Annotated in this window: 101 protein-coding genes, 1 tRNA gene, 1 pseudogene and 1 riboswitch (1 of these 104 cut by a window edge); of the genes and pseudogenes, 49 read left to right on the top strand and 54 right to left on the bottom strand. The window is 62.5% G+C overall.

Annotated elements, in window-relative coordinates; translation table 11 throughout:
* Window positions 1–116 precede the first annotated feature (116 nt).
* Both NKH04_RS00005 and NKH04_RS00010 read left to right on the top strand, forming a co-directional pair.
* On the top strand, window positions 117–251 hold the full coding sequence (locus NKH04_RS00005) for a hypothetical protein (protein ID WP_352470139.1): 135 nt from the start codon (window positions 117–119) through the stop codon (window positions 249–251).
* On the top strand, window positions 248–493 hold the full coding sequence (locus NKH04_RS00010) for a hypothetical protein (protein ID WP_352813658.1): 246 nt from the start codon (window positions 248–250) through the stop codon (window positions 491–493). The genes NKH04_RS00005 and NKH04_RS00010 overlap by 4 nt, the downstream gene beginning before the upstream one ends.
* 67 nt (window positions 494–560) lie before the next feature.
* Here the strand turns inward: NKH04_RS00010 and rhaI are convergent, their stop codons facing one another.
* A complete protein-coding gene (gene rhaI, locus NKH04_RS00015) occupies window positions 561–1,853 on the bottom strand; it encodes an L-rhamnose catabolism isomerase (RefSeq protein WP_352470137.1) in 1,293 nt (430 codons plus the stop codon).
* A 125-nt stretch (window positions 1,854–1,978) separates the two neighbouring features.
* Window positions 1,979–4,081, bottom strand: a complete 2,103-nt coding sequence (locus NKH04_RS00020; RefSeq protein ID WP_353043887.1) for a bifunctional rhamnulose-1-phosphate aldolase/short-chain dehydrogenase — start codon at window positions 4,079–4,081, stop codon at window positions 1,979–1,981.
* A 187-nt stretch (window positions 4,082–4,268) separates the two neighbouring features.
* On the opposite strand from NKH04_RS00020, the gene NKH04_RS00025 reads away from it, so the two are divergent.
* From NKH04_RS00025 to NKH04_RS00055, 7 genes are all read left to right on the top strand, one after another.
* Window positions 4,269–5,078 carry a DeoR/GlpR family DNA-binding transcription regulator gene (locus NKH04_RS00025; protein ID WP_352488252.1) on the top strand — a complete coding sequence of 270 codons (810 nt, stop codon included), beginning with the start codon at window positions 4,269–4,271 and terminating at the stop codon, window positions 5,076–5,078.
* A 55-nt stretch (window positions 5,079–5,133) separates the two neighbouring features.
* On the top strand, window positions 5,134–6,129 hold the full coding sequence (gene rhaS / locus NKH04_RS00030; protein ID WP_352448664.1) for a rhamnose ABC transporter substrate-binding protein: 996 nt from the start codon (window positions 5,134–5,136) through the stop codon (window positions 6,127–6,129).
* Between the two features lie 81 nt (window positions 6,130–6,210).
* On the top strand, window positions 6,211–7,752 hold the full coding sequence (locus NKH04_RS00035) for a sugar ABC transporter ATP-binding protein (RefSeq protein ID WP_353043888.1): 1,542 nt from the start codon (window positions 6,211–6,213) through the stop codon (window positions 7,750–7,752).
* Window positions 7,749–8,726, top strand: a complete 978-nt coding sequence (locus NKH04_RS00040; protein WP_353043889.1) for an ABC transporter permease — start codon at window positions 7,749–7,751, stop codon at window positions 8,724–8,726. The genes NKH04_RS00035 and NKH04_RS00040 overlap by 4 nt, the downstream gene beginning before the upstream one ends.
* Entirely contained in the window at window positions 8,723–9,724 is a 1,002-nt protein-coding gene (locus tag NKH04_RS00045; protein ID WP_352541322.1) for an ABC transporter permease, read from the top strand. The genes NKH04_RS00040 and NKH04_RS00045 overlap by 4 nt, the downstream gene beginning before the upstream one ends.
* Window positions 9,724–10,041 carry an L-rhamnose mutarotase gene (gene rhaM, locus NKH04_RS00050; protein WP_352470130.1) on the top strand — a complete coding sequence of 106 codons (318 nt, stop codon included), beginning with the start codon at window positions 9,724–9,726 and terminating at the stop codon, window positions 10,039–10,041. Before NKH04_RS00045 ends, rhaM begins: the two co-directional genes overlap by 1 nt.
* Complete coding sequence (locus NKH04_RS00055) at window positions 10,038–11,408, top strand: FGGY-family carbohydrate kinase (RefSeq protein ID WP_353043890.1); 1,371 nt, start codon at window positions 10,038–10,040, stop codon at window positions 11,406–11,408. Before rhaM ends, NKH04_RS00055 begins: the two co-directional genes overlap by 4 nt.
* A gap of 36 nt (window positions 11,409–11,444) precedes the next feature.
* Here the strand turns inward: NKH04_RS00055 and NKH04_RS00060 are convergent, their stop codons facing one another.
* Window positions 11,445–12,695, bottom strand: a complete 1,251-nt coding sequence (locus NKH04_RS00060) for a D-amino acid dehydrogenase (protein ID WP_352851863.1) — start codon at window positions 12,693–12,695, stop codon at window positions 11,445–11,447.
* A gap of 43 nt (window positions 12,696–12,738) precedes the next feature.
* Entirely contained in the window at window positions 12,739–13,734 is a 996-nt protein-coding gene (galE, locus tag NKH04_RS00065; RefSeq protein WP_352977778.1) for a UDP-glucose 4-epimerase GalE, read from the bottom strand.
* A gap of 265 nt (window positions 13,735–13,999) precedes the next feature.
* Here galE and hemA point away from each other — a divergent pair, with 265 nt between their 5' ends.
* Window positions 14,000–15,277, top strand: a complete 1,278-nt coding sequence (hemA, locus tag NKH04_RS00070) for a 5-aminolevulinate synthase (RefSeq protein WP_352488572.1) — start codon at window positions 14,000–14,002, stop codon at window positions 15,275–15,277.
* 151 nt (window positions 15,278–15,428) lie between these two features.
* Here the strand turns inward: hemA and NKH04_RS00075 are convergent, their stop codons facing one another.
* Together NKH04_RS00075 and mscL are read right to left on the bottom strand one after the other, a co-directional pair.
* Window positions 15,429–16,595 carry a pyridoxal phosphate-dependent aminotransferase gene (locus NKH04_RS00075; RefSeq protein ID WP_353043891.1) on the bottom strand — a complete coding sequence of 389 codons (1,167 nt, stop codon included), beginning with the start codon at window positions 16,593–16,595 and terminating at the stop codon, window positions 15,429–15,431.
* Between the two features lie 111 nt (window positions 16,596–16,706).
* On the bottom strand, window positions 16,707–17,129 hold the full coding sequence (gene mscL, locus NKH04_RS00080) for a large conductance mechanosensitive channel protein MscL (protein ID WP_352457754.1): 423 nt from the start codon (window positions 17,127–17,129) through the stop codon (window positions 16,707–16,709).
* Window positions 17,130–17,361: 232 nt separating this feature from the next.
* On the opposite strand from mscL, the gene NKH04_RS00085 reads away from it, so the two are divergent.
* A complete protein-coding gene (locus NKH04_RS00085) occupies window positions 17,362–20,850 on the top strand; it encodes a PAS domain-containing hybrid sensor histidine kinase/response regulator (RefSeq protein WP_353043892.1) in 3,489 nt (1,162 codons plus the stop codon).
* 3 nt (window positions 20,851–20,853) lie between these two features.
* On the opposite strand, the gene NKH04_RS00090 is transcribed toward NKH04_RS00085, so the two are convergent.
* Window positions 20,854–21,516, bottom strand: a complete 663-nt coding sequence (locus tag NKH04_RS00090; RefSeq protein WP_502895700.1) for a response regulator — start codon at window positions 21,514–21,516, stop codon at window positions 20,854–20,856.
* Between the two features lie 119 nt (window positions 21,517–21,635).
* On the bottom strand, window positions 21,636–22,067 hold the full coding sequence (locus NKH04_RS00095) for a hypothetical protein (RefSeq protein WP_352501713.1): 432 nt from the start codon (window positions 22,065–22,067) through the stop codon (window positions 21,636–21,638).
* 126 nt (window positions 22,068–22,193) lie between these two features.
* On the opposite strand from NKH04_RS00095, the gene NKH04_RS00100 reads away from it, so the two are divergent.
* The gene (locus NKH04_RS00100; RefSeq protein WP_352541315.1) at window positions 22,194–22,544 is read left to right on the top strand and encodes a DUF952 domain-containing protein; all 351 of its coding nucleotides are present in this window, start codon (window positions 22,194–22,196) and stop codon (window positions 22,542–22,544) included.
* Complete coding sequence (locus tag NKH04_RS00105) at window positions 22,541–23,617, top strand: quinone-dependent dihydroorotate dehydrogenase (RefSeq protein ID WP_352685291.1); 1,077 nt, start codon at window positions 22,541–22,543, stop codon at window positions 23,615–23,617. Before NKH04_RS00100 ends, NKH04_RS00105 begins: the two co-directional genes overlap by 4 nt.
* A 3-nt stretch (window positions 23,618–23,620) precedes the next feature.
* Here NKH04_RS00105 and NKH04_RS00110 read toward each other — a convergent pair whose 3' ends face one another.
* On the bottom strand, window positions 23,621–25,045 hold the full coding sequence (locus tag NKH04_RS00110; RefSeq protein WP_353043893.1) for an MATE family efflux transporter: 1,425 nt from the start codon (window positions 25,043–25,045) through the stop codon (window positions 23,621–23,623).
* Between the two features lie 50 nt (window positions 25,046–25,095).
* Between NKH04_RS00110 and NKH04_RS00115 the strand changes: the two genes are divergently transcribed.
* Complete coding sequence (locus NKH04_RS00115) at window positions 25,096–25,998, top strand: histone deacetylase family protein (protein ID WP_353043894.1); 903 nt, start codon at window positions 25,096–25,098, stop codon at window positions 25,996–25,998.
* Window positions 25,999–26,002: 4 nt separating this feature from the next.
* On the opposite strand, the gene NKH04_RS00120 is transcribed toward NKH04_RS00115, so the two are convergent.
* Complete coding sequence (locus NKH04_RS00120) at window positions 26,003–26,266, bottom strand: DUF6460 domain-containing protein (protein WP_023677362.1); 264 nt, start codon at window positions 26,264–26,266, stop codon at window positions 26,003–26,005.
* Window positions 26,267–26,397: 131 nt separating this feature from the next.
* On the opposite strand from NKH04_RS00120, the gene NKH04_RS00125 reads away from it, so the two are divergent.
* Window positions 26,398–26,471 (top strand) — tRNA-Gly (locus NKH04_RS00125).
* Window positions 26,472–26,783: 312 nt separating this feature from the next.
* On the opposite strand, the gene NKH04_RS00130 is transcribed toward NKH04_RS00125, so the two are convergent.
* Window positions 26,784–27,773 carry a LysR family transcriptional regulator gene (locus NKH04_RS00130; protein WP_352448650.1) on the bottom strand — a complete coding sequence of 330 codons (990 nt, stop codon included), beginning with the start codon at window positions 27,771–27,773 and terminating at the stop codon, window positions 26,784–26,786.
* Window positions 27,774–28,090: 317 nt separating this feature from the next.
* Here NKH04_RS00130 and chvE point away from each other — a divergent pair, with 317 nt between their 5' ends.
* From chvE to araD1, 4 genes are all read left to right on the top strand, one after another.
* Window positions 28,091–29,155, top strand: coding sequence for a multiple monosaccharide ABC transporter substrate-binding protein (gene chvE, locus NKH04_RS00135; protein WP_254816339.1), 1,065 nt, complete (start codon window positions 28,091–28,093; stop codon window positions 29,153–29,155).
* 99 nt (window positions 29,156–29,254) lie between these two features.
* Window positions 29,255–30,787: a multiple monosaccharide ABC transporter ATP-binding protein gene (gene mmsA / locus NKH04_RS00140; RefSeq protein WP_352621856.1), complete on the top strand. Its 1,533-nt coding sequence runs from the start codon at window positions 29,255–29,257 to the stop codon at window positions 30,785–30,787.
* Complete coding sequence (gene mmsB / locus NKH04_RS00145) at window positions 30,784–32,076, top strand: multiple monosaccharide ABC transporter permease (RefSeq protein ID WP_292659525.1); 1,293 nt, start codon at window positions 30,784–30,786, stop codon at window positions 32,074–32,076. The genes mmsA and mmsB overlap by 4 nt, the downstream gene beginning before the upstream one ends.
* 189 nt (window positions 32,077–32,265) lie before the next feature.
* On the top strand, window positions 32,266–33,258 hold the full coding sequence (gene araD1, locus NKH04_RS00150) for an AraD1 family protein (protein ID WP_353043895.1): 993 nt from the start codon (window positions 32,266–32,268) through the stop codon (window positions 33,256–33,258).
* 30 nt (window positions 33,259–33,288) lie between these two features.
* Here the strand turns inward: araD1 and NKH04_RS00155 are convergent, their stop codons facing one another.
* Entirely contained in the window at window positions 33,289–34,383 is a 1,095-nt protein-coding gene (locus NKH04_RS00155) for a 2'-deoxycytidine 5'-triphosphate deaminase (protein ID WP_352470117.1), read from the bottom strand.
* Between the two features lie 130 nt (window positions 34,384–34,513).
* Window positions 34,514–34,591, top strand: a riboswitch (SAM riboswitch).
* A 70-nt stretch (window positions 34,592–34,661) separates the two neighbouring features.
* Between NKH04_RS00155 and NKH04_RS00160 the strand changes: the two genes are divergently transcribed.
* A complete protein-coding gene (locus NKH04_RS00160) occupies window positions 34,662–35,852 on the top strand; it encodes an O-succinylhomoserine sulfhydrylase (RefSeq protein ID WP_353032261.1) in 1,191 nt (396 codons plus the stop codon).
* Window positions 35,853–35,888: 36 nt separating this feature from the next.
* On the opposite strand, the gene NKH04_RS00165 is transcribed toward NKH04_RS00160, so the two are convergent.
* Window positions 35,889–37,043 (bottom strand): ceramide glucosyltransferase, encoded by a 1,155-nt coding sequence (locus tag NKH04_RS00165; RefSeq protein ID WP_353043896.1) that lies wholly within the window; start codon window positions 37,041–37,043, stop codon window positions 35,889–35,891.
* 227 nt (window positions 37,044–37,270) lie between these two features.
* Here NKH04_RS00165 and apaG point away from each other — a divergent pair, with 227 nt between their 5' ends.
* Window positions 37,271–37,663 carry a Co2+/Mg2+ efflux facilitator ApaG/CorD gene (apaG, locus tag NKH04_RS00170; RefSeq protein WP_352470114.1) on the top strand — a complete coding sequence of 131 codons (393 nt, stop codon included), beginning with the start codon at window positions 37,271–37,273 and terminating at the stop codon, window positions 37,661–37,663.
* A 6-nt stretch (window positions 37,664–37,669) separates the two neighbouring features.
* On the opposite strand, the gene NKH04_RS00175 is transcribed toward apaG, so the two are convergent.
* From NKH04_RS00175 to NKH04_RS00185, 3 genes are all read right to left on the bottom strand, one after another.
* The gene (locus tag NKH04_RS00175; RefSeq protein WP_352501705.1) at window positions 37,670–38,680 is read right to left on the bottom strand and encodes an Hsp33 family molecular chaperone; all 1,011 of its coding nucleotides are present in this window, start codon (window positions 38,678–38,680) and stop codon (window positions 37,670–37,672) included.
* Between the two features lie 162 nt (window positions 38,681–38,842).
* Complete coding sequence (gene argF, locus NKH04_RS00180; RefSeq protein WP_352470112.1) at window positions 38,843–39,754, bottom strand: ornithine carbamoyltransferase; 912 nt, start codon at window positions 39,752–39,754, stop codon at window positions 38,843–38,845.
* Window positions 39,755–39,768: 14 nt separating this feature from the next.
* Window positions 39,769–40,968 (bottom strand): aspartate aminotransferase family protein, encoded by a 1,200-nt coding sequence (locus tag NKH04_RS00185; RefSeq protein ID WP_353043897.1) that lies wholly within the window; start codon window positions 40,966–40,968, stop codon window positions 39,769–39,771.
* Window positions 40,969–41,323: 355 nt separating this feature from the next.
* Here NKH04_RS00185 and NKH04_RS00190 point away from each other — a divergent pair, with 355 nt between their 5' ends.
* Window positions 41,324–41,848 (top strand): GcrA family cell cycle regulator, encoded by a 525-nt coding sequence (locus tag NKH04_RS00190; protein ID WP_023677348.1) that lies wholly within the window; start codon window positions 41,324–41,326, stop codon window positions 41,846–41,848.
* Window positions 41,849–41,945: 97 nt separating this feature from the next.
* Here the strand turns inward: NKH04_RS00190 and NKH04_RS00195 are convergent, their stop codons facing one another.
* The 3 genes from NKH04_RS00195 to NKH04_RS00205 all read right to left on the bottom strand — a co-directional run bounded on the left by NKH04_RS00195 (window position 41,946) and on the right by NKH04_RS00205 (window position 45,175).
* Window positions 41,946–42,953, bottom strand: coding sequence for a magnesium and cobalt transport protein CorA (locus NKH04_RS00195; RefSeq protein WP_023677347.1), 1,008 nt, complete (start codon window positions 42,951–42,953; stop codon window positions 41,946–41,948).
* 116 nt (window positions 42,954–43,069) lie between these two features.
* Window positions 43,070–43,795, bottom strand: a complete 726-nt coding sequence (gene phoU / locus NKH04_RS00200) for a phosphate signaling complex protein PhoU (RefSeq protein WP_353043898.1) — start codon at window positions 43,793–43,795, stop codon at window positions 43,070–43,072.
* Window positions 43,796–43,912: 117 nt separating this feature from the next.
* Window positions 43,913–45,175 (bottom strand): sensor histidine kinase, encoded by a 1,263-nt coding sequence (locus tag NKH04_RS00205; RefSeq protein ID WP_353043899.1) that lies wholly within the window; start codon window positions 45,173–45,175, stop codon window positions 43,913–43,915.
* A 197-nt stretch (window positions 45,176–45,372) separates the two neighbouring features.
* Here NKH04_RS00205 and ppk2 point away from each other — a divergent pair, with 197 nt between their 5' ends.
* On the top strand, window positions 45,373–46,275 hold the full coding sequence (gene ppk2 / locus NKH04_RS00210; RefSeq protein ID WP_352541301.1) for a polyphosphate kinase 2: 903 nt from the start codon (window positions 45,373–45,375) through the stop codon (window positions 46,273–46,275).
* 24 nt (window positions 46,276–46,299) lie between these two features.
* Here the strand turns inward: ppk2 and NKH04_RS00215 are convergent, their stop codons facing one another.
* From NKH04_RS00215 to NKH04_RS00225, 3 genes are all read right to left on the bottom strand, one after another.
* Window positions 46,300–47,049 (bottom strand): enoyl-CoA hydratase-related protein, encoded by a 750-nt coding sequence (locus tag NKH04_RS00215; RefSeq protein WP_023677343.1) that lies wholly within the window; start codon window positions 47,047–47,049, stop codon window positions 46,300–46,302.
* Between the two features lie 15 nt (window positions 47,050–47,064).
* On the bottom strand, window positions 47,065–47,703 hold the full coding sequence (locus tag NKH04_RS00220) for an acyl-homoserine-lactone synthase (RefSeq protein ID WP_023677342.1): 639 nt from the start codon (window positions 47,701–47,703) through the stop codon (window positions 47,065–47,067).
* Window positions 47,704–47,800: 97 nt separating this feature from the next.
* A complete protein-coding gene (locus NKH04_RS00225; RefSeq protein WP_023677341.1) occupies window positions 47,801–48,532 on the bottom strand; it encodes a helix-turn-helix transcriptional regulator in 732 nt (243 codons plus the stop codon).
* Window positions 48,533–48,803: 271 nt separating this feature from the next.
* On the opposite strand from NKH04_RS00225, the gene NKH04_RS00230 reads away from it, so the two are divergent.
* Complete coding sequence (locus NKH04_RS00230) at window positions 48,804–49,655, top strand: ABC transporter substrate-binding protein (RefSeq protein WP_352501702.1); 852 nt, start codon at window positions 48,804–48,806, stop codon at window positions 49,653–49,655.
* 14 nt (window positions 49,656–49,669) lie between these two features.
* On the opposite strand, the gene NKH04_RS00235 is transcribed toward NKH04_RS00230, so the two are convergent.
* The gene (locus tag NKH04_RS00235) at window positions 49,670–50,080 is read right to left on the bottom strand and encodes a tellurite resistance TerB family protein (RefSeq protein ID WP_023677339.1); all 411 of its coding nucleotides are present in this window, start codon (window positions 50,078–50,080) and stop codon (window positions 49,670–49,672) included.
* Window positions 50,081–50,326: 246 nt separating this feature from the next.
* On the opposite strand from NKH04_RS00235, the gene NKH04_RS00240 reads away from it, so the two are divergent.
* Window positions 50,327–51,982 (top strand): lysine--tRNA ligase, encoded by a 1,656-nt coding sequence (locus tag NKH04_RS00240; RefSeq protein ID WP_352685723.1) that lies wholly within the window; start codon window positions 50,327–50,329, stop codon window positions 51,980–51,982.
* Here NKH04_RS00240 and NKH04_RS00245 read toward each other — a convergent pair.
* The 7 genes from NKH04_RS00245 to NKH04_RS00275 all read right to left on the bottom strand — a co-directional run bounded on the left by NKH04_RS00245 (window position 51,945) and on the right by NKH04_RS00275 (window position 60,898).
* Window positions 51,945–52,784: a thermonuclease family protein gene (locus NKH04_RS00245; protein ID WP_352813677.1), complete on the bottom strand. Its 840-nt coding sequence runs from the start codon at window positions 52,782–52,784 to the stop codon at window positions 51,945–51,947. The two genes, NKH04_RS00240 and NKH04_RS00245, sit on opposite strands and share 38 nt — an antisense overlap.
* A gap of 11 nt (window positions 52,785–52,795) precedes the next feature.
* The gene (locus NKH04_RS00250; protein WP_352995600.1) at window positions 52,796–53,440 is read right to left on the bottom strand and encodes a S24 family peptidase; all 645 of its coding nucleotides are present in this window, start codon (window positions 53,438–53,440) and stop codon (window positions 52,796–52,798) included.
* Window positions 53,441–53,522: 82 nt separating this feature from the next.
* Complete coding sequence (locus tag NKH04_RS00255) at window positions 53,523–55,742, bottom strand: 3-hydroxyacyl-CoA dehydrogenase NAD-binding domain-containing protein (protein ID WP_353043900.1); 2,220 nt, start codon at window positions 55,740–55,742, stop codon at window positions 53,523–53,525.
* Between the two features lie 12 nt (window positions 55,743–55,754).
* On the bottom strand, window positions 55,755–56,963 hold the full coding sequence (locus NKH04_RS00260) for an acetyl-CoA C-acetyltransferase (protein WP_352685715.1): 1,209 nt from the start codon (window positions 56,961–56,963) through the stop codon (window positions 55,755–55,757).
* A gap of 31 nt (window positions 56,964–56,994) precedes the next feature.
* Entirely contained in the window at window positions 56,995–58,164 is a 1,170-nt protein-coding gene (locus NKH04_RS00265; RefSeq protein ID WP_353011848.1) for an acyl-CoA dehydrogenase family protein, read from the bottom strand.
* A 239-nt stretch (window positions 58,165–58,403) separates the two neighbouring features.
* Window positions 58,404–60,200 (bottom strand): acyl-CoA dehydrogenase, encoded by a 1,797-nt coding sequence (locus NKH04_RS00270; protein WP_352470099.1) that lies wholly within the window; start codon window positions 60,198–60,200, stop codon window positions 58,404–58,406.
* 236 nt (window positions 60,201–60,436) lie between these two features.
* Entirely contained in the window at window positions 60,437–60,898 is a 462-nt protein-coding gene (locus NKH04_RS00275; RefSeq protein ID WP_023677331.1) for a MerR family transcriptional regulator, read from the bottom strand.
* 550 nt (window positions 60,899–61,448) lie between these two features.
* On the opposite strand from NKH04_RS00275, the gene NKH04_RS00280 reads away from it, so the two are divergent.
* The 4 genes from NKH04_RS00280 to NKH04_RS00295 all read left to right on the top strand — a co-directional run bounded on the left by NKH04_RS00280 (window position 61,449) and on the right by NKH04_RS00295 (window position 68,580).
* Window positions 61,449–65,309 (top strand): peptidoglycan-binding protein, encoded by a 3,861-nt coding sequence (locus tag NKH04_RS00280; RefSeq protein ID WP_353043901.1) that lies wholly within the window; start codon window positions 61,449–61,451, stop codon window positions 65,307–65,309.
* Window positions 65,310–65,500: 191 nt separating this feature from the next.
* Window positions 65,501–66,424: a sulfite exporter TauE/SafE family protein gene (locus NKH04_RS00285; RefSeq protein ID WP_023676949.1), complete on the top strand. Its 924-nt coding sequence runs from the start codon at window positions 65,501–65,503 to the stop codon at window positions 66,422–66,424.
* Window positions 66,424–67,215 carry a TIGR02186 family protein gene (locus NKH04_RS00290; protein WP_352448631.1) on the top strand — a complete coding sequence of 264 codons (792 nt, stop codon included), beginning with the start codon at window positions 66,424–66,426 and terminating at the stop codon, window positions 67,213–67,215. The genes NKH04_RS00285 and NKH04_RS00290 overlap by 1 nt, the downstream gene beginning before the upstream one ends.
* A 108-nt stretch (window positions 67,216–67,323) precedes the next feature.
* Window positions 67,324–68,580: an Hsp70 family protein gene (locus NKH04_RS00295; protein WP_353043902.1), complete on the top strand. Its 1,257-nt coding sequence runs from the start codon at window positions 67,324–67,326 to the stop codon at window positions 68,578–68,580.
* A gap of 5 nt (window positions 68,581–68,585) precedes the next feature.
* On the opposite strand, the gene NKH04_RS00300 is transcribed toward NKH04_RS00295, so the two are convergent.
* Window positions 68,586–69,488 (bottom strand): LysR substrate-binding domain-containing protein, encoded by a 903-nt coding sequence (locus tag NKH04_RS00300; protein WP_353043903.1) that lies wholly within the window; start codon window positions 69,486–69,488, stop codon window positions 68,586–68,588.
* 278 nt (window positions 69,489–69,766) lie between these two features.
* Between NKH04_RS00300 and NKH04_RS00305 the strand changes: the two genes are divergently transcribed.
* Genes NKH04_RS00305 through NKH04_RS00315 form a run of 3 tightly spaced genes read left to right on the top strand, consistent with a single transcriptional unit; the run spans window position 69,767 to window position 74,375 of the window.
* Window positions 69,767–72,697 carry a molybdopterin oxidoreductase family protein gene (locus tag NKH04_RS00305; RefSeq protein WP_353043904.1) on the top strand — a complete coding sequence of 977 codons (2,931 nt, stop codon included), beginning with the start codon at window positions 69,767–69,769 and terminating at the stop codon, window positions 72,695–72,697.
* A complete protein-coding gene (locus tag NKH04_RS00310; RefSeq protein ID WP_352470094.1) occupies window positions 72,694–73,428 on the top strand; it encodes a 4Fe-4S dicluster domain-containing protein in 735 nt (244 codons plus the stop codon). The genes NKH04_RS00305 and NKH04_RS00310 overlap by 4 nt, the downstream gene beginning before the upstream one ends.
* An 11-nt stretch (window positions 73,429–73,439) precedes the next feature.
* Window positions 73,440–74,375 carry a dimethyl sulfoxide reductase anchor subunit family protein gene (locus NKH04_RS00315; RefSeq protein ID WP_352613905.1) on the top strand — a complete coding sequence of 312 codons (936 nt, stop codon included), beginning with the start codon at window positions 73,440–73,442 and terminating at the stop codon, window positions 74,373–74,375.
* 2 nt (window positions 74,376–74,377) lie between these two features.
* On the opposite strand, the gene pdeM is transcribed toward NKH04_RS00315, so the two are convergent.
* From pdeM to NKH04_RS00340, 5 genes are all read right to left on the bottom strand, one after another.
* Window positions 74,378–75,094: a ligase-associated DNA damage response endonuclease PdeM gene (gene pdeM, locus NKH04_RS00320; RefSeq protein WP_353043905.1), complete on the bottom strand. Its 717-nt coding sequence runs from the start codon at window positions 75,092–75,094 to the stop codon at window positions 74,378–74,380.
* Window positions 75,091–77,613 (bottom strand): ligase-associated DNA damage response DEXH box helicase, encoded by a 2,523-nt coding sequence (locus tag NKH04_RS00325; protein ID WP_353043906.1) that lies wholly within the window; start codon window positions 77,611–77,613, stop codon window positions 75,091–75,093. Before NKH04_RS00325 ends, pdeM begins: the two co-directional genes overlap by 4 nt.
* Before the next feature lie 67 nt (window positions 77,614–77,680).
* Entirely contained in the window at window positions 77,681–78,592 is a 912-nt protein-coding gene (locus NKH04_RS00330) for a C40 family peptidase (RefSeq protein ID WP_502902701.1), read from the bottom strand.
* Window positions 78,555–78,905, bottom strand: coding sequence for a MarR family winged helix-turn-helix transcriptional regulator (locus tag NKH04_RS00335; protein WP_023676939.1), 351 nt, complete (start codon window positions 78,903–78,905; stop codon window positions 78,555–78,557). The genes NKH04_RS00330 and NKH04_RS00335 overlap by 38 nt, the downstream gene beginning before the upstream one ends.
* Before the next feature lie 68 nt (window positions 78,906–78,973).
* Window positions 78,974–80,338, bottom strand: coding sequence for a leucyl aminopeptidase family protein (locus NKH04_RS00340; protein WP_352613902.1), 1,365 nt, complete (start codon window positions 80,336–80,338; stop codon window positions 78,974–78,976).
* A gap of 122 nt (window positions 80,339–80,460) precedes the next feature.
* On the opposite strand from NKH04_RS00340, the gene NKH04_RS00345 reads away from it, so the two are divergent.
* Window positions 80,461–81,282 carry a tetratricopeptide repeat protein gene (locus NKH04_RS00345; RefSeq protein ID WP_352470190.1) on the top strand — a complete coding sequence of 274 codons (822 nt, stop codon included), beginning with the start codon at window positions 80,461–80,463 and terminating at the stop codon, window positions 81,280–81,282.
* Between the two features lie 112 nt (window positions 81,283–81,394).
* Here the strand turns inward: NKH04_RS00345 and NKH04_RS00350 are convergent, their stop codons facing one another.
* The 9 genes from NKH04_RS00350 to NKH04_RS00390 form a co-directional block, all read right to left on the bottom strand.
* Window positions 81,395–82,411, bottom strand: a complete 1,017-nt coding sequence (locus NKH04_RS00350) for a type II secretion system F family protein (RefSeq protein ID WP_023676936.1) — start codon at window positions 82,409–82,411, stop codon at window positions 81,395–81,397.
* Between the two features lie 9 nt (window positions 82,412–82,420).
* A complete protein-coding gene (locus tag NKH04_RS00355; protein WP_353043907.1) occupies window positions 82,421–83,434 on the bottom strand; it encodes a type II secretion system F family protein in 1,014 nt (337 codons plus the stop codon).
* Between the two features lie 29 nt (window positions 83,435–83,463).
* Window positions 83,464–84,972: a TadA family conjugal transfer-associated ATPase gene (locus NKH04_RS00360; protein ID WP_352448622.1), complete on the bottom strand. Its 1,509-nt coding sequence runs from the start codon at window positions 84,970–84,972 to the stop codon at window positions 83,464–83,466.
* Window positions 84,973–85,001: 29 nt separating this feature from the next.
* Window positions 85,002–86,285 (bottom strand): CpaE/TadZ family protein, encoded by a 1,284-nt coding sequence (locus tag NKH04_RS00365; RefSeq protein WP_352470086.1) that lies wholly within the window; start codon window positions 86,283–86,285, stop codon window positions 85,002–85,004.
* A gap of 55 nt (window positions 86,286–86,340) precedes the next feature.
* Entirely contained in the window at window positions 86,341–87,075 is a 735-nt protein-coding gene (locus NKH04_RS00370; RefSeq protein ID WP_353043908.1) for a CpaD family pilus assembly protein, read from the bottom strand.
* A 14-nt stretch (window positions 87,076–87,089) separates the two neighbouring features.
* A complete protein-coding gene (locus NKH04_RS00375) occupies window positions 87,090–88,616 on the bottom strand; it encodes a type II and III secretion system protein family protein (protein WP_352448619.1) in 1,527 nt (508 codons plus the stop codon).
* Entirely contained in the window at window positions 88,613–89,428 is an 816-nt protein-coding gene (gene cpaB, locus NKH04_RS00380; protein ID WP_023676931.1) for a Flp pilus assembly protein CpaB, read from the bottom strand. The genes NKH04_RS00375 and cpaB overlap by 4 nt, the downstream gene beginning before the upstream one ends.
* A gap of 189 nt (window positions 89,429–89,617) precedes the next feature.
* Window positions 89,618–90,136 carry an A24 family peptidase gene (locus NKH04_RS00385; RefSeq protein ID WP_353043909.1) on the bottom strand — a complete coding sequence of 173 codons (519 nt, stop codon included), beginning with the start codon at window positions 90,134–90,136 and terminating at the stop codon, window positions 89,618–89,620.
* Between the two features lie 148 nt (window positions 90,137–90,284).
* Window positions 90,285–90,455: a Flp family type IVb pilin gene (locus tag NKH04_RS00390; RefSeq protein WP_023676929.1), complete on the bottom strand. Its 171-nt coding sequence runs from the start codon at window positions 90,453–90,455 to the stop codon at window positions 90,285–90,287.
* A gap of 342 nt (window positions 90,456–90,797) precedes the next feature.
* Here NKH04_RS00390 and NKH04_RS00395 point away from each other — a divergent pair, with 342 nt between their 5' ends.
* The 3 genes from NKH04_RS00395 (at window position 90,798) to NKH04_RS00405 (ending at window position 92,583) form a co-directional block, all read left to right on the top strand.
* Window positions 90,798–91,220, top strand: coding sequence for a pilus assembly protein N-terminal domain-containing protein (locus NKH04_RS00395; protein WP_353043910.1), 423 nt, complete (start codon window positions 90,798–90,800; stop codon window positions 91,218–91,220).
* 151 nt (window positions 91,221–91,371) lie between these two features.
* Window positions 91,372–91,932 carry a TadE/TadG family type IV pilus assembly protein gene (locus NKH04_RS00400; protein ID WP_023676927.1) on the top strand — a complete coding sequence of 187 codons (561 nt, stop codon included), beginning with the start codon at window positions 91,372–91,374 and terminating at the stop codon, window positions 91,930–91,932.
* Between the two features lie 30 nt (window positions 91,933–91,962).
* On the top strand, window positions 91,963–92,583 hold the full coding sequence (locus NKH04_RS00405; protein WP_023676926.1) for a TadE/TadG family type IV pilus assembly protein: 621 nt from the start codon (window positions 91,963–91,965) through the stop codon (window positions 92,581–92,583).
* Between the two features lie 101 nt (window positions 92,584–92,684).
* Here the strand turns inward: NKH04_RS00405 and NKH04_RS33185 are convergent.
* Window positions 92,685–92,813, bottom strand: a pseudogene (locus NKH04_RS33185) (phosphate/phosphite/phosphonate ABC transporter substrate-binding protein); the annotation flags it as partial.
* A gap of 160 nt (window positions 92,814–92,973) precedes the next feature.
* Here NKH04_RS33185 and NKH04_RS00410 point away from each other — a divergent pair.
* The 9 genes from NKH04_RS00410 to NKH04_RS00450 all read left to right on the top strand — a co-directional run bounded on the left by NKH04_RS00410 (window position 92,974) and on the right by NKH04_RS00450 (window position 102,536).
* Complete coding sequence (locus NKH04_RS00410) at window positions 92,974–94,215, top strand: phosphopentomutase (RefSeq protein WP_352541275.1); 1,242 nt, start codon at window positions 92,974–92,976, stop codon at window positions 94,213–94,215.
* Window positions 94,208–95,098 (top strand): bifunctional DNA-formamidopyrimidine glycosylase/DNA-(apurinic or apyrimidinic site) lyase, encoded by an 891-nt coding sequence (gene mutM / locus NKH04_RS00415; RefSeq protein WP_352541274.1) that lies wholly within the window; start codon window positions 94,208–94,210, stop codon window positions 95,096–95,098. Before NKH04_RS00410 ends, mutM begins: the two co-directional genes overlap by 8 nt.
* Window positions 95,099–95,122: 24 nt before the next feature.
* Window positions 95,123–95,896 carry an enoyl-CoA hydratase gene (locus NKH04_RS00420; protein ID WP_352685689.1) on the top strand — a complete coding sequence of 258 codons (774 nt, stop codon included), beginning with the start codon at window positions 95,123–95,125 and terminating at the stop codon, window positions 95,894–95,896.
* Window positions 95,897–96,056: 160 nt separating this feature from the next.
* Complete coding sequence (gene rpsT, locus NKH04_RS00425) at window positions 96,057–96,323, top strand: 30S ribosomal protein S20 (RefSeq protein WP_023676922.1); 267 nt, start codon at window positions 96,057–96,059, stop codon at window positions 96,321–96,323.
* Window positions 96,324–97,238: 915 nt separating this feature from the next.
* Window positions 97,239–98,711, top strand: coding sequence for a chromosomal replication initiator protein DnaA (dnaA, locus tag NKH04_RS00430; RefSeq protein WP_023676921.1), 1,473 nt, complete (start codon window positions 97,239–97,241; stop codon window positions 98,709–98,711).
* A gap of 208 nt (window positions 98,712–98,919) precedes the next feature.
* A complete protein-coding gene (dnaN, locus tag NKH04_RS00435) occupies window positions 98,920–100,038 on the top strand; it encodes a DNA polymerase III subunit beta (RefSeq protein ID WP_023676920.1) in 1,119 nt (372 codons plus the stop codon).
* A 26-nt stretch (window positions 100,039–100,064) separates the two neighbouring features.
* Entirely contained in the window at window positions 100,065–101,213 is a 1,149-nt protein-coding gene (recF, locus tag NKH04_RS00440; protein WP_352470079.1) for a DNA replication/repair protein RecF, read from the top strand.
* A 76-nt stretch (window positions 101,214–101,289) separates the two neighbouring features.
* On the top strand, window positions 101,290–102,051 hold the full coding sequence (locus tag NKH04_RS00445; protein WP_031211813.1) for a molybdopterin-synthase adenylyltransferase MoeB: 762 nt from the start codon (window positions 101,290–101,292) through the stop codon (window positions 102,049–102,051).
* Window positions 102,048–102,536, top strand: coding sequence for a GNAT family N-acetyltransferase (locus tag NKH04_RS00450; RefSeq protein ID WP_353043911.1), 489 nt, complete (start codon window positions 102,048–102,050; stop codon window positions 102,534–102,536). Before NKH04_RS00445 ends, NKH04_RS00450 begins: the two co-directional genes overlap by 4 nt.
* Window positions 102,537–102,600: 64 nt before the next feature.
* Here NKH04_RS00450 and NKH04_RS00455 read toward each other — a convergent pair whose 3' ends face one another.
* Entirely contained in the window at window positions 102,601–103,602 is a 1,002-nt protein-coding gene (locus NKH04_RS00455) for a 2-hydroxyacid dehydrogenase (RefSeq protein ID WP_352470076.1), read from the bottom strand.
* Window positions 103,603–103,758: 156 nt separating this feature from the next.
* Here NKH04_RS00455 and NKH04_RS00460 point away from each other — a divergent pair, with 156 nt between their 5' ends.
* Window positions 103,759–104,316, top strand: a complete 558-nt coding sequence (locus NKH04_RS00460; RefSeq protein ID WP_352541270.1) for an SH3 domain-containing protein — start codon at window positions 103,759–103,761, stop codon at window positions 104,314–104,316.
* 80 nt (window positions 104,317–104,396) lie between these two features.
* Here NKH04_RS00460 and NKH04_RS00465 read toward each other — a convergent pair whose 3' ends face one another.
* Together NKH04_RS00465 and irrA are read right to left on the bottom strand one after the other, a co-directional pair.
* Window positions 104,397–104,756 (bottom strand): DUF4260 domain-containing protein, encoded by a 360-nt coding sequence (locus tag NKH04_RS00465; RefSeq protein ID WP_352770784.1) that lies wholly within the window; start codon window positions 104,754–104,756, stop codon window positions 104,397–104,399.
* A 9-nt stretch (window positions 104,757–104,765) separates the two neighbouring features.
* Window positions 104,766–105,197 carry an iron response transcriptional regulator IrrA gene (gene irrA / locus NKH04_RS00470; RefSeq protein WP_352969655.1) on the bottom strand — a complete coding sequence of 144 codons (432 nt, stop codon included), beginning with the start codon at window positions 105,195–105,197 and terminating at the stop codon, window positions 104,766–104,768.
* 239 nt (window positions 105,198–105,436) lie between these two features.
* Here irrA and fabA point away from each other — a divergent pair, with 239 nt between their 5' ends.
* From fabA to fabI, 3 genes are all read left to right on the top strand, one after another.
* The gene (gene fabA, locus NKH04_RS00475; RefSeq protein ID WP_352470073.1) at window positions 105,437–105,955 is read left to right on the top strand and encodes a 3-hydroxyacyl-[acyl-carrier-protein] dehydratase FabA; all 519 of its coding nucleotides are present in this window, start codon (window positions 105,437–105,439) and stop codon (window positions 105,953–105,955) included.
* A gap of 122 nt (window positions 105,956–106,077) precedes the next feature.
* A complete protein-coding gene (gene fabB / locus NKH04_RS00480; protein WP_023676911.1) occupies window positions 106,078–107,298 on the top strand; it encodes a beta-ketoacyl-ACP synthase I in 1,221 nt (406 codons plus the stop codon).
* Between the two features lie 13 nt (window positions 107,299–107,311).
* A complete protein-coding gene (gene fabI, locus NKH04_RS00485) occupies window positions 107,312–108,124 on the top strand; it encodes an enoyl-ACP reductase FabI (protein ID WP_352613887.1) in 813 nt (270 codons plus the stop codon).
* A 36-nt stretch (window positions 108,125–108,160) separates the two neighbouring features.
* Here the strand turns inward: fabI and NKH04_RS00490 are convergent, their stop codons facing one another.
* The 5 genes from NKH04_RS00490 to truB all read right to left on the bottom strand — a co-directional run.
* Complete coding sequence (locus tag NKH04_RS00490; protein ID WP_352969657.1) at window positions 108,161–109,174, bottom strand: class I SAM-dependent methyltransferase; 1,014 nt, start codon at window positions 109,172–109,174, stop codon at window positions 108,161–108,163.
* A gap of 89 nt (window positions 109,175–109,263) precedes the next feature.
* The gene (gene pnp / locus NKH04_RS00495; protein ID WP_353043912.1) at window positions 109,264–111,411 is read right to left on the bottom strand and encodes a polyribonucleotide nucleotidyltransferase; all 2,148 of its coding nucleotides are present in this window, start codon (window positions 111,409–111,411) and stop codon (window positions 109,264–109,266) included.
* Window positions 111,412–111,819: 408 nt separating this feature from the next.
* The gene (gene rpsO, locus NKH04_RS00500) at window positions 111,820–112,131 is read right to left on the bottom strand and encodes a 30S ribosomal protein S15 (protein ID WP_280940423.1); all 312 of its coding nucleotides are present in this window, start codon (window positions 112,129–112,131) and stop codon (window positions 111,820–111,822) included.
* A 140-nt stretch (window positions 112,132–112,271) separates the two neighbouring features.
* Window positions 112,272–113,366, bottom strand: a complete 1,095-nt coding sequence (corA, locus tag NKH04_RS00505) for a magnesium/cobalt transporter CorA (protein WP_353043913.1) — start codon at window positions 113,364–113,366, stop codon at window positions 112,272–112,274.
* Window positions 113,367–113,499: 133 nt separating this feature from the next.
* Window positions 113,500–114,271: the 3' portion of a tRNA pseudouridine(55) synthase TruB gene (gene truB / locus NKH04_RS00510; protein ID WP_352770775.1), read on the bottom strand. The gene runs 182 nt beyond the window's last position; the window shows 772 of its 954 coding nt (coding positions 183–954); the start codon falls outside the window, past its right edge; it ends in the stop codon at window positions 113,500–113,502.

A 114,271-nucleotide genomic window follows, 5' to 3' on the forward strand; every position in this document is an offset into this window, starting at 1 on the left:
CTTCGCCCGGTAGCCGGCGGCGCGGTAGGCGGCGACCGGATCGATGGCGCCGCCGGTCTTCAGCCGCGCCATGGCAAGGATAGGCCGCAGCCACTGAGCATGGTACAGGCGTAAGCATGGCTGATCCGAAGCAATCCCAGATCCACAACTTCAAGGACGTAGCCCGCGGGCCTGAACGCGACGACGAGAAGCCCCTGGGCGAGCGGCTCAAGAAGCTGGTGAAGTACAAGCCGACAGAGAATCTGACGTGACCGATGAGCAGTTGGTTTTGGTAGCGATCCCATCGCTTGTGGCGGTTCTGCTCAATCGCGAACAGCAAAAGGGCTCGCCTTTGACTGAGGACGAAGTCGTGGCGATCAGGGACAGCGCCGCATGCATGGCGATGCCATACGACGTCGCCGCGCAGGTGGCGGAGAAGCGCGGCTATGATGACATCAGGCTTGAGAATGCTTGGGAAGACTGGAATGCGGTCCGCCCAAGCCTGGGCTTATAAACGCAACAATCGCGATTGATTCGCACCGACGACCCGCCTTAGGCGGGTTTTCGTTTTTCAGCCAATATCAAACAATCCCGCCGCCGACGCTCGCCACCGCCGGCCGTTCGGCTGCGACCTTCGCCCGGTAGCCGGCGGCGCGGTAGGCGGCGACCGGATCGATGGCGCCGCCGGTCTTCAGCCGCGCCATGGCAAGGATAGGCTCGACGTCGGTGCGATAGGCTGTCTTCAGCGTCTGCGTCGCCATCAGCGCGTCATTAGCGTCCTGGAAGCCTTCGAGCGCCTTGCGGTCGACCAGCAGCGCCTGCGCATAGGCGCGCTGCACCTCGACCGCCGACAACATCAGGCTTTCTATCGGATCGGTGACGTTATGGCTCTGGTCGAGCATGTGGGCCGGATCGAAACCTTCGGCACCGGCAAGCTCGGCATCGACCAGTTCATTGAAGACGAGGAACAGCCGGTAGGGATCGATCGAGCCGGCGTCGAGATCGTCGTCGCCATATTTCGAATCGTTGAAATGGAAGCCGCCAAGTTTCTTGAACTGGATCAGTCGCGACACGATCATCTCGATGTTGACGTTGGGGGCGTGATGGCCAAGGTCGACCAGACAGAACGCCTTGTCGCCAAGCTCGTTGGCGATGATGTAGTTGGTGCCCCAATCCTGCACGACGGTCGAATAGAAGGCCGGCTCGTACATCTTGTGCTCGGTGAACAGTTTCCAGCCGTCCGGCAGTCCGGCATAGATCTCCTTCATCGCGTCGAGATAGCGCTCGAATGCCTTGGCGAAATTGACCTGGCCGGGAAAGTTCGAGCCGTCACCGATCCATACCGTCAGCGCTTTGGAGCCCAGCGTCCTGCCGATCTCGATGCATTCGAGATTATGCTCGACCGCCTGCCGGCGTGTCGCTGCATCGGCATGCGACAGCGAGCCGAATTTATAGGAAAGTTTTTGGTCCCTGGCGTCGGAGAAGGTGTTGGAGTTGATGGCGTCGAAGCCGAGGCCGAAGCGGGATGCCGCCTGCTTCAGCCGGTTCGGATCGGCCTTGTCCCAGGGAATATGCAGCGAGACGGTCGGCGTCGCCTGCGTCAATTGCCGGATGACGGCGCAGTCCTCGATCTTGTCGAAAATGTCACGCGGCTCTCCGGCGCCGGGAAAGCGGGCAAAGCGGGTGCCGCCGGTGCCGACGCCCCAGGACGGGATGGCGACGGCGAATTTCTCGACCTTGTCGCGGATGGCGTCGATGGCGATGCCGCGGCGGTCGAGGCGCTCGCCGAGGGACTCGTAGTCGCGCTTGAGATTGGCGTTGCGCGCGGCATTATCTTTCTCGACAACATCGGCGGAGATGATGGTTTCGGACACTAAAGTTTCCTCCCAAATGCGTTCGGTTGGCGCTGCCCCTCATCCGCCTGCCGGCACCTTCTCCCCGTATGGTAACGGGGAGAAGGGTAAAGCTCCGGCGTCGGCGCCAACCCTCAAACGACTGCTTATCGCGTAAAGCTCTGTGCGTTGCCGGCGTCGACGTTGATGATGTTACCGGTCGATTTGGCCGACATATCGGAGGCGAAGAAATAGATCGCCTCGGCGATGTCTTCGGGGAACACCGACCGCTTCAGCATCGAACGCGAGCGGTAGTGCTCCTCGAGATCGTCGGTCGACATCTTGTAGGCGGCGGCGCGCTGTTCCTTCCATTCGCCGCTCCAGATCTTCGAGCCGCGCAGCACGGCGTCGGGGTTGACGACATTGACCCTGATCTGCGCTTCCGCGCCTTCCAGCGCCAGGCAGCGTGCCAGATGGATTTCGGCGGCCTTGGCAGTGCAATAGGCGGCGGCGTTTGGCGATGCGGCAAGCCCATTCTTGGAGGCGACGAAGACGACGTTGCCGCCGATCTTCTGCGCCCGAAACAGCCGGAACGCCTCCCGCGAAACCAGGAAATAGCCGGTCGACAGGATGTCCATGTTCTTGTTCCACAGCGTCAGCGTGGTGTCCTCGATCGGCGCCGAGGAGGCCAGGCCGGCATTGGAGACCAGAATATCGATGCCGCCGAATTCGACCGCCGTTTCGGCAAAGCCGGAGATCACCTGATCCTCGGACGTGACGTTGATGACTACGGGCCGCACGAAATCCTTGCCATAGGCCTTGGCAAGCTCGTCATTGGCGCCGGCAAGGGCTGCTTCGTCGATATCGGCCAGCACGACGCACGCGCCCTCGCGCAGCAGCCGGTTGGCGGTGGCCCGGCCAATGCCGCCGGCGCCGCCGGTGACCAGCGCAATCTGGCCGGCAAGAGCCTTTGGTTTCGGCAGGCGCTGCAGCTTTGCCTCTTCGAGCAGCCAGTATTCGATGTCGAAGGCTTCCTGGTCGGGCAGGCCGACATAGGTCGAGACCGTCGAGGCACCGCGCATGACGTTGATGGCGTTGACGTAGAACTCGCCCGATATGCGCGCCGTCGCCTTGTCGCCGGCGAAGGTGAACATGCCAACGCCGGGCATCAGATAGACGACGGCGTTCGGATCGCGCACCGGTGGCGAATCCGCGTGCTTGCAGCGGTCATAATAGGCCCGGTAGCCGACGCGATACTCCGCCACATCATCGGCAAGACGGGCAATGACGGCATCGACGTCGGGATTTTGGGGGTCGAACTCGATGACCAGCGGCCGGATCTTGGTTCGCAGGAAGTGGTCCGGGCAGGACGTGCCGAGTGCCGCCAGCGGCCGCAAATCCCTGGAATTGACGAATTCGAGCACGGCAGGGGAATCGTCGAAATGGCCGAGCTTGTGGCTGTTCTCCGAGATCAGGCCACGGATCCTCGGCATCAGTTTTGCGGCCGCGGCGCGACGCGCAGGCGCATCGAGGGATTTGACTACTTCGCCGCCGAAAATCGGCTTGCCCTGGCTCTTGCGCTCGAACCAGTCGATCGCCTGGTTGATCACCGAGATCGTCGTCTCGTAGCATTCCTTCGGTGTGTCGCCCCAGCTGAACAGGCCATGACTGGCCAGTACGACACCCTTGGCTTCGGGGTTTTCGCGGCAGAATTTCTCCAGCCACAGGCCGAGCTCGAAGCCCGGACGTTTCCATGGCAGCCAGCCGATCGTGTCGCCGAAGATCTCCTTGGTCAGCGCCTGCGAATCCTTGGCGGCGGCAATGGCGATGATGGCATCGGGATGCATATGGTCGACAAAAGGCTTCGGCACGAAGGCATGCAGCGGCGTGTCGATGGAAGCCGCACGCGGGTTGAGGTTGAAGGTGCAATGGGGCAGATAGCCGACCATCTCGTCTTCATGTTCGAGGCCGCGATAGAGACCTTTCAGCGCCCGCAATTTGTCCATGTAGAGCGTGGCGAAGCCGTCGAGCTTGATCGAGGCGCTGTCGCCGCCCGAGCCCTTGACCCACAGCACTTCCACGCTCTCGCCGGTGAGCGGATCGTTTTGCCAGATCTTGGAGGAGGTGTTGCCGCCGCCATAATTGGTGACGCGCTTGTCGGAGCCAAGAACATTCGAGCGATAGACCAGACGTTCGGGCTCGCTCATTGCTTGCGCTTTTGCGTCATCCCAAAGATTGGCGAGGCGCGTGCCGGAGCGCTTGTCGAGCATAGGTATCCTCCCTTTGGGACACGCAAACGGCGCGGGTCCCTTTTGTACGAATTTCTACGCAAGCAGCGGCCTTGTCAATCACAAACGATCAATATCAGTCATATTGCATTGCACAATGAAATTATCTGATCGGAAATGATTGACACTGCGCGCTTTGGGTGACTAGATGCTCCGGCAGGGAGGAACCATGCACGAGAAAGAGCGCCACAGGATCATTCTGTCCGCCGTCCAGGAAAAGCCTGTGGTGACGGTGCAGGAGATGGTCGACCTGACGGAGTCGTCGGAGGCGACGATCCGGCGCGACATCGCGGCATTGCATGTGCAAAAACGGCTGCGCCGGGTGCGCGGCGGCGCCGAGGCGCTTTCGCCGCCGCAGTTCATCGGCCTTGCCGGCCGGCCCTTTTCCGTCAACGAGACCATCAACGCTTCGCAGAAGCGGGCAATCGCGCGGGAAGCCGTCGAACTGTGCAAGGACGGCGAGCCGATCATCATCAATGGCGGCACCACCACCTTCCAGATGGTGCATTTCCTGACCGGCCGCCGCATGCCGATCTTCACCAATTCCTTCCCGATCGCGGAGCATTTGCTCAGGCACTCCAAGAACACGGTGATGCTGTCGGGCGGCACCATCTACCGCGAGCAGAACATCATCCTGTCGCCGTTCGACAATGACGTGACGCGCAATTTCTACGCGCGCCGCATGTTCATGGGCGCGCAAGGGCTGGGGCCGCTCGGTCTTATGGAAGGCGACCCGCTGCTGATCCAGGCCGAGCAGAAACTGATCGACCAGGCAGACGAATTGGTGGTGCTGGTCGATTCCTCGAAGTTCCGCAAACGCTCGAGCCTGATCCTGTGCGGCCTGTCGCGCATCGCCACGGTGATCACCGACGACGCCATCGAGGATCGCGAAGCCAAGATGCTGGAGACCGCCGGCGTGACGCTGATCATCGCCCGCACAACGGCAACCAACAAGGAAGAATCTTCGCTGCAGGCCTGAGAACCCCTCGCGCCCGCAGCGGCGATGGAATGCAACGCTCAAGGGAGGATATTCGATGAGCTTTCTGAAGAAACTGATGGTTACGGCGGCGTTCTCCGCCGCCATGTTCGTGAATGCCGCCTACGCCGAAAACGTCAAGATCGCGCTGGTGGTGAAGTCGCTCGGCAACGGCTTCTTCGACGCCGCCAACAAGGGCGCCGAAGAGGCGGCCAAGGAGCTCGGCGATGTCGACATCATCTACACCGGCCCGACCAAGGCGACCGCCGAAGCGCAGATCGAAGTGGTCAATTCGCTGATCGCCCAGAAGGTCAATGCCATCGCCATTTCGGCGAACGACGCCGACGCGCTGGTGCCAGTGCTGAAGAAGGCGATGCAGCGCGGCATTACCGTCATCTCGTGGGATTCAGGCGTCGCGCCGGAAGGACGCCAGCTTCACCTCAACCCCTCCGATACCAACCTGATCGGCGAGACCATCATCAAGCTGGCCGCCGACTACCTGCCGGAAGGCGGCGATGTCGCCATCCTGTCGGCTTCTTCGACCGCGACCAACCAGAATGCCTGGATCGACGCGGCCAAGAAGGTGCTGCCGGAGAAGTTCCCCAAGATCAAGCTCGTCGCCACCGTCTATGGCGACGACGACTCGGCCAAGAGCACGGACGAAGCCAAGGGCCTGCTGAAGTCCTATCCGAACCTCAAGGCGATCATCGCACCGACCACGGTCGGCGTCGTTGCCGCCGCGCAGGTGGTGACCGATGAAGGCCTGATCGGCAAGGTCAACGTCACCGGCCTGGCGCTGCCGTCGGAGTTCAAAAAGTTCATCGACAATGGCGCCAGCCAGGCGGTTGCGCTGTGGAACCCGATCGATCTCGGCTACTCCGCCGTCTACCTCGCCCACGACCTGGCGGTGAAGAAGGAAGAGGCCAAGCCCGGTGCTACGCTGTCGATCGGCCGCGTCGGCAAGGTCACGCTCGACGACACCAACTCGGCTGCGATGGCTCCGCCCTTCCAGTTCGACAAGTCGAACATCGAAAAGTTCTCCAAGATCTATTGATCCTGGGACCTTCGAAACGGTGCGGCGGGGCTCAGGTTCCGCCGCGCTTTCAAACGAACCTTGCTAGGGCTTGATACGATCATGGACACGACAGCCCAGCACGAAGTGGCACATCAAGCGCCTTTGTCATCCGGACCGCGCCTGACGCTGTCCGGCATCTCGAAAAGCTTTCCCGGCGTGCGGGCGCTGCACAATGTCGGCCTGTCGCTCTATCCCGGCCAGGTAACCGCGCTGATCGGCGAAAACGGCGCCGGCAAGTCGACGCTGGTCAAGATCATGACCGGCATCTACCAGCCGGATGCTGGCACGATCAGCATCGACGGCCAGCCGGTCACACTGCCCAGCGCCCACGCCGCGTTCGGGCATGGCATCACCGCCATCCACCAGGAAACCGTGCTGTTCGACGACCTGACGGTGGCCGAAAACATCTTCCTCGGCCATGCGCCGCGCACGCGTTTCAAAACCATCGACTGGCGCACCATGCGCAAGAATGCCCGCGAGGTGCTCGACACGATGGGCGCCGGCCATATCGACGCCGACGCCAGGCTGAAGGATCTCGGCATTGCCAACAAGCACCTAGTCGCGGTTGCCCGCGCCATGTCCATCGACGCGCGGATCGTCATCATGGACGAGCCGACGGCAGCGCTTTCGATGAAGGAGATCGAAGAGCTTTTCCTGCTGATCGAATTCCTCAAGAGCGACGGCAAGGCGATCCTGTTCATCAGCCACAAATTCGATGAGATCTACCACATCGCCGACCGCTATACCGTGTTCCGGGACGGCGAGATGGTCGGCGAAGGCCTGATCAAGGACGCCGGCCAGAGCCAGATCGTGCGCATGATGGTCGGCCGCTCGGTCGATCACATCTTTCCGCAGCGCAAGGCCGAGATCGGCGCGCCGGTGCTGGCCGTCTCCGGCCTGTCGCACCCGACCGAGTTCGACGACATAGGCTTCGAGCTGCACAGGGGCGAAATCCTCGGCTTCTACGGCCTTGTCGGCGCCGGGCGCAGCGAGGTGATGCAGGCGATATCAGGCATCACCCGCACCAGCGGCGGCACGATCACGCTGGAGGGTAAGGCAATCGCGCCGAAATCGGCGGCGGATTCGATCGACGCCGGCATCGTCTATGTGCCGGAGGAGCGCGGCAAGCAAGGCGTGGTGATCGGCCTGCCGATCTTCCAGAATGTCTCGCTGCCCTCGCTCAAACGCACATCCAAATCCGGCATATTGCGGCTGGCCGAAGAGTTCGCGCTGGCCCGCTCCTACACCGAGCGGCTCGATCTGCGCGCCTCCTCGCTCAGCCAGGACGTCGGCACGCTGTCGGGCGGCAACCAGCAGAAGATCGTCATCGCCAAATGGCTGGCGACCGCGCCCAAGGTGATCATCCTGGACGAGCCGACCAAGGGCATCGACATCGGCTCGAAGGCGGCCGTGCACGGCTTCATGGCCGAGCTCGTCGCGCAAGGCCTGTCGGTGATCATGGTGTCGTCCGAATTGCCGGAAATCCTCGGCATGTCGGACCGCGTCGTCGTTATGCGCGAGGGCCGCATTGCCGCGGTCTACGACAATAAAGGGCTCGACGCCGAAACCTTGGTCAGGACGGCAGCGGGGATCGCGGCATGAAGGCTCTTCTCAAACACCGCGAGGTCTGGCTGCTGGCGGCAATCGTCGTGCTGATCGGGCTGATCTCCACGCGGTTTCCACGTTTTGCCGATCCGGCCAACCTGCGCCAGGTGTTCAACGACACGTCGATCCTGATGATCCTGGCGCTCGGCCAGATGGTCGTCATCCTGACCCGCTCGATCGACCTGTCGATGGCTTCAAATCTCTGCTTCACCGGCATGGTGGTGGCAATGCTGAACGCCGCGCATCCGGCGATCCCGATCCCGCTGCTGATCGTCATCGCACTGCTGGTCGGCCTGGTGCTCGGCGCTATCAACGGTCTGCTGGTATGGCGGCTGAACATTCCCTCGATCGTGGTAACGCTCGGCACCCTCACCATCTACCGCGGCGCCACGTTCGTCATTTCAGGCGGCGCCTGGGTCAACGCCGACCAGATGAGCGCTGATTTCATCGGCCTGCAGCGCGCGGCTTTCATCGGCATTCCGGTACTGTCGTGGATCGCCCTGCTGGTTATTGCGCTGTTCTTCCTCGTGATGACGCGCACCGCGCTCGGCCGCTCGATCTATGCCATCGGCGTCAACCCGACCGCATCGGTCTATGCCGGCATCGATGTCGGACGGACGAAATTCATCGTCTTCTGCATCTCGGGGATGATCGGCGGCCTCTGCGGCTATCTGTGGATTTCGCGCTACGTCATCGCCTCGGTCGAGGTCGCCAACGGCTATGAGCTCAACATCATCGCCGCCTGCGTCATCGGCGGCATTTCGATTGCCGGCGGCATCGGTTCGGTCGGCGGCGCCGTGCTCGGCGCGCTGTTCCTCGGCATCATCTCCAACGCGCTGCCGGTCATCAATATCTCGCCCTTCTGGCAGATGGCGATTTCAGGCAGCGCCATCATCCTGGCCGTGGTGCTCAACGCGCGCGGCGAACGCCGGCAAGGCCGCATCATCCTCAAGAAAGCGGAAGCGGCATGACCGACACCCCTGCCCCACGCCACATTCCCGATCGGCTCGACAAGCCGCTGACGTCGGCGATCTTCTCATGGGAGGCGCTGCTGGTCGTCGTGGCGGTTGCCATCTTTGCCGTCAACAGCTTTGCCTCGCCCTACTTCCTCGACGCGTGGTCGTTGTCGGACCTGACCTTCAACTTCACGGAAAAGGCGCTGATCGCGCTGGCCATGGCGCTGCTGATCATCTCCGGCGAAATCGACCTGTCGGTGGCCGCCATCATCGCGCTGGCTTCAACAATGATGGGCATGGCGGTGCAGGCCGGCGCCGGCATGCCTGAACTGGTGGCAATCGGCCTCGTCGTCGGGCTCGGCTGCGGCGCCTTCAACGGACTGCTCGTCACCAGGCTCGGCTTGCCGTCGATCGTCGTCACCATCGGCACGATGAGCCTGTTTCGCGGCATTGCCTTCATCATCCTCGGCGACCAGGCCTACAAAGGCTATCCCGCGAGCTTCGCCTTCTTCGGCCAGGGGTATGTCTGGTGGGTGGTGTCGTTCGAACTGACGCTTTTCCTGGTCGCGGCAGTCGTCTACTGGTTCCTTCTGCACCGGACGAGCTTCGGCCGCCGGGTCTTTGCCATCGGTAACAACCCGGTCGCGGCGCAGTTTTCCGGCGTACGCGTCGGCCGTATCAAATTCATCCTGTTTTGCCTGACCGGCCTGATGGCGGGCATCGCCTCAGTGCTGATCACATCGCGGCTCGGCTCGACCCGGCCGTCGATCGCGCAGGGCTACGAGCTGGAAGTCATCACCATGGTGGTGCTTGGTGGCGTCAGCATCTTGGGCGGGGCCGGCAGCATAGTGGGCGTGGTGCTCGCGGCCTTCATCATGGGGCTGGTGACCTTCGGCCTCGGCCTGCTCAATGTGCCAGGGATCGTTATGTCGATCTTCATCGGCCTGCTGCTGATCATCGTCATCGCGCTGCCGATCCTGTGGCGGCGAGTACGGCGGGAGCGCTTTGCCTGATGCCGGAGAAATACGCGTTCAAGATGAAGCTCAATCCGGGCATGAAGGCCGAATACAAGAAGCGCCACGACGACATCTGGCCGTCGCTGGTCGCGCTGCTCAAGCAGGCCGGTATCTCCGATTACTCGATCCATCTCGACGAAGAGACCAACACCTTGTTCGGCGTGCTGTGGCGCCGTGACGACCACGGCATGGACGAATTGCCGAAGCATCCGGTGATGCAGCGTTGGTGGGCCGAGATGGCGGACATCATGGAGACCAAGCCGAACAACGAGCCGGTGGCGGTGCCGCTGGAAACAATGTTCCATATGGAATGACCCGCCACGTCGCCGTCATCGATATCGGCAAGACCAACGCCAAGGTGGCGCTGGTCGATCTTGCCGCAGCAAGCGAAGTCGCGCTGCGCAGGATGGTGAACGAGCCGGTTCGGCAAGGCCCATACCCGCACCATGACGTCGAGCGGTTATGGGCGTTTATCCTTGGCAGCCTGGCCGAGATCGACTGCGAGCAGCGCATCGATGCGATATCGATCACCACCCATGGCGCAACGTCCGTGCTGGTCGACGCATCAGGCGAACTGGCGCTGCCGGTGCTCGACTACGAATTCGACGGTCCGGATGCCCTTGCCGGGGACTATGACACGATCCGTCCGGCGTTCTCCGAGACCGGCACGCCGCGCCTGCCGGCCGGCCTCAATCTCGGCGCGCAGCTGTTCTGGCAGCAGAAGCGCTTTCCGGCGGATTTCGCCAGAACCGCCGCGATCCTGATGTATCCGCAATACTGGGCCTTGCGCCTGACCGGCGTCGCCGCCAGCGAGGTGACTTCGCTCGGCTGCCACACCGATCTGTGGAACCCGTGGAAAGCGGATTTTTCGTCGCTGGTCGACCGGCTGCAATGGCGCCGGCTAATGGCGCCGGTGCGGCAGGCCAGGGACCGCCTCGGGCCGATCCTGCCCGCGCTTGCGACACGGACCGGGCTCGACCCGCAAACGCCGGTGTTTTGCGGCCTGCACGATTCCAACGCCTCGCTGCTGCCACATCTCCTGTCCGACCGACCGCCTTTCTCCGTGGTCTCGACCGGCACCTGGGTGGTGTCGATGGCGGTTGGCGGCAACAAGATCGCGCTCGACCCGGCCTGCGATACGCTGGTCAATGTCAACGCGCTCGGCGATCCCGTGCCGTCGGCGCGCTTCATGGGTGGCCGCGAGTTTTCCGTGCTGACCGAGGGCCAATCGGAGAACTGGACGGAAGACGATGTTGCCACGGTGCTGGCGCGCAAGACGTCCCTATTGCCCTCGACCCAACAGGGTTCGGGCCCGTTTCCGCATCATACCGCATCATGGCTTAACGCGGACGGTATGAGCGTCGGCCAGCGCTTTGTCACCATCTCGTTCTACCTGGCGCTGATGACCGCGACCTGCCTCGACCTGATCGGCGCGGACGGTCCAACCATCGTCGAAGGACCCTTCGCCCGCAACCGGCTGTTCACCCGCATGCTGGCTGCGGCGACGGCGCGTGGCGTCATCGCCTCCGAGGCTGCGACTGGTACCAGCATCGGCGCCGCCTTGCTGGCGTCGGACCAGGGGACACCGCAAGGCAGAGGCGAAAGGACCGAACCGTCGGCCGATCCATTCTGGACAAGTTACGTGCGCTCCTGGCGTTCGGCGGTCGACGAACGAGCCTGACCGCCGAGCTCATGCCGCCCTGATGTCCGGAGATGCCTAGCCCGCGTAGAGCAATCCTTGCGGATCGATCTCCGGCTTGCGGCCGGCGACCACATCGGCAAGGAACTTTCCCGAGCCGCAGGCCATGGTCCAGCCGAGATGGCCGTGGCCGGTGTCGAGGTAGAGATTGTCGTACCGCGCCCGGCCGATGACCGGCACGGAGTTCGGCATCATCGGGCGAAGTCCAGCCCAGAGCTCGGCCTTGCTCTCGTCGAAAGCGCCGGGGAACAGGTCCTTGGCGGTGTTCAGGATCGAGTTGAAATCGCGTGGCTTGAACGTGCGGTCGAACCCGGTGAACTCCGCCGTCGAGGACATCCGCAGCCGATTTCCCAGCCTGGAATAGCCGATCAGCCGGTCCTCGTCGGCGCCACCCATGATCGGCCCCTTGCTTTCATCTTCCAGCGGAACAGTCACGGTATAGCCCTTCACGGGATACACGGGCAGATCGATGCCGTAGCGGCGGCCGAGCAGACCGCTCTCCGGCCCCATGGAAATGACCACTGCGTCACCCGCCACCGGGCCGGCCGAGGTCATCACGGCGCGCACCCGGTCGCCGTCGATGTCGAGGCCTTCGACCGTGGTGCCGTAGAGGAATTGGACGCCGAGTTTCTCGGCGGCATAGGCAGCGAGGTTCTGCGTGAATTGGCTGGAGTCGCCGGTCTGGTCGATCGGCGAATAGACGCCGCCGGCTATCTTGTCCTTGGCGCCGGCAAGGCCGGGCTCGAGCTCGACCAGCCGGTCGCGGCCGACGATCTCGATCGGCAGGCCGTGTTCGCCGAGATAACGATAATTGTCGGTGCCGGTATCAAAGCTCTGCTGCGAGCGGAAGAAATACAGAATGCCTTTCTTGCGCTCGTCATAGTGGATGCCGGTTTCGGCGGAGACGGCGTTGATGCAGTCGCGCGAATAGAGCGCCAGACGCAGCTTGACGTCGGTGTTGGCGCGCATGCGCTTATGCGTGCACTGGCGCAGGAAGCGCAGGCTCCAGGCGAAAAAATACGGATCGAAGCGCAGCCGCACCTTGATGCCGAGATCGTGGTTGTAGAGGCCGCGCAGGAACGTCTTCAGCGCGGCGGGCGAGGCCCAGGCGGTGGCATCCCCGGGCGACACCAGGCCGGCATTCGACCGGCTGGTGCCGCGTGCCGCCGCCGGATGGCGCTCGATCACCGTCACCTCATGGCCGTCGCTGGCCAGATAAAAGGCCGCCGCCGTACCGACGACGCCGGCCCCAAGCACCAGGATTTTCATTCCGCCCCCAGCGCGCTGAACCAACCTTTGCGGAGAGCCCACTTCACCCCAGAGCCGAATTCTTGCTGGTCAGGATGCGCTCCCAGGCAAGCGCATCGGCAACGATCCGGTCAAGGTTGTCGCGCTGCGGGGTCCAGCCGAGCTCGCCGCGCGCCAGCTCCGAATTGGCGACGACCGCGGCGGCGTCGCCGGCGCGGCGATCGCCCATCCGTACGTCGAAATCATGGCCGAAGACGCGACGGACGCTGTCGATGACCTCGAGCACCGAATAGCCGTGGCTGTAACCACAATTGGCGACCAGGCTCGATCCGCCGGCACGCAGCCGCTGAAGCGCCAGCCGATGCGCCGCCGCCAGGTCGCTGACGTGGATATAGTCGCGCATGCAGGTGCCGTCCGGCGTCGGATAGTCGGTGCCGAACACCTGCATGAAGGGGCGCTTGCCGAGCGCCGTCTCGCAGGCGACCTTGATCAGATGCGTGGCACCGGGCGTCGACTGGCCGGTGCGGCCCTTCGGATCGGCGCCGGCGACGTTGAAATAGCGCAGCGCCGTATAGCGCAACCCATGGGCACTTGCCGCGTCGCGCAGCATCCATTCGCTCATCAGCTTGGACAGGCCATAGGGCGATTCCGGCGCAAGCCGGGCATCCTCGCGCACCGGCTCCAGGCCGGCGCCGCCATAGACGGCGGCGGTCGAGGAAAAGATAAAATTGGGCACGCCTTCGCGCACCGCAGTCTCGATCAAGGTGCGCGTCTTGCAGGTATTGTTCTCGTAATAGGCAAGCGGGTCAGCGACCGATTCGGGGACCACGATCGAGCCGGCGAAATGGATGATCGCGTCGATCTTATTGTCGCGAATGATCGAAGCGACCAGTTCCCTGTCGGCGACGTCGCCGACGACGAGCTTTGCTTCCGGGGCCACCGCCCATTCAAAGCCGGTAGAAAGCCGGTCGAGGACGACGACGCTGTCGCCCGTGTCCAGCAATTCCCAGACCATATGGCTACCGATATAGCCGGCACCGCCTGTCACCAAAACCGTCATCCGCATCCTCGCTATTCATGATTTATCGGAACTGTCTCAATCGTCGCCGTACTGGAAAATCCGCCGCCAGGCCATTAAAACCTGCGGTAACCAGTCTCATCGGCGCGTGGCATTGTCCTGAAACAAGATTGATCCACATCAAGGGAATAGGCCACGTTCCGTGGTCGTTAGGAACAGGCTCGGGGCGTGGCATTTTGACCAAAAAGGCCAGGTGGACGACGAATGGGCCAATGACTATGATCCCGCGCAAAACTGGGAAGGCGACATGAACTATCAGCGGTTTTTCGAGGAAGCGATCGACCAGCTCCATGCGGAGCGTCGCTACCGCGTCTTCGCCGACCTTGAGCGTATCGTCGGGAAATTCCCGCGCGCCATCTGGCGGGCCAATGGCCGCGCCGAGGAAATCACCGTCTGGTGCTCCAACGACTATCTCGGCATGGGCCAGCATCCCGACGTCATTGCCGCGTTCCAGAAGGCGGCAGGCAAGATGGGGTCGGGGGCCGGCGGCACCCGCAACATCTCCGGCACCAGCAACCCGCTGGTCGAGCTCGAACTGGAGCTTGCCGACCTGCACGACAAGGAAGCGGCACTGGTTTTCACCTCCGGCTTCGTTTCCAACGAGGCGTCGATCTCGACCATTGCAAAGCTGCTTCCCAATTGCCTGATCATCTCGGACGAGCTCAACCACGCTTCGATGATCGAGGGCGTGCGGCGCTCGGGCGCCGAGAAGAAGATCTTCCGCCATAACGACGTCGCGCATCTCGAAAGCCTGCTGCAGACGGCCGGCCGCGAGCGCGCCAAGCTGATTGTCTTCGAGAGCGTCTATTCGATGGACGGCGACATCGCGCCGATCAAGCAGATCGTCGAACTCGCCGAGCGCTACAACGCCATGACCTACATCGACGAGGTCCACGCCGTCGGCATGTACGGGCCGCGCGGCGGCGGCATCACCGAGCGCGAAGGGCTGGCCGACCGCATCGACATCATCGAGGGCACGCTGGCCAAGGCGTTCGGCACGCTTGGCGGCTACATCGCCGGCACCAGCGCCGTGATCGACGCGGTGCGCTCCTATGCGCCGGGCTTCATCTTCACCACGGCGTTGCCGCCGGCGATCGCTGCCGCGGCAACCACCTCGATCCGCCATCTCAAGCGCTCGCAGGCCGAGCGCGATGCGCAGCTGCGTCAGGCGACACGGACCAAGCAAGTGCTGGCCGCGGCCGGCCTGCCGGTGATGGAGTCGCCTACCCACATCGTGCCCCTTCTGGTCGGCGATCCCGAGCTCTGCAAGATGGCCAGCGACCGCCTGCTCGGTGTGCACGGCATCTACATCCAGCCGATCAACTACCCGACAGTGCCGCGCGGCACCGAGCGGCTGCGCATCACGCCTACACCGTTCCATTCGGACGCGTTGATTGCGTCCCTGCAGGACGCGCTGGTCGAGACATGGGATGCGTTGGGGATTCCCTACGGTTCGGCGGGCCGACCGTCGGTCGCCAAGAGCGATCGCGTCATTCCGTTGCTGGTGCCGAAGTCGGGCGGCTGAAGCCCGTTTGAAACTCTACTCCGGCGGCCATCTGACGCGGCTTTCTGCGCTTCCGGTGCTCACGGACCCAAATGTCCGCTGCGCTCCGGTTCTCGAAACCCACGCCAGCTGACTCGCCGGAGCGAGTTTCAACTCGGGGCTTCGAGGCAGCTCACACACTCTTCATCCATTTCGCCAGCCGGTGTGCGGCTTCCTCGAGCTGGTCGAGGCGGCGGTGGAAGCACAGCCTGAGGAAGGCTTCGCCGCCGGGGCCGAAGGCGGTGCCGGGAGCCAGGCCGACATTGGCGCGGTCGACCATGTCGAAGGCGGCGGCGCGGGAATCGGAGATGCCGTCGACCGCGAAGAACAGATAGAATGCGCCCTGCGGCACGGTGAACCGCGCCCTGCCGGTCGTAGCGAGAATGCCGCAGACCAGGTCGCGCGCCGCCCTCGCCCGCTCCACCTGCTCGACGATGAAGGCGTCGCCCTCATCGAGGGCAACGACGGCGCCGCGCTGCATGAACTGCGCAACGCCGGACGTCGAATACTGGACCAGGTTCTCGAACACCTGCTGCAAGGCGGGATGGATCTTGATCCAGCCGATGCGCCAGCCGGTCATCGCCCAGTTCTTGGAAAAGGAATTGACGAACAGGATGCGATCCTCATCGGCCATGATGTCGATGAAGGACGGCGCGCGGCCATGGCCGTAATGAAACAGCGAGTAGATCTCGTCGGCGATGATCCACAGGCCCCTTTCACGGGCAAGGTCGAGGATCGCCTGCAGCGTCTCCTTGTCGGCGGTCCAGCCGGTCGGGTTGGACGGCGTGTTGACGAACAGCGCCTTGGTCCGTGGCGTGATCGCCGCTGCGATCTTGTCGGCATCGCAAGACCAGCCATTGCCCGACTGGTCGAGCGTGACCGCGACCGGCACGGCGCCGGCGACGCCGGCGGCGGCGGCGAAGTTCGGCCATGCCGGCGACAGGTAGACGAGTTCGTCGCCCTTGCCGGCCACCGCATCGATGGCCATCTGGATGGCGTGCATGCCGGAGCCGGTGACGATGAATTCCTCGTTGGCGAAAGTCTTGCCGAAATGCCTGGTATAGTAGCGGGCGAGCGCCTGCCTGAGTTCGGGAATGCCCCGCTGCCAGGTGTAGAAGGTCTCGCCGCCGGCGAGTGCCTTGGCGGCTGCATCGGTGATGAAGGCAGGCGTCGGCAGGTCGCCCTCGCCGGCCCAGAGCGGGATCATGCCGTCGCGGCCGCGGCCACGGTTCATGACGGCGACAATGCCGCTTTCAGGCGCCGCCCGCGCTTCGGCGCGCAGAGTATCGATCAGGGTCATGGATGGGTCCGTTTTCGTTTGCTCGACTGCTAGCGTGTTTCAGGGCGGACGAAAACAGAAAACCCCGGCCGCAAGCGACCGGGGTTTTGGTCCAGAAAGTTACCGCAGGCGCTACTTTCTGGCGAGGAGATCGCGAATTTCGGTGAGCAGCGCGACGTCGGCCGGCGGCGGAGCGGCCGGGGCGGCCGGTTTTTCACGCTCCAGCCGCTGGCGCAGATTGTTCACCGCCTTGACCATCACGAAGATGATGAAGGCGAGGATAAGGAAGTTCAGCGCCACGGTGATGAAGCTGCCATAGGCGAAGACCGCGCCCTGTTTCTTTGCCTCAGCCAGCGATGTGGCGTTAACGGCCGAGGACAAGGGCAGAAAGTAGTTGTTGAAGTCCAATCCGCCCAAAATCGCCCCGATGACCGGCATGATGATGTCGTCGACCAGCGAGGTGACGATCTTGCCGAAGGCAGCGCCAATGATGACGGCGACGGCCAGGTCCATCACATTGCCCCTGGAAATGAATTCCTGAAATTCTTTCAGCATTCGACCCTCCTTGTCCTGACCGGCCGTGCTGCCGTCCACGCCTCGGCATCGACCGGCGGGCAGAATAGCAAAAACCTGCGGTTGCGACAGGCGCAAAGACGTGTTTCCCCGGCCTGGATTGCGCGAAGCCGCGGCCATAATGCGCCGAAAGCCGCGATGGACTCGGTGGCCAAGCTGTGATTGCGTCTGCAAGGCCGGATGAAAAAATCGGCGCAGGGAGGAAGTTCGAGCCGTGCAGGGCTGGTTCATCGTCATCATCGCGATCGCCTACGTGACGTTGCTGTTCGTCATCGCCAGCCTGGGCGACCGGCGCTCGACTTCATCCGGGCCTGGCCGCGCCCGGCCCTTCATCTATGCGCTCAGTCTCGCCATCTACTGCACCTCCTGGACCTTCTTCGGCTCGGTCGGCCTGTCCTCCGAGCGCGGCCTCGAGTTCCTCGGCATCTATATCGGACCGGTGCTGGTGTTTGTGTTCGGTTTTCCGCTGCTACAGCGCATCGTCAGGCTGGCCAAAACCGAGAAGATCACCTCGATCGCCGACTTTCTCGGCGCCCGCTACGGCAAGAGTTTTGCTGTCGCGGCGATCGCCACGCTGATCGCGACCATCGGCGCGGTGCCCTATATGGCGCTGCAATTGAAGGCGATCTCGGGCTCGGTCAGCCTGATGGTCGAGCACTATACCGGCTCGCCGCCGTCGTTCGATCCGTTCGTCAGCGACATCTCGCTGGTCGTTGCCATGCTGCTGGCGCTGTTTGCGGTGCTGTTCGGCACGCGCCACGCCGATGCCACCGAGCACCAGGACGGGCTGGTGCTGGCGGTGGCAGTCGAAACCGTGGTCAAGCTCGCCGCCTTCCTGGCAATCGGCCTGATGGTCATGTTCCTGATCTTCGGTGGGCCAGGCGACATGTTCGACCGGCTCGCCGAAAACACGCAGGTGCGCCAGGCGATGGGCTACAACACCTCGCTCGCCACCTGGCTGGTGCTGACATGCCTGAGCGGCTTTGCCATCCTGATGCTGCCGCGCCAGTTCTATGTCACCATCGTCGAGAACCGCAGCGAGGCCGAGCTGCGCACCGCGACATGGGTGTTTCCGCTCTATCTGGTGGCAATCAACCTGTTCGTGCTGCCGATCGCGCTGGCCGGCCTGGAACTGGTCGGCCCCAGGACCAGCAGCGACCTTTACGTGCTGTCGCTGCCGCTGTTCAGCGGCCACGACGTGCTGGCCATGGCCGCCTTCATCGGCGGGCTGTCGGCGGCGACCGCAATGGTGATCGTCGAAAGCGTCGCGCTGTCGATCATGATCTCCAACGACCTGGTCATTCCGCTGTTCGTGCGCCGGCTGCTGCGGACCACGACATCCGAGAACGAGGACTGGTCGACGCTCATCCTCAATGTACGCCGGGCGGCGATCTTCATCATGCTGTTCATCGCCTTTCTCTACTACCGCGAGAGCACCAATAGCGCGCGGCTGTCCTCGATCGGCCTGATGTCGTTCGCCGCGATCGCGCAGTTCGCGCCGGCAATGATCGGCGGCCTGATCTGGCGCGGCGCCAACGGAAGGGGTGCCGCACTTGGCATGGTCGCCGGCATCGTCGTCTGGAGCTATACGCTGCTGCTTCCCTCGCTCGTCGCGCCCGATACCGGCATCCTCGTCCACGGCCTGTTCGGCTTCGATGCATTGCGGCCGCAAGCGCTTTTCGGCACCGTCGCCGAGCCGCTGAACCATGGCGTGCTGTGGAGCCTGTCGATCAACACGATTTTTTTTGTGTTCGGCTCGCTGTCGCGCGCCTCCGTGCCGCTGGAACGCATCCAGGCATCGATCTTCGTGCCGCGCGAGGCGGGGCCGCTGCCGAGCCTGCGCCGCTTCCGCACCACCATAACCGTCAACGACCTCAAGGACACGATCGCGCGCTATCTCGGTGTCGAACGCACCGAGCGGTCATTTCAGTCGTTCGAAAAGAGCGGCGGCACTTCACTGCACGGCAACGAACAGGCCAGCATGGATGTCATCCGCTTCTCCGAGCAGCTTCTGGCCAGTGCCGTCGGCTCCTCTTCGGCGCGGCTGATCCTGTCGCTACTGCTGCGCCGCAACGACCGCGAATCCAAGGACGCCTTCCGCCTGCTCGACGACGCCACGGAGGCGCTGCAGCACAATCGCGATCTGCTGCAGATCGCACTCGACCAGATGGAACAGGGCATCACTGTCTTCGACCGCGATTTCCGGTTGATTTGCTGGAACCGCCAGTACCGGGCGCTGTTCGACCTGCCCGACGAGATGGGCCAGGTCGGCGTCTCACTCGATCGTATCCTGCGCCACCTTGCCGAGCGCGGTGACATACCGGCAGACCAGCGCGTCACCATGCTCAACCGCCTGACCAGCTTCGTCAGCCCATGGCAGATGGAGCTGAAGACCAGCGGGCGCATCCTGGAATTGCGCTCCAATCCGATGCCGGACGGCGGCATCGTCGCCACCTACGCCGACATCTCTGGACGCGTCGAGCAGGATCTGGCGCTGAAGCGCGCCAACGAATCCCTGGAACAGCGAGTGAAGAGCCGCACCGCCGAGCTCACCCGCGTCAATGAGGAGCTGGCGCAGGCGCAGATGCTGGCCGAGGAGGCCAATCTCGGCAAGACCCGCTTCCTCGCTGCCGCCGGCCACGACATCCTGCAGCCGCTGAACGCCGCCCGCCTCTATTGCTCGTCACTGATCGAGAAGACTGGCAAGGGACCTGCCGGCAAGGCGGCGATGAACATCGAATCGTCGCTGGAATCGGTCGAGACCATCCTCGGCGCGGTGCTCGACATTTCGCGCCTCGATGCCGGCGCGATGAAGCCGGACGATACGAGCTTCGGCCTCGACGGGCTGCTGCGCCAGATCGGCAACGACTTCCGGCCGCTTGCCGCCGAAAAGAAGCTCGAACTCTCGATCATGCCGTCGTCGCTCAGCGTCATGACGGACCGCAATCTGCTGCGCCGGCTGATCCAGAACCTGGTCTCAAACGCCATTAAATACACGCGCCATGGCCGCATCCTGGTCGGCGTGCGGCGGCGCGGCGAATTGGCCGAGATCCAGGTTATCGACACCGGCATCGGCATTGCCGGCGACAAGCTCAACACCGTGTTTCGCGAATTCACCCGGCTCGACGAGGGCGCACGCGAGGCGGAAGGCCTCGGCCTTGGGCTCTCCATTGTCGACCGCATCGCCCGCGTCCTGCGCCTCGAAATCCGGATCTTCTCCAACCCAGGCAAGGGCACACGCTTTTCCGTGTTGCTGCCGGTGGCGGCCGTGCAGGCACCGCGGCGTGAGGCGGAGGCGAAGCCGCCTGCCCGTGCAGCGGCCTCGCTTGCCGGGCTCAATGTGCTCTGCATCGACAACGACGCCCGCATCCTCGACGGCATGCGGCTCCTGCTCGAGGGTTGGGGCTGCAGCGTCGACACGCTTTCCGGCGCGGAGGATCTCGACAGGTCCGGCATGCATCGGCCGGACATCGTGCTTGCCGACTATCATCTCGACAACAGGACCGGCCTCGAATTGATCGCCCAGTTGCGTGCGATCCATGGCGAGGACCTGCCGGCCGTGCTGGTCACCGCCGACCGCTCCAGCGAGGTTCGCGGCGCTGCCGGCAGGCTCGACGTGCCGGTGATCAGCAAACCACTGAAACCGGCGATGCTGCGCTCGATGATGGCCAGGGTCAGGCCGCTGGCGCCGGCGGCCGAATAGGAATCAGCCGGCCGCCTGAACCGGGTCGCTGCCGATTTTGGACAAAAGGATGACCGCCTGCGTGCGGCTGTCGACCCCGAGCTTCTGCAGGATAGCCGAGACATGCGCTTTGATCGTCGCTTCGGAGACCCCGAGTTCATAGGCGATCTGCTTGTTGAGCAGTCCCTCAGCCAGCATGCCGAGCACGCGCGTCTGCTGTGGGGTCAGCGCCTGCAGCCGCTTGATCAGGTCGGAAATCTCAGGATCGCGCTCGACGCCGAGATCGACCCCGGCGGGTGCCGCGATATCACCTGCGAGCACCGACTGCACAGCATTGCGGATCTCCTCCATGCTGGCCGATTTGGAGATGAAGCCCGAGGCGCCGAGATCGAGCGCGCGCCGGATCGTCACCGGATCGTCATGCGCCGAGACCACCATCATCGGCACCGCCGGATGGATGCCGCGCAGCGAAATCAGGCCGGAAAGACCGCTTGCCCCCGGCATCGAGAGATCGAGCAGCACCAGATCGACGTCCTCATTGGCCAGGACCAGCGCCTTGGCGCTTTCGAAATCGCCGGCCTCGTGAATGGCGGCAACGTCTCCGATGCCCACGAGTGCCTCCCTCAATGCACCGCGAAAAAGCGGATGATCGTCGGCAATGACGAATGTGTAGCCCAACGGTGATATCCCTCCCCGAATCCCGTTGGCGATTTTCCGCCTTGCAGGATCTGAACGATCATAACGCTACGCCTGCTGTTCGGCGTGGCCGGCTTGCTATTCCCGCCCCAGGTCTTTTTGCGAATTGCCTAGGTCTTTTGCGAATTGGGCTTGGCGCCGTCTTCGTCCTTGTCCATGTCCTTGACGATGTCCATGAAGCTGCGCAGGAAGCGCTCCATGTAGCCCATCGTCTTGTTGAAATCCTCCTCGCTGGGCAAAGTCGATTCGAAACGCGCGGCAAGCGAATTTTCGAGCTTGGCGACGCGCTCGTCGAGCGCCTTCACCGAATTTTGCAGCCGGTCGACCTCATCCTGGAGGGCGGCACGTTCGTCGGCCGCCGTCTTGCAGACGAGCTGGCCAGAGCGTTCCTCGCAGAGCGACATGGCGCCGGTTTGCGTATCCATGCGGACATAGCCATTGGCCGATTTCTCCAACCGGTAGCGATCGGCTTCCTCGGAAAAGGCCGACGCCGCGACAAGCGACACCACTGCTGCGGGGATCAAGACGTGTTTCAGACGCATGTTTTCCTCCATGAGCCAGTCAGCGCAATCTATCACAGTTTGCGCCTGAAATGGGGACCAACCTGAAATGGAGAAGAACACGGGCCTGCCCTTCCCCGCGTGGTCGGTTCGGACTATAGCGCAACCATGTCCGAGATCATCTACAAGATAGTTCCCGAGGCGCTGTGGCGCGAGGCTGAAAGAGAAGGCCGCTTCACCGGCGCGCCTATCGACGTCGCCGACGGCTTCATCCATTTTTCCACCGCCGGGCAGGTTCGGGAAACGGCAGTAAAACATTTCGCCGGCCAGGCGGGGTTGCTGCTGGTTGCCGTCGACAGCGCGCGCCTCGGCAATGCGCTGAAATATGAGGTCTCGCGCGGCGGCGCCCTGTTCCCGCATCTCTATGGCGGGCTCGGCCTCGATGCGGTCGTTTCGGTGCAGGCATTGCCGCTCGGCGCTGACGGCCGGCATGAATTCCCGGCGCTGGAGGCCGAATGAGCGCGTTCGACCGGATCGGCCAGAAACTGCTGTTTACGCTCGATCCGGAAACCGCGCATGGGCTGTCGATTGCCGCGCTGAGATGCGGGCTGCCGGTCGCCGGTCGTCCGCCGCAGGACAACAGGTTAAAGGTCAGCCGTTGCGGGCTGGATTTCCCGAACCCGCTCGGCATGGCCGCGGGTTACGACAAGAATGCCGAAGTGCCGGACGCGCTGCTCGGCCTCGGCTTCGGCTTCGCCGAGGTCGGCACGATCACGCCGCTGCCGCAGACGGGCAATCCGAAGCCGCGCATCTTCCGGCTGCCTTCGGACGGGGCGGTGATCAACCGGCTGGGCTTCAACAATGAAGGCCACGCCGCCGCAGAGAAGCGTCTTGCCGCCCGAAAAGGCCGCCCCGGCATCATCGGCATCAACATCGGCGCCAACAAGGACAGCGCCGACCGCGTCAGTGATTATGAGCGCGGCGTGATCCGGTTCGCGCGATACGCCGGCTATCTGACAATCAATATCTCCTCGCCGAACACGCCGGGCCTGCGCAATATGCAGGCGCGCGAACAGCTTGGCGAGCTCCTGTCGCGGGTCATGGCCGCGCGTGCGGCGGCACCGGCAAAACCGCCCGTGTTCCTCAAGATCGCGCCGGATCTGGTCGAGGCCGAGCTTGAGGACATCGCTGCCGAGATCAGCGACAAGCAAATGGACGGCGTCATCGTCTCCAACACAACGATCGCGCGAGCCGGCCTGAGCAGCGCCGGCCTTGCCGGCGAGACCGGCGGGCTTTCGGGGAAACCCTTGTTCGAGCGCTCGACTATCGTGCTGGCACGGATGCGAAAACTGCTTGGCCCGGATCCTACTATCATCGGCGTCGGCGGCGTCGATTCCGCCGAGACGGCGCTGGAAAAGATCCGTGCCGGCGCCGATCTCGTCCAGCTCTATACCGGCATGATCTATGCCGGGCCCGCGCTGCCGGGGCGCATTCTTTCCGGCATGGCCCGTTTCATGGACAATCAAGGGCTGAAGTCGCTGTGCGAGCTTCGCGACAGCCGCCTCGATCACTGGGCGGCGAAACCGCTTTAGCGATCAGTTAAAGGCTGTGCGCACCCGCAGCCGCAATATGGCGAGCAGGCTGAAGCCGCGTACCAGCAGGAAGACATGCAACGCCGCCCACAAGCCGTGATTACCGAAGGCCGGCGCCAGGATCAGCAGCGCGGCGCTGAACGCCAGGAATGACAACAGCATCATGTTGCGCATGTCGCGCGACCATGTTGCGCCGATGAAGACACCGTCCATCTGGAAAGCCAGCACGCCGCTGAGCGCGGTGAACGCCGCCCAGGGCAGGTAGATGTCGGCAATGGCGCGGACGTCCGTCGAGGTCGTGATCAGGGCGATCAGATCCGTGCCCTCCAGCATGAAGAAGAGCGTCGCCGCGCCGGCCAGACCGAGCCCCCAAAGCAGCGTCAGACGCACCGCCTGATCAAACGCCGTGGCGGCACGGGCGCCGATGGCGCGCCCGGCGAGCTGTTCGGCAGCGGTGGCGAAACCATCGAGGAAATAGCCGGCAACCAGGAAGAGGTTCATCAGCACGGCGTTGGCGGCCAGCGTCAGAGTGCCGAATTGTGCGCCCTGGCGCGTGAACAGCGCGAAGGCGGCGAGCAGCGAAAAGGAGCGGATCATGATATCGCGATTGAGCGACATCATGCGCAGGAATGCCGGCAGATCGAGGACGCGGTGGCGCGGCAGCCTGGGCGCCGCCCAAAAGCGCCGGCCGACAATGGCGAGACCAAGCAGCATGGCGACGAATTCACCGGTGACCGTTGCCCAGGCAACGCCGGCAACGCCCCAGCCGAGCTCCAGGCCAAGCAGGAAGCAGAGGACGATGTTGATGCCGTTCAGCATCAACTGCAGCATCAGCCCGAGCCCGCCCTCGCCGCGCCCAAGCACGTAACCGAGGATGGCGTAATTGATCAGCGAGAACGGTGCCGCGAGCATCCTGATGCGGATATAGACGTCCATCGCCGCGCTGACGCGCGGTTCGGCGCCTATGAACCATTGCCCGGCGGTGGAGACCAGCGGCGCAAGCGCGGCAAGCACGACGCCGGCGACGACCGCGATCAGCACGGCGCGCCAGAACACCGCCTGCTCCTCCAGCGCATCGCCGCGCCCGAAGGCCTGGGCGACGAGGCCGGTGGTGCCGGAGCGCAGGAAATTGAAGGTGGTGAAGACGACATCGAAGATCAGGGCGCCGGCCGCCAGGCCGCCGAGAAGGGCGGCGTCGCCGAACTGCCCAACCACCGCCGTGTCGACAATTCCGAGCAGCGGCGTCGTCAGATAGGCAAGCGTCATCGGCACGGCGATGGCGAGCACCGAGCGGTTGGTGACGACGAAGGCCCCGGCTTCGGTGGTGTGGGCTTCGATGGGTAAAGCCTGCTCCAAACGCGTGTTGCTTCCTGTTGCGGCTTGATCGGCCAGCCGATGTGCCCCAGTTTGCGGACCTCGCGCAACCATCCACCCCGTTATGTTCAACCGAAATCCGCCTCTGGCGCACCGGCCGCCCCATGCCCCTGCAGATCGTTCATCATCCCGACTACGACGCCGGCTTCGCCGTCAACCACCGCTTCCCGATGAGCAAATATCCGCGGCTGATGGATGCGTTGCGGGCACGCGGCCTGGCGCAGCCCGAAGCGCTCAACATGCCGGAGGCGGCGCGGCCATCATGGCTGAAGCTTGCCCACGCGGCAGACTATGTCGACCAGGTGCTTGCCTGCAAAGTGCCGGTGGCGATCGAGCGCGAGATCGGCTTTCCCGTCGGACCGCGGGTTTCGCTGAGGGCGCAGCTCGCAACGGCCGGCACGGTGCTGGCAGCGCGGCTAGCGTTGCTGAACGGCATCGCCTGCAACACCGCCGGCGGCAGCCATCATGCACGGCGCGCGCAAGGCGCCGGCTTCTGCACCTTCAACGACGTAGCCGTTGCCGCGCTGGTGCTGCTCGCCGAAGCTGCTGTCCAAAACATTCTGGTCGTCGACCTCGACGTGCATCAGGGCGACGGCACGGCGGATATCCTGAACGACGAGCCGCGCGTGTTTACCTTCTCCATGCATGGCGACCGCAACTACCCCGCGCGCAAGATCGCCTCCGATCTCGATGTCGCCCTGCCCGACGGCGCCGGCGATGCAGCCTATCTGGAGCGGCTGGACGCCATCCTGCCGGAGCTGTCGGCGCGAAGGCGCTGGGACCTCGTCTTCTACAATGCCGGCGTCGATGTCCATGTCGAGGACCGGCTCGGCAGGTTGTCGCTCACGGATGACGGGCTGCGCGCCCGCGACGATATGGTGATCCGCCATTTCCGCACGCTTGGCATACCGGTATGCGGCGTTATCGGCGGCGGCTATTCGACGGATGTCGCAGCACTTGCTGCACGGCACGCCATCCTGTTCGAGGTGGCGGCGGGCTACGCCTGAAAATTCACTTCCGGTAGTTAGCGATCCTGAGCAGGATGAAGGCCGGCACGACGATCGCGGCACCGAGCAGGATGTAGCCGAGAAAGCGGTCGATGGCGTGGAAGCCCAAATTCCACAGGTCGATGAAGAATTTGCGAATGCCATAAAGCACATCCATCGGCGACCAGCCGAAGGCATTCATGACCAGCCCGACGAGGAACGACACCACAAGCAGCTTCAGGATCACCCGGAGCGGCGTGTCGCCGAGAAAGCGGTTCAGTGCGGACAAGCCTGTCTCCACAGTCGGGTGCCGCGATTCGGGCACATGCCTAGAAATACGCAGTTGGTCGTCCGGCATCAAGCCGAGCCCTCAAACCGGATTGCGCATCGGCGCCGGGCCATGATATCGGAGGAACCAGCGCGGGTATGATGTAATGGTAGCTTGTCAGCTTCCCAAGCTGAACGCGCGGGTTCGATTCCCGCTACCCGCTCCAGCTTTTGCCCCGGGTGCATTGCACTTGTTCTGGCCAAGCTGAAAACCAGCGGATTTATAGGCAGTTTTACAGCCCGGCTGGCCGTCTTTCATCTGTTTGGCCGATGTGCCAGTTCGTGGAATATCTCACATTGAGGGTCGGCGGGGCCTCGAATGACCCCAACCGGAAAGTCTACCCTTGGCCCGCTGGCTTCTGCTGGCGGGCTTTTTTGAGCATCAGGCAGTAGTGGCCGACGTGCATCGGCGCCGCTGCTGGCGGGCCTGTCTGGTCGTCTGGCCGGCCGCGGGATGCGCCCGCTACCCGCTCCAACCCTCAGCCCACCTCTCGCAAAATAAAATCGTGCAGCATCTTGGCTGCCGGTGACAGCGCGCGGTTCTTCACCGTGATCAGGCTGTAGGGCCTGACCTCGATGTCGAATTCAGTCTGGACGACATCGATGGCGCCGGCCAGGCCTTCGGGGTTCTGGATGAACTTCGCGACCTGGATCGAAACCGGCGCAATGGCGTCGGATTGCGCGACCATGACCAGAGTCAATAGCAGCGAGCTGGTGTTGAGGATGCGGTCCGGCAGCGCGATGTTGCGGTTCAAAAAGTTGCTTTCCATCGCCTGGCGCAGCGGCGAGCCGCCCGACTGGAAAACCCAGTCATAGGCGGCGGTGTCTTCCAGCCGCACCGCCTTGCCCTTGGTCAGCGGGTGGCCGCGGCGCACGATCAGGCAGGCTTTCTCGACGCCGATGACGCGCGCTTCGAACAGCCGCGGATTGAGGTCGTCGGGGATGCGGGCGATGATGAAATCGTGGCGCGAGGCGATCAGCTCGCGCGCCAGGACGTTCGATGTCTCGACCTGCATGGTGATTTCGATGCGCGGATAAAGGCGCCGGATCTCGCGGATCGCCGGCACCGCCAGCTCGATCGCCGGTGCTGTCACCGCGCCCAGGAACACCGAGCCGCCTTTGCCCGCCTTGAGCTCGAAAATCTCGCGGTCGACCTCGCGCATCTCGAGCAGGATCGATCGCGCGCGCCGTGCCAACGCCTTGCCATAGGGTGTCAGCGTGATGCCGCGCGGCAGCCTTTCGCAGAGCTTGACGTCGAGCACCGCCTCCATCTCGGCGATCATGCGCGAGGCCGCCGGCTGCGAGATGTTCATCACCTGGGCCGCGGCACTCACCCGGCCGTGCTCGTCGAGGGCCGCGATCATGCGCATGTGACGCAGGCTCAAGCCGCTGCGCAGCAAGGTTCCGCCATCACCCGGAATTTCATCGTAACTGGCTGATATTCCGTCAGGATTTCGCAGCGCCGCCATGATTCTTCTCTACTCTTACGCCCGGCGCCCTGGCTGGATCCGGCAGCGTCGTCACTAGCCTAAGCCATATCAGTCTCGATATAGCAACCATCAAAGATCGCATTTGACAGTTATGGCAAAGCGACACACCCTTCGCGCGTCCTGAGGCTTGACGGTCGGTGACGAGGGAAAACTCGTATCGATTGAAACCAGAGTCTCGGGGCCGATTGGGAGGATACCGGAGATCGATTGACGGCAGCGGCGCGTTTGGCGCTCCTGCACGATTGCGCGGCCCACGAAACCCAAGGGTACGCGTCCATCAACCAGGGAGAGTTAATGTGAAGATTATCAAGACACTGGCCGCCGTCGCGGCCCTAGGCATCGCGGCCATGACGCTGCCGGCGCAGGCGGGCGAAGGCCTGATCGGCGTGCTGATGCCCACCAAGACCTCGCAGCGCTGGATCAACGACGGCGACGCCGTCAAGTCCCAGCTCGAGGCTCTGGGCTACACTGTCGACCTGCAGTACGCGCAGGACGACATTCCGAACCAGCTCAGCCAGCTGGAAAACGAAATCACCAAGGGCCCGAAGGCGCTGATCATCGCTTCGATCGACGGCACCACGATGGGCGATGCGCTGCAGAAGGCGAATGACGCCGGCGTTGTCGTCGTCGCTTACGACCGCCTGATCAAGAAGACGCCAAATGTCGACTACTACACCACCTTCGACAATTTCGGCGTCGGCGTCATCCAGGCCAAATCGCTGCTCAAGGGTCTCGGTTATCCCGAGAAGAAGGGCCCGTTCAACATCGAGCTGTTCGGCGGTTCGCCGGACGACAACAATGCGTTCTTCTTCTATAACGGCGCCATGTCGGTTCTTCAGCCGCTGATCGACGACAAGACCCTCGTCGTGAAGTCCGGCCAGATGGGCATGGACAAGGTCGGCACGCTGCGCTGGCTGGCGGCAACCGCCCAGGCCCGCATGGACAATCTGCTCTCCGCCAACTACTCGGACGGCAGCCGCGTCGATGGCGTGCTCTCGCCCTATGACGGCCTGTCGCGCGGCATCATCGCTTCGCTGCGCGCCGTAGGCTACGGCACCGCCGATCAGCCATGGCCGATCGTCACCGGACAGGACGCCGAGACCGCTTCGGTCAAGGCGATCATCGCCGGCGAACAGTATTCGACGGTGTTCAAGGACACCCGCGAACTCGCCAAGGCGACGGTCGAACTCGTCGACAAGGTGCTCTCGGGCGGCAAGCCGGAAGGCCTCGACACCACGACCTACAACAACGACGTCAAGGTCGTTCCCTCGATCCTGTTGACACCGCACGACGTCGACAAGTCGAACTATCAGGCCCTGGTGGTCGACTCCGGCTACATCAAGGCCGAAGAGCTGAAGTAATCGCGGTTACAAAGCCTGGGGTCCTGCGCAGGCAGGGCCCCTTTTCGTTGGCGAGCCAGCCCGGTATTGTTTGCGGACCTCGCAGGAGTGGTATTCTCAATGTCATCGACGATTTTGGAGATGCGCGACATCACCAAGACGTTTCCCGGCGTCAAGGCGCTGTCGAACGTCAAGCTAATGGTCGAGGAAGGCGAGATCCATGCCGTGGTCGGCGAGAACGGCGCCGGCAAGTCGACGCTGATGAAGGTGCTGTCGGGTGTATATCCGTCCGGCACCTATGACGGCCAGATCATCTATCGCGGCGATGAGTGCCATTTCAAAGGCATCCATGACAGCGAGCGCAAGGGCATCGTCATCATCCACCAGGAGCTTGCGCTGGTGCCGATGCTGTCGATCGCCGAAAACATCTTTCTCGGCAACGAGCACGCCAGATACGGCGTCATTGACTGGAATGCCAATGAGGCGCGCACCAGCGCCCTGCTCAAGAAGGTCGGCCTCAAGGAAGACCCCAACACGCTGATCACCAATATCGGCGTCGGCAAGCAGCAGCTGGTCGAGATCGCCAAGGCGCTCAGCAAGGAAGTGAAGCTGCTCATTCTCGACGAGCCGACGGCGAGCCTGTCCGAAAAGGACAGCCAGGCGCTGCTCGATCTGCTGCTCGAATTCAAGCGGCAGGGCATCACTTCGATCCTGATCTCGCACAAGCTCAACGAGGTGAACCGGGTCGCCGACAAGGTAACCATCATCCGCGACGGGCGGACCATCGAGACGCTGGCCAAGAAGGACATCTCGGAGGACCGCATCATCACCTCGATGGTCGGCCGCTCGCTCGACGACCGCTATCCGCCGCGCGAGCCGAAGATCGGCGAGACCGTGCTCGAAGTGAAGAACTGGTCGGTCTACCACCCCCTCCATGCCGAGCGGCAGGTCATCAAGGGCATCAGCCTCAACGCTCGGAAGGGCGAGGTGGTCGGCATTGCCGGGCTGATGGGCGCCGGCCGGACCGAGTTTGCCATGAGCCTGTTCGGCCGGTCCTATGGCCGCCGCATCACCGGCGAGGTGTTCCTTGACGGCAAGCCGATCGATGTCTCCTCGGTGAGCAAGGCGGTGGAACACGGCATCGCCTACGTTACCGAGGACCGCAAGACCTACGGGCTCAACCTGATCGATCATATCAAGCACAACATCACACTCGCCAACCTGCCCGGCGTGTCGCGCCACGGCGTGATCGACGATTTGCGCGAGCTTTCGGTCGCCAACGATTATCGCGGCAGGACCAATATCCGCGCCTCGAGCGTCTACCAGATGACCGGCAACCTTTCTGGCGGCAATCAGCAGAAGGTGGTGCTGTCGAAATGGCTGTTCGCCAATCCGGAAGTGCTGATCCTCGACGAGCCGACACGCGGTATCGACGTCGGCGCCAAGTATGAAATCTATACGATCATCGCGCGTCTCGCCTCCGAGGGTAAGGCAATCATCGTCATCTCGTCGGAAATGCCCGAACTGCTCGGCATCACCGACCGCATCTACGTCATGAACGAAGGACGCATCGTCGGCGAAATGGCGGCAAGCGACGCCAGCCAGGAAAAGATAATGCGCGCCATCGTCCGCGGAGAAGGAAAAGCATCATGAGCACCGAAAGCGCTCCCGGGCCGCAGACCGGCGTTGCCCAGGATCTACAACAGGGACCTCGCATTGCCGTCTCGGCGCTGGTCACCAACCTGCGCGAATACGGGTTGGTGCTGGCGTTGATCGCAATCATGGTGTTCTTCCAGTTCACCACGTCCGGAACGCTGTTCAAGCCGGTGAACCTCAGCAATCTCGTGCAGCAGAACAGCTTCATCATCGTGATGGCGCTGGGCATGCTTCTGGTGATCGTTTCGGGTCACATCGATCTCAGCGTCGGCTCCGTCGCCGGCTTCATCGGCGCACTGGCGGCGATGATGATGGTCATCTGGCCGCTTGGCCCATTGAGCAATCCGCTGGTGGTGTCGATCATCTGCCTGATCGTCGGTGGTGCGATCGGCGCGGCACAAGGCTACTGGATTGCCTATCACCGAATACCGAGCTTTATCGTCACGCTGGCGGGCATGCTGATCTTCCGCGGCATCTGCCAGGCGCTGCTGGGTGGCGGGTCTTCCGTAGGGCCGCTTCCCGTCGGCTTCAAGGCGCTCAGTTCCGGCTTCATTCCGGACCTGATCGGCCCATTGACCCTGATACCGCCAACCGTGAACGCCGCCGGCAAAACCATTGTCGGCAGCGGCCTGACGCTGCACCTGACGACGATCGTGATCGGCCTCGTCGCCGTGCTCGCCTATGCCTATTTCGGGCTCAGGGCACGGCGCACCCGCGAGAAGCATGGCTACGAAGCCGAGCCCTTCTCGCTGTTCGTCGTCAAGACGCTGGTGATCAGCGCGCTGGCGCTGTTTCTCGTCTACCAATTCGCCACCTATAGGGGCCTCCCCATCGTTCTCATGGTGATGGGCGTGCTGATCGCGTTGTTCGTCTTCGTTACCAAACGCATGACGATCGGCCGTCGCATCTATGCGATGGGCGGCAATGCCAAGGCAGCCCAGCTATCGGGCATCAAGACCGAACGGCTGACGTTGATGGTGTTCATCAATATGGGCGTGCTGTCGGCACTCGGCGGCCTGATTATCGCAGCGCGCCTGGGGCAGGCTGTGCCGGCGGCCGGCCTCGGCAGCGAGCTCGACGTCATCGCCGCGGTGTTCATCGGTGGCGCTTCGGCGATGGGCGGCGTCGGCCAGGTGATCGGCGCGGTGGTCGGCGGCTTCATCATGGGCGTCATGAACAACGGCATGTCGATCATGGGCGTCAATGTCGATTGGCAGCAGGTGGTCAAAGGCCTGGTGCTGCTCGGCGCCGTCGTCTTCGACGTCTACAACAAGAACAAGGCTTGAGAGGCAACCAGGAGGCATACGGGTCACATTGCAAGCTGCCGGGCGGCGCAAAGAAGTCCCCCGAGGGACCTGATCCGCGAGCGCAATCCGGACGAAGAATTTCAACCGAGGCGCGGACAGGGTCCGGGCCGCGCAGGGTAGGGTTTGCCGAGAAAGGGCAGGCCAGCCCACAATTCAGAGAGGGTTACCATGCTGATCTCACAAATCCTCGACGACGCCGAGACGATCCGCGTCGTTGCCCGCAACGGCGGCAAGACCCGCGTCATCAACGGCGCCCGCAGCGTCTATTCGCTGGCGATGGAAGCCGCGCGTACCGGCAGCGGGCTTGTCGCCCTGATCGAGCGCAAGGGCTTCGGCGAAACCGTCGATCTCGACGCAGCCTACAAGAAGGGCCGGCTGCTGTCGCCGATCAACCATCCCGATCCGGCGCATCTCCATCTCACCGGCACCGGGCTGACGCATCTCGGCTCCGCCGCGACCCGCGATTCCATGCACAAGAAGCTCAGCACGGACGGCGAGGAACAGCTGACCGATTCAATGAAGATGTTCCGCATGGGGCTTGAGGGCGGCAAGCCGGCGAAGGGCCACATCGGCGTGCAGCCGGAATGGTTCTACAAGGGCAACGGCACCATGGCGGTGGCGCCCGGGGCGGCGCTTATGTCGCCGGCCTTCGCCCAGGATGCCGGCGAGGAGCCGGAAATCGCCGGTATCTATGTGATCGGCGACGACGGCGCCCCGTTCCGCGTCGGCTTCACGCTGTCTAACGAGTTTTCCGACCATGTCACCGAGCGTGTGAACTATCTCTTCCTTGCCCATTCCAAGCTGCGCAATGCTTCGTTCGGGCCGGAGATCCTGATCGGCGATCTGCCGTCCGATATCCGCGGCACTTCGCGCATCCTGCGCGACGGCAAGCTGCTTTGGGAAAAGCCGTTCCTGTCGGGCGAGGCGAACATGTCGCACACCATTGGCAATCTCGAGCATCACCACTTCAAATACTCAGCCTTCCGCCAGCCGGGCGACGTGCATGTGCACATGTTCGGCACGGCGACGCTGTCCTTTGCCGACGGCGTCAGGACCGAGGCCGGTGACGTATTCGAAATCGAGGCGCAGGATTTCGGCCTGCCGCTGCGCAACCCGCTTGAAATCGAGCAGCCGGTGAAGGTGGCGGTGAAGGCACTTTGAGCCGGGCGTAGCCCGCAAGTGAGAGGAAGGTCAGCGCGCGGCGCGGAAATGCTTGGACAGTTTCAGGCCCTGTGCCTGATAGTTCGAGCCGAGATCAGTGCCGTAGAGCGCCCGCGGCCGTTTCAGCATGTGCTCATAGACCAACCGTCCGACGATCTGGCCGTGGTCGAGGATGAACGGCACTTCGTGGCTGCGTACCTCGAGCACCGCCCGGCTGCCGGTGCCGCCCGACGCCGAATGGCCGAAACCCGGGTCGAAGAAACCGGCATAATGGACGCGGAACTCGCCGACCAGCGGATCGAAGGGCGTCATCTCGGCCGCGTAGAGCGGCGGCACATGCACCGCCTCGCGCGACACCAGGATATAGAATTCGTCCGGATCGAGCACCAGCTCGCCGGCACCGCTCTTGTAGAGCGGCTCCCAGAAATCGACGACATCCTGCGCGGCGCGCTTGTCGACGTCGACCAGGCCGGTGTGGTGCTTGCCGCGATAGCCGACCAGCCCGTCCTTGTCTCCGTCGAGGTCGATCGATAGCGCGATGCCCCCGCCTGAGATGTTGGGTGGTTCGGTGGCGACCAACATTTCGGCGCGGTGCAACTCGTGCAGCTCGTTTTCCGACAAGAGCGCATTGCCAGTGCGGAACCTGATCTGCGACAGCCGCGAGCCGGTCCGCACGACGATCGGGAAAGTGCGCGGGCTGACCTCCAGGTAGAGCGGGCCTTCATAGCCGGCGGCGATCTTGTCGAACTCGTGGCCGCGGTCGGTCATTACCCGAGTGAAGATATCGAGCCGTCCGGTCGAGCTTTTCGGGTTGGCGGAGGCGGAAATATGGGCGGGCAGCGCCAGGCTTTCGAGCAGCGGCACGATGTAGACGCAGCCGGTTTCCAGCACGGCACCTTCGGCGAGGTTGATCTCGTGCAGCTTCAGCCGGTCGAGCTTGTCGGCAACCCTGTGGTCCGGGCCGGGCAAGAAGGAAGCACGCACCCGCCAGGCCTTGTCGCCGAGCCTGAGGTCAAGGCTGGCCGGCTGGATCTGATCGGCATCGAGCGTGCGCGGCGATTTCAGCGCGCCCGTCTGGAACAGCGCGGAAATATCCTGATCGGGAAGAATGCCTGTCTGCCGCAAGGGTCTGGCTCCGTTCGAACGCCGGGCGAGGTTCTGTCGCAGGTCCGACCGTGGACGCGTTTGGCACCTGCTTGGTACAACCCTCTTAATCATGCCGGCAATTGACGCAAGCGTGGCGCGGGTCTAAAGCTCGTTATCCCGTGGTGATTTGGCCGGTCGGCTTGCAGCCACGTTAAACAAGTCGCTAAAGGACCGTCGGGCCGCAAGGCCATATGGACCGGTTGCGACTTTCGCGACCGGTTTTTTGTTGTTTGGACCAATTTTGGTGTTTGGATGGAATGATGACCAAGAAGCGCGACTGGAAGCCTCAGACCGCACTCGTGCATGCCGGAACGCTGCGTTCCGGCTTCGGCGAGACCTCCGAGGCGATGTATCTCACCCAAGGCTATGTCTACGAGACGGCGCAAGCGGCGGAGGCCCGCTTCAAGGGCGAGGAGCCGGGCTTCATCTATTCGCGCTATGCCAATCCGACGGTCGACATGTTTGAAAAACGCATGTGCGCGCTGGAAGGAGCCGAGGACGCGCGCGCCACGGCATCCGGCATGGCGGCGGTGACGGCAGCACTGCTGTGCAGCGCCAAGGCGGGCGACCATATCGTGGCGGCGCGCGCGCTGTTCGGCTCCTGCCGCTGGGTGGTCGAGACGCTGGCGCCGAAATACGGCATTGAGGCAACGCTGGTCGACGGCACCGACATGGCCAATTGGGAAAAGGCGGTCAAGCCAAACACCAAACTGTTCTTCCTGGAAAGCCCGACCAATCCTACGCTGGAAGTGATCGACATTGCCGCCGTCGCGGCACTTGCCAATGCGATCGGCGCCAGGTTGATCGTCGACAACGTCTTCGCCACGCCCTTGCAGCAGAAACCCCTGCAGCTCGGCGCCCACATCGTCGTCTATTCGGCCACGAAGCATATTGACGGCCAGGGGCGCTGTCTTGGCGGCATCGTTCTGTCGGACAAGAAATGGATCGACGAGAACCTGCATGACTATTTCCGCCACACCGGCCCAAGCCTCTCGCCCTTCAATGCCTGGACGCTGCTGAAAGGCCTGGAGACGCTGCCGCTACGCGTACGCCAGCAGACGGAAAGTGCCGGCCGCATCGCGGATTTCCTGGCCGAGCGCCCGCAAATCGCCCGTGTCATCTATCCCGGCCGTGCCGACCACCCGCAAGCGGCCGTAGTCAAGAAGCAGATGTCGGGTGGCTCGACGCTGATTTGCCTCGATGTGAAGGGCGGCAAGCAGGCGGCCTTTGCCTTCCAGAACGCACTCGACGTCGTGCTCATTTCCAACAATCTCGGCGACGCCAAGAGCCTGATCACCCATCCGGCCACGACGACGCACAAGAACTTGACCGATGAGGCCCGCGCCGAGCTCGGCATCGGACCGGGAACGCTCAGGCTGTCAGTTGGCCTTGAGGACGCCGACGACCTGCTCGAAGACATCGAGCAGGCACTGAGAGTTGCCGGATAAGGGCTGGCCGAACAGAGGCGAGCGGGGACGCGCCGATCAGGCGCCGGACGGGGTCTCTTCCAGCTCCGCGACGGCCTTGGTCTGGATAGTCATCACATTGCCGCGCCAGTCGACGGCGCCGCTCAGCCATCCGCGCGCCCAAATGGCGGGAAGCATCAGGTCTCGCGCCATCATCGCCGGGATCGTGCGCGGCGACAGCTGCCATCCCTTGGCCGAGGCCAAGGCGCATTCCGGCAGGTAGGCCGCGACCAGCACGGCGATGGCGGTTGCCGGCAGGCTGACGCCGGCGTCAGCCGCCCCTAGCAGCGCACGCACCCGCGGCGGCGCCGCGCCGCTCAGGATCTCGGGGGCGAAGAACAGCGCGAAGGTGACGCGGCGCAGCCGCGCCCAGCGCGCCTGCCGCGACCAGATCTCGCCAAGCGTGCGCCGGCCGAGCGGCTGTTCGAAGGGCGAGGCGACAAGATTGACCCGCAGTCCGAGCCCGTTGACCAGCTTGGTCGCGGCGGCGTCCTCGGCGATCTCGGCGGCAAGCGCGCGGATGCCGCCATTGGCGTCGAGCATCGGCTTGTTCCACAACATGCTCTTGCCCTGCGCGAAGCCGAGGCCGAGCGCCTCTCCGGCGTACTGCCAGCGTGCCTGCAGCGTGTTGAGAAAGGCGCATTCGACCTCCCCCCAGAAGCCGTCCGGCCGTGAGCCGATCGGCGTCGAGCAGACGAGGCCAGTGCCATGCCGCCATGCCGCCATCAGCTGCTGGACGTAGTCGCTCGGCATAAGCACATTGGAATCGGCAAGGATGACCCAGCGATAATGCGCCGCTTCCCAACCCTTCACGCAATTGTTGAGTTTTGGATTGCCGCTGATGCGGTCGTCACCGACTAGAAGGCGGGCGCGAATAGCTGGAAAGCGCGCCATTGCGGCGGTGATCGGCTTGACCACCGGGTCGTCGGCATGGGCAACGCAGAAGATGAGTTCGTAGCGCGGCCAGTCGAGTGAGAAGGCGCGCTCCAGCGTCTCTTCGGCAAACGGCTCGACGCCGCGCGCCGGGATGACGATCGATACCGGCGGCGCGTTGGCCGCGGGCGGTGCGATCCTGGCTGGTCGCTTCAGCTTCAGCGAAGCTAACAGGATGCTGGCGAGATTTGAAAGAAGGAGGGCTATGGAAAGGAGGGCGGCTGCGAATGTCGGTTCCATCGAGATCTGGTCACTCCAGAAGTGCCGGCCGCATGACGGCCGTTTTCAACAATTCGACAGAACGCTGAGTCGCCCGGCACAAGCCTGCACACCATCATTGTCATGTGTCACTTAAATGACATTGTTTTTCGGCACCTGCGCTCGAGTCGGGCAAGGAGATGACGCGCATCGTTGATCAAACTGCGCTGAGCGTCGAAAGTTCCATCTACATTGCTTTGGAGCAATTTATGTACAGCGCCGTCACCCGCAACATCGAAGTGCAGGTCAGGCCGTTCTATCTGGAGGATCACTCCGACCCTCCGCAAAACCGCTATGTCTGGGGATATCAGGTGACCATCGACAATCAGTCGGATGAGTTCGTGCAGCTTCTGTCGCGCTACTGGCACATTACCGACGGCACCGGCAAGGTCGAGGAAGTGCGCGGCCCCGGGGTCGTCGGCGAGCAACCCGGACTCAACCCCGGCGACAGCTATCAGTATACGTCTGGATGCCCGCTCTCGACGCCGTCCGGCATCATGGTCGGGCACTACACCATGCGCAACAGGCGGGGCGAGACGTTCGACGTCGCCATCCCCGCCTTCTCGCTCGACTTGCCGGGAATGCGGCGCACCGTCAATTGACGGCCGTCATCCGGCCGCTGCAAACTCCGCCGGGTCGAAGTCATATTGCTTCGAGCAGAATTCGCAGGCGACGTGAATGCTGCCATCCTCGGTGCTGTCCCTGATCTCCTCGGCGGAAAAGCCTTCGAGGATGCCGTGGATCTTCTCCCTCGAGCATGAGCACTGGTCGGCGACCGGCACCCCGCCGAACACGCGGACGCCATGCTCGTGGAAAAGCCGGTAAAGCAGCCGTTCGGCGCCGATCGTCGGATCGATCAGCTCGGTCGGTTCAATAGTACCAAGCAGCGCCAGCAGCTCCTGCCAGGAATTGTCGGTCGGGTCGTGGATTTCCTCACGCGGATCGCCATCGCCACCGGGAAGGTCGGGTACGCGCATGCGCTCCGCCGACTGCGGCAGGAATTGTGCCAGCAGGCCACCGGCCCGCCATTGCTCGCGGGCACCGCCGACGCCGGGCGTCAGAAGCTTGGCAACCGAAAGCCGGAGGTCGGTCGGAATCTGCTCAGACTGGCGGAAATAAGTGCGTGCGGCATCTTCCAGTGTGACGCCGTCGAGCTGGACGATGCCCTGGTAGCGTTGTGTGTGAGCGCCCTGGTCGATGGTCAGCGCCAGGACGCCGCTGCCGAGCAGCGTCTGCGGTGACGTCTCGCCGGCAGAAGTCAAAGCCTGCAGCCGGTCGGCATCGAAGCGGGCATAAGCGCGCAGCGCGTGCGGCGTGGAGAAATCCGCGACCAGCATGTCGACCGGCCCGTCGGTGCGGGTCTGCAGAATGAACTTGCCCTCGAACTTCAGCGAAGTTCCGAGCAATACCGTCAACACACAGGCTTCAGCCAGGAGCCGGGCGACCGGCTCGGGATAGTCGTGGCGGCTGAGAATAGCATCGAGCATCGGCCCGAGCTGGACGGTGCGACCGCGCACGTCGAGCGGGCCGACCTCGAACGGCACGACATGGTCGTCGCCGGCGTAGCCGAATTCGCCGAGCTTGGGTTTATGTTCAGCCAATTGATGAGTTTCCAACATGACAAAGCTCCGGGGCGCGGCGATGCCGCCCTCCGGGGCGCATGCGACGAGACGCGCTCGATTTGCGTGATGCGCCTGAGATAGGCACCACCAACTCCCGGATCAAGGCGGCCCAGATCAAGGCGGCGCAGATCAGGCCGGCCCGGATCACCGCGGCTCGTATCAAGCGCCCAGGCACCAGGCCAGGACCGCCTTCTGGGCATGGAGCCGGTTCTCGGCCTCATCGAACACCACCGAATGCGGTCCGTCGATGACCTCGTCGGTAACCTCCTCACCGCGATGCGCCGGCAGACAGTGCATGAACAGCGCATCCGGCTTGGCTTTCGCCATCAGTGCCGCATTGACCTGATAGGGCAGGAAGACATTGTGGCCGCGGGCACGGTGCTCCTGGCCCATCGACACCCAGCAGTCGGTGACGATGCAGTCGGCCTCGTGAACGGCCTCCTCGGGCGAACGGGTGAATTTCAGCTTGCCGCCATTGGCTTTCGACCAGTCGACATGCTTCTGGGCCGGTTCGCTGCCCTCGGGCACGGCGACATTCAGCTTGAAATGGAACCGCGCGGATGCCTCCAGCAGCGAATGCAGCACGTTGTTGCCGTCGCCGGTCCAGGCGATCGTTTTACCGGCCACCGGACCGCGGTGCTCTTCGAAGGTCATGATGTCGGCCATCAGCTGGCAGGGGTGGGTCTCGTCGGTCAGCCCGTTAATGACGGGGACCGTAGCGTTTTCCATCAGTTCCAGCAGCCGGTCATGCGAGGTGGTGCGGATCATGATGGCATCGACGTAGCGCGACAGCACCTTGGCCGTGTCGGCAATGGTCTCCGAGCGGCCAAGCTGCATCTCGGTGCCGGTCAGCATGATCGTCTCGCCACCCAACTGCCGCATACCGACGTCGAACGACACGCGCGTGCGCGTCGACGGCTTATCGAAGATCATCGCCAGCACCTTGCCTTCGAGCGGCTTGCTGCGTTCGCCGGCCTTGAGCCTTGCCTTTCGCACCGCTGCGTCGTCGAGCATGAAGCGCAGATCGCCTTCGGAAACGGCGGAAAGATCGGTGAAATGGCGAAGGGACATCAGGAATTCCAGGATTACTTCGCAGCGGCAGCGACGATGGCATCTGCCAGGCTCTTGGCGCCGGCACGAATGCGCTCGAGCGCTTCGTGGATCTCGGCGTCGGTGACGGTGAGAGGCGGCAGCAGGCGGATAACGTTGTCGCCGGCCGGAACCGTCAAGAGATGCTGGTCACGCAGTGCCACCGTGACCTTGGTGTTGGGCATCGCGCATTTAAGCCCGAGCATCAGGCCGGTGCCCCTGATGCTTTCGATAACATCCGGAAATTCGTCGGCGACGCCAGCGAGCCCCTGCTTCAACAGCAGTGCCTTGCGCTGGATGTCTTCGAGAAAGCCGTCTTCCAGTACCACGTCGAGCACGGCGTTGCCGACCGCCATTGCCAGCGGATTGCCGCCGAAGGTGGTGCCGTGCACGCCGGCGGTCATGCCGACCGCTGCCTCGTCGGTGGCGAGGCAGGCACCCATCGGGAAGCCGCCGCCGATGCCTTTGGCCACCGCCATGAGGTCGGGGGTGACACCCGCCCACTCATGCGCGAACAGCTTTCCGGTGCGGCCGACGCCGCATTGGACCTCGTCGAAAATCAGGAGCAGTCCGTGCTGATCGCAGAGCTGCCTGAGCCGCTTCAGCGATTGCGTCGGCACTTGCCTGATGCCGCCCTCGCCTTGCACCGGCTCGATCAGGATCGCCGCGGTTTCAGGCGTGATCGCCTTCTCGGTGGCATCCACATCGTCGAAACCGACCTGGTCGAAGCCGTCGACCTTGGGGCCGAAACCTTCCAGATACTTGTACTGGCCGCCGGCGGCGATGGTCGCCAGGGTGCGGCCGTGGAAGGCGCCTTCGAAGGTGATTGTGCGGTAGCGCTCGGGATGGCCCTTGACGAAGTGGTAGCGCCGCGCCGTCTTGATGGCGCATTCGAGCGCCTCTGCGCCGGAATTGGTGAAGAACACCTTGTCGGCAAAGCTTGCGTCGGCCAGCCGCTCGCCGAGCCGGCTCTGTCCCGGAATCTCGTACAGATTAGAGACGTGCCAGAGCTTGGCGGCCTGCTCGGTGAGGGCCGCGACCAGATGCGGATGGCTGTAGCCCAACGAATTCACGGCGATGCCGCCGGCGAAATCGAGATATCGCTCGCCCTTGTCGGTGACCAGCCAGGTGCCTTCACCGTGGTCGAAAGCCAGGGGTGCGCGAACAAAGGTCTCGAAAAGCGCCGAACCGCTCATTATATGCGTCTCCGGAACCGGAAAAATCAAAAAGCCGCCAAAGCGGCGGCCCTTGTGGCTTATCGTGTTTTTCGGCCGTGAAGTCAACGAAAAGGTCGCGCAAGGGTCGCGCGGCAAGCCCCCAGCATAACGCCGGCTCCTAAGCGACCGGGCAAGTTGGGGAAAACCGAAAAAACCGATTCGTGTTGGCCTTGGGACTCTTGTCACCGAGTCAGCGCATAAGGTAATTGTAGCAGAGAAATAACTAGATTTCGTGCGGCGGACCTAATCACCCGATATATGTGGTGTCTGCCCGGCAGAAGCCGGGTCGGGAATGGATTCCGATTGCCGCACGTTTCAGCAGGAGCGCGGTCTCATGAACTGGACTGACGAGCGAGTCGAACTTCTCAGAAAATTGTGGTCGGAGGGCCTCAGCGCCAGCCAGATCGCCGCACAGCTTGGCGGGGTCAGCCGCAATGCGGTCATCGGCAAAGTGCACCGGCTGAAACTGTCCGGTCGCGGACGCACGACCGCCTCACCGGCACGCCAGAAGAAGACGGTGCAGGGATCGACGATCCAGAAATCGGTGTCCCGGGCAGCAAGCGCCACGCGCCATGCCACCACCTCGATGTCGATCGGTGCGACCGCGCTCAAGGCGCAGTTCGATGCCGAACCGGTGGCGCGCCACTATATCCGCCCGGTCGAGAACGTCGTCGTGCCGATCTCGCGGCATCTGCAACTTGTCGAACTCAACGAGCGCACTTGCAAATGGCCGAACGGCGATCCGCTTTCGGAAGACTTCCATTTCTGCGGCAACGACGCCGCCGAAACCGGCCCCTACTGCAAGTACCACGCCCGCGTGGCGTTCCAGCCGGCATCGGAGCGGCGGCGGAGCAGGTGAATGGTGAATGGTGAATGGTGAATGGTGGCGGGCTGAGCTTGGAGTAAGAAAGCAAGGCTCTTGCCTAGCCCTATTCACTATTGATCATTCACCCACATCATAGCCACCCATTCTTGCGAAACCGCCAGTAAAGAAACGTGCAGATCAGGGCAATTGCCGCCAGGACGGCCGGGTAGCCATATTCCATCCTCAGTTCCGGCATGTCGCTGAAATTCATGCCGTAAATGCCGGCGAATGCCGTCGGCACGGCCAAGATTGCGGCCCATGAGGCAAGCTTCTTGGAGATCGCCGTCTCCTGGCTTTGACCGACCAGAAGGCTCGCCTCGAAGGCGAAGGCGAGAACCTCACGCAGGCTGTCGATCTTTTCCTGGACAGTGCGGATGTGGTCGGTGACGTCGCGAAACAGCGGGTGCATGGCTGTGTGGATTTGCGGCAGATCGGCGCTGGTGAGCCGCCGGCAGACCTCGACCAGCGGCAGGGCCGCATTACGCAGGCGCAAGAGATCGCGGCGCAGCATGTAAAGCCGTTCGATATCGGAGCCGGTCATCGGTTTCAGCAGAACCTTGTCCTCGATCGCCTCGACCTCGTTTTCGATCTGCTCAAGCACCGGCATATAGTTGTCGACGATGAAATCGAGAATGGCGTAGAGGACGAAATCCTCGCCCTTGGCAAGGGAATGCGGGCAGCTTTCCCAATGCTGGCGAACGGCGGCGTAGGAGGTCGACGGGCCATGCCTGACGCTGACGATGTAGCCCGCGCCGACGAACAGATGCGTCTCGCCGAAGGTGACGCGGCTGTCGATCAGCTGCGCCGTGCGGGCAACGATGAACAGGGCATCACCATATTGCTCGATCTTCGGTCGCTGGTGCGGATGCTCGGCGTCCTCGATCGCCAGCTCATGCAGATGGAATTGCGCCTGGACGCGCAGCAACAAATTGCGGTCGGGCTCCAGCAGTCCGATCCAGACCACGTGGCCCGGCTTCCCGGCCCATTCGCCGGCTTCCTCGATCGGAATGTCGGCGATGCGCCGCCCAGCCGTATAGACGCCGCAAGCGATTATACCCGACATCGGCGGCGCAGGAGCAAACTCGCGGACATATTCCATCGCAGCCTCCTGAAGGCGGGGCCTTCATCGCGGAACTGAGAAGTCGGCGCGTCGAAAGCTTAGCGCAATTTTCTGTCGGGTGGCGAATCCGAAATTCGCATCAGTGCTGAGAGAACTCACTTCGCTGGTTGGGTTGCGGGAAGAATAATCTTGTCCGTCTTATCGCCCTTCGGACGATCGGCCGGCATCTGGTCGCCGGTGACGATATAGTAGATCGTCTCGGCGATGTTGGTGGCGTGGTCGCCGATGCGCTCGATGTTCTTGGCGCAAAACAGGAGATGTGTGCAGGGCGTGATGTTGCGTGGGTCTTCCATCATGTAGGTCAGCAATTCGCGAAACAGAGAGGTGTACATGGCGTCGATCTGGTCGTCGCGGTCGCGCACGAAACCGATTTTCTCCACCGACCGCGACGCATAGACGTCGAGTACTTCCTTGAGCTGGGCCAGTGCCAGATTGGCCAAAGCCTCGAGGCCGCGGAACAGGCTGTTCGGCTGGCGCCCGTCTGCGACGGCAACCACCCGCTTGGCGACGTTCTTGCCGAGGTCGCCTACCCGTTCGAGATCAGCCGAGATGCGGATCGCGCCGACGATCTCGCGCAGATCCGTCGCCATCGGCTGGCGTTTGGCGATGATGATGATCGCCTTGTCGTCGATCTCGCGCTGTCCCTCATCCAGAACTAGGTCGTCCCGAATGACTTTCTGGGCAAGCCCCGGATCCGCATTGACCAGCGCCGTGACCGCCTGCTCGACCATGCGCTCGGCATGCCCGCCCATCGCAGCGATGCGCTTCGACAGATATTTCAGCTCCTCGTCATAGGCGCTGACGATATGCACGGACTGCATGGACGAAATGCCTTCCCGGGATCTCGTGGTTGAGTCGTTCCCTCGAATCCCCGCTGATACGCTAGCCGGATGACAGAAAAAAGAAACGGCCCATTATGTGCTGGAGATAGTACTACGTTAGCGAGCCGGCAAATGGACCGTGAACGCCGCACCCTTGCCGATCTCCGACCTGATGGAGAGTCTGGCGTTGTGGCGGGTCAGGATATGCTTGACGATGGACAGGCCAAGGCCGGTGCCCTTCTGGGTTCGGCTGTTCTCGACGTCGACGCGGTAGAAGCGCTCGGTGATGCGCGGGATGTGCTCTTCGGGGATGCCGGGGCCGAAATCCCTGATAGTGACGTCGATGCCCGGTTCGGGATCGCTGTCGCTGCGTATGATCGACACCACGACACGTCCGCCCGACTGACCATATTTGCAGGCGTTTTCCAGCAGGTTTTCGAAGACCTGGAAAAGCTCGTCCCGATCGCCGGGCACGTCGAGCGGCCCTTCCGCGAAATCACGCTCGATGACGACGCCGTTTTCCTTTGCGAGCGGCCCAAGCGAATCGATGACGCTGTCGATGGCCTGGCGCAGCTCGACCTCGGTTCCCGGCTTGAGATAGGGCTTCATCTCCAGGCGCGACAGCGACAGAAGGTCGTCGATGAGGCGCGCCATGCGGCTGGTCTGGTTCTGCATGATCTGCAGGAACTGCTCGCGCGCCGCGGGGTCGTTGCGGGCCGGCCCGCGCAGCGTCTCGATGAAGCCGGCGATCGAGGCGAGAGGCGTGCGCAGCTCGTGGCTGGCATTGGCAATGAAGTCGGCACGCATTCTGTCGATCCGGCGCGCCTCACTCTGGTCCTTGAACACCAGCACGTAGAGATCCGTGGCATGGCCGACTGAAGACGCGCTCACCCGATAGGCTCGTTCGACCGGCAGCTTTTCTATGTAGTCGACGCTGTCCGAAGCGACGTTGCCCGCCAAGATGCTATCCAGCAAGGCCTGCATTTCCGGCGCGCGGAATTTCAGCGACAGCGACATGCCGGGGGCAATCCCACCGAAGGCGGCAAAGGCAGCGGCGTTGGCGTGGACGATGGCGGCGGAGCGATCGAAAATGATCAGCGGATCGGCAACCGCCGCCGCGAGATATTCGCCGGAAAGTTGTTGCACGCCCGACTCGATGGCCGCGGCATTTTCGGTCGATTGGCGGGCGATGCCGGCCGGCAGCATCGCAGCGGCAACCAGCACGGCGCCAGCCAGCAGCACCACATAGCCAGACATGCCGGCAAAACCATAGACCATCAGAACCGCAACGAGACCGGCCGCCAGCAGCCAGCGGCTGTTCCACAGCCGCATGGCGACGGTTTGCGCCCTGCCTCTCCGCTCTGTGCCGATGTCGGCCATTGGCGCTCCGTCTGCGGCCACTTCAAGAACTTCTTGCTGGACCGGCGCTAGAGCGCAGTGCGTCCAATTGGGCGCACAAAGGACGCTCTACCTCTTTATCTGCTGCATCGTTCTTTCCGAAAATCGATTCCGATTTTCGGGCCGATGCAGTAAGGCTCCCAATAGCACGAGTCCGGAAGCTGGAAAGGTTCGCCTCGATGAAAAACGCCAAGGAAAGCCCCGCCGCACCCTCATCGGGGCCGCTGAAGATCATGATCGGCGGCAAGGAGAGGGCGTTCGACATCGAGGCCCCCGCGCTTCCCGACTGGGTCGAGGACCGCAAGCTCACTGCCGGCGGTTACCCTTACGACAAGAAGATGAAGAGCGAGGAGTATGACGAGAGGCTAGAGAAGCTGCAGATCGAGCTGGTCAAGGCGCAGGCGTGGCTGCAGTCGACGGGCAAGCGGGTAATGTCGCTGTTCGAGGGGCGCGACGCTGCCGGCAAGGGCGGCACGATCTTCGTTTTGCGCCAGTATCTGAACCCTCGCACGGCGCGCAACGTGGCGCTGACCAAGCCAACGCCCACCGAGCTTGGACAATGGTACTTCCAGCGCTACGTCGACCACTTCCCGACGTCGGGCGAATTCGTCACCTTCGACCGCTCCTGGTATAACCGCGCCGGCGTTGAACCGGTGATGGGATTCTGCACGCCCGAGCAGCACGAGCAATTTCTGGACGAGGTTCCGCATTTCGAGCGGATGATTCGCAACGAGGGCATACATTTCTTCAAATTCTGGCTGAACATCGGCCGGGAAACGCAGCTCGAGCGATTCCACGACCGCCGCTGGAGCCCGCTGAAGAGCTGGAAGTTTTCGCCAATCGACATCGCCGGCATCACCAAATGGGACGAATACACCAAAGCGCGCGACCTGATGGTCGAGCGCACGCACAAGGAGTTCGCGCCCTGGATCATTGTGCGGGCGAACGACAAACGGCGCGCGCGGCTGGCCGTCATGCAGCGCATTCTCCTTTCGCTTCCCTATGACGGCCGCGACCTCGACGTCATCGGCAAGGAGGACAAGAAGATCATCGGCGAAGGGCCGACTTTCCTCGAAAAATAAGCTCACCTCATCGATACGCGGCTCTCATGCCGCCAGCCGGGCAATCCGCTGCAGTCGCTTCAGCGTGGTGTCGTCCTGCAGCGCCTGCTGGAAAAGCGAGATCTCCTGATCGATGCGGTCGCAGAGCGCGCCGGTGTCGCCCCTAAGCAGGTCGCGCGTCTGTAGCAGCGCCGCGACAGGCTTCTTGGCGAGTTGCCTGGCTCTTGCCAACGTGGCTTCCTCGACGCTGCCGTCCGTCACGATCTCGCCGACAAGGCCCAGTGCCCTGGCATCTTCGGCGGCGAGCGTGTCGCCCAGGCAGAAGAAGCGGAACGCCCCGGCATAGCCGAGCTTCTGCGGCGCCAGAATGCTGGTCGCCGCGTCCGGCACCAGGCCGAAATCGACGAACGGCACCCGAAACGTGCTCTTGCTCGAGGCGATCACCATGTCGCAGTGGAACAGGATGGTGCAACCGACGCCGACGGCGTCGCCGTCGACACAGGCAAGGACCGGTTTCGGAAACGTCGCCAGCGTGCGGAACATATCGGTGACGGCGGCGATCAGTCGCCGATGTTTGGTGGCGTCGAGAAATTCGGAGAAATCGGCACCGAGGCAGAAGCACCCGGCCAAGCCGCGCAGGACCACTACGCGGACGTCGTCGTCGACAGCGGCTTCGTGGAATGTCCTGGCCAGGCTTTCATAGGCCCGCCTGTCCAGCACCGGGCGGCCGTCACCCGACGATACCGTGACGATCAGCGTGTGATTGCGGAATTCTGCTTTTGAGTGAACGTTCATGGCCTCTCTCCAATCTCACGAGGCGCGTCTCTGTCCGAGCATGTCCGGGTACCCTCTGGCCAGCACCGGCGCAAAGTGGTTGCGGCGCGAACGCACCACGTCGAGCGTGTGCTCGTTGAAGGTGAGCAGTGTGGCAACCACCTGCTGGTTGCCATAGGTACGCTGGTAACCGAGCGGCGTTGCCAGGAAATGCAGCTGCAGCGCGCGAAGCACCCACATCGGCTCGAATTCGATGATCACCTGGTTGACGTTGCGCTTCAGACCCCACTCGACGAAGCCGGCGATCAGCTCGGTGCCGACAGTCGACACGCCGCGCCGACCGTCGCGGAATCCCGGCGCAACCGCATAGCGGGTCAGTTCATAGACATTCGGGCCCGACGGTGGGGTTCCCTCATAAAGGTCCGCCAGCACATCGGTTAGAAGATGGGCCCGGGTTGTCGGTAACATCCGCTGATAACCGGCGAGCTCGCCATTGCGGATGACGATCTGGTGCACTGCCTCGTCGTGGTCGAATTGATCGATCTCAAGGCCATCAGGGCGCTGCAGATCGGTCCATCCCATCTCTTCGACGAAAACTCTGTAACGCAAACGATGAACTGCCTCCCAGAGGTCGGGCCGTTCCATCAATTCCTGGGTTGTGAGGGAAAAAAGCATTTGCCGTCTCCTAGTTTCAATAGGAAGATACGGCCGTGCTTTCCCAAAAAAATTACGCGATCACGCAAGCAAGAATTTCTAGGCCGGCGCGGCCGACCTAGTTAATATAGCCGCGCCTTATCGCTTCCGCGACGGCCTGGACCCGGTTGACGGCACCGAGTTTGCTTTTGGCGTTAAGAAGGTGTTTCTCTGACGTGTGTTCCGAAATGCCGAGAATTTGTGAAATCTCCCATTCGGACTTGCCAACAGCAGCCCATTGCAGGCATTCGCGCTCACGCGGCGTTAATTCGACATGATCGATGGTTTTGCCCGCCATGGTGTGGAGCTGCATTGCGCGGCCAATCGCATAAGTCGAGACCAGCGACACCAACCCGAACTCGGCGCTCGACAATTCGACAGCCTCGCCGCCTAGCGACACCATGACGATCTGGCCATCGAGCGTGATTAGCGGGAAGGCCAACCCGTCGCGCAGCTTGAATTCCCCGGCATCGCCCATCACCTCGCCGCCGCTCTTGCCGATGCGGATGCCCTGAGATGCTTCCCGCCACTGGAATGGCGCTTGAAGCTGCTTCATGTGGCTGACGACGGGGTCGTGATCGACGTAGTTGCGCGCGACGTAGCGCTCAAGCCATTCAGCCGGCCAGTCGCAGAGCAGCACATGGTCCTTTTGCTGGTTTCTCGGCGTGCCAGGTTGCGGAACCGTCCCGGCCATCAGCGCCGTCAGCCCGAACCCGCTTGTTACCCCCAACAGCTTTTCGCAGACGGCGGCGGCTGTGCCGGCGTGCTGCAACTGATCTATCAACTCCAGCGTACGATCGAAATGACCCATCGCAACATCTACCCCATGTTGCCTTCCGCTCTTGAGGCCAATGGCAGTGATCAACCCGCACCACGCCATCAACCCCGGACTGCAAAGCTGCCTCCCCCGTGCGTCCTACTGCTCCTCTTCAGCCGGCATCACGCAGTCACTTGCAAACTCACTAAACAATATCCCTAAATTGCAATGATGAAACCAAAAACCGTCGCACCTGTGTTTTTTTCGTACAAAAACCTGTGTTATTTCGTACGAAAGCCGGGGCAAGACCGAACGGAGTCGTCGCGTGGCGTTTCGGCGCATATCCATTTCATTGATCTCGATATTGATCGGAGCGCAATCGCTTGCGGCTGCTGCGCTCGCCGCGGAGCCGCAGGTGCCCGTGTTCTGGGACGCCAAGGAGCGGCTGCCAAAGCCGGACCTTTCGATGCTGCCGCGGCTGCGATTCCTGACCACCACGGATTTCCCGCCGTTCAATTTCCTCGATGGGGCAGGCCGGCTGTCGGGCTTCCATGTCGACCTGGCGCGCGCCATCTGCGCCGAGCTCGGCGTTGCCGAAAAATGCCAGATCCAGGCGCTGCCCTGGGCCGAGCTCGAAGGTGCGCTCGGGAAAGGCGAGGGCGAAGCGATCATTGCCGGCATCGCCGCGACGCCGGAGTCGCGGTCGAAATACGCATTTTCACGCTCCTACCTGCAATTTCCGGCCCGCTTCATCATGCTGAAGACACAGGCGCTGACCGAACCAATGTTCGACAAGCTGCGCAGCAAGCGTGTCGGCGTGATCGCCGGCTCCGCGCACGAGCGGGTGCTGCGCGATTATTTCGGCGACGTCCAAATCGTCCCGTTCGCAAAGCCGGAGGAGCTTTATGGCGAGCTGAAAGCCGGCAAGATCGACGCCGCCTTCGGCGACGGCATGCGTTTCGCCTTCTGGCTCGGCGGTTCGGATGCAGCGGGCTGCTGCCGCTTTGCCGGCGGCCCCTATCTGGCGCCCGAATATCTCGGCTCAGGCATGGCAATCGCCACCAGGGCCGACGATCCGGCACTGGCCGCCGCTTTCGACTACGCGCTGCAGGAAATCTCGGTGAAAGGCACGTTCGCCGAGTTCTATCTGCGCTATTTTCCCGTCAGTTTTTTCTGAGCTTGGCCGCCGGCTCAGGTCAGCGTGCGAAGGCGGGCCTTGGCGGCTCGCGCAATGGCGGCGACCGTCAGCGCATCGAGGTCGAGTTCCCGGCGGACGAGCTGCAGAACGCGTACCTCCTCCAGGCGCATTTCGAGATCGACAGCTGCGACCTCGAAGGCGGCGGCATAGGCGGTGTCACGCAGGCGTTCGGGCAGCGCCTCGGCGACGCGCGCCAGGACGCCCTCCAGCCCATCCTTTTCATGCAGCATTTTCTGGCAGGCCTGGGCGACCTCGACCAGCCGCTCCTGGTTGAAATCCTCAAACACCGGCCAGGATCGAACGACGTCGCCGATCCGCGCCAGTTCGACGTCGGTCATGTCGCGGTCTGACGCCGAGGTGATGACCATCAGGTAGATCATGGCTTCGTGTGGCGACAATGGCATTTACAACTCCTTGAGATGGTCCCGAAGTTAGGAACGAGGGACCGGCGTCGCAAGGAAAAACAGCCGCGATCGTTGGCGCTCCGATCACGCCTTGGAACTTGATCCATCCTGACTATCGGGACGGGGGCTCTTAATCTTCTTGCCTGATCACGGTCCTGCCCGAAAACCGGGTTCCACTTTTCGGGATCATGGTCTAGAGCATGCGGCTGCCGGCATGGATGCTGGCAAAGTTGCAGGAATAGCATCATGGCCGAACAACAGCCGATCGATCTCAGCCCGGAAGTCCTCGCCGCCGCCGCCGAAAGCAAGGCGTGGCCATTCGAGGAAGCGAAAAAGATCGCCGCCCGCTACGCGAGCAGCGGCTACCCGGAAACGGTGCTGTTCGAGACCGGCTACGGCCCGTCCGGCCTGCCGCACATCGGCACGTTCGGCGAGGTGGCGCGCACATCTATGGTGCGCCACGCCTTCCGCGTGCTGACTGAAGACAAGGTCAAGACGCGGCTGCTGTGCTTCTCCGACGACATGGACGGATTGCGCAAGGTGCCTGACAATGTGCCTAACAAGGACATGCTGCGCGCCTATCTCGGCAAGCCGCTGACCAGGATACCGGACCCGTTCTCCAATGAGTATCCGTCCTTCGGCGCCGCCAATAACGCACGGCTGCGCACTTTCCTCGACCGTTTCGGCTTCGATTACGAATTCGCTTCCTCGACCGACTATTATACTTCCGGCCGCTTCGACGCGACGCTGCTCAAGATGCTCGAGCGCTTCGATAAGGTGATGGCAATTATGCTGCCGTCGCTGCGCGAGGAGCGGGCGCTGAGCTATTCGCCCTTCCTGCCGATCCATCCCAAGACCGGCATCGTCATGCAAGTCGCGATCGACGAGCGCAAGCTCGACGCCGGCACCATCGTGTGGCGCGACCCGGACACCGGCGAGCGCTTCGAGACGCCGGTGACCGGCGGTCATGCCAAGCTGCAATGGAAGCCAGATTGGGCGATGCGGTGGGCAGCACTCGGCGTCGATTACGAGATGTCCGGCAAGGATCTGATCGATTCCGTCAAGCTCGCCGGGCAGATTTGCCGCGCGCTCGATGCTCCGGCACCGGAGGGCTTCAATTACGAGCTGTTCCTCGATGAGAACGGCCAGAAGATCTCGAAGTCGAAGGGCAATGGGCTGACCATCGACGAGTGGCTGACTTACGCGCCGACCGAGAGCCTTAGCCTTTATATGTTCCAGCGCCCGCGAACCGCGAAGAAGCTCTATTTCGACGTCATCCCGAAGGCGGTAGACGAATATTACACGTTCCTCTCTGCCTATCAGAGGCAGGACTGGAAGGAGCGGCTGGGCAATCCGGTCTGGCACATGCATGACGGCAATCCCCCGGCAGTCGACCTGCCGGTTCCGTTCTCGCTGCTGCTCAACCTGGTCAGCGCCTCGAATGCGCAGAACAGGGACGTGCTGTGGGGTTTCATTTCGCGCCACGCGCCGGGTGTGACGCCGACAACCCATCCCGAGCTCGACCGGCTGGCCGAATATGCCATCCGCTATTTCGACGATTTCGTGAAGCCGGCGAAAGTGTACCGTGCTGCCGACGCGGTCGAGCGCGAGGCGCTGACCAAGCTTTCGGTAGCGCTCGCCGCGCTGCCGGCTGATGCCGACAGCGAGGCAATCCAGAACGCTGCCCTCAATGTTGCGCGCAAGATCGAGCGCTACCAGGACCATTCCAAGCAGAGCCCGGAGGGCGGACCCGGTGTCTCCGTCGCCTTCTTCCAGATGATCTATCAGGTGCTGATAGGTCAGGAACGCGGACCGCGCTTCGGCTCCTTCGCCGCGCTCTACGGCATCGCCGAAACGCGCGAGCTCATTCAGCGGGCGCTGGCTGGTCAACTGGCGGCATGAGGACGCCGTCTTGCTCCTCCAGGATCGAGCTAGGCGCTACAGGCGCGGATCGCGACGCAGCAGCCGGGAGCGGCGGCAGGCCTGAAACGCTCGGCGCCGGCCCGAAGACGCCTTTTTTTGCTGCACGCGCCTTCTCGCCGGCTTCTGCGTAAGGGCCGCCCTTGGCGGCGCGCGCCCAGCCATTTTCGACCAGCCATTGGCCGATATCCTGATTGCCGATCCGGCACTCGGCGGCGATCAGATCACGACCGCCTTCGGGCGGCACGGCACAGACCACCGCACGACTGCGGAGAAAGGCGCGGAAGGCCGTTCGCGCCCGAATGCCGCAATTCCAGGACTCGCCGCCGTCGGTGCAAGTCTCCTCCTGCTTGACGATGTCGATACCGGAAACCGCAATCGAATAGCCCTTTGCTTCGATGACCCCGGCGGCCGACGCGACGGGCTGGAATAGTTTCGTGCCTTTCCAGTCGTCAGGCATTTTCGTTTTTGGCGGCTTGGGCGGTGCGGCCAATGCCAGATCGCTCAACGGGGCGCGCGGCTCTATCCGTTCAAGCTCGTTGGAACCGGGCTGCGGCGGCACCACGATTTCTGGATCGATTGCCCTCGAATGCGCCGCCTGCTTGGCCGGAACTGGTTTCGGGATGGCCGACGTAGCCGGCGCGGCGGGCTGAGGTTCAGCGCCGACCTGGATTTGCTCCCAGGGGCCGCCGCCTTCGCTCTGGACGGCGCGGCCGCCGGCGACAATTGCCGTGGCCATCGCCGGGATCGCCAGAACAGCCAAGGCAAGGTGAGGCAGACGCACCGGCCCCGCGCCTACTGGCTTGCCCAGACAATCCGCGCCACCCATTCGATATTGTGCATGGGGATGTCGCGGTCCGGGTGATCGGGATTGAGGGAGACCAGCGCGATCGACCTCGGTGTCTGGCGGTCGAGCACCTTGGCCATCACCTCGCCGGCATTGGTCTTGACGACGACGCGATCACCCTTTCGTATGGTAGCCCCTGGCTCGACGATCAGGACATCGCCATTGCGATAGAGCGGCAGCATGGAATCGCCCTGGACCTTCAAGGCATAGGAGGTTTCGGTTGCCCGTGCCGGAAGCTCGATAAGGTCCCATCCCTGCCCCGCTGGGAACCCGGCGTCGTCGAAGAAGCCACCGGCGCCCGCCTGGGCGAAGCCGAGCAGCGGCACCGACGATCTCTGCACGGGTAGTGCGCCGGAATTACCCCGACCCTCGACCAGCCCCGCAAATTCGTCCAGCGAGGCGCCGGTCGCCTCAATGATCTTGGCCAGCGATTCGGTCGACGGCCAGCGCGGCCGTCCATCTGAGGACAGCCGCTTCGATTTGTTGAAGGCGGTCGAGTCGAGGCCAGCGCGCTTGGCCAGTCCAGAGGCCGAAAGCGAATAACGCTCGGCAAGAGCGTCGATGGCGGCCCAAACGCGGTCGTGCGAGAGCACCTTGCTCTTCCTTCGAAACAGGAAAAAATACCTTCCCTGTTCTACCCCTTGGCCGCCATCTTGTCCACCGCCGAAGACGGCGTCAGGCCGCCTCCTTGGCCTCGTCCCTGGTATAGGGATCGAAGCGCTCGTAGAAGGTCTCGCCCTTCTCGGCCATATCAAGCAGCAGCTTCGGCGCCTTGAACTCGGTGCCGTATTTCTTCTGCAGGCGCTTGGCGAGTTTGACGAATTTCTTAGCGCCGATGCCGTCGATGTAGGACAGTGCACCGCCTGTATAGGGCGCGAAGCCGAAGGCCAGGATCGAGCCGACATCGGCCTCGCGTGGGTCGGTAACGATGCCCTCTTCCATCACCCGTACCGCCTCAAGCGCGATGGTGACCAGCAGCCGCTGCTTCAGTTCCTCATAATCCACCTGCTCCGGCGCCAGCTGCGGGTAGAGATCCCTGAGGTCTGGCCACAGCTTCTTCTTGGCCGGTTTTGCCGGATAGTCATAGAAGCCCTTGCTGTTCTTGCGGCCCAAGCGACCATGCGTGTCGACCATCGTGTTGATCAGCGCCATCTGCTTCGGATCGACCGCCTTGTCGCCGAGATCGCGCATGGTCTGCTTCATGATCTTCTGGGCAAGGTCGATCGCGGTCTCGTCGGTCAACGCCAGAGGACCGACCGGCATGCCGGCGGCTTTCGCCGCATTCTCGATCATCGACGCCGGAACACCTTCGATCAGCATCTTGTAGGCTTCCGACATGTAGCGCAGTACGCAGCGATTGACGTAAAAACCGCGCGTATCGTTGACAACGATCGGCGTCTTCTTGATGGCGCGGACGAAGTCGATTGCGGTGGCCAGCGCCTTGTCGCCGGTCTTCTTGCCGAGGATGATCTCGACCAGCATCATCTTGTCGACCGGCGAGAAGAAGTGGATGCCGATGAAATTCTTTGGCCGCGCCGAATTCCTGGCCAGCGATGTGATCGGTATGGTCGACGTATTCGAGGCGAAGATCGCCGACTGCTTGAGCACAGCCTCGGCCTGTTCGGTGGCATCCTTCTTGACGGCCGAGTCCTCGAACACCGCCTCGACCACAAGATCGCAGCCGGCAAGATCCGCGTAATCGGCCGTCGGCGTGATCAGCGACAGCAACCGATCCTTGTCCTGCGGCTTGGCACGGCCCTTTTTCACCTGATCCGAGATAAGGGTCTCGGAATGCGCCTTGCCCTTGGCGGCGGACTCCATGTCACGGTCGAGCAGCACCACCGGAATGCCGGCCTTGGCCGTCACATAGGCAATGCCAGCGCCCATGAAGCCGGCGCCGAGTACGCCGATCTTCTTGAACTTCGTTTCCGGCACACCGGCCGGGCGGCGCGCGCCCTTGTTCAGTTCCTGGAGCGACACGAACAGCGAACGGATCATCGCTGCCGCTTCCCTGGTCTGCATAATCTCGGTGAAATAGCGTTGCTCGATCCGCAGGGCGGTGTCGAACGGCACCAACAAGCCCTCGTAAACGCATTTCAGGATGGCGGCAGCGGCGGGATAATTGCCATAGGTCTCGCGGCGCAGAATGGCGATGGCCGGGGGCCACAGATTGGCACCGGCCACCGAATAGATCGGGGCGCCGGGCAGCTTGAAGCCCTTTTCATCCCATGGCGCCACCGGTTTCAAGCCGTTCCTGATCATCGCCTTGGCGGTTTCGACCAGCTTGTCCGGCTCGGCAATCTCATGGATCAGGCCCATCGACTTGGCCTTCTGAGGCGACAGCGTCTGGCCGGACGTCAGCATTTGCAGCGCCTGCTGCTGGTCGGTCAGCCGCGGCACGCGCTGGGTGCCGCCGGCGCCCGGAAAAATGCCGATCTTCACTTCGGGAAGCGCCATCCTCACTTTGTCTGAATCGGCCGCGACACGGCCATGGCAGGCGAGCGACAATTCGAACGCGCCACCCATGCATGTGCCGTTGATCGCCGAAACCCATGGCTTTCCCGAAGTTTCCAGCTTGCGGAACAGGCCGTTCATGGTGCCCGCATTGTCGAACAGGGCCTTGGTCGCCTTCTCCGGGTCCTTCGCCTTGTCGGCGGCAAGGGTCGCCAGCATCTTCTGCAGCATGGTGATGTCGGCGCCGCCCGAGAACGTATCCTTGCCGGAGGTGATCACCGCGCCCTTTATCGCTGCATCGCTCGCCACTTTGTCGACGATGGTATTCAGTTCGAGCATCACCTCCTCGGTGAAGACGTTCATCGAACGGTCCGGCATGTCCCAGGTGACCAGCGCAATGCCGTCGGCGTCGATGTCGAGGGTGAAATTGGTGTAGCTCATCATCTCTCTCCGTCAGACGCGTTCGATGATCGTTGCAGTGCCCATGCCGGCGCCGATGCAAAGCGTCACCAGCGCGGTGTTGAGGTCGCGGCGTTCCAATTCGTCCAGCACCGTACCGAAAATCATCGCACCGGTGGCGCCGAGCGGATGGCCCATGGCGATGGCCCCACCATTGACGTTGATCCGGTCATGCGGAATGTCGAAAGCCTGCATGTAGCGCAGCACCACCGAAGCGAAGGCCTCGTTGAGCTCGAACAGGTCGATGTCCGACAGCTTCATCTTCGCCCGCTTCAACAGCTTCTCGGTGACGTCGACGGGGCCGGTCAGCATCAGCACCGGTTCGGAGCCGATGTTGGCGAACGCACGGATGCGTGCGCGCGGCTTGAGGCCGAGCGTCTTTCCCGCCTTTTTCGAGCCGAGCAGCACGACCGCCGCGCCATCGACGATGCCGGAGGAATTGCCGGCATGGTGGACGTGGTTGACCTGTTCCACCTCGGGATGCTTCTGCACGGCGACGGCGTCGAAGCCGCCCATTTCGCCGGGCATGACGAAGGACGGGTTGAGCGCGGCAAGCGACTGCATGTCGGTCGAGGGCCGCATATGTTCGTCATGGTCGAGGATGGTCAGGCCGTTCTGGTCCTTGACCGAGATCACCGAATTCTTGAAGCGGCCCTCGCCCCACGCCTTGGCGGCACGCTTCTGGCTTTCGACTGCGTAGGCATCGACGTCGTCGCGCGAAAAGCCGTATTTGGTGGCGATCAGGTCGGCCGAGATTCCTTGCGGCACGAACCAGCCGGGTAGGCCGACCGATGGGTCCATGAACCAGGCGCCGCCGGAGGCGCCCATGCCGACGCGCGACATCGATTCGACGCCACCGGCGATGACGACCTCGTCGGCGCCCTGCGCGATCTTGGCGGCGCCGAAATTGATGGCGTCGAGGCCCGAGGCGCAGAAACGCGATATCTGCATGCCAGGCGCCTTGGTGTCGTAGCCGGCCTCGAAAGCGGCGGCACGTGGAATGACCGCACCCGCCTCGCCAACCGGATCGACACAGCCGAAGATGATGTCGTCGACGGTACCGGTGTCCAGCCCGTTGCGGTCGCGGATGGCCTCGAGCACCTTGGCGCCGAGCCGCACCGCCGGCACTTCGTGCAGAGAGCCATCCTTCTTGCCCCTGCCGCGCGGCGTGCGCACGGCATCATAGACATAAGCTTCGGCCATTTTCCTGCTCCTTGGGTTTGCTGAAACTCGCTCAGAGCGAGCGCCCGATCAGCAATTTCATGATCTCGTTGGTGCCGCCGTAGATGCGCTGGACGCGGGCGTCGCGGAACATGCGCGCAATCGGATATTCATTCATGTAGCCATAGCCGCCATGCAATTGAAGGCATTCGTCGACGACTTTTCCTTGCAGGTCTGACAGCCAGTATTTGGCCATCGAAGCGGTCACCGGGTCGAGGCCGCCGTTAATGTGGCGGGCAACGCAGTCATTATAGAAGACGCGGCCGATGGTCGCCTCGGTCTTCAATTCGGCAAGCTTGAACTGGGTGTTCTGGAATTCGATGATGGCCTTGCCGAAGGCCTTGCGCTCCTTGACGTAGTCGATGGTAAGCGCCAGCGCCCGCTCGACCATGGCAATAGCAGTGGTGCCGATCTGCAGCCGCTCCTGCGGCAATTGTTGCATCAACTGGACGAAGCCCTGGCCTTCGTGGTTGCCGAGCAGGTTCGAGGTCGGCACACGTACGTCGTTGAAGAACAGTTCCGACGTGTCGTTGGCCTTGAGGCCGATCTTGTCGAGGTTGCGGCCGCGCTCGAAACCCTCCAGCTCGTCGGTCTCGACGACGATCAGCGAGATGCCCTTGGCGCCCTTCTCAGGATCGGTCTTGGCAACGACGATGATGAAATTGGCGAGCTGGCCGTTGGTGATAAAGGTCTTCGAGCCGTTGAGCTTGTACTGGTTGCCGTCCTTTTCGGCGCGCGTCTTGACGCCCTGAAGGTCGGAGCCCGCACCGGGCTCGGTCATGGCGATGGCGCCGATCAGCTCGCCGCTCGCCAGCCTCGGCAGCCACTTCTTCTTCTGCTCCTCCGAGCCGTAGTGGAGGATATAGGGGGCAACGATCGAATTGTGCAGGCCAATGCCGAACCCGTCGACGCCGACATGGCCGATCGCCTCGATAATGGCGCTCTCATGCGCGAAGGTGCCGCCCGATCCGCCATATTCCTCCGGCATCGAGGCGCACAGCAGGCCGGCAGCACCCGCCTTCAGCCAGCTCTCGCGGTCGACCATTTCGTTCTTCTCGAACTCGTCGTAACGCGGCGCGATCTCTTCCGACATGAAGCGGTGCGCCATGTCGTAAAGCATGCCGACCTCGTCCGCCGCCCAGGCGGGCTTGGGAAGGCCAAGGATTTCGGCGGGGTGGGTCATGGTTTCTCCCTCGCGCCGACGTTCCCCTCCCCCTCGAGGGGAGGGTGGCCGCGAAGCGGCCGGGTGGGGTCGCCGATGACTTGCTCGACCTTATCTTTTACAACCTGCGCCATGTGCCACGGCATTGCGATCATTTTCCTCACAGGGCATGCACCAGAATGGAGGTCGGCGCACTGCACGCAGGACCCCTCCCGGCCCTTCGGGCCACCCTCCCCTCGAGGGGGAGGGGAACGCCGAAGCTAGAACGCTTCCGCCGGCAGTGCCATCAATGTGTCGGCACCGCTGGAGATGCGGGCAAGATGCGCCGACGTCTCCGGCATGATCCGCTCTATGAAGAAGCGCGCCGTCACCAGCTTGTTGTCGTAGAAAGACGAAGCGCCGTCGGCGCCATTCGCCAATTTCGCTGCGGCCACCCTGGCCATCTGCGCCCACATATAGCCCAGCGCCACCAGGCCGAAGAGATGCATGTAATCGGTCGAGGCGGCACCGGCGTTATCGGGCTTGGCCATGCCGTTCTGCACCAGCCACATCGTCGCCGCCTGCAGATCGTTGAGGCCCTTTTTAAGCGCCTTGGTGAAGGGCGCCATCGTCTCGTCGGTGCGGTTTTCCTCGCAGAACTCTCCGACTTCCTTAAAGAAAGCCTGGACCGCGCGGCCGCCATTCAAGGCCAGCTTGCGGCCGACGAGGTCGAGCGCCTGGATGCCGTTGGCACCCTCATAGATCATGGCGATGCGCGCATCGCGGACGAACTGGCTCATGCCGTGCTCTTCTATATAGCCGTGGCCGCCGAAGACCTGCTGCGCCATTACCGCATGATCGAACCCCTTGTCGGTGAGCACGCCTTTGACCACCGGCGTCATCAGGCCGGTGTAGTCGTCTGCGACCTGGCGATCTTTGTCGTCTCCGGAGCGGTGAGCGATGTCGGACTTGATCGCCGTCCACAGCGCCAGCGCGCGGCCGGCCTCGTTGAAAGCCTTCATGGTCATCAGGCTGCGGCGGATGTCCGGATGGACGATGATCGGATCGGCCTTCCTGTCCGGCGCCTTCGGCCCTGACAGCGAGCGGCCCTGCAGACGATCCTTGGCGTAGGAAACCGCATTCTGATAGGCGACCTCCGATAGCGAGAGGCCCTGCAGGCCGACGCCAAGCCGCGCCTCATTCATCATGGTGAACATTGCTTTCAGCCCGCCATTGGCCTCGCCGAGCAGCGTGCCTTCAGCGTCGTCGTAATTCATGACGCAGGTCGAGTTGCCATGGATACCCATCTTCTGCTCGATCGAGCCACAGGAGACGGTGTTCTTCTCGTCCGGATTGCCTGAGGCATCGAGCTTGAGCTTCGGCACGATGAACAGCGAGATGCCCTTCACGCCATCCGGCGCGCCCTCGATACGGGCCAGCACAAGGTGGACGATATTGTCCGACATGTCATGCTCGCCGGCAGAGATGAAGATCTTCTGACCGGAGATCCTGTAGGTGCCGTCGCCATTTGGGACGGCCTTGGTGCGCAGCAAGCCAAGATCGGTTCCGCAGTGTGGCTCGGTCAGGTTCATGGTGCCGGTCCAGGCGCCCTCGACCAGCTTCGGCAACCATGTTGCCTTCTGCTCTTTGGTGCCATGGGTGATGATCGCAGCGATCGCGCCTTGCGTCAGGCCGGCATACATCATCAGCGACATATTGGCCGACACCATGTATTCGGCAACCGCAGTGTGCACCGCGTAGGGCAAGCCTTGCCCGCCAAACTCGACAGGTGCCGCGAGCCCCATCCAGCCGCCTTCGCGATACTGGTCGAAAGCTTCCTTGAAGCCTTTCGGCGTCGTTACCGAACCGTCGTCATGGCGCATGCAGCCTTCCACGTCGCCAACGCGGTTCAGCGGCTGCATCACGTTTTCGGCGAGCTTCGCGCCCTCGGCAAGGATGGCCTCGAGCACATCCGGTGTGGCGTCGGAAAATCCGGGAAGATTGGAATAACGCTGATATCCCAGCACTTCGTTCAGCACGAACAGCGTGTCCCGGACCGGCGCTCTGTAGATCGGCATGCGTTTCCTCCACCATGCGGTCTTGGCCCCGAACTCAGCCCCAGCATATGAGGATGGCAGACGGACCAACGTTGTGGTCGAGATAACAAATATTGACGTTTGCGTAAACGTCAATTCTGCGCTGCGGCAAATTTTCTCCCGCGCGCCAGGACGACAAACGACAAAGCGCGGCAAACGACGAAGAACCGCGCAGCGAAAGCCGCGCGGCTCCTATTCGTCACAAATCGAAGCTTAGTTTAGCTCGCCACACTGGCCTGCGGCGTCGAGCGCTCGATCAGCATTTGCCGGACGGTCGACATCGAAGCACTCAGTTCGCTGATGGCATCGTCGATCAGTGCCCGCTGCTTCTGCAGGCGGGCAAGCTGCTTCTCCGACTTGTCGAGCGCCAGCCGCAATTGCTTGGTGTTGGAGCCGTTCGGATCGTAGAGGTCCATCATCTGCTTGACGTCACGCAGCGAGAACCCGACCTTGCGGCCAAGCAGGATCAGCTTCAGCCGGGCCCTGTCGCGGCGTGTATAAAGACGGGTCGAGCCGTCGCGCTGCGGGTTGAGCAGACCCTTGTCCTCGTAGAAACGCAGCGTACGCAGCGTCACTCCGTATTTCTTGGCCATTTCGCCGATGCGGACAAGCTCTTCACCGGCTTCGCTCGACATATCGTTGGTGTTGGCCGCGGCTTGGCCGGGCGAAATAAGTTTCATGGTCACTGGCTTTCCCCGTCTGGTGGCATCGCGGTCGCCGACCTTGCGTCGCCTGAGTGAAAGCGGGGGCGTGCTTCCACTCGTGGTTTCAACAAACAAATCGCAAACGGCGTAATCCGCTCATTTACGTTTACGTCAATTCTATATCGATAGCCGCCTCAGCACGCAAGAGTGTTCTGGTCTTGCAACTTTATGCCGCAGCACCAGCGGACAACCTAAAAGGTCGTTGCCGATTTCGGGAGCGATCATGCGGCTGATCAAAATTCTACAACGTCTTTTGCGCGTTCAAAAAAGACACCCGCGCCGTCGGCAGCCAGCCGACAAAGTTGCAACTTCTTAAGCTTGGTTAACGCGTTGTTTACCACGTTGGGGCGAAATGTGCGCATGTCGGTTACCCGTGTCTATCCTGTACTGAATTTTTCACGGTTTTTCGGAGCGCGGATGAGACCGGGAAGCTCGTCTTCCACTGCAACAAGCCAAGCAGTCGCCTTCGTCCCGGCAGGACTTTGGGAACCTGGTGAAAGCCAGCAATTCTGAAACGGGCGCATTGATGAACAGCAAGCGGTCCTACCTCGATACACTCAACGCCGGCAGGCAACGCCGGCCGCACACGACGCTTGAAGAGCTCAACCGCTCCCTGGAAACTCTGGAGCAGCGGCTGGAGCGGACGCGCGAGGAGACGGCAAGCCACGCCGATCCGCGCCGACCAGCGGCAGAACCACGCTATCCCAGCGCCCAACCCTATGGCCAGCAGCGCCGGTATGAGGATCCACGCGCGCAGCGGCCGAAAGGTCCAGCAGCGGCTTTCGACCAGAATTACCAGGCGATCGCCCGCGATATCGACCGGGTGCGGGGCCAGGAGGACGGCGTCGCCCTAGCCGGCAAGATCGCCGGCGAATTGCGCGGCCTGCGCGAAGAGTTGCGCCAGCAGATGACCTCCGGCCTGCAACGCGAGTTCGAGGTACTGCGCAAGAATATTGAGCGAGCCTTCCAGTCAAATGGCGGCGGCAAAGGCAGCGCCGAACTCAGCGTCGAATTCGAGCGGCTTTCCGGCGCCATCCAGACACTGGCCGAAAAAAGCGACGACAGAAGCGACAATATGCTGCGGCTCGAGCTTGAGCAGGTCAAAGCCGCGCTCGATACGCTGGCGCGCGAGGAGAGCGTGCAGGCGGTCGGACGCCGCTGGGACGATTTCGACCGCCGCTGGAACGCTTTCGAGGATCGCGTCGAGGCCGATCAGCGCAAGCGTTCCGATGCACCCGGCCTGTCGGCGCTAACGGAGCGGCTCGAACAGATCAGCAATGCCGTCAGCAATCTGCCGGAATCGCTGTCGCTGCGCTCGCTCGAGGAAAAGGTCCGCACGCTTGCCGGAGCGGTCGACCATTTCGCCCGCCAGCAGGACAATCGCGGCGGCGACACATTCAGTCAGATCGACGAGCGGCTCGACGAGATTTCCCGCGCGATCGTCGCCTCGACGGTTGCCGCGCAAGCCAATTCGTTCGACCCCGAGCCCTTCGAACGCATCGAGAAGCGGATCGATTCACTGGCCCAGCAAATCGAAGAAGTGTCGCAGGATCGTCCGGGTCGGGAGGTCATCGACCGTCTCAACACATTGTCGAGCCGCGTGGATGAACTGGCCGGCCGAGCCAATCTGCCGGAACAGGCGATGGAGCGCCTTGCCAGGCAAGTCGCGCTTATTGCCGACAAGATCGACGACGCACCTGCCATGCCCGACGCCGACTACATCTTCCAGGGGCTCGAGCAGCGCTTCGACGTGCTGTCCAGCATGATGGAACGTCGCCAGGGCGACGCAATCGAACAAGGCAACATGCTGTTTCGCGACCTTGAGCGCCGGTTGGACGAGGTCGCCGACAGGCTGGACCAGCGCATGCCGCAGGTCGATAGCGCCGGCATCATGGATGCCATCGACGCCCGCTTCACCGCGCTGGCCAAGCGGATTGAGACGCGCGTTCCAGATCCCGCCAACGAGGCGGCGATCCGTGGCCTGGAGAGCCGGCTCGAAGACATCTCAAGCCGGCTGGATTCGTCCGCGGCACAGGTCGCCAGCATCGACCCGGCGTTGATCCGCAGCCTTGAAGCGCAGGTCGCCGGCCTGACGGCGCATCTTTCCAAGCCTGGCACGCCGCTGCCGGAATTCGACGACATCAGCCCGCGTCTCAACGAAATCGAGAAGTCGCTGGCCGGAACCCGCGATTCCATCCTCGGCGCGGCGCGCGAGGCGGCTGAGAGCGCCGTCCGCTCACTGGCCGGATCAAGCGCCAACACGGCGGCCGTTACCGGCCTCGCCCAGGACCTGAAGACGCTCGAGGCACTGACGCGGCGTTCGGACGAGCGCAATTCGAGAACGTTCGAGGCTATCCACGATACGCTGCTCAAGATCGTTGACAGGCTTGGTTCATTGGAGACGGGCGAACCGGCAAGCGCGGAGTTGAGCAAGCGTTTCGGCCGGCCATCCAAGATCTCGGTACAGGACGCACCGTCGATGGACCTCGACCAGCCGCTGCCGTTGACAGGCAGCATGGCCGATCTCGACGGCCGCGCCGCGGCGCTCGTCCGCGACGAGCCAGGTCCGCGTACGCCAGCCGAGGCCGCCGCCGCAGCAGCCCTGGCGGCTCTCGGTTCAGACACGACGCGTGAAAAATCCGAGCAAGGCGGCGGCAGGAAATCGATGTTAGGCGGGCTGGCGCGCGCCTTGAAGGGCAAGAAGGACGCCGAGATGCCGCCGCTTGCAGGCTCGGCGCAGAGCGCCGAGATACCGAGCGTCGATCTCGACGAGCCCCTCGACCCCAAGCTCGCCAACCGGCCACTGGAACCCGGCTCCGGCGCACCCGACCTCAGCGCCATCATGAAGCGCGTGCGCGACGAGCGCGGGCAGCCGACCCGGGAAGGCGGCGCTGAGGCGGCAAAATCGGACTTCATTGCGGCAGCCAGACGGGCTGCGCAAGCGGCGGCTGCCGAGGCGGACGCCCTCAAGCGCCAGTCGACGATGAAAGGCCCGGTCAAGGCACTCAGGATCGGCGACCTGCTCAAGGCGCGGCGCAAGCCGATCCTGATGGGGGCAATCGCCATCATGCTGGCGCTTGCCGGCCTGCAACTGGGCAAAGCCTTCTTCTCCGACCCGGTCGAAGTCACCAACAATGAGGCGGCACCGGCCGTGGCCGTACAGCCGGTGGAAACCAATTTGGCCAGCGTTGCCAGCGAGCCGAAGGCGGACGCGCAGACGACACCACAGGAGAGCGCGCCGTCGCCCACCGTCAGGCAGGCAGAGCCATCCGCATCGATGACCAAGGACGACACGGCGGCGCAAACCGGCCCCGCTACACCGGCAGCCGAGACATCGACGGCGCCCTCGGCTTCCGCGGAGCCCGCTGACCTGGTGGCGCAAGACTCCGCGGCCGCAGTGCCCACGCCGGCAGCGGCGACGGCCAGCGACGCCGAGCCAATGGCTGCCGCGCCTGCTATAGCCACCGCTGCGACGCAGGACTCGACCGGCACGGTGCCACCGGCGGATGCTGCCGCGGCAGGCGTTGCCAAGATCGACGTTCCGGCCGATGCCGGTCCGGCCGCCCTGCGCGATGCCGCGGCGGGCGGCGACGCCAAGGCGCTGTTCGAGATCGGCTCGCGCTACGCCGAGTCTCGCGGCGTCAAAGAAGACATGGCGGCGGCGGCCAAATGGTATGAGAAAGCTGCCGAACTCGGTTTCGCGCCGGCAGAATACCGCATCGGCAATTTCTACGAGAAGGGCATCGGCGTCGCACGCGACATCAAGAAAGCGAAAACCTGGTACCAGCTTGCCGCAGCGCAGGGCAATGCCAGCGCGATGCACAATCTTGCCGTGCTGTTTGCGATGGCGGCGGATGGCGTGACCGACAATGAATCGGCAGCGCGCTGGTTCCAGGCGGCGGCGGATCTCGGCGTCAAGGATAGCCAGTTCAATCTCGGCATCCTCGCGGCGAAGGGCGTCGGCATGAAGCAGAACCTCGAGGAGAGCTACAAATGGTTCGCACTCGTCGCCAAGACCGGCGACAAGGATGCGGCGGCCAAGCGCGACGAGATCGCCAAGGCGCTGAGGCCCGAGCAGCTGGAGCGTGCGCGGGCCCAGGCTGAACTGTGGAAGGCCAAGCCGCTCGATCCAGCCGCCAATTCGGCCGACGTTCCTGAATCGTGGCAGGACGGCACACCGCAGACGACCGCCGGCATCGACATGAAGAAAGCGGTCCAGAACATCCAGCGCATTCTCAACAAGAACGGCTACGAGGCCGGCAATCCCGACGGCATGATGGGCCAGAAAACCAAGAACGCGATCATGGCCTTCCAGGCCGACAACGATATGAAGGCAACCGGCGCGATTGACGAAAAGCTGGTCAAGGCGCTGCTTGCGCGTAAATAACGGCGGATGCGTCGTTTCCGCGACGCCCTTGCCACAGATTTGCCTGTTAACTGATTGAGTTGTTTTTTGTTTCGGCGGTGCGGCGAAGTTTGACTTCACGGCCCGGCCGGCGCAAGAACGAGATAGCCTTCTGACGCAAAATGCCCGCAACGGTTGCATTCGCCAGGAGGCAAACTAATCGAGACTGACGGGTGGGCATCTATCTCCCGATCGCGGAAATTTCCGTCAACATCTTCGTGCTGCTGGCCATGGGTGCGGCGGTGGGTTTCCTGTCGGGCATGTTCGGCGTGGGCGGCGGCTTTCTCATTACGCCACTGCTGATCTTCTACAACATACCGCCGGCAATCGCGGTCGCCACCGGCGCCAACCAGGTCATCGCTTCCTCCTTCTCCGGCGCCCTGTCGCACATGAAGCGCGGCACGCTCGACTTCAAGCTTGGGGGCGTGCTTTTAGCCGGCGGCATCGTCGGCTCGACTGGTGGTATCTATGTCTTTGCGCTCCTGCGCCGGCTCGGCCAGCTCGACCTGTTCATCTCGCTGCTCTACGTCGTGCTGCTCGGCACCGTCGGCGGACTGATGCTGGTCGAGAGCGTCAATGCGCTGCGCGCTACTCGCAGCGGCGCCGCACCGGTGTTGAAGAAATCCGGCCAGCATAATTGGATCCACCGCCTGCCGCTGAAGATGCGGTTCAGGGCCTCGAAGCTCTTCGTCAGCGTCATTCCGGTGCTTGGGCTGGGCGCGGCGATTGGCTTCCTGTCCTCGATCATGGGCGTCGGCGGCGGCTTCATCATGGTGCCGGCCCTGATCTACCTTTTGAAAGTGCCGACCAACGTCGTCATCGGCACCTCGCTGTTCCAGATCATCTTCACCTCGGCTTACACCACGCTGGTCCACGCCACCACCAATCAGACGGTCGACGTCATGCTCGCCTTCCTGTTGATGGCAGGCGGCGTCGCCGGCGCGCAATATGGCGCCAAGGCTGGTCAGAGGCTGCGGGGCGAGCAACTCAGGGCACTGCTGGCGCTGCTCGTGCTGGCGGTAGCCATCCGGCTTGCCATCGATCTTTTCGTCACGCCGCCCAATCTCTATTCTCTGTCCGGCGTGGGCCTGAGCTGATGGCCGGCCTAAGGACGCTCGCGGCCGCCGTCTTGCTGTCGCTGCTGGCTGCTGCGCCACCGGCGAAGGCGCAGGCGCCACTAACCGAAAACATCCAGATCGGCCTTTCCACCGACAATGTCTCGATTACCGCCGGCTTTTCCGGCGCCGACCTGACCATTTTCGGCTCACTGGAAAATGCCGATCCGCTTGTCGCGCGGCAAGGGCGCTACGACGTGATCGTCGTGCTGGAAGGCCCGGCTCGGCCGGTTGTCGTGCGCCGCAAGGACCGGGTGCTCGGCGTCTGGGTCAATCTGGAGTCGGAGACCTTCAAAAACGTACCTGTCTCCTATTCGGTGGCGACGACGCGGCCGCTGCAGGACGTCACCGATCCGAACAGCTACAAGCAGCTGTCGCTTGGCGCCTCCAACCTCTATTTGCAGCCGGCCGACGCGGAGGACAGCCCGGCGACAATCGAGGAGTTCACCGCCGCGCTGCGCGAACGCAAGGCGGCGACCGGCCTCTACAGCGAGAATGTCGGCGGTGTGCAGTTCCTGTCGCAGAACCTGTTCCGCGCCACCGTCAGGCTCGCCCCAAACGTTCCGGTCGGCACCCATAAGGCCCGCGCCTTCCTGTTCAAGAGCGGCTTGTTCATCAAGGAAAGCTCCGCCCAGCTCGAAATCCGCAAGTCCGGTTTCGAACAGTCGATCTTCCGCGTCGCGCACGACTATTCCTTCCTCTACGGTGTCTTTGCCGTATCGCTTGCCATGCTGACCGGCTGGCTCGGAAGACTGGTGTTCAGGAAAGACTGAACTCTCGTAAAAGTGGTTTCCCTTTCCGAGGGTATGGGTTAGACCGCGACCCCCGGCCCGACCGGACACGAGCTGCTGCTCCCCAAATCAGAAATACAGGAACGCACGATGCGACCAGCATTCGCCGGGATCGACTTCGGCACTTCGAATTCCACCGTAAGCGTGGTCAGGAACGGGCAGCCGCGGCTGGTGGCGTTGGAAGACGGCCAGGTCACGCTGCCCAGTGCGGTATTCTTCAATTTCGAGGACAACCACACCTATTTCGGGCGACGCGCCCTTGCCAATTATACGGACAGTATCGAAGGCCGCCTGATGCGCTCGTTGAAGAGTGTGCTCGGCAGCTCGCTCGCCCACGAAAAGACGCGCATCAAGGCGCGCTCGATCGGCTTCATGGAGATTGTCGGCCTGTTCGTCGGCCATCTGAAAAAGAAGCTGGAAGAAGAAGCCCATGACGCGGTCGACAGCGTCGTGCTGGGACGGCCCGTGCAGTTCGTCGACGACGATGCCGAGGCCGACGCCAAGGCGGAGCACGAACTCGAAAACGCCGCTCGTGCCCACGGCTTCAAGCAGATCGCCTTCCAGTTCGAACCGATTGCCGCGGCGCTCGACTACGAACAAAAGGTGACGCGCGAGGAACTGGCGCTGATCGTCGACATGGGCGGCGGCACGTCCGACTTCTCAATCGTGCGGGTCTCGCCCGAGCGCGCCCGCTCGCTTGACCGCAAGGACGACATCCTGGCCAGCCGCGGCATCCACATCGGCGGCACCGACTTCGACCGGCTGCTGAGCATCGCCCATGTGATGCCGCAGCTCGGCTATCTCTCACCGACCAAGGATGGCAAACGTAATCTGCCGGCGAGCTACTTCATCGACCTGGCGACGTGGCAGCGCATCAACCTGGTCTATACCGCGAGGGCGATGACGCATCTGCGCCAGATCCGCTATGAGGCGGAGCACGCAGACCTGGTCGACCGCTTCATCCACATCGTCGAGCATCGTTACGGCCACGCGCTGGCGGCGCTGGTCGAAAAGGCCAAGATCAAGCTGACGGACCGATCGTCGGCCGATGTCGACGTCGCGCTGCCCGAGGTGAGGTTCACGGCAGAAATCACGCGCAAGGGTCTCGAAGCCACCATAGCCAGGGACATTGAGCGTGTTGCGGCTACGGTCGAGCAGACCATCCGCGACGCACAGGTGAAGGCCTCGGACATCACCGCGGTGTTCCTGACCGGCGGATCGACCGCGATCCCGCTGGCCAGGCAGCAGATCCTGGCGCTGGTGCCGCAGGCGTCGGTAATCGAAGGCGATGTGTTCGGCTCGGTCGGGCTTGGGCTGGCGCTCGACGCGCAGCGGAAGTTCGGCTGATCGGCTTAAAGCGGCGCGGCTCTCTCAGCTTTGCCGCCAAGATGCGCCTTGAGCGCCATCTGGGCCAGGCTTGGCTGCCGGTCGCGATGCGTGATCATGGCAAATTCGCGCTTCGGCAGATCGACCGGCACAGAACGCAGGCTGCCTTCGGCGACCGCGCGGGCGACGACGAGTTCCGAGATGATGCTGGCGCCGGCTCCGGCCTCGACCGCCTGGCGAATAGCCTCATTGCTCGGCAATACCAGGAATATCTGCAGGTCCGCGAACGAAACCCCGTCGCGTCGGGCAAGGTCCTCCAATGCCTCGCGCGTGCCCGACCCGCCTTCGCGGATGATCCAGCGAAGCCCGCCAAGGTCGGGATGTCCAGGCGAAACTTCCGCGATCTCCGGGTGCGAGCGCGCCACGACCAGCATCATGCGATCGATATCGACCTTGGCACGCCGCAAAATGTCGGATTCGGTGCGCCCCTCGACCAGGCCAAAATCGGCTGCGCCATCAAGTACATTGGTCTCGACCTGCCTGGTGTTGCCAATGCTCACGCTCAGCCTGACGGCAGGATAGGCTTCGTGGAAAGAGGCGAGCCGGCGCGGCAGCCAATAGCTGGCGATGGTCTGGCTGGCAGCTATCGAGAGACTGCCTGATATCGTCTGCGAGACATGCTCCAGCACATTGTGGGCCGCCGCAGCCCGCTCGAGGACCGCCTTGGCTTCGGGCAAGAATCGGCGTCCGGTCTCGGCGAGCTCGATGTTGCGGCCGACGCGGTTGAACAACTGGACGCCATGCTGCTGTTCGAGCGAGCGGATCGCGGCGGATGCGGCCGACTGTGAGATGCCCAGCAACTCGGCCGCTTTGGTCATGTGCGCCCGTTCGGCGACGGCGACGAAGATCCGCAACTGGTCCAGGGTCATTCCGATACTAAGAAGCAAATCCGATTGGAACTACAAGAGCAAGTTGTTAGACAGATCGGTCGCTTTGTTCTAAATTTTGGCCCGAAATTGGAAAAAAGTCGCGCCAGAGCAGTCGAGGTAGAATTGGTGGGGCGGTTCAAATCCGTGTTTGCGCACTGGACCCGCAGCCTGCGGTGGCGGCTCTTGGGTGAACGCTATCGGCCGGAAGAGCATTACATGCGCGGCCCAGGTCCGAAGACGAGAGCCAAGTTAGCGGAGCGCAAGAGCATCACCGGATCATGACCAACAACCTGCTGCGCGGAGCCAATTCGGCACCATCACAACGGCCGCTTGCCGATACGCGCGCGCCCGCTGAACGCGATGGTGTCGATACGTCGCCTGATGTCTCCGACAGCATCGCCAAGACCACCTGCTATATGTGCGCCTGCCGCTGCGGCATCGACGTCCATATCAAAGACGGCAAGGTCCGCTACATCAACGGCAACAAGGATCACCCGGTCAACCGCGGTGTGCTGTGCGGCAAGGGCAGCGCCGGCATCATGCAGCATTACAGCCCGGCCCGGCTGAAGAAGCCGCTACTGCGCACCGGCCCGCGCGGCTCGGGCGAGTTCCGCGAGATTGAGTGGGAGGAAGCTTTGTCGATCGCGACAGAACGGCTTTCGAACATCCGCCGAACCGATCCGAAGAAACTTGCCTTCTTCACCGGGCGCGACCAGTCGCAATCGCTGACCGGCTGGTGGGCGAGCCAGTTCGGCACGCCGAACTTCGCCGCCCATGGCGGCTTCTGCTCGGTCAATATGGCGGCCGGCGGCCTCTACACGATTGGCGGCTCGTTCTGGGAGTTCGGCGAGCCCGACTGGGACAACACCAAATATTTCATGCTGTTCGGGGTTGCCGAAGACCATGATTCCAATCCGATCAAGATCGGACTCGGCAAGCTCAAGGCGCGCGGCGCCAAGGTGGTTTCAATCAATCCCTGCCGCACCGGCTATAATGCAATTGCCGACGACTGGATCGGCATCCGGCCCGGCACCGACGGCCTGTTCGTATTCGCCCTCATCCATGAATTGCTGAAGGCTGGCCGCATCGATCTCGAGTACCTCTTGCGCTACACCAATGCCCACATCCTGGTCGTTCAGGAGCCTGGAGCTGTCGATGACGGGCTGTTCATGCGCAATGGCGACGGCAATCCGCTGGCTTGGGACAGGGTGGCGAAGACGCCTGTCAATGCCAGCGATGCCGACGCGAAGCCCGCATTGACCGGCAGCGTTCTCGTCGACGGCCGCCGCTGCGTGCCGGTCTTCCAACTTGTCGCCGACCGTTATCTGGACGAGAGCTATTCACCGGACGCCGTCACTGACCGGTGCGGCATCTCCGCCGACACCATCCGACGCATTGCCGCAGAACTCGCCCATGTCGCCTTCGAACAGCAAATCGAATTGCCGGTGGCCTGGACGGACTGGGCCGGCCGCCGGCACGAGACCATCAAGGGTCGCCCGGTGTCGATGCATGCGATGCGCGGCATCTCGGCCCATTCGAACGGATTTCACACTTGCCGCGCCATTCATCTGCTTCAGGTGCTTCTCGGCACGGTGGACGTGCCGGGCGGCTTCCGCTTCAAACCGCCTTATCCGCGGTCCGCGCCGCCGGGTCCAATGCCCGCCGGCAAGAATGTGAAGCCGATGACACCGCTCGAAGGCATGCCGCTCGGCTTCGTCTGCGGACCGGAGGACCTGCTGATCGATGAAGGCGGCAAGCCTGTTCGTATCGACAAGGCCTACTCCTGGGATGCGCCGCTGGCCGCACACGGGCTCATGCACACGGTTATCCGCAACGCCTGGGCCGGCGATCCCTACAAGATCGACACGCTGTTTATGTACATGTCCAACATGGCCTGGAACTCGTCGATGAATACGGTCGAGACGATGGCGATGCTGACCGATATCGGTGCGTCGGGCGAGTACAAGATCCCGTTCATCATCTATTCCGACGCTTATTATGCCGAGACCGTGCCTTTTGCCGATCTGGTGCTGCCGGACACCACCTATCTCGAGCGTCATGACTGTATCAGTCTGCTCGACCGGCCGATCAGCCATGCCGACGGTCCGGGCGACGCCATCCGCCATCCGGTCGTCGAGCCGGACCGCGACGTCAGGCCGTTCCAGACGGTGCTGATCGAACTCGGCGCGCGGCTCGGTCTGCCCGGCTTCGTTCATGACGACGGCTCCGCCAAATACCGCGACTATGCCGACTACATCGTCAATCACGAGCGCACGCCAGGTGTCGGTCCGCTCGCCGGCTGGCGCGGCAAGGACGGGGCCTCGGTCGGCAAGGGCGAGGTCAATCCCGACCAGTTGCAGCGCTACATAGATAATGGCGGCTTCTGGCACCAGGATTTCGCCGCCGATCAGCGCTATTACAAGATGGCCAACCGCTCGTATCTCGAATTGGCTGAGAGCATGGGCTTCATGCCGAAGGCCGAGCCGATCGTCTTCCAACTCTATTCGGAGCCGATGCAGCGCTTTCGCCTTGCGGCGCGCGGCCATGGCGGGGTGCTGCCGCCGGAGGCGGAGCGCAGCCGCATCGAGACCTATATGGATCCGCTGCCGTTCTGGTATGCGCCCTTCGAAGAGGCTGCGGTCGACAGCCAAGCCTATCCGCTGCACGCGCTGACGCAGCGGCCGATGCACATGTACCATTCCTGGGGCGGGCAGAATGCCTGGCTAAGGCAGATCACCAGCCAGAACCGACTGTTCGTGCACTACCGGACGGCAGCCGGCCTCAGCCTTGTCGACGACGATTGGGTTTGGATCGAGAGCATCAACGGCAAGGTCAAAGGACAGATCAAGCTGGCCGACGGCGTCAACGCCGATACGGTGTGGACCTGGAACGCGATCGGCAAACGGCGCGGCAGCTGGGGGCTCAAGGACGACGCGGCCGAATCCAATCGCGGCTTCCTGCTCAACCACATCATCGGCGACCAGACCTCCGCCGATGCCAACGGCAAACGCTATTCGAATTCCGACCCGGTAACGGGCCAGGCCGCATGGTTCGACCTGCGCGTGCGCATCGTCAAATGCGCGCCCGAGGAAGCGGGCTTCACCGAACCGCAGTTCGAGCGGTTCCGCCAGCTGCCGGACTCTGAGCTCTCGCCCGACAAGCTCAGTTTCGGCGCCGAGTTCCGCATGAAAAGAGAAGCCGCGGAATGACTTGCCTTCCCGCCCATACCGACAAGAAGCTCGGCCTTGTCATCGATCTCGACACCTGCGTCGGCTGCCAGGCCTGCGTTACCGCCTGCAAAGAATGGAACACCGGCGGCCATATGGCGCCGCTAACCGACATCGACCCCTATGGCGGCAATGTCGACGGCGTCTGGTTCAACCGCGTGCACAGTTATGAGCACATGACCGAGATGGGTGGGCGCACGGTCAATTTCCCACGCTCCTGCCTGCACTGCGAGACGCCGGCGTGCGTCACGGTCTGCCCGACCGGCGCCTCCTACAAGCGGGCGTCGGATGGCATCGTGCTGGTCGACGAGGACAAATGCATCGGCTGCAAATTGTGCAGCTGGGCCTGCCCCTATGGCGCGCGCGAGTTCGACACCGATGTCGGCGTGATGAAGAAATGCACGTTGTGCGTCGACCGCATCTACAACGACAATCTGGCGGAAGAAGATCGCGTGCCGGCCTGCGTCGCTGCTTGCCCGACCAGCGCGCGGCATTTTGGCGATCTGGGCGATCCGGCATCCGCTATCTCGCAACTGGTGGCCGAGCGTGGCGGTGTCGATCTGATGCCGGAAATGGGCTATAAGCCGACCAACAAATATCTACCGCCACGTGCCCACACCACCCGCGCCGCATCGGTGCCGGCGCCAGCGCTTGAAGCGGTGCGGGCCGAAGGCGGCTTTCTCGGCTGGGTCGACCGCATGCTCTCGAACTGACCCGTGCCTTCATGCATCCAGCCTTCTCCGTCGTCTTTTTCACCACGGCCACGGGCGCCGGTTACGGCCTGCTCGCGCTGCTTGGCGTGCTCGCTGGACAGGGCTTTATCCCGCCCGATTTCTGGCTTGGCCTCACCGGCATGGGGCTGGCGCTTGGCCTGATCTCGACAGGCCTGCTGTCGTCGGCCGGCCATCTCGGCCGGCCCGAACGCGCCTGGCGTGCCTTCTCGCAATGGCGTAGCTCATGGCTGTCGCGCGAAGGTGTTGCCTCGGTCGCCACCTTCGTGCCGGCGGGGTTGTTCGGTATTGGCTGGGTGGTCCTCGGCCGTACGAGCGGCTGGGCGGCTGTCGCCGGGCTGCTCGCTGCCATCGGCGCGGTCGCAACCGTCTGCACCACCGGCATGATCTACGCGTCGTTGAAGCCGATTGCCCAGTGGCACAGCCGCTTCACCCTGCCCGCCTACCTGGTCTTTTCGGCGATGACCGGCAGCGTACTGCTCAACGCCCTGCTGCAGGGATTTGCCGCAGGCTCGAATATGCTTCTGGCGGGTGCCCTGTTGCTGACCGCGCTCGGCTGGGGTTTGAAGCTGGCGACCTGGCGATACAATGACAGGCTGGAGATCCCGACCAATGCCAACACCGCAACCGGGCTTTCCGGCGGCACGGTGCGGTCGCTGGAATGGCCGCATACCGAGGAAAACTATCTGCTCAAGGAGATGGGTTTTCGCATTGCGCGCAAGCACAGCGCTAAACTCCGCCAGATCACGCAGGTGCTGGCATTTGCTTTGCCCGCGTTGCTGCTGGTCGCAGCGTTCGCCTTGCCGTGGCCCTATGCGGCAGCACTGTCGATACTCGCCGCAATCGCCCAACTCGCCGGAATGCTGGTCGAGCGCTGGCTGTTCTTCGCCGAGGCCAAGCACACGGTCACTTTGTACTACGGCAGGTAGGTTCAGCCCGGTCTGAGCATCGCGTGGGAAATCGCGAAAATGCGCTCTGTGCCAAGCATATAGGCCATCAGCGTTTCGCGGCGGAACAGCCCGGCATAGGCGCGATCGAGCACGTTGAGCGAGCCGGTATAGGCGCCGAAAGCCGGCATGATCATGCGGCCGCCATCGCCGGCAAAGCAACGACGCCGCACCGAACGGCCTTGCTGCACGATGCGGGCGCAAGGATGCAGGTGGCCTGATATCTCGCCTTCCACTCTCACCGCCGAAGGCTCGTGTCGGAAGAGTAGCGAGCCGATAGCCAATTCGCGTACGGTCTCGCCTGGCAAGTCGGCCGGCGCTTCAGGATCATGATTGCCGGCGACCCAGAACCAGTCGCGCCCGACCATCAACCCTTCCAGCCTTTGGCGAAAGCTCGCGTGCATACGAGCGGCGCCGCCGCCATCGTGAAAACTGTCGCCCAGGCTGATAACGATCGCAGGCTGATAATCGGCGATCACCGCCTGCAGCCGGAGCAACGTCGCACCGGTGTCGTAAGGTGGGACCAGCGTGCCGCGCCTGGCCAGTGATGAGCCTTTTTCCAGATGCAGGTCGGATACGGTCAGAAGCCGGAATTCGGGAAAATAGAGCACGCCGCGACGGTCGCAGATCGCGCGTTCGCCGGCGATACGGACAGTGCCAGCATCCGCCAGAGGCGCAGCCATGGCGAGCGCGACAGTCATTTCGTCCCCATGGCCTCCTCGACCAGCGTGGCTGCATCCATCAGCAGCGTGTCATCGGCCTCGCCGTGCACCGGCATTTTGCCGATCTCGAGCATGATCGGCACGGCGAGCGGCGATATCTGCTCGAGGTTCTTATGCATGATTCGACCTTGGACGCGCGAGAGCATCTCGGCAAGTCTGCTGACATCCAAGAGACCGGTCGCGGCATCGGCACGCGTCGCCTGCAAAAGGATATGGTCGGGCTCGTGGCTGCGCAGCACGTCGTAGATGAGATCCGTCGACACGGTTACCTGGCGGCCGCTCTTCTCCTGCCCTGGGTGGCGTTTCTCGATCAATCCCGAGATCAGCGCGCAATTGCGAAAGGTGCGCTTCAACAACCAACTGCCGGCGAGCCAGGCTTCGAGGTCGTCGCCCAGCATGTCCTGATCGAATAGCGCAGCCAGCGACGGTTTCTTCGCCCTGAACATATGGCCCATATCGGCCAGCGACCATATGGCAAGCGCATAGTCGGTGGCGACGAAGCCGAGCGGCTTGGCTCCCGCCCTGTCGAGGCGGCGGGTGAGCAGCATGCCGAGCGTCTGGTGCGCCAGCCTGCCCTCGAACGGATAGGCCACCAGATAGTAGCGGTTGCCGCGCGGAAAGGTCTCGATCAGCAGATCGTCGCGTTTCGGCAGCACCGACTTGTCGGCCTGAAAGCGTAACCAGTCGGCGACCTGCTCCGGCAGCTTCTTCCAGCGCTGCGGATCGTCCAGCATGGCGCGGACCTGTTCGGCCAGGTACGTCGAAAGCGGGAATTTGCCACCACCGTAATACGGCACCTTGGCGTCGCTGCCGGGTGCATTCGAGACAAAGCACTCATTCTCGCGGATACCTTCGAAGCGCAGCACCTTGCCGGCGAACATGAAGGTGTCGCCATGCGTCAGCGTTTCGAGGAACGCCTCCTCGATTTTGCCCAGAACCCGGCCGCCACGCGAAGCCGCGCCTCTGCTGCCGGCCTGGACATAGCGGACGTTGAGCGCCGGCACTTCGATGATGGTGCCGACATTGAGCCGGTATTGTTGGGCGACGCGAGGATTTGAGACCCGCCACAGCCCGTCCTTGTTGAGACGAATACGGGCGTAGCGTTCATAGTTCTTCAGCGCATAGCCGCCGGTGGCGACGAAATCGATGACGCGATCGAATGTCGGCCGATCGAGATCGGCATAGGGTGCTGCCGTTCGCACTTCCTCAAACAGCGCATCGGCATGGAACGGCGCACCGCAGGCACAGCCCAGCACGTGCTGCGCCAGGACGTCGAGCCCGCCATTGACCAGCGGCGGCGTATCCTGGGCACCGAGATAATTGGCGTCGAGCGCCGCCCTGCATTCCAGCACCTCGAAGCGGTTGGCCGGTATCAGGATCGCCTTCGACGGCTCGTCCATACGGTGGTTGGCGCGGCCGATGCGCTGCGCCAGCCGGCTGGCACCTTTCGGCGCGCCGACATGGACGACTAGATCGACATCGCCCCAGTCGATGCCGAGGTCGAGCGTCGACGTGGCGACGATGGCGCGCAGGGCGTTCTCGCCCATTGCCTTTTCGACACGCCGGCGCTGCGCGACGTCGAGCGAGCCGTGATGCAGCGCGATCGGCAAGGTCTCCTCGTTGACCCGCCACAACTCCTGGAACAGCAACTCCGCCTGGCTGCGCGTGTTGACGAACAGCAGGGTTGTCTTGTGGCGCTTGATCTCGTTGTAGATTTCCGGCGTTGCGTAGCGGGCCGAATGTCCCGCCCACGGCACGCGCTCCTCCGAATCGAGAATGGAGATGTCGGGCTTGGCGCCGCCAGTGACGACGATCAGTTCGGCCATCGGCCCCGGTGGATTCTGGCTGACCAGCCAGCGCCGCAATTCGTCAGGCTCGGCGACCGTCGCCGACAGGCCTATCGTCTGCAGGGCGGGCACAAACGAGCGCAGCCGGGCCAGCCCGAGCGACAGGAGATGCCCGCGCTTCGAGGTCACCAGCGAATGCAATTCGTCGAGCACGACATAGCGCAGGTCCTCGAAGAAGCGCCTGGCATCGGGCGCGGCAATCAGCAGCGCCAATTGCTCGGGCGTGGTCAGGAGAATGTCGGGCGGCGCCAGCTTCTGCCGCTGGCGCTTGTGTGCGGGCGTGTCGCCGGTGCGCGTCTCGACAGTGACCGGCAGTCCGATTTCTTCGACGGGTTTGCCGAGATTGCGCTCGATGTCGACCGCCAGCGCCTTCAGCGGCGAGATGTAGAGTGTGTGGATGCCTCGATGCGCCTGCCCCGGCCTTCTCCTCGGCCGGCCGGCCAGTTCGGTCAGCGATGGCAAGAACCCGGCCAGCGTCTTGCCGGCGCCGGTCGGGGCGATTAGCAATACCGACCGGCCGCCCTGGGCTTTGGCCAGCAAATCGATCTGGTGGGCGTGCGGCGACCAGCCCTTTTCCGCAAACCATTTGACAAATGGCTCGGGCAGGACGACGGCGGCATTCTGTTCGGCAAGGCGCGGCTGCTCTGTCACGCGCCAGACGTAGCGCGGCGGCGCGCAATCGCCAAGCAAAATCAGAACAAAAGGTGATCGATTCGCGTTACGGCCGGCGAAACCCGGTCGGTCCGCCATAGAGATAGCCGATACGGGCGACCGCCTCCCTCAGTCCTTCACGCGACACCAGCATGGTGTGGCCGTTGGCGTGGATCATGGTCTCCGGATCCGTCATGATCGCGACGTGGCCTTTCCAGAAGATCAGGTCGCCGCGCCGCAACCCGGCAAAATCCGGCCCGGGTTCGAGCGGCTCGCCGACGGTCGCCGCCTGCATGTCGGTGTCGCGCAGCACTTGCCTGCCAGCCATGTGCATTGCAAGTTGCACGAGACCGGAACAATCGATGCCGAAGCCGGAGACGCCGCCCCACAGATAGGGCGTGCCGAGAAACGCCTCGGCGACCGCGACGTAGTCGGGATGAACCTCGGCGACCGGCCTGAGATGACCCGAGATGACCGCGTGGCCGGACGGCAGCAGAGCATAATGCGTGCCGCGCGTTTCCGCTGAGCCTTTCACTGTTACCGCCGATCCCATCGAGAGTTGCCCGCTGATCGGGAACCGCAAATCCGGTCCCGGATAGAGGAAAGTGCGCGGCACCGAGACAACATGCGTGGGCGCATGGTCCCGACCGCCCAGCACGGTGTCGGCGACATAGCCGACATAGCCGTCGCGCTCGGCCTGTATCCAGGCCCAGCCCTCAACGTCCTCGAAGACGAGGACGTCTTCGCCGAACAGAAGCTGGGTATCGACGCCGGCGTCCGGCCGCGGCGCCTTGCGGATGTCGGCGACGGAGGCTGATATGCGAGCCGGCCGGCCGGCGACGAAACGGTCGGCGGCGACCTCGCCTCGCAGCCTGGCGTCGGCGAGATCGGAGCGGAAGGCATGGAGGCGGGCATCCCTGGCGGTCAAATCGGCAACTCGTTCAAATGGGCAACTCTTGGGCTCTGGCAATGATAACATCGCCAAAGCGCTCGACAAAGAGCGCGCCTTCGACTGTGCGCCTGACCAGCACGTTGCGCTTGTCGAGCTCGTCGCGGTGGCGCGACACCAGTTTCAGCGCCCCCATCGTATCGAGCGCACGGGTGATCACCGGCTTGGTGACGTTGAGGCGGGCGGCTAACCCCCGCACCGTGTGCGGCGGCGGATCGAGATAGATGGTGAACAGGATCGCCGTCTGGCGCATGGTGAGATCGGGCGCGTCGTCGCGCACCTCCGACAGCACCACCTGTTGCCATAGTCGCAACGCTTGGCTTGGACGCATGATAATCGACATCCGTCCAGCATGGCGGAAAATTGTTTCGGTTCCGTTTCAGTCCATACCTTCGTCGGCTACTCCTAGAATCAGCCGTAGCGGTTCGAAATGACCTGCTCCAGCGCCCGGATGCCTTGCGCTTCGCCACCGGCAAGGCCGTGCGGGCGGTCGAACGGGTTCCAGGCGAAGATGTCGACATGCGCCCAGCCGGCGGTCTTTTCCACGAAGCGCTTCAGGAAAAGCGCCGCCGTGATCGAGCCGGCGAAACCGTCCGGCGTGACGTTGTTGACGTCGGCCACCTTCGACGCCAGCTTGGCGTCATAGGGCTTCCACAACGGCATCCGCCATAGCGGATCCTCGACCGCAACGGAGGCGTCCGCCAGCTCGGATGCAAGCGTCTCGTCACCGGTATAGAACGGCGGCAAGTCGGGACCGAGCGCAACACGGGCAGCGCCTGTCAGCGTTGCCATATCGACCAGCATCTGCGGCTCTTCGTCATCGGCCAAGGCCAGGGCATCGGCGAGCACCAACCGTCCTTCGGCGTCGGTGTTGCCGATTTCGACGGTAATGCCCTTGCGGCTCACCAGCACGTCGCCTGGCCGGAAGGCGTTGCCGGCTATCGAATTCTCGACAGCCGGGATGAGCACGCGCAGCCGAACCTTCAACCCGGTGGCCATGATCATGGAAGCGAGACCTAGCACGTTGGCAGCGCCACCCATGTCCTTCTTCATCAAAAGCATGCCCGAGGACGGCTTGATGTCGAGACCGCCTGTATCGAAGCAGACGCCCTTGCCGACCAGCGTTATCTTGGGGGCATTGTTCGGCCCCCAAATCATGTCGATCAGGCGTGGCGCGTCGGCAGAAGCCCGACCGACGGCGTGGATCATCGGAAAGTTGGCGGTAAGAAGATCGTCGCCTTTGGTCACCGATATTTCGGCCTTGTGCGTCGCGGCCAAGGTCCGGGCGGCCTTCTCCAACTGCCCGGGGCCCATATCGCTGGTCGGCGTGTTAACCAGATCGCGCGCCAGGAAAATGCCATCGGCGAGGCGGCGGATGCGGGCGGCGTCGGTGCCTGCCGGCAGCGCGAGGCGAAGCGTCTTGCCTGGCTTCTTGCCGTAGCGGGTGAAGACATAGCCGCCGAGCGCCACGGCGAGTGCCGTAAGCTCCGGCTTGGCCGGTGCGGACGCAAAATGCCACTCGCCTGCGGGCAAGGCTCTCGCTAGTGCGCCGATGGCCAGTGCGCCCTCGCCATCACCGGTGCCGAACAGGGCTCCGGCAATCGCGCCGTTGTCGCCAGGCATGATCAGCGTCCTGCCGGCCTCGCCGGAAAAGCCGTTGGCCTTGGCCCAGGCGACCGAGGATGGCGCAAGGCCCGCCGCCGCCAGAGCATCCTTCGCCACCAGATGGACCGGCAGCGCATTGCTCAATTCTTTCTCGACGAGTTCGACAGGCATTCGCTGGCCTCCGGCTTCCGAGTCGGCGTTTCTTAACTCTCCGTTAGGGTTAACAGAATATTTCTGCGGGAGGAAAGATGACCTCGCAAATGGTCACGCGCATGAACGGAGCCCTGGTGCCGATGCCGACCAACCGCAGGATGAACGCCAGCGCAAATAGGCTGATCACCACGGCGTTGATGATGGTGCTTGCTGCAGGCGTCGCCGGCTGCGGAACCAGCAAATTGACGACTGGCTCGATTTCTCGTCCAAGCGGCAAGCCGCTGGAAACAATGTCGGCGGGCGAACTGCACAACGCTACGATGGCGCTCGGCCAGTCCTATTCGAAAAACCCCAGCGACAAGCGGATCGCGACAAATTATGCCGCGGCGCTGCAGATGGACGGCGACGCAGACCAATCGCTTGCGGTGATGCGCAAGCTGGCGATCGCCCTGCCGAAGGACCGCGACGTGCTCGCCGCCTATGGCAAGGCGCTTGCCGCCAACGGACAGTTCGAACCGGCTCTCGATGCCGTGCGCCGCGCGCAGACCCCTGAATATCCTGATTGGAAACTGGTGTCGGCGGAAGCTGCCATTCTCGACCAGCTCGGCCAAAAGGACGAGGCGCGCCAAGGCTATCGCAAGGCGTTGGATCTCAGGCCGAACGAACCGTCGATCCTTTCCAATCTCGGCATGTCGTACGTGCTGGAAGGTGATTTGCGCACGGCCGAAACCTATATGCGCTCAGCCGCCCAGCAGCCGAATGCAGACAGCCGCGTCCGCCAGAACCTTGCGCTGGTCGTCGGTCTGCAAGGCCGTTTCGACGAGGCCGAGAAGATCGCCTCGCAAGAGCTGTCGCCGGATCAGGCGCAGGCTAACGTCGCTTACCTTCGCCAGATGCTGGCGCAGCAGAATGCCTGGAGCCAGCTCAAGGACCAGGACAAGGCAAAGCCCGCCACCAACTGACCGCTTCGAGCGCCGAACCGGCGCGCGAATTCCGCAACATGTCTAGCAAAGCCGCGCTGCACCGGCAGCGTGGCCCTGAATCGTATCAGCGTTTCTGGCAACGCCGCTGGCGCTACTCGCTGCTGGATTTCGGCTGGTCGCCAAAGATGCCGCGCTGGCTCACCTGGATGCCGGCGGGACCCAGAATGATGGCGAACAGCACCGGCAGGAAGAACAGGATCATCGGCACGGTGAGCTTCGGCGGCAGCGCGGCCGCTTTCTTCTCGGCGGCATTCATGCGCATGTCGCGGCTCTCACTGGCAAGCACCCGCAACGCATGCGCCACGGGCGTGCCGTAGCGCTCGGCCTGAACCAACGCCTGGGACACCGACCTGACGGATTCCAGGCCAGTTCGGCTTGCAAGGTTCTCGTAGGCCTGCTTGCGCTCCTGCAGATAGGAAAGCTCGGCGTTTGTCAGGATGAATTCTTCCGCCAATGCCACCGATTGCGCGCCGATCTCATCGGCGACCTTGCGAAGCGCCGCTTCCACCGACATGCCGGACTCGACGCATATCAGCAACAGGTCGAGCGCGTCCGGCCACGCCATCTGAATCGACTGCTTGCGCTTGGTAGCGCGATTGTTGACGTAGAGCACCGGCGCGTAGAATCCCGCATAGGCTACCACGATGCACACGAACAGCTTCACGAAAAGCGGCTGCTCGGGCAATCCGCCGAGCACGAACAGATACATCGCCGCCAATGCAAAGCCGATGAAGGGCAGGACGAGACGGAAGAAAAGGAAGCGCGTCAGCGGATTTTGCCCGCGAAAACCCGCCACTTTCAATTTCTGCAAGGTACCTTCATCCGCCAGCGCACGCCTGAGATCCAGGCGATCGACAATATTGCGCATGCCGACCGACTGTTCTTCGCGCAGGCCCTTGCGGCGGCGGTCGGCTTCGACTGCCAGCCGCGCGCGCTGCTTGGCGCGCAGCTCATCGCGCTCCAGCGCTACGGATTTCATGCGCGCCTTGAGCTGGTTCCCGCCAAAAGCGGGCAGCAGCGTGAAGACGGTCGCAAACACCGCGATGCCGACCAGCAGTGCGATCAGCAGGGACGGGTCGGTGAGAGTTCTGATGACGTGATCGGTCATACGCGAGTCCTAGACTTCGAAATTCATCATCTTGCGCATTACCAGGACGCCCATCGACATCCAGACGCCGGAACAACCGAGGATCAGATGGCCGGTGCTGGTGATGAAGAGGGGCATGATGTAGTTCGGGCTCGTCAAATAGACGAGAAAGGCGACGACGAAAGGCAACGCGCCGATGATCACGGCGGATGCCTTGGCTTCCATGGACAATGCCTGGACCTTGGCTTTCATTTTCTTGCGGTCGCGAAGCACGCGCGAAAGATTGCCCAGCGCTTCGGAAAGATTGCCGCCGGCCTGAGACTGGATCTGGATGACGATGCCGAAGAAGCTCGCCTCGGTGCACGGCATCGTTTCTGGCATGCGCATGGCCGCGTCAGGGATCGACAAACCCATTTGCTGCGAATCGACTATGCGGCGGAACTCGGTCTTGACCGGCTCGGGGGATTCGTTGGCGATCAGACGCACGGCGTCGTTCAGCGGCAGGCCGGATTTTACCGCACGCACGATGATGTCGAGCGCGTTCGGAAATTCGTTGAGGAACGCCTTGACGCGGTGCGCGCGGCGAAACGAGACGAACCAGCGGGGCAGACCCAAGACGCCGACCAGCAGCGCAGCCGGCAAGACCAGCAACGGTGCGCCGATGAAATAGACAAGAGCCGTCAAGACGACGCCGCAGACCGCCGAGTAGACATAGAAGCGCTCAAGCGAGATCTTCATGCCGGCCTGACGGATTTGGATCTTCAGCGGTGGTTTCTTGACCAGGCTCTGATTGGACTTTTGCTTTTGATCGAGATCCTTCAGCGAATCCTGGACGGACTTGCGACGCTTGGCCGCTTCCGCCACGCGATCGCGCGACGCCTTGACGACGGAACGATCCGTCTCGGCGGTCTTGATCGATTCAAGCCGCTTGCCGACCTGCTTCTCGGTGCTGATCCGGTTGAACAGGAAAGCATAGGCCACCGCGCCGGCGCTGAAGCCGGCGAGCACGACGAATGCCAATACGGTGCCGTCAATTCCGAACATCGACCCTGGCCCCCACGCTTCCAGACGGATCAATCAGCGCGTTTCTCCATCGCCTCGAGCGCAACCGCGAGGCGCTGCTCCTCACCGTAGTAGCGGGCGCGCTCCCAGAAATGCGGACGGCCGATGCCAGTCGACACGTGCTCGCCCAGCAGCCGGCCGTTCGCGTCCTCGCCCTTGATGTTATAGAGAACGATGTCCTGGGTGATGATGACGTCGCCTTCCATGCCGATCACCTCGGTGATGTGGGTGATACGCCGCGATCCGTCGCGCAGGCGTGCAGCCTGTATGATCACGTCGACGGAGCCGACGACGATTTCGCGCACGGTTTTTTGCGGCAGCGTGTAGCCGCCCATGGCGATCATCGACTCTATGCGGTTGAGGCATTCGCGCGGGCTGTTCGAGTGGATCGTTCCCATCGAGCCGTCATGGCCGGTGTTCATCGCCTGCAGCAGGTCGAACACTTCGGGTCCGCGCACTTCGCCGACGATAATACGTTCGGGGCGCATGCGCAGACAGTTCTTGACCAGGTCGCGCATGGTCACTTCGCCCTCGCCTTCGAGGTTGGGCGGACGGGTTTCGAGACGCACCACATGCGGCTGCTGCAATTGCAGCTCAGCTGAGTCCTCGCAGGTGATGACGCGTTCTTCGCGGTCAATATAGTTGGTCAGGCAATTGAGCAGCGTCGTCTTGCCTGAGCCGGTACCGCCCGAGATGACAATGTTGCAGCGGACACGCCCGATGATCTTGAGAATCTCGGCTCCTTGCGGAGAAATCGAGCCGAACTTGACCAGCTGGTCGAGCGTCAGCTTGTCCTTCTTGAACTTGCGGATGGTAAGTGCGGTGCCGTCGATAGCCAGGGGCGGTGCGATGACGTTGACACGGGAGCCATCAGGAAGACGCGCATCGCAGATCGGGCTTGATTCATCGACGCGGCGGCCAACCTGGCTGACGATACGCTGGCAGATGTTGAGGAGCTGCTGGTTGTCGCGGAAACGGATGCCGGTCTGCTCGACCTTGCCGTTGACTTCGATGTAGACGTTCTTGGAGCCATTGACCATGATGTCGGCAATATCGTCGCGGGCAAGCAGTGGCTCCAGCGGCCCGTAGCCCAAAACGTCGTTGCAGATATCCTCGAGAAGCTCTTCCTGCTCGGCGATGGACATCGCGAAATTCTTGATCGCGATGATGTCGTTGACAATGTCGCGGATTTCCTCGCGCGCGCTTTCGGGATCGAGTTTGGCGAGCTGCGACAGATCTATCGTATCGATGAGTGCGGCGAAGACCTGGCTTTTGGTGTCGTAGTAGGTTTCGCTCTTTTGGCGCTGGATACTTTTCGGCTCCGGGGCCAATGGCGGCGGCTCGACCGCACGGCGAACCGCCGGCGCGGCAGGCGCGCCGGATGGCGGCAGCGCCGCCGGCCTGGCAGTTACAGCCGCTTCCACAGGGTTCGCGGCCGCCGGCGCAGCAGGTGCGGGTGCTGGCTGACGGAATTCCGGAATGGTCCGGTTGCCGTCGTCGCTGCCTCTTTTACCAAACATGATCGCTTACCAATTCCACCGCTGAGGCATCACTTCTTGTTGCGCGAAAGCTTGCCGATCAGATTGCCGAGGCCAGCCTTTTTCTTCACCTTGATTTCGCTGCGCCCTGTCAGCACATGGGCGATCTCGTTGATCGTGGCGACAACCGGACTCTTGGCATCCATCTCACCGAGCATACGTCCGTTGTTCGCAGCATTTCCGAACAAAAGCGGCTCGAACGGGATGACCGACATCGGCGAAAGGCCGAGCGATTCGGAGAAGTCGGACGGCGTAATCTCAGGACGTTTCGGCACACCGGCCTGGTTGATCACAAGCTTTGGCGCGGGGTCGTTCGGACGAAGCCGCTTCAGCATGTCGACCAGGTTCTTCGTGTTGCGCAGATTGGCCAGTTCGGGCGTCGCCGTGATGACGATCTCGTCGGCCTTGACCAGCGTGTTCTTGGTCCAGCCGGCCCACACGTGGGGAACATCGAGCACGAGGAGCGGCGCGCTACGCTGGGCTATGTCGATAAGCTGGGTGAAGGCGTCGGGATCGAAATCGTAGACCCGCTCCAGGGTCGAAGGGGCCGCAAGCAGCGACAGGTGCTCGGCGCATTGGGCGAGCAGCCGGTCGAGATAGACCTCGTCGACGCGTTCCGGCGAGAAGACTGCCTCGGCAATGCCTTGCGCCGGATCCTGGTCGAAATTGATATTGGCCGTTCCGAAGGCGAGGTCGAGATCGGCGACAACCACTTCGGATTTGAAAAGGGACGACATGGCCCAGGCCACATTATGGGCTATGGTCGAGGAGCCGACGCCGCCTTTGGCGCCGATGAAGGCAATCGAGCGGCCGATCGGCTCAGCTTCCGGATCAACGAAGATCGAAGACACCACGCTGACGATGTCGGCCATCGATACGGGCGCGATGACATATTCGGAAATGCCCGAACGGATGAGTTCGCGGTACAGGCCGACATCGTTGTAGTGGCCGACAACCACCACCTTGGAGCTCGGGTCACAATGCTCGGAGAGCTGCGCGAGTTGTTCCAGCAACAGCTTCGGCTCGCTGCGCGATTCAAGCAGGATCAGGTTTGGTGTCGGCGCCGACTGATAGAATTCGATAGCGGTGGGGATGCCCCCCATATGCACCTTCAGATGGGCCTTGGCCATGCGGCGATCCTCGCCGGCGCGCTCGACCGGATTGGCTACGCCTTCGGTCTCGCAAAATGCCTGGATCGAAATGCGCGGGATCGGCCGCAACGCCTGCATCGCGGCAATATCCTGCTCCGAAGTTTCGCCGCCCGGTACCTCTGTGTCGTAGGCAAGATTGCTCATTGTCATCACTTTCCGTGACTTGCGCGGCTTAGGGTTTGTTGAGCCTCAACACTCGTTAATATTCGACTTCCGAATTGCCGAGGAATTCGTCCGAAATACCTCTGTCACGATAGACGTCGATCACAGCACCGCGATTTTCCGCGTCGATCGGCGTCGGCTTGCGTGGCCCGATCAGATCGGACGGATTGGCCATCTGGGCAGCCAGGTTGTTCTGATACGAACAGCCGAAATCGGCATAGTGCTTGTTTTCCGAAGTCTGCAGCAGGTCTTCGGGCCAGCGACCGCATTTATCCGTCTGAGCCTTCACCGAGACGTAGGCAACACGGACCGGTGCCGACGCTTCGGCCGAAACAGAATGGTAGGACCGCATGTCGATCCGCTTCCGGCTGATGCCGCTGGCTATGGCCAGCCTGGCGAAATCGCGGCCGGCCGCGGCCGCTGCGATTTCGTTGGCTGAGCCGCTCGGAATCTCGATCGTCAGCACCGGAGCCGCGCTCCTGTCGTATCCGTCCAGAAAGCCCAGGAGCGTGTCACGCTGGGATCTGGTCATGCCACGGTCGCCGGCGCCGACCGGAAGGTCGATCTTCTGTATCTTCTCGGCTATGACGATCGGATGGGTGGTGCGATAATCGTCCGGTATGGCACCCACCGTGACGCTGTCGCGATTGGCGCAGCCGGCCAGCAATGCCGCCACCGCGATCGCCATAATGGGAACGGCCGGCCGCCAGATTCGCGAATGGACTGACCGCGTCGCGGTGATCGCCCGTGCCTTCGATGTTGCCTTAGACATGACCGCTTCCCCGCTTACTTGTAGATAAAGCCGACAACGCCGTGGTAACGGCCGTTGGGCTTGTCGGTCTGCATGGTGCCGTAGACACGGTTGACGCGGCCAAGGAAAATGCCGGCGCCATCGCTGGCGGCGTTGAAATTGTCATCCGGCTTGGCAAGATCATTGCGCGCCACCGGCTTCACCAGATAGGGCGTAATGATGATGACGAGCTCGGTCTCGTTGCGAACGAAATCCCTGCTGCGGAACAGCGCGCCAAGCACTGGAATCTTTGTCAGACCGGGCAAGCCGTTAACAGCTTGCCTGAGATCATCGCGGACAAGGCCGGCAATCATCATCGAGCCGCCCGAAGGCAGTTCCACCGTTGTGTCGGCCAAGCGCTTGCGGAGAGACAGGGCATTCATGCCCGGGCTCGTTACACCTTCGGACAAAGACACAGACCCCTCCGTTGTCGGCTCGGAAACCGAGGTTCTGACTTTCAGGCTGATACGGCCGGGAGACAGCACCACCGGCTGGAATTCCAGGCCAATGCCGTATTCGATCTTCTCGACAGAATACGTCTTCAGACCGGTCTGGTTATCATTTGATACGGCTTGGGAAACGCTGGTCACCATATTGTATTCGCCGCCAACCTTGAAGGTCGCTTTCTCGCCGGATACGGCCGTCAATGTTGGTTCGGCGAGGGTTTTCATGACACCGGACTGTTCCATGGCATTGATGTAGGCCTGCAGCGTCGAGCTGCCGATAGAGAGGCCCGAGTTCGACAGCGACTTGCCCAAACCAGTGAAATTGTCGCTTACCGCGCCCCAGCTGATGCCGTTGCTGCTGCCGTTGCCCACCATGTTGACGCCGAGCTGCTTCATCACCGAGCGGCTGACTTCCGCGACCGTCACCTTCAGCGTCACCTGGTCGTCGCCGATGATCTGCAGCAAGTTGACGATCTTGCTGACGCGGCGCTCGGCATCCGGGTTATCGATCGCGACGCCGGCTTCAGCCGAACCGCCGGCAGCGGTCTGCGAATATTGACCCGTGGTTGCCTCGCCGCCGGACACGAAAATGGTTGCCAGATCGGCCGCGCGCTTGGCGTCCAGAGGAGTGTCCACGGTTCCGGTCAGAACGACGTTGTCGTTCAGCAACTCGACCTTAACCTCCGATGACGGGATGAAGCGTTTGATATAATCCTCCAGCCCGGCAACGTCACGTTCGACCGCTAGGTCAAGGCTGACGATCTGCTCGCCATTCGGGCCAAAGACGAAGATATTTGTCTCGCCGACCGCCTTTCCAAACAGATAGATGCGCCTGGCAGTGCGGGTCACCGCGTCGGCTACAGCGGGGTTGGCGACGAGAATGTCGTAGGCATCGCTCGGGAGGTCGATGACCACCGACTTGTTCAGTCCGAGCTTGACCCGCTGGGTGGCGGTCGAAGCCGTCACCCTGGCATTGCCCGCCGCACTGGCATCGACAATGCCATATGCATTCGTTCCAAGGAGAAACAGGCCGATCGCCGCAGCCAGGATGAGCGGCAGTTTGGTTTTTAGCCTCATTTCCTTGCCCCCACTTCGGAAACTTCGCCCGACTTGATCAGCCGCACGGTTCCGCGCCGGCCATTGCCGGAAACCAGGTAATCGGCTTCGCCCACATTCTTGTCCTGACTGTCCTTGATCGAGCGCAGCGCCAATGTCAGGCGATCCGCCATCTGCTGTGCGACGGTGATGATCTCGGACTGCTGCGGCGTCAGTTCCAGGGTGGCGGTCTGGCCAACCCTGGTCTTCTTACCTTCCTCGTCCTCCTGAATGGTCTGGTCGATCGCCAGGACGCGAATGTTCTTCAGGATAGTTTCGGTCGTGAAGCCCGGACCACCGCCATTGGCGGGATCGGCTCTGCGGGTCATGATGACGTCGACGAAATCGTTGGGAAGAATAAAGCCACCGGCCGAGGTGTCGGCCGAGATGCTTGTGGCAACGGCCCGCATGCCGGAGGGCAGGATCGACGACATGAAGCTTTGCCCTTCACCGATCAGCTTCGAGCGCCGCAGCGGCTCGCCGGCGTAGAGCGCCACGCGAGCGACGGCGCCCTTCAGCTTGTCCAGCGCTTCAGGCTCGGCGGCGCGGGTGATGAAATTTGCGTTGATGCCGGCGGACGGCCATGACTCCCAGGAAATGTTGTTTTCAAGCGGACTGCCCATCGGAACGTCGCCGGAAAGGACAAGCACATCCTGCAGCGCGATCGCCGGCGCCTGAGGACCGGAATCGACAACCGGAGGCGGCGGAGCCACGACCATGTTCTTCGCGACATAGCCTGCACCACCGGCCGCGGCTATCGCCACGCTCAGAATAATCAATCGGGATGCTGGCATCTGTCCGAACCTCGCCTTGGCAAACCACGTAGCCAAGCGGGACTTTGCAGCGGCAATCGTCAAAACAAGGTTAATGTTATACTTACGATCGTGATTAATTTAACGTTTATATAAATTGGACCGACAAGCCCGGCCCGAAGGAAAACGTGGTCAACTCGCCTGCTCGGCGCCAAAGGCGTAAAGCGAAATTCAGCCCGCCAGCCTGGCAAGTGCCCAGGCCATCAATGGCGAGTCGGAATAGGTGAGCAGACCGCCAATGCCAAGCGCGATGCCGTACGGAACGCCGGTCGCCTCATCGGCGAAATGGCGCAGGAACGGATTGTGGCTTGTGACGGCGGCAAGCGGCGATTTTCGATAGGCGAGGATGGCTAGCGTCAGCAGGCCGCCGATGAATGTCGAGGCGACGAGGTATTCGATGAGATGGATGTTCAGTCCCATCCACATGGCAGTGGCAGCCAGAAGCTTGGCGTCGCCGCCGCCCATGCCGCCCAGCGCGAACAGGCCGAACGTCACCGCGAGAACCAGGCCGGCGGCGGCGAAATGCCAGCCATAGGTGGCCCAGTCCATACCGGTCAAAGGCGCAACCAAGGCGAAGACAACCACAAGCAACACCGGCACGCGATTGGCGATCGTCATCGAAAGCATGTCGGAGATCGCGGCAAAAAGCATGCAAAACGGAAACACGACCAAGATCAAGGCTTCAAGCATCGGCGCGCCTATGACCCAATTGCATCTGGCCCCAACCTAATCCTATTCGATTAACGACTGATGAGGCCTAAGTTTCAAATCATACCAGGACTAAATAAGGGCCGCCAGAGCGGCGGCCCTTATTTCAGAACGACCGAACCCGTTACGGTCAGCTACCGTTCACCTTGGTGGAGATGGCGGTGAACTTGGCGTTCAGCGAGTTGCCGAGCTGGCCGGCGCCGACCATGATGGCGAGTGCGATAAGAGCGGCGATCAGACCGTATTCGATAGCGGTCGCGCCGGATTCGTCCTTCACAAAACGTGCGATGAGGTTAGACATTCGAGCTCCTACTCCAATTGTTACAGCACTTCCGTCAACTTCTCTTGGTGGCTGATCGGATACTGCGAATCTAAGGAGAAGCTGTTTCAATCGGCTTAATAAACAGGCTTACCGATTCCTTTCCCGCTTCGACGACATTGCGTGGTTAACCCAGAACTAAAATACCCGCCGCTAGGCGCCCGGGCTAATAAAAGGCGCAAAGGCGCAATTCGGCAAAGACGTTCCAGCCGTGCCGGCTAGGCCCAATGCCGGTTCCGGCTTGATCCCGAACTCCAGCCGCTTAACGGTTGGTTCACCAATCTCGTTCATGTTCCGTTGAACAGTTTGCCAGGGGGCGCCTCAATGGCCGGGCCGAGATCGTCATTTCCAATTGCCGTGCTTTTTGCCGCAGCGGCTTTCGCCTTTCCAGCCAAGGCCGGCGCCGGCATCGAGGTGACGATGAACCAGGCAAAGATCATCAAATTGTCGCGCGCCGCCGATACGATTGTCGTCGGCAATCCGGCGATCGCCGACGCCTCCGTGCAGGACGCATCGACGATCGTACTGACCGGCAAGGGATTTGGTGTCACCAATCTTGTCGTCCTCGACCAGGAGGGCAACCCGATCGTCGATGAGCAAATAACCGTCGTACGCCAGGCGGCGTCGTCGGTGCGCATCTATCGGCGTGCCGAAGTACAGACCATGTCCTGCGCGCCATATTGCGAAAGCTCGTATAAGAGCGATGCCGAGAAGGCCTCTGAAGCCGAAATGAGCGCCGCGCATTAGTAGCCGACGTCTCCGTCTTTGGCGAGTACGTGCTTCGGTTATCGCCGGGTTAAGGCCTTCCCGTTGAATTTAACGGTCATTCCAACCGGACTTCAATCGGTTCCGACTAAGGGTGGGACCGATACAGAAGCGGCATCGGCGGGCAGAGGACATGAGCAAGGCAGGACGAGCAGGTTCTCCAAGACGGTTTTTGGGCGACCGCCGCGGAAGCACGGCGATCGAATTCGCCATGCTTGCAATTCCTTTCGCGCTTCTTGTCTTCGCCATCCTGGAGAGCTGCATTTCTTTTGCCGCACAGGAAGTGATGGCAAACGCAACCGACGACATCGCGCGCCAGCTGCGTACCGGCCAACTAAGACCGGCCGATGTGTCCGGGACCAAGCTGCGGGATATGATCTGCACCAAATTGGAGATCATGGTCGCCAAGACCTGTCCCGGATTGCTGGTGGACTTGCGCGAATATCCGACCTTCGCCGATGCGGCGCTGGCCGGTTTCAAGATCCAGGATGGCGACGTCGTGCTGACCAAGGGCACGAGCACACAGACCTTCACCGTCGCACCTGGCCTGGCGGAGTCGAGAAACATGCTGCGTGTTTTTTACAAATGGCCGGTGATGACCGACTTCATGGCCAAATCGATGGCCAACCTGAAGGACGGCAAAACGCTGCATTTTGCTTCGATCACTTGGCAGAACGAGCCGTTCGACAACTGAACCACGTAGTCGCTTGAAAAGGGCAAAGCCATGATTCGTGCGGGGGCACAGCTGGGCATCGCAGGGATTTGTACAAGAGCAGTCCGGCTTTGCTCGGACCGCCGCGGTATTGCGGCTGTCGAGTTTGCCCTCATCGTGCCTGTCCTGTTGATCATGTACTTTATGACAATGGAGGCCTCGCAAGCCATCGAGACCAGCAAGAAGGTCAGCCGCATCGGCAGCATGGTAGCGGACCTCGTCACGCAGCAGCAGACCGTCAAGGCGGCCGATGTCGATGCCATCATGGCGATCGGCAGTTCCACGCTCCAGCCCTACAACCGCTCGAAACCGAAGATCATTATCACGGCGATACAGGTGACGAACGAGACGACGCCGAAAGTCCTGGTCGTGTGGTCGCGCAAACTGGTCGATGGCGTCTCTAGCGTCGACGCGGTCAAGGATTCCACCACAACAGTCCCGAGCGCGCTCAAGATCAAAGGCACGTTCCTCATCCGGGTCGAAAGCGATCTCGCCTACAAGCCAATCATCACCTGGTCGGCGGACGGCCAAAGCCGGTTCGGGTTGAGCTCGGTCTTCAATTCGATATCGATGGCGGAGACTTATTATCTGCGGCCGCGCAGGAGCCCGACCATTCCGTGCAGCGATTGCTGACGCCTGAAGCCCGCTAACCGGTCTGTTGCTATTGCTTGCGACCACGGGCCGAGACTAGACGCACGATGGCTGCAGCCAGCACATAGTCCCTCGGACCGGCACGGTTCGGCGACGATACCGATACGGAACGTTCCGATAACATCGCGCCAATCGGCTCGCGCCAGGTTTGTGCAAGACGCATCCAGCAGCAAAGCCAGTACGGTGGCGAATGCTGTCAGGGCAAGCCTCATGCGAGCTCCGCGCCGCGCATTTCCATCCGCAGATCGACCATGCTGCGATTCGTCTCTCCGGGACCAGCACGCCAAGCCGTGCTGTTTGGGTTTCCGAATTGCCAATGGCGGCGCGGAACCCTATGTCTGAGCCAACACACAGGCAATGATGAACCTTTCGATGGCACGCGCCTTCCTTTTTGTCCTCGACTCCTTCGGCATCGGCGGCGCGGCCGATGCCGAACGTTATGGCGACACCGGCTCCAATACGTTCGCACACATCGCGCGGGCCTGCGCAGAAGGCCGCGCCGATCGCGAAGGCCTGCGTGCCGGACCCCTTCTTGTACCAAACATGCTCGCGCTCGGTCTCGGCCAGGCCGCGGCAACGGCAACGGGTTTCAGGTTTGAGAATGCCGGCAGTGCACCGCTTGCCGCCGCCTTTCACGGCGCGGCCCAAGAGGTTTCGAGCGGCAAGGACACGCCATCGGGCCATTGGGAAATAGCCGGCCTGCCGGTCCGTTTCGACTGGGGTTACTTCCCAGACAAGATTCCCGCCTTTCCGGCCGAGTTGACCGAAGCAATGGTGCGTGAAGGGAAGGTGCCTGGCATCCTCGGCAATTGCCATGCTCCGGGCACCGAGATTATCGAACGGTTCGGCGAAGACCATATCCGCACCGGCAAGCCGATCTGCTACACCTCGATCGACTCCGTCCTGCAGATCGCCGCGCATGAGGTTCATTTCGGCCTGGAACGGCTTTACGAGTTCTGCAAAGTGGTGCGCAGGCTCGTCGATCCGCTGAATATCGGCCGCGTCATCGCGCGGCCGTTTATCGGTGAAACCGCCGCCACGTTCGAGCGAACGCATAATCGTCGCGACTATGCCGTACCGCCACCGGAACCGACGCTGCTCGACCGGCTGACGGCGCGCGGCAGCCGGGTTATCGCGATCGGCAAGATCGGCGACATTTTCGCCCATCGGGGGATCTCGGAAGTCCGCAAGGCTGCCGGCAACATGGCGATGTTCGACAAAACGCTTGGTGCCATGGAAGACGCCCGCGACGGCGACCTCGTCTTCGCAAACTTTGTCGACTTCGACACCGAGTTCGGGCATCGGCGCGACGTTGCGGGATATGCCGCCGCACTCGAAGCTTTCGACCGGCGCCTGCCCGAGGCATTCGCACGGCTGAAGCCAGGCGATCTGCTCATCTTGACCGCCGATCACGGCAATGATCCGACGTGGCGCGGCACCGACCACACGCGCGAGCGTATTCCGATTATCGGGACACGGCCGGGTTTCAAAGGCGCAGACATCGGACTGAGGACAACATTTGCCGACATCGGCGAAACCGTGGCCGAACATCTCGGGCTGGCGCGCGGCCGTCACGGCACCTCCTTCCATGCCACGATAGGTGGCCATGCCTGAGTTGCCGGAGGTAGAGACAGTCAGGCGCGGTCTGCAGCCGGCCCTTGAAGGTGCCCGCATTGTCGGTGTCGAGGCACGCCGGCCGGATTTGCGGTTTCCGTTCCCCGAGAGATTTTCGGAGCGGCTGACCGGCAAGACGATTGCGGCGCTCGGCCGCCGTGCCAAATATCTGACAATGCACATGGACAACGGCCCGGTTCTGATCTGCCATCTCGGCATGTCGGGTTCGTTTCGCATCGAAACGGCCGACGAGAGCGCAACGCCTAGCGTGTTCCACCACGAACGTTCGAAAAACACTGCTCACGATCACGTCGTCTTCGACATCGCATCCCCTGCCGGCGTCCGCTCTCGCGTGATCTTCAACGACCCGCGCCGCTTCGGGTTCATGCTGTTTTCGGAAGGCGAGCCCGACATGCATCCGATGCTGGCGGGATTAGGCGTCGAGCCTACAGGCAACGCACTGGACGGCGCGCTGCTCGCTTCGTTGCTGAAAGGTCGCAAGTCACCGCTGAAAGCGGCACTTCTGGACCAGAGGCTGATTGCCGGGCTAGGCAATATCTACGTCTCGGAAGCGCTTTGGCGGGCCGGCCTGTCGCCGCTGCGCGAAGCGGGCACCCTCGCGAGAGCCGGCAAGAAAGCCAAAGAGCAGAGCGAACGCCTGGCCGAAGCAATCCGCTCGGTCGTCGCCGATGCGATCGCCGCCGGCGGCTCGTCGTTGCGCGATCATATGAAGACCGATGGATCACTGGGCTACTTCCAGCATTCCTTCGCGGTTTACGATCGCGAGGGGGAAGGCTGCTCCAAGCCTGGTTGTGGCGGCCACATCGAGCGTATCGTGCAAAGCGGTCGTTCGACCTTCCACTGCCGGGCCTGTCAGGCTTGAACCAGAACCGAGGAGGAGCAAAGCATGGGCTATGAAACCATCATCGTCGAAACCCGCGGCAAGGTCGGGCTGATTACGCTGAACCGGCCGCAGGCGCTCAACGCGCTGAATTCACAAGTGCTGGCGGAACTGGTCGCGTCGGTGAATAGCATGGGCGCCAATGCCGACATCGGCGCCATGGTCATCACTGGTTCGGAAAAGGCTTTCGCGGCAGGTGCCGATATCAAGGAAATGCAGTCCATCTCCTATGTGGATGCCTATCTGCAGGATTTCTTTGTCGGCTGGGAAGAATTTACGCGGGCACGAAAGCCGATCATCGCGGCGGTGGCGGGCTATGCGCTGGGGGGCGGCTGCGAACTGGCGATGATGTGCGACTTCATCATCGCCGCCGACACTGCCAAGTTTGGCCAACCCGAGATCACGCTGGGCGTCATGCCCGGCATGGGCGGATCGCAGCGCCTGACCCGCTTTGTCGGCAAGTCGAAGGCGATGGATATGTGCCTGACGGGTCGAATGATGGACGCAGCCGAGGCCGAGCGTTCCGGCCTTGTCTCGCGCGTGGTGCCAGCCGGCGAGTTGATCGAGGAAGCGCTTAAGGCAGCGGCCAAGATCGCTGGTTTTTCCTTGCCGTCGGTGATGATGGCAAAGGAGGCCGTCAACCGCGCCTATGAGACGACGCTCACCGAGGGTCTGCGGTTCGAGCGCCGGCTGTTTCATTCGCTGTTTGCGCTGGATGACCAGAAGGAAGGCATGGCGGCCTTCAGCGGCAAGCGGAAGCCGAATTTCACGAACCGATGAGATGACGAAGGCGCCGGTCAAAAAGAAAGCGCTGCAGCGTTGACGCGCCGGAAAAGCTGAACTATAAGCCGCACCAACCGAGGCGGCCCTGTGGCTGCCCGTTTGTTTTTTGCGCCCTGCGGTATCCCGCGAGCGCCCACCAGATCAGAAGAGAGGCACCATGGCCAATACCTCCTCGGCCAAAAAGGCAACGCGCAAGATCGCCCGTCGCGCAGCGATCAACAAGAACCGCCGCTCCCGCGTCCGGACCTACATCCGCCAGGTCGAAGAGGCGCTCGCGGCCGGCGATAAGGCGGCCGCACAGGCTGCCTTCAAGGTGGCCGAGCCGGAATTGATGCGCGCCGCGACCAAGGGCGTGGTGCACAAGAACACGGCATCGCGCAAGGTGTCGCGGCTGGCCCAACGGGTCAAGGTGCTGTCGGCCTAATATATCTTTTCCTGAACTGCGCTTCTTCAAACCCGGCCAATCGCGCCGGGTTTTTTTCGTTTGCCGGCAAGTACTTAAAAGAAAGCCCGCAAAATGGCGCTCCGCGTGCATTTCAAAGTTCGAAATGCTTTGCCGGCGTATACATACCCGCTGATATTCGCAGCCTTCGAAACCGCCAATGCGAAAATTTCCGAGCGTCACAGATTACTGTTTTTTTTCAGAGGCTTACCGATGGTGATCCACAGCTTGTTCACATCGGCTGTGGCCGATAGGCGGCAATTGGCTGTCAAGTGAATTATTTCAGAAAATTTCGCATTGTGTGGCCTTTTTCACATTCGCCGGAAAAGGGTTTGAATCACAATGGCTTTGTCAAAATCAACTGTTGCGGCATGGCGTTCGAAACGTGCCTTCCTAGTCAGATTCCTTAAAAATCCGTTAGGGGTGGCCTTGCCCTATCCACAGCGATTTCGGTAATGTCTGTCCATCGAAGGGACGGGCCCTTGGCCCTTGACCAGCCTGAAACCGGCCAGCTCAAATTGGCAGAGTTTACACCGCGGATTCAACTCCGCGGACGGGGTTGGTTTGTCTTTTCGATACGGTAGGGGACTGGCGTAATTGTACATGGCAGGTCGACGGTGCGCCGGCGGTTTTTCGCCGGACGGCATTTCGTTGCCCTGACATGACCAAAGCGGATCGGCTCTTCGGCGCCGGACCGACAACGAGGCGATTCATCAGCCGACGGCGGCGATGGTGTCGCCGCGAAGACACGGTCGCCGGAAACATGGATGCAGGAGGCGCATCCCCGGCGGAAAACAGGTACAAGAGACAAGGAACTCGATCATGCAGAGCGGCGGCATCGAAAGGGAGCTTACAGGCGACCTCCCATTTCCTGGAACGTTAATCGGAAGGAACGACATGGCGGCTTCCAATGAAGCTGAACAGAAGTTCGATCGGGTCAAGGCCCAGTTGAAGGCGCGTCTGGGAACCGAGGTCTATTCGAGCTGGTTCGGGCGCATGAAGGTCGCTGAATCCTCTAAGGGCATTGTCCGCATCTCAGTGCCAACCGCATTCCTGCGTTCATGGATCAACGGCCACTATCTCGATCTCATCACCGAGTTGTGGAAGCACGAGGATCCGGAGATCCTCAAGATCGAGATCGTGGTTCGCACCGCCACACGGCAGGGCCGCAACAGCGTCGAGCCAGAAGTGGCCCCGGCGCGCAAGATGACCAGGCAGACGCAAACCGCGCTCTCTGCGGGCACGGCGAGCCCCAGCAGGGTCGAACGGGTCCCGGTACCCCGCCCGGGGATGCCGGCAGAAACCGAGTTCCGGCACAATGTTCTCGGTTCGCCACTCGATCCACGCTACACTTTCACCTCCTTCATCGAAGGACCATCGAACCGAGTGGCTTTTGCCGCCGCCAAGGCGGTCGCGGAATCGCAGTCGAGCGCGGTGCGTTTCAATCCGCTCTTTCTTCACGCGACGGTCGGGCTGGGCAAAACGCACCTGTTGCAGGCGATCGCCGCAGAATCGCTGAAGCAGAATCCGAAATCGCGGGTCGTCTATCTGACGGCTGAGTATTTCATGTGGCGGTTCGCCACCGCGATCCGCGACAACAACGCACTGACGCTGAAAGAACAGCTGCGCGACATCGACCTCCTCATCATCGACGACATGCAGTTCCTGCAGGGCAAGTCGATCCAGCACGAATTCTGCCATTTAATCAACATGCTGCTCGACAGCGCCAAGCAAGTGGTGGTCGCTGCCGACCGGCCGCCGTCGGAATTGGAGTCGCTGGAGCCACGCGTCCGCTCGCGCCTCAACGGCGGCGTCGCGCTGGAAATGTCAGCCCCGGATTTCGCCATGCGTATCGGTATGCTCAAGCTCAGGCTTGCCACCGCCAAGCTCGACGATGCGTCGCTCGATATTTCCGAAGAGATCCTCAACCACGTCGCCCGCACGGTGACCGGCAGCGGACGCGAGCTCGAAGGTGCCTTCAACCAGCTTTTGTTTCGCCAATCCTTCGAACCGCAGATCACCATCGACCGCATCGACGAGATCCTTGGCCACATCTATCGTTCGGGCGAACCCAAGCGGGTGCGTATCGAGGACATCCAGCGCATCGTCGCGCGCCACTACAACGTGTCGAAGACCGAACTTCTGTCCAACCGGCGCACACGCACCATCGTCAAGCCACGGCAGGTCGCCATGTATCTGTCGAAGGTGATGACGCCGCGCTCGCTGCCGGAGATCGGGCGGCGGTTCGGCGGTCGTGACCATACGACCGTGCTGCATGCGGTGCGCAAGATCGAGGATCTTTCCGGTGCCGACAACACACTGGCGCAGGAACTCGAATTGCTGAGAAGGCTGATCAACGACCAGGCCTGACGGCCCGAAAAACGCCGGCTCGCGGACTCCGGCCTTTTTATCCCCTTTATCCCCGGAAAGCCCGTGCAGCCGGTCCGAACCGGTGGCGCGGGCTTGCGTTTGCCGGGTTTTTCCTGTCAGTTTACGCAGATTCTGAGCCTGTTCAGACCTTTCGCGGGGCGCCGCTTGCCGGAGACCCGTTCATTCATTCAAGCGAGCCTGTTTTGTCATGCGTGTTATCCTGGAACGGTCAAATCTCCTGAAGTCGCTCAACCATGTTCACCGGGTGGTCGAGCGGCGCAATACCATTCCGATCCTGTCGAACGTGCTGCTCAGCGCCGAGGGGGCCAGCCTTGAAATGAAGGCGACCGACCTCGACCTGGAGGTGACCGAAGCAACGCCGGCAAAGGTCGAACGTGGCGGGGCGACGACGGTCCCGGCACATCTGCTCTACGACATCGTGCGCAAGCTTGCCGACGGCGCGGAGGTGGCGCTGAAGACCGACGAAGACGGCAACGCCATGACGGTGACGTCGGGGCGCTCGAGCTTCCGCCTGCAATGCCTGCCGCAGTCCGACTTTCCCGAGCTTTCAGCCGGGTCGTTCTCGCATATTTTCCGGCTCGATTCCGTCGGACTAAAGGGCCTCATCGAAAAGACCCAGTTTGCCATCTCGACCGAGGAGACGCGCTATTATCTGAACGGCATTTATCTGCACACGCACGAGGCCGGCGGCAAGCTGAAGCTGCGCTCTGTCGCGACCGACGGCCACCGGCTGGCGCGCGCCGAGATCGATGCGCCGGCAGGCTCTGAGGGCATGCCTGGCGTCATAATCCCGCGAAAGACGGTCAGCGAGCTGCAAAAGCTGGTCGACGATCCCGATGTTGCAGTCACCACCGAGTTGTCCGACACCAAGATCCGTTTCACCATCGGCAGCGTTATCTTGACCTCCAAGCTGATCGACGGCACTTTCCCGGACTACCAGCGCGTCATTCCGACCGGCAACGACAAGAAGCTGATTATCGATCGCCAGAGTTTCGCCGCTGCCGTCGATCGCGTTTCGACCATTTCGTCCGAACGCGGCCGGGCGGTGAAGCTTTCGATCGCCGAAGGGCAGGTCACGCTTGCGGTCAACAACCCGGATTCGGGCAGTGCCACCGAGGAACTGGCGGCCGACTATTCGTCCGATCCGATTGAAATCGGCTTCAACGCCAAATACCTGCTCGACGTTGCCGCGCAACTGACCGGCACGGAGGCGAAGTTCATGCTGGCGGATGCCGGTTCCCCGACACTGATCCACGATATGGCCGACGAGACCGCGCTCTACGTGCTGATGCCGATGCGGGTGTAGGGCCCGAACGGGGCCATCTTGCTGTCGTGACCAGATCTGCAAAACCGCAGCAGACGTACATAAGTAAGCTCATACTTACGAATTTCCGCAACTATGCGGCGTTGGCAATCGACCTTGATCCCGGCGCTGTCGTTTTCTCCGGCGACAATGGCGCCGGCAAGACCAATCTGCTTGAAGCGATCTCGCTGCTCACGCCGGGCCGCGGCCTGCGCCGCGCACCCTATTCCGAGGTGGCGCGCGAAGGCGGCGACGGTGGCTTTGCGCTGCATGCCCGGCTTGACGGGCCGGAAGGCCAGGTCGAGATCGGTACCGGAATATCGGGCAGCGACGGCGAAGCCGGCCGGCGGGTGCGGATCAACGGCGCGACGGCGCGCTCAGCCGAAGACATGCTGGAATGGCTGCGCGTGGTCTGGCTGACACCGGCCATGGACGGCCTGTTCCCCGGGCCGGCTGCCGACCGCCGGCGCTTCCTAGACCGGCTGGTGCTGGCGATCGATCCTGGCCACGGCCAGCGCGCGCTTGACTACGAAAAGGCAATGCGCGGCCGCAACAGACTGCTCGCCGACGGTTCACGCGACGGTGCCTGGTTCGATGCGATCGAGATGCAAATGGCCGAGACCGGCGTGGCGATTGCCGCGGCGCGTGCCGAACTGGTGCGCCTGCTCGCCGCCATGATCGACCGGCTGCCCGGCGACGGACCGTTTCCGCAAGCCGACATCGGCATCTCTGGCGAACTGGAAGGCGAACTCGGTATTTTGCCGGCCGTCGACGTAGAGGAACGGTTCCGTCGTGCGCTTGCCCAGGGGCGCGACCGCGACCGCACCGCCGGACGCACGCTCGACGGCCCGCACCGTTCCGACCTCGTGGTGCGCCACCGGCCCAAGGCGATGCCGGCCGAGCTCTGTTCGACCGGCGAGCAGAAGGCGCTGCTGGTCGGCATTGTCTTGTCGCATGCGCGGCTAACCGGTGAGATGTCGGGCATGACACCGATCCTGCTGCTCGACGAGATCGCCGCCCATCTCGACGGCGGTCGACGGGCGGCCTTGTTCTCGATCCTGGAGGAACTAAACTGCCAGGCCTTCATGACCGGGACCGATGCCGCGTTGTTTGACAGCCTCAAGGGACGCGCGCAATTCCTGACCGTCGATCACGGCACGGTCAGGCCGACCATTTGAACTTGGTTCATGGCGCACTTCTGAGCGGCATGCATTGATACCTGACAAGCTTTTTCCTCCGCTATATGGTCCGGCGATGATCACAGCCGCCCTCACCGATGAAGAGCTCGAACGCTACGCCCGCCACATCGTGCTGCCCGAGATCGGCGGCGCTGGCCAGCAGCGGCTGAAGCGGGCGCGGGTGCTCGTCATTGGCGCCGGCGGATTGGGAGCGCCGGTGCTCGAATATCTCGCCGCCGCAGGGATTGGCACTCTCGGTATCGTCGACGACGACATCGTTTCGCTTTCCAACCTGCAACGACAAGTGATCCACGCCACGGGCGATGTCGGGGTGGCGAAAACCGACAGTGCCAGAGCGGCGATCATCCGCATCAATCCAAACGTCGTCGTGGAAGAGCACAATTTCAGGCTGACCGTGGACAACGCCCCCACCCTCATTGCCCGTTATGACATCGTCGTTGACGGCTCCGACAATTTCGAGACACGCTACGCGGTGGCCGACGCCTGCGCCGCGGAAAGCCGGCCGCTCGTGCATGCCGCCGTTGGCCGCTTCGACGGCTCGGTCACCGTACTGAAGCCATTCGAAACCGGCCCGGACGGCAAGTTGAACCCAAGCTACCGCGATCTCTTTCCCGAGGCGCCGCCGCCGGGACTTGTGCCATCCTGCGCGGTGGCCGGCATTGTCGGCGCGCTGACCGGAGTCATCGGCACGCTGCAAGCCATGGAAGCGATCAAGCTGATCACCGGGATTGGCGAGCCGCTGGTCGGACGACTGCTGCTCTACGATGCGCTGGCGGCACGCTTCGACACGATCCGCTACAAGCGAACCAGCCCATGAGCCTGCCTGCCGACGTTTCCATCGTGCAGCTTGCGGCCGATTTCGACCGTTGGGACGAGGTGCTGGCGCTGGTCATGCGCGCCTTCGCCTTTATGGACGGGGTTATTGACCCGCCGTCCTCGGCGCATCGGCTCACCGTTGAAAATCTCAGGGCTAGAGCGCTGGAGGAGACAGCATTCCTGGCGCTGAAGGAAAACGAGATCGTCGGTTGCGTCTTCATCCTGAAGCGCGCAGACGAGCTCTATGTTGGAAAGCTCGCGGTCGAGCCGGTTCTTCAGGGACAAGGCATTGGAAAACAGCTGATGCAGGCCGTCGAAGATCTTGCCCGCAGCCACAACAGGACCGCCATCGAGCTCCAGACGCGGGTCGAGCTGACCGGAAATCACGCAGCCTTTGCCCGCCTCGGTTTTCGTGAAACCGAACGGACAGCGCACAAGGGCTACGACCGGCCGACCTCAGTCACCATGCGCAAGGCATATTCGTAAGGCAAAGCTATCCAACGACGAACGCGCGGTTGCCGCGGCAAGACCGTGCCGGCGTGACGGCAGGTCACGCCCTCAACGGCAGCACGCGGTCGGGCGGGCGATGACCATCGAAGAAGGCGCGGATATTGATGATCACCTTCTCGCCCATGTCGATACGGCCTTCGAGCGTCGCCGAGCCCATATGCGGCAACAGCACGACCTTGCCTTTGTGGGCAAGTTTCAGCAGCTTGCTGTTCAGCGCCGGCTCGTGCTCGTAGACGTCGAGGCCGGCGCCGGCGATCTTGCCGTCATGGATGAGCTTGACCAGCGATTCCTCATCGATGATATCGCCGCGCGCGGTGTTGACTATGTAAGCTGACGGTTGCAGAAGCGCCAGCCGCCGCGCCGAAAGCAGGTGGAAGGTTGCCGGTGTCGATGGACAATTGACCGAGATAATGTCCATGCGGGCGAGCATCTGGTCAAGGCTTTCCCAATACGTGGCTTCCAACTCGTCCTCGATTGCCGGCAGTACGCGGTGGCGGTTGTGGTAGTGGATCGAGAGGCCAAACGCCTTGGCACGCCTGGCGACGGCGGTGCCGATGCGACCCATGCCGACAATGCCGAGCCGTTTGCCCCAAATGCGCCGGCCGAGCATCCAGGTCGGCGACCAGCCCGCCCATTTCTTATCGCCGGTCAGCACGTTGGCGCCTTCGGCCAGCCGCCGCGGTACGGCCAGCATCAGCGCCATGGTCATGTCGGCCGTATCTTCGGTCAGCACGTTCGGCGTGTTGGTCACGGTGATGCCTTTCTTGGCCGCTGCCGCAACGTCGATCTTGTCTACCCCATTGCCGAAATTGGCGATCAGCTTGAGGTTGTCGCCGGCCTGGGCAATCAGCGCCGCGTCGATATTATCGGTGACGGTCGGCACCAGCACGTCGGCCTCCTTGACCGCAGCCACCAGTTCCGGCTGCGTCATCGGCCTGTCCTCCACATTCAAGCGGGCGTCGAACAACTCGCGCATGCGGGTCTCGACCGGGTCGGGCAATTTGCGCGTGATGACGACGAGGGGCTTCTTTTTGCCTGCCATTGTTTTCCTCGAACCCGATCTCGTTGAGACCTCTTTAACCAAGAACGGCGAAACTGAGTGCCGATCGCGGTACCGGTCATTCATGTAACAAGCGGTTCCGCCGAAGACAAAGAAAAAGGGGCGAAGGCCGATGGGCCGGCGCCGAAAGGAACGAAAGTGTCTGGTTTCGCGTCGCTCCGCCTGACCCTCAGTGCAGCATTCCTCGGCGCTCTCATCCATAGCCCACTGGTGATGGCGCAAAGTGCCGCCGCACCCGCCCAGAGCATCACGCTCGGACCAAGCGGCTTGCCACTGCCGCGCTTCGTCAGCCTGAAATCCGGCCGCGTCAACTCGCGCGTTGGGCCGGGCGTCAATTATTCCGTCGACTGGATGTATATGAAGCCCGGCCTGCCGATGGAGATCATCCAGGAGTTCGATACGTGGCGCCGTGTGCGTGATGCCGACGGCTCGGAAGGCTGGATCAATCAGTCGCTGCTTTCGGGCCGTCGCACGGCGATCGTCGCCCCCTGGCAGCGCGGCAAGGACGCTCGCGTCAACCTCCTTGACGACCCGGCAAAAGACGCAGGCGTCATCGCGATCCTCGAACCGGGGGTGATGGGCACGATCAAGTCCTGCGATGGCCAGTGGTGCGAAATGACCTTCGACGGCCATACCGGCTGGCTCGCGCAGTCGCTGGTCTGGGGTGCCTATCCCGGCGAAAAGGTCAAGAACTGACTTTCCGAACCGCAGGTCGGGCCAGCGCTGCAAGCACCGGATCCGGCATTTGTTTCGCTGGTCTTCGGTTCGGGGATGGTTTAGCGGCCGATGCGGCCGAGATGGGTATCCTGGAAACTGCTTGACAGCTTCAAACCATAGCCCAGAGCGCGGTCGATGGCGATGTGGGCGATCCAGATCAGCGCGACAGCTACCGCCATTGCATTGTCAAAGACGCTGCCGACAAGCGCCAGCAGAACGGGGAAGATCAGTATGTGCAAGGCGTTGTAGGCGACGGCCCCGACGCGCGGCCCGGCGATGTAACCCAGCATCGACAGGTCGGGCGCCAGAATGAGCACGGCAAACAGCCACCAGGAAACACCGGCGATTGCATAGAAGATAAGAGCCGCCACCGCGACGGCGACCCATTCGAGCCGGAGCGTCAAATCCAGGAATTTCATAAGTGCCGGTCAGTCGCAGCGTTTCGGACGCAGTCTCACCACGATATCGACATTGGCGATCTCCATGCCCTCCGGCGGCTCCGGCAGGTTGGAAACCGTCACCGGGCCGCTGTCAATATCGAAGATCCTGTTTTCGCCCTCGATATAGAAATGATGGTGATCGGAGGTGTTGGTGTCGAAATAAGTCTTCGCCCCCTCGACGGCAAGGATGCGCAGAAGACCGGCCTGGGTAAACTGGTGCAGAGCATTGTAGACGGTGGCCAGAGACACCGGCACGCCGGCGGCAAGCGCCTCCTCGTGCAGTTCCTCGGCCGAAAGATGGCGGTCGCCCTTGGCGAAAAGCAGATCGGCCAGCGCGATGCGCTGGCGTGTCGGCCTCAGACCGGCCTCACGAACCCGCTTGTCCACAGCGACATTATCCTTCCGGCAACCCAGATCCATCTATCCGTCGCGCTCACAGTTCCGCCTCAGACGGTCCAAAATGGCAGAAATTGAGCATCTGCCGAAACTGGACGTGTCCTGACATATATTCTGTCGACCGAATGCGATCAATAGCGCGCATTGACCCGGGCAGACGGGCAGGTTAAGCGCAAACGCCGGTTTCCGGCCTGAAACAGATTGTGTTAGGAAACCACCGACAAGGGCGCCTTTCGCCCGGGACGATCACGGGGACGAGATTGATGGCGGATCCGAAATCCAGCTACGGTTACGAGGAATTGCTTGCCTGCGCCCGCGGCGAGCTGTTCGGACCGGGAAATGCGCAGCTGCCCTATCCGCCGATGCTGATGTTCGACCGCATCACCGAGATCAGCGAGACCGGCGGTGCGTTCGACAAGGGTTTCATCCGCGCGGAATTCGACATCAAGCCGGATTTGTGGTTTTTCGCCTGCCATTTCATCGGTAATCCGATCATGCCGGGATGCCTGGGCCTGGACGCCATGTGGCAGTTGACGGGGTTCTATCTCGGATGGCTCGGTGAACCCGGCAAGGGGATGGCGCTGTCGACCGGTGAGGTGAGGTTCAAAGGCATGGTCACGCCTTCGGTCAAGAAGGTGGAGTATGGCGTCGACTTCAAGCGCGTGATGCGCGGTCGGCTTGTGCTGGGCATCGCCGATGGCTGGCTGAAGGCAGATGGCGAGCCCATATACGCGGCAACGGATCTGAAGGTCGGTCTGTCCAAGCAATCGGCCGCCGTCTGAACGAAGACCCTACAGTACGACGTCTTGGACGTCTGATGAACGCTGTAGCACTTTAATTTTGCGCATGGTTCCATTCCGGAAATTGATTTCAGGTTCGGGGTCGGCGCTGGAAGGAGTTGCGAATGAGACGGGTCGTAGTCACAGGTCTCGGCATCGTGTCGTCGATAGGCAACAATGCCAACGAGGTGCAGACCTCGCTGCACGATGCCAGATCCGGCATCAGCTTCTCCGACTCTTTCGCCGAGCATGGCTTCCGTTGCCGGGTGTGGGGTGCGCCGACGCTGGACCCATCGGGCATGATCGACCGTCGCGCCATGCGCTTCCTGTCGCAGGGTGCTGCCTGGAACCATGTCGCAATGGACCAGGCGATCGCAGACGCCGGCCTCGACGAGGCCGACATCACCAATGAGCGCACCGGTATCGTGATGGGCTCCGGCGGACCGTCGACCCGTGCAATCGTCGAGGCGGCCGAGACCACGATCAAAAACGGCAGCCCCAAGCGGATCGGGCCGTTCGCGGTGCCAAAAGCGATGTCGTCGACCGCGTCGGCGACGCTTGCCACCTGGTTCAAGATCCACGGCGTCAACTATTCGATCTCATCGGCCTGCTCGACGTCTGCGCATTGCATCGGCAATGGCTACGAGCTGATTCAGTGGGGCAAGCAGGACATCGTCTTCGCCGGCGGCCATGAGGATCTCGACTGGACGATGTCGGATCTCTTCGATGCCATGGGCGCCATGTCGTCCAAGTTCAACGACAGGGCGTCGGTCGCCTCACGCGCCTACGACGTCGATCGCGACGGTTTCGTCATTGCCGGCGGCGCCGGCGTGCTGATTCTTGAAGAGCTCGAGCATGCCAAGGCACGCGGCGCCAAGATCTATGCCGAGATCGTCGGCTATGGCGCGACATCGGACGGCTACGACATGGTGGCGCCGTCGGGCGAAGGCGCGGCGCGCTGCATGAAGCAGGCGCTCGCAACGGTGTCCTCGCCGGTCGACTACATCAATACGCACGGCACCTCGACGCCGGTCGGCGACTCCAAGGAAATGGGCGCCATCCGCGAGGTGTTCGGCGAGAAGATGCCTTTCATCACGTCGACCAAATCGTTAACCGGCCATTCTCTGGGCGCCGCCGGCGTGCAGGAATCGATCTACTCGATCCTGATGATGCAAGGCGGCTTCATCGGCGAGAGCGCCCACATTGAGAACCTCGATCCGGAATTCGAGGGCATGCCGATCGTGCGCAAGCGCATCGACGATGCAAGGATCGACACCGTTTTGTCCAATTCGTTCGGTTTCGGTGGCACCAACGCAACGCTGATTTTCCAGCGCTATTCCGCATAAGGATTTGCCGATCATGGACGGATTGATGAAGGGCAAGCGCGGGCTTGTCATGGGTGTTGCCAACGATCATTCGATCGCCTGGGGTATCGCCCGCAAACTGTCCGAACATGGCGCGGACCTCGCCTTCACCTATCAGGGCGAGGCCTTCGGGCGCCGGGTCAAGCCGCTCGCCGAGAAATTGGGCGCATCCCTGGTGGTGCCTTGCGACGTCGAGGACAGCGTGTCGGTCGCCGCGACTTTCGAGACTTTGGGGAAGGCGTGGGGCGGGCTGGATTTCGTCGTCCATGCCATCGGCTTTTCCGACAAGAACGAGCTGAAAGGCCTCTACGCCGACACGAGCCGCGACAACTTCATCCGCACCATGGTGATCTCCTGCTACTCCTTCACCGAGATCGCCCGTCACGCCGCCACATTGATGAAGGATAGCGGTTCGATGGTCACGCTGACCTATGCCGGTTCGGTCCGTGTCATGCCGAACTACAACGTTATGGGTGTCGCCAAGGCGGGGCTGGAGGCCAGCGTCCGCTATCTCGCCAACGACTACGGCCCGCGCGGCATCAGGGTGAACGGCATATCGGCGGGACCGGTACGGACGCTTGCGGGCGCCGGGATTTCCGACGCACGCCACATGTTCTCCTACCAGCAGCGCAACTCGCCGCTACGCCGTACAGTGACGATCGATGAAGTCGGCGGCTCCGCGCTCTATTTGCTGTCCGACCTGTCCTCCGGCGTCACCGGCGAAATCCATTATGTCGATTCCGGCTATCACATCGTTTCCATGCCGACGCTTGACGAATTGAAGCAGACCGACGGCGGGCGGGAATAGCGCGAGCGACGTATCGCCGGCTTGCCCCGCAGGATTTCAGCGTCGCGCCGATAAGACCTTGAACATGCCGTCGCGGGCGAGCTCCGCATGGCTGGAGAAGGCGGCCGCCAGCACCGGTTCGTAGGGAAGCTGGCGGTTTGCCACCATGAACAGCCGGCCGCCGGGCTTCAGCGCCTTGCCTGCCGCGCGGATCATGCCGGCACCGATTTCCGGCTCAGTCGCCCGGCTGCGGTGAAAGGGCGGGTTCATGACGACCACGTCGTAGCGGCGCTCGACCGGTTCGCTCAACAGATCTATCCAGAAGAAACGTGGCTCCACGCCTGTGTTGCCGACATTGGCCTTGGCCGCCTCCAGCGCCTCGAAATCCGCTTCGTAAAGGTCAAGCGCCGATATGCCGGGTGAGCGGGCGGCGACTTCGGCGGCGACATAGCCCCAACCGGCACAGAAGTCCGCAACGCTGCCACGCAGATCGTTGGGCAGATTTTCGACTAGCAGCTTCGATCCGGCATCGATCTTGTCGAAGGAAAACATGCCTGGGGCCGTGCGGAAGCGGTCCTCGACCACCAAGTCCGGATTGGCGGCGCGAAGCGTTGCCGCGGCAACGGTATCGGCCGGCCGGCGAAACCAGAAGGCAATGCCGTGATGCTTCGGCAGGTGGCCTTCGAGCGGCACAAGGGCGCCGACATGCTTGCGCAGGCTGGCGATTCCATCGTCCTTGCTGCCGGCGACGACGATCAACCCGCCTGGTGCTGCGCGTTCGACCGCTTCGGCAACGCGCAACTCGTTTTGGCCGCGATGGCGGCCAGCGAGCACAAATGCCGCGTCGAAAGCCTCGCCTTCGACCTGCGGCGTGACCGCGAAGCCAGACGCCTGCAAGGCGCGAAAGTGCGGCCTGAAGCCTTGGACAAGATGAAGCTTGGCATCAAAACTTTCCGGCAAACGAAAGCCGGGCTCGGCACCGAGAAAGAGTATGCGTTCATCCTTTCGTGGCAGGGAGACAGCACCGGCCCCGAACGGATGGAAAAGCGTTTTCAGCGGCTCGGCGGACATTCACCACTCTTGAACTGCAAGGCTGTTGTTGAAACGCAAACGGGCGCGACCTTCCGGCGCGCCCGCTTCGATTGCATAGTTAGATCAGCTTAGGCGGCGTTTTCTTCGCCTTCGCTCTTCTTGTCGCGCACGATTTCCTTGCCGGTGGCCTGGTCGACGACCTTCATCGACAGGCGGACCTTGCCGCGCTCGTCGAAGCCCATCAGCTTGACCCAGACCTTGTCGCCTTCCTTGACCACATCGGAGGTCTTGGCGACGCGGTCATTGGCGAGTTGCGAGATGTGGACGAGGCCGTCACGCGGACCGAAGAAATTGACGAAAGCGCCGAAGTCGGCGGTCTTGACGACCGTGCCTTCGTAGATTTCACCGACTTCCGGCTCGGCGACGATGGTGTGTATCCACTTCTTCGCCGCCTCGATCTCCTTGGCATTGGCCGAGGCGATCTTGACGGTGCCGTCGTCCTCGATGTTGATCTTGGCGCCGGTCTTTTCGACGATCTCGCGGATGACCTTGCCGCCCGAGCCGATCACGTCGCGGATCTTGTCGGTCGGGATGTGCATGACCTCGATGCGCGGCGCGAACTCGCCGAGCTCGGCACGTGCGCCGGACAGCGCGTGGGCCATTTCGCCGAGAATGTACTGACGGCCATCCTTGGCCTGGTCGAGGGCGATCTTCATGATCTCCTCGGTGATGCCCTCGATCTTGATGTCCATCTGCAGCGAGGTGATGCCGTAGGCGGTGCCGGCAACCTTGAAGTCCATGTCGCCGAGGTGGTCCTCGTCGCCAAGGATGTCGGAGAGCACGGCGAAGCGCTCGCCTTCCTTGATCAGGCCCATCGCAATGCCGGCGACCGGCTTGGCAAGCGGCACGCCCGCGTCCATCAGAGCCAGCGAGGTGCCGCAGACGGTAGCCATCGACGACGAGCCGTTGGACTCGGTGATCTCCGAAACGACGCGCAACGTATAGGGGAACTGGTCGGCGGTCGGAAGCATCGGCCGGATGGCGCGCCAGGCGAGCTTGCCATGGCCGATTTCGCGGCGGCCCGGCGAACCCATGCGGCCGGTTTCACCGACCGAATAGGGAGGGAAGTTGTAGTGCAGGAGGAACTTCTCCTTGTACATGCCGGTCAACGAATCGACATACTGCTCGTCCTCGCCGGTGCCGAGCGTGGCGACGACCAGCGCCTGGGTCTCGCCGCGAGTGAACAGCGCCGAGCCGTGCGTACGCGGCAGGACGCCGACTTCCGAGACGATCTTGCGGACCGTCTTCAGGTCGCGGCCGTCGATGCGCGAGCCGGTGTCGAGGATGTTCCAGCGCACGACCTTGGCCTGGAGCTCCTTGAACACGGTGCCGATCTGTTCGGACGTGTATTTGGCCTCTTCGCCTTCTGCCGGCGCGAACGCGGTCTTGACCTTGGCCTTGACGGCGTCGACGGCGGCATAGCGCTTCTGCTTGTCGGTGATCTTGTAGGCATCGCGAAGCTCGCCTTCGACGATCTTGAGCATCTCGGCTTCAAGTGCGGAATAGTCCGGCGCGTTGAAGTCGCGCGGGTCCTTTGCCGCGACTTCAGCCAGCTTGATGATCGCGTCGATCACCGGCTGGAAGCCCCTGTGGCCGAACATGACGGCGCCGAGCATAAGGTCCTCGCCGAGTTCCTTGGCTTCGGACTCGACCATCAGCACGGCGTCGGCGGTGCCGGCGACGACCAGGTCGAGCTTCGATTCCTGCATCTCGTCGACATGCGGGTTGAGCACATATTCGCCGTTGATGTAGCCGACACGGGCGCCGCCAACCGGGCCCATGAACGGCACGCCGGACAAGGTCAGGGCGGCGGAGGTGGCGACGATCGACAGGATGTCCGGGTCATTTTCAAGATCGTGCTGGACGACGGTGACGACGATCTGGGTGTCGTTCTTGTAGCCTTCGGCGAAGAGCGGGCGGATCGGGCGGTCGATCAGGCGGGAAACCAGCGTTTCCTTCTCGCTCGGACGGCCTTCACGCTTGAAATAGCCACCCGGGATCTTGCCGGCGGCGTAAGTCTTCTCCTGGTAGTTGACCGTCAGCGGGAAGAAATCGAGGCCGGGTTTCGGCTCTTTCATCGAGACTACGGTGGCGAGAACCTTGGTTTCGCCGTAGGTGGCCAGCACCGCGCCATCAGCCTGACGCGCGATCTTGCCGGTTTCGAGAATGAGCGGACGGCCGCCCCATTCGATTTCGACTTTGTGGTAATTGAACATGTCTTGTCCTTCGTATGCGGAAAGGGCCGCGCCGTTTCAGCGTGCGCGGATGCCCCTTTCCCTTGGCTTCCTTTCTCGGGCAGCCACGGGCAAGACAACGGGAGGCTCGGCTTATTCGGCGCGGTGCCGCACGAGCGTCCTGCAATCCTGCCCCATGACCGTCCATGGGCGGTTTCGAGTAGCCCTCTGCTGTTTCGAAACCGGGTTGGCCAATCGATCCGACTGGCCTTGCGCGTGAACCCGAAAACCAGGTTTTCGGAAAGTATCCTGCGCAAATCTAAACTTCAGAGCGTCCTTTGCGCGTCCAAACCGGTGCGCGGCGCTCTGCTTTCTTCATTGGAGCCTCGGATGATCCGATGCTCCAATGCGCGACCGGCGGGCTCTCGAAAGAACCCGCCGGTCAATTCGTCAACGGCGCAGACCGAGCTTCTCGATCAGCGTCTGATAGCGCGCGTCGTCCTTGCGCTTGAGATAATCAAGCAGGCTGCGGCGCTGGGAAACGAGAGCGAGCAGACCACGGCGGGAATGGTTATCCTTCTTGTGGTCCTTGAAATGATCGGTCAGGTTCTTGATGCGCTCCGAAAGGATGGCCACCTGGACTTCCGGAGACCCGGTATCGCCCTTGGCGGTTGCGAATTCGCCCATCAATTCCTTCTTGCGTTCGGCAGTAATCGACATCGTGTTTTTCCTTGTCTGTTTGAGGAAACGGGACGCCCTCAGCCGGGATGTCGTCCAGCAGGGGCCGGTGCAAGCAACGCGTCAAAGCGCGAAGCTGCGGCGCATATAGTGCAATTCCGACAAAAAGGCCAGCCCAATTCACAAGCCGGCTTTTTGCTGCATAAACGGGCACTTCCGCCTAGTCAGAGCCATTTCTTCCATTTGAAGTACGCAAAGAGCCCGACCGCAACAAGCGCCATGAAGACGAGCGACAGGGGATAGCCGTAATAGGCTTTCAGCTCCGGCATGTTCCAGGGCGAGGTGTCGGGGTCGAAATTCATGCCCCATACGCCGACGAGAAAGGTAAGCGGCATGAAGATCACCGAGACGATGGTCAGATAGCTGATGACGTCGTTGGTGCGCGCCTGGCTGAGCGACAAGTGCATCTCGATCAGGCCGGTCAGCATGTCGCGCTGGGTTTCGACCAGTTCGATCAATCGCAGCGAATGATCGAGCGTGTCGTTCAGGAATATCTTGGTTTCGGCCTTCACATAGGGCACGTCGTTGCGGATCATGGTCGCCAGCGCATCGCGCATCGGCCAAAGCACGCCCTTCAGCACATTGGCATCGCGCCGCAATTCATGAAGCTGCCGCATCTGATGCTTGTGCGCCTGGTTCAGCATCTGGTCCTCAATGCTGTCGACCAATTCGCCGGCAGCCTCGATCGGCGGGAAATAGCTGTCGACGATAGCGTCGATCAAAGCATAGGCGAGATAGTCGGCGCCGCGCGAGCGCAAGCGGTTGGGCACCGAGCTTGCGATCCGCTTGCGCACGGGATCGAACGGGTCGCCTTCGCGCTCCTGGAAGGTGACGACGAAGGTCTTGCCGAAGAAGACGGCGATCTGTTCGTAGCGATGCGCGGTGACATCGTCGATCATCCTGACGACGACAAAGGCATGGTCCTCGAAGAAATCCACCTTCGGCCGCTGGCCGGTGTTGACGACATCTTCCAGCGCCAGCGGATGCAGGTTGAAGATCCGGCCGATCTCCTCGATCAGCTGGATGTTGGCGAGGCCTGTGCAATCGAGCCAGATAACCGGCCAATTGTGGCAATGGGTGTTGACGTCGTCGATGCTGGCATTGTCGATGGTCTTGAACTTTTCGGGCGAGATCAATGTCAGCCTGAGCTCCGAGCGGCGTGCCGCCGGGTCGGCGATCAGCGTGCCCGGCGAAGCCCCGACGGGCGGCCGCCGTGTGTTGAGCACCGCCCGCTTCCTGCCCGTCTCAGCCTTTGCCATGTGCCCCCTCGAATGCAGCGTCGGTGCCGCGCATCCCTTCGGACGGCAAACGACGCCGTCGCCCTGTTGATTTAGCGCATGATCCTTTCCCAAAATAGAATCCGGTTGGAGATCATGCGCCGCGAGACAGCTGTTACCCGACAAAGACCCGCTTTGGCTTGAACATGCCTTGCTCGATGGCGCCGATGGCGACCAGCTTGCCGCGCGCGGTGGCGCAGGCCTCCTCCGCTTCTACCGGCGCGTCACGGCCGCGAATGATGACCGGATTGCCGAGGCGGATTTTGGTTGCCGCATCATCGCTGATCGCGACCTGCGGCAGGCATTCGAGCGCCGCGGCGGTGTCGACCAGAAGTGCATCGATGGCACCGAAGTCGATCGGCGCGTCTGCTGCTTGCGGCTCGCCCTGCTCGCCGAAGCGGGCGGCCTCCAACTCGGCCAGGGTAACGAAATCTTCCTGCGTGAACGGCTCGACCTCGACCCGCCGCAGCTCGGCGATGTGACCAAAACAGCCAAGGTCGCGCCCCATGTCGCGCGCCAGCGAGCGGACATAGGTGCCCTTGCCGCATTCGACCTCGAAGATGGTGCGATCTGCCATGTGCTCGACCAGGTCGAGCCGGCCGATCTCAACCTCGCGTGGCGGAATGTCGATCGTCTCGCCATCGCGGGCAAGGTCGTAGGCGCGCTCGCCGGCGATCTTGATCGCCGAAAATTGCGGCGGCGTCTGCATGATGACGCCGGTATATTTCGAAAGCAGCGCCCGTACGTCGGCTTCCGCCGGACGGCGGTCCGAGCTTTTGGTCGCCGGGCCTTCGAGGTCGTCGGTCGAACGCTCCTCGCCCCAGGCAACCGTGAAGCGGTAGACCTTGGCGCCGTCCTGGACGTATGGCACGGTCTTGGTCGCTTCG

This window comes from Mesorhizobium sp. M1365, assembly GCF_040317865.1.
Taxonomy (GTDB): domain Bacteria; phylum Pseudomonadota; class Alphaproteobacteria; order Rhizobiales; family Rhizobiaceae; genus Mesorhizobium.

Excerpts from the sequence above, each read along its gene's own strand:
- NKH04_RS00160 (WP_353032261.1), top strand. The coding sequence starts at position 34,662 with ATGATGACCAAGAAGCGCGACTGGAAGCCTCAGACCGCACTCGTGCAT.
- NKH04_RS00270 (WP_352470099.1), bottom strand. The coding sequence starts at position 60,200 with ATGCCGATCTACAGAGCGCCGGTCCGGGACACGCTGTTCGTGCTGAAC.
- NKH04_RS00025 (WP_352488252.1), top strand. The coding sequence starts at position 4,269 with ATGCACGAGAAAGAGCGCCACAGGATCATTCTGTCCGCCGTCCAGGAA.
- NKH04_RS00100 (WP_352541315.1), top strand. The coding sequence starts at position 22,194 with ATGTCCGAGATCATCTACAAGATAGTTCCCGAGGCGCTGTGGCGCGAG.
- mmsA (WP_352621856.1), top strand. The coding sequence starts at position 29,255 with ATGTCATCGACGATTTTGGAGATGCGCGACATCACCAAGACGTTTCCC.
- NKH04_RS00315 (WP_352613905.1), top strand. The coding sequence starts at position 73,440 with ATGCATCCAGCCTTCTCCGTCGTCTTTTTCACCACGGCCACGGGCGCC.
- NKH04_RS00490 (WP_352969657.1), bottom strand. The coding sequence starts at position 109,174 with ATGTCCGCCGAGCCGCTGAAAACGCTTTTCCATCCGTTCGGGGCCGGT.
- NKH04_RS00455 (WP_352470076.1), bottom strand. The coding sequence starts at position 103,602 with ATGGCAGGCAAAAAGAAGCCCCTCGTCGTCATCACGCGCAAATTGCCC.
- NKH04_RS00165 (WP_353043896.1), bottom strand. The coding sequence starts at position 37,043 with ATGGAACCGACATTCGCAGCCGCCCTCCTTTCCATAGCCCTCCTTCTT.
- galE (WP_352977778.1), bottom strand. The coding sequence starts at position 13,734 with ATGACGGTTTTGGTGACAGGCGGTGCCGGCTATATCGGTAGCCATATG.
- NKH04_RS00395 (WP_353043910.1), top strand. The coding sequence starts at position 90,798 with ATGGCCGGGCCGAGATCGTCATTTCCAATTGCCGTGCTTTTTGCCGCA.
- NKH04_RS00110 (WP_353043893.1), bottom strand. The coding sequence starts at position 25,045 with ATGGTTGCGCGAGGTCCGCAAACTGGGGCACATCGGCTGGCCGATCAA.
- NKH04_RS00465 (WP_352770784.1), bottom strand. The coding sequence starts at position 104,756 with ATGAAATTCCTGGATTTGACGCTCCGGCTCGAATGGGTCGCCGTCGCG.
- NKH04_RS00260 (WP_352685715.1), bottom strand. The coding sequence starts at position 56,963 with ATGGCCGAAGCTTATGTCTATGATGCCGTGCGCACGCCGCGCGGCAGG.
- NKH04_RS00340 (WP_352613902.1), bottom strand. The coding sequence starts at position 80,338 with ATGCCTGTCGAACTCGTCGAGAAAGAATTGAGCAATGCGCTGCCGGTC.
- NKH04_RS00215 (WP_023677343.1), bottom strand. The coding sequence starts at position 47,049 with ATGAACGTTCACTCAAAAGCAGAATTCCGCAATCACACGCTGATCGTC.
- NKH04_RS00255 (WP_353043900.1), bottom strand. The coding sequence starts at position 55,742 with ATGAGCTACACCAATTTCACCCTCGACATCGACGCCGACGGCATTGCG.
- fabA (WP_352470073.1), top strand. The coding sequence starts at position 105,437 with ATGGCGGATCCGAAATCCAGCTACGGTTACGAGGAATTGCTTGCCTGC.
- irrA (WP_352969655.1), bottom strand. The coding sequence starts at position 105,197 with ATGGATCTGGGTTGCCGGAAGGATAATGTCGCTGTGGACAAGCGGGTT.
- NKH04_RS00275 (WP_023677331.1), bottom strand. The coding sequence starts at position 60,898 with ATGAAACTTATTTCGCCCGGCCAAGCCGCGGCCAACACCAACGATATG.
- NKH04_RS00225 (WP_023677341.1), bottom strand. The coding sequence starts at position 48,532 with ATGGGTCATTTCGATCGTACGCTGGAGTTGATAGATCAGTTGCAGCAC.
- NKH04_RS00365 (WP_352470086.1), bottom strand. The coding sequence starts at position 86,285 with ATGAGCAATCTTGCCTACGACACAGAGGTACCGGGCGGCGAAACTTCG.
- rpsT (WP_023676922.1), top strand. The coding sequence starts at position 96,057 with ATGGCCAATACCTCCTCGGCCAAAAAGGCAACGCGCAAGATCGCCCGT.
- NKH04_RS00300 (WP_353043903.1), bottom strand. The coding sequence starts at position 69,488 with ATGACCCTGGACCAGTTGCGGATCTTCGTCGCCGTCGCCGAACGGGCG.
- NKH04_RS00035 (WP_353043888.1), top strand. The coding sequence starts at position 6,211 with ATGGACACGACAGCCCAGCACGAAGTGGCACATCAAGCGCCTTTGTCA.
- NKH04_RS00370 (WP_353043908.1), bottom strand. The coding sequence starts at position 87,075 with ATGTCTAAGGCAACATCGAAGGCACGGGCGATCACCGCGACGCGGTCA.
- NKH04_RS00345 (WP_352470190.1), top strand. The coding sequence starts at position 80,461 with ATGCCGACCAACCGCAGGATGAACGCCAGCGCAAATAGGCTGATCACC.
- NKH04_RS00020 (WP_353043887.1), bottom strand. The coding sequence starts at position 4,081 with ATGCTCGACAAGCGCTCCGGCACGCGCCTCGCCAATCTTTGGGATGAC.
- NKH04_RS00280 (WP_353043901.1), top strand. The coding sequence starts at position 61,449 with ATGAACAGCAAGCGGTCCTACCTCGATACACTCAACGCCGGCAGGCAA.
- argF (WP_352470112.1), bottom strand. The coding sequence starts at position 39,754 with ATGTCCCTTCGCCATTTCACCGATCTTTCCGCCGTTTCCGAAGGCGAT.
- rhaS (WP_352448664.1), top strand. The coding sequence starts at position 5,134 with ATGAGCTTTCTGAAGAAACTGATGGTTACGGCGGCGTTCTCCGCCGCC.
- ppk2 (WP_352541301.1), top strand. The coding sequence starts at position 45,373 with ATGAAAAACGCCAAGGAAAGCCCCGCCGCACCCTCATCGGGGCCGCTG.
- rhaM (WP_352470130.1), top strand. The coding sequence starts at position 9,724 with ATGCCGGAGAAATACGCGTTCAAGATGAAGCTCAATCCGGGCATGAAG.
- phoU (WP_353043898.1), bottom strand. The coding sequence starts at position 43,795 with ATGCAGTCCGTGCATATCGTCAGCGCCTATGACGAGGAGCTGAAATAT.
- NKH04_RS00295 (WP_353043902.1), top strand. The coding sequence starts at position 67,324 with ATGCGACCAGCATTCGCCGGGATCGACTTCGGCACTTCGAATTCCACC.
- NKH04_RS00375 (WP_352448619.1), bottom strand. The coding sequence starts at position 88,616 with ATGAGGCTAAAAACCAAACTGCCGCTCATCCTGGCTGCGGCGATCGGC.
- corA (WP_353043913.1), bottom strand. The coding sequence starts at position 113,366 with ATGGCAAAGGCTGAGACGGGCAGGAAGCGGGCGGTGCTCAACACACGG.
- NKH04_RS00350 (WP_023676936.1), bottom strand. The coding sequence starts at position 82,411 with ATGACCGATCACGTCATCAGAACTCTCACCGACCCGTCCCTGCTGATC.
- mutM (WP_352541274.1), top strand. The coding sequence starts at position 94,208 with ATGCCTGAGTTGCCGGAGGTAGAGACAGTCAGGCGCGGTCTGCAGCCG.
- NKH04_RS00305 (WP_353043904.1), top strand. The coding sequence starts at position 69,767 with ATGACCAACAACCTGCTGCGCGGAGCCAATTCGGCACCATCACAACGG.
- cpaB (WP_023676931.1), bottom strand. The coding sequence starts at position 89,428 with ATGCCAGCATCCCGATTGATTATTCTGAGCGTGGCGATAGCCGCGGCC.
- NKH04_RS00040 (WP_353043889.1), top strand. The coding sequence starts at position 7,749 with ATGAAGGCTCTTCTCAAACACCGCGAGGTCTGGCTGCTGGCGGCAATC.
- NKH04_RS00195 (WP_023677347.1), bottom strand. The coding sequence starts at position 42,953 with ATGGAATATGTCCGCGAGTTTGCTCCTGCGCCGCCGATGTCGGGTATA.
- NKH04_RS00130 (WP_352448650.1), bottom strand. The coding sequence starts at position 27,773 with ATGGCGGCGCTGCGAAATCCTGACGGAATATCAGCCAGTTACGATGAA.
- dnaN (WP_023676920.1), top strand. The coding sequence starts at position 98,920 with ATGCGTGTTATCCTGGAACGGTCAAATCTCCTGAAGTCGCTCAACCAT.
- NKH04_RS00045 (WP_352541322.1), top strand. The coding sequence starts at position 8,723 with ATGACCGACACCCCTGCCCCACGCCACATTCCCGATCGGCTCGACAAG.
- NKH04_RS00355 (WP_353043907.1), bottom strand. The coding sequence starts at position 83,434 with ATGTTCGGAATTGACGGCACCGTATTGGCATTCGTCGTGCTCGCCGGC.
- NKH04_RS00410 (WP_352541275.1), top strand. The coding sequence starts at position 92,974 with ATGGCACGCGCCTTCCTTTTTGTCCTCGACTCCTTCGGCATCGGCGGC.
- mmsB (WP_292659525.1), top strand. The coding sequence starts at position 30,784 with ATGAGCACCGAAAGCGCTCCCGGGCCGCAGACCGGCGTTGCCCAGGAT.
- NKH04_RS00060 (WP_352851863.1), bottom strand. The coding sequence starts at position 12,695 with ATGAAAATCCTGGTGCTTGGGGCCGGCGTCGTCGGTACGGCGGCGGCC.
- NKH04_RS00335 (WP_023676939.1), bottom strand. The coding sequence starts at position 78,905 with ATGTCGATTATCATGCGTCCAAGCCAAGCGTTGCGACTATGGCAACAG.
- NKH04_RS00220 (WP_023677342.1), bottom strand. The coding sequence starts at position 47,703 with ATGCTTTTTTCCCTCACAACCCAGGAATTGATGGAACGGCCCGACCTC.
- NKH04_RS00105 (WP_352685291.1), top strand. The coding sequence starts at position 22,541 with ATGAGCGCGTTCGACCGGATCGGCCAGAAACTGCTGTTTACGCTCGAT.
- NKH04_RS00235 (WP_023677339.1), bottom strand. The coding sequence starts at position 50,080 with ATGCCATTGTCGCCACACGAAGCCATGATCTACCTGATGGTCATCACC.
- NKH04_RS00405 (WP_023676926.1), top strand. The coding sequence starts at position 91,963 with ATGATTCGTGCGGGGGCACAGCTGGGCATCGCAGGGATTTGTACAAGA.
- NKH04_RS00385 (WP_353043909.1), bottom strand. The coding sequence starts at position 90,136 with ATGCTTGAAGCCTTGATCTTGGTCGTGTTTCCGTTTTGCATGCTTTTT.
- dnaA (WP_023676921.1), top strand. The coding sequence starts at position 97,239 with ATGGCGGCTTCCAATGAAGCTGAACAGAAGTTCGATCGGGTCAAGGCC.
- NKH04_RS00185 (WP_353043897.1), bottom strand. The coding sequence starts at position 40,968 with ATGAGCGGTTCGGCGCTTTTCGAGACCTTTGTTCGCGCACCCCTGGCT.
- pnp (WP_353043912.1), bottom strand. The coding sequence starts at position 111,411 with ATGTTCAATTACCACAAAGTCGAAATCGAATGGGGCGGCCGTCCGCTC.
- fabB (WP_023676911.1), top strand. The coding sequence starts at position 106,078 with ATGAGACGGGTCGTAGTCACAGGTCTCGGCATCGTGTCGTCGATAGGC.
- NKH04_RS00190 (WP_023677348.1), top strand. The coding sequence starts at position 41,324 with ATGAACTGGACTGACGAGCGAGTCGAACTTCTCAGAAAATTGTGGTCG.
- NKH04_RS00420 (WP_352685689.1), top strand. The coding sequence starts at position 95,123 with ATGGGCTATGAAACCATCATCGTCGAAACCCGCGGCAAGGTCGGGCTG.
- NKH04_RS00330 (WP_502902701.1), bottom strand. The coding sequence starts at position 78,592 with ATGTTATCATTGCCAGAGCCCAAGAGTTGCCCATTTGAACGAGTTGCC.
- NKH04_RS00450 (WP_353043911.1), top strand. The coding sequence starts at position 102,048 with ATGAGCCTGCCTGCCGACGTTTCCATCGTGCAGCTTGCGGCCGATTTC.
- NKH04_RS00265 (WP_353011848.1), bottom strand. The coding sequence starts at position 58,164 with ATGACCCACCCCGCCGAAATCCTTGGCCTTCCCAAGCCCGCCTGGGCG.
- NKH04_RS00390 (WP_023676929.1), bottom strand. The coding sequence starts at position 90,455 with ATGTCTAACCTCATCGCACGTTTTGTGAAGGACGAATCCGGCGCGACC.
- NKH04_RS00175 (WP_352501705.1), bottom strand. The coding sequence starts at position 38,680 with ATGTTGGAAACTCATCAATTGGCTGAACATAAACCCAAGCTCGGCGAA.
- pdeM (WP_353043905.1), bottom strand. The coding sequence starts at position 75,094 with ATGACTGTCGCGCTCGCCATGGCTGCGCCTCTGGCGGATGCTGGCACT.
- NKH04_RS00205 (WP_353043899.1), bottom strand. The coding sequence starts at position 45,175 with ATGGCCGACATCGGCACAGAGCGGAGAGGCAGGGCGCAAACCGTCGCC.
- NKH04_RS00360 (WP_352448622.1), bottom strand. The coding sequence starts at position 84,972 with ATGTTTGGTAAAAGAGGCAGCGACGACGGCAACCGGACCATTCCGGAA.
- NKH04_RS00240 (WP_352685723.1), top strand. The coding sequence starts at position 50,327 with ATGGCCGAACAACAGCCGATCGATCTCAGCCCGGAAGTCCTCGCCGCC.
- araD1 (WP_353043895.1), top strand. The coding sequence starts at position 32,266 with ATGCTGATCTCACAAATCCTCGACGACGCCGAGACGATCCGCGTCGTT.
- fabI (WP_352613887.1), top strand. The coding sequence starts at position 107,312 with ATGGACGGATTGATGAAGGGCAAGCGCGGGCTTGTCATGGGTGTTGCC.
- NKH04_RS00310 (WP_352470094.1), top strand. The coding sequence starts at position 72,694 with ATGACTTGCCTTCCCGCCCATACCGACAAGAAGCTCGGCCTTGTCATC.
- NKH04_RS00075 (WP_353043891.1), bottom strand. The coding sequence starts at position 16,595 with ATGACCCTGATCGATACTCTGCGCGCCGAAGCGCGGGCGGCGCCTGAA.
- hemA (WP_352488572.1), top strand. The coding sequence starts at position 14,000 with ATGAACTATCAGCGGTTTTTCGAGGAAGCGATCGACCAGCTCCATGCG.
- NKH04_RS00115 (WP_353043894.1), top strand. The coding sequence starts at position 25,096 with ATGCCCCTGCAGATCGTTCATCATCCCGACTACGACGCCGGCTTCGCC.
- NKH04_RS00005 (WP_352470139.1), top strand. The coding sequence starts at position 117 with ATGGCTGATCCGAAGCAATCCCAGATCCACAACTTCAAGGACGTAGCC.
- NKH04_RS00445 (WP_031211813.1), top strand. The coding sequence starts at position 101,290 with ATGATCACAGCCGCCCTCACCGATGAAGAGCTCGAACGCTACGCCCGC.
- NKH04_RS00095 (WP_352501713.1), bottom strand. The coding sequence starts at position 22,067 with ATGCGTCTGAAACACGTCTTGATCCCCGCAGCAGTGGTGTCGCTTGTC.
- NKH04_RS00055 (WP_353043890.1), top strand. The coding sequence starts at position 10,038 with ATGACCCGCCACGTCGCCGTCATCGATATCGGCAAGACCAACGCCAAG.
- NKH04_RS00290 (WP_352448631.1), top strand. The coding sequence starts at position 66,424 with ATGGCCGGCCTAAGGACGCTCGCGGCCGCCGTCTTGCTGTCGCTGCTG.
- mscL (WP_352457754.1), bottom strand. The coding sequence starts at position 17,129 with ATGCTGAAAGAATTTCAGGAATTCATTTCCAGGGGCAATGTGATGGAC.
- NKH04_RS00400 (WP_023676927.1), top strand. The coding sequence starts at position 91,372 with ATGAGCAAGGCAGGACGAGCAGGTTCTCCAAGACGGTTTTTGGGCGAC.
- apaG (WP_352470114.1), top strand. The coding sequence starts at position 37,271 with ATGTACAGCGCCGTCACCCGCAACATCGAAGTGCAGGTCAGGCCGTTC.